This is a genomic window from Stutzerimonas azotifigens DSM 17556 (assembly GCF_000425625.1).
GTDB lineage: Bacteria > Pseudomonadota > Gammaproteobacteria > Pseudomonadales > Pseudomonadaceae > Stutzerimonas > Stutzerimonas azotifigens.
The window spans coordinates 1-90,258 of record NZ_KE384409.1 but is presented as its reverse complement, the minus strand read 5'-3'; the positions used below and the strand labels follow the sequence as shown (position 1 = coordinate 90,258).

76 protein-coding genes and 1 pseudogene are annotated in these 90,258 nt (G+C 68.1%); 42 read left to right on the top strand and 35 right to left on the bottom strand.

The window, feature by feature from the left end; genetic code table 11:
* Positions 1 to 816 precede the first annotated feature (816 nt).
* Positions 817 to 2,187 carry a multicopper oxidase family protein gene (locus tag H610_RS0112345; protein WP_028239956.1) on the top strand — a complete coding sequence of 457 codons (1,371 nt, stop codon included), beginning with the start codon at positions 817 to 819 and terminating at the stop codon, positions 2,185 to 2,187.
* Positions 2,188 to 2,263: 76 nt separating this feature from the next.
* Complete coding sequence (gene tadA, locus H610_RS0112340; protein WP_028239955.1) at positions 2,264 to 2,749, top strand: tRNA adenosine(34) deaminase TadA; 486 nt, start codon at positions 2,264 to 2,266, stop codon at positions 2,747 to 2,749.
* On the opposite strand, the gene H610_RS0112335 is transcribed toward tadA, so the two are convergent.
* Together H610_RS0112335 and argF are read right to left on the bottom strand one after the other, a co-directional pair.
* Complete coding sequence (locus tag H610_RS0112335; RefSeq protein WP_028239954.1) at positions 2,746 to 3,840, bottom strand: ABC transporter ATP-binding protein; 1,095 nt, start codon at positions 3,838 to 3,840, stop codon at positions 2,746 to 2,748. The genes tadA and H610_RS0112335 overlap by 4 nt on opposite strands.
* Positions 3,837 to 4,757: an ornithine carbamoyltransferase gene (gene argF / locus H610_RS0112330; RefSeq protein ID WP_028239953.1), complete on the bottom strand. Its 921-nt coding sequence runs from the start codon at positions 4,755 to 4,757 to the stop codon at positions 3,837 to 3,839. The genes H610_RS0112335 and argF overlap by 4 nt, the downstream gene beginning before the upstream one ends.
* Positions 4,758 to 5,038: 281 nt before the next feature.
* On the opposite strand from argF, the gene grxD reads away from it, so the two are divergent.
* Positions 5,039 to 5,365, top strand: coding sequence for a Grx4 family monothiol glutaredoxin (grxD, locus tag H610_RS0112325; RefSeq protein WP_028239952.1), 327 nt, complete (start codon positions 5,039 to 5,041; stop codon positions 5,363 to 5,365).
* 272 nt (positions 5,366 to 5,637) lie between these two features.
* On the opposite strand, the gene bfr is transcribed toward grxD, so the two are convergent.
* Complete coding sequence (gene bfr / locus H610_RS0112320) at positions 5,638 to 6,108, bottom strand: bacterioferritin (protein ID WP_028239951.1); 471 nt, start codon at positions 6,106 to 6,108, stop codon at positions 5,638 to 5,640.
* A 260-nt stretch (positions 6,109 to 6,368) separates the two neighbouring features.
* Complete coding sequence (locus tag H610_RS0112315) at positions 6,369 to 6,584, bottom strand: bacterioferritin-associated ferredoxin (RefSeq protein ID WP_028239950.1); 216 nt, start codon at positions 6,582 to 6,584, stop codon at positions 6,369 to 6,371.
* 222 nt (positions 6,585 to 6,806) lie between these two features.
* Here H610_RS0112315 and H610_RS0112310 point away from each other — a divergent pair, with 222 nt between their 5' ends.
* The 12 genes from H610_RS0112310 (at position 6,807) to H610_RS0112250 (ending at position 20,447) form a co-directional block, all read left to right on the top strand.
* Positions 6,807 to 7,940 carry a GGDEF domain-containing protein gene (locus H610_RS0112310; protein WP_028239949.1) on the top strand — a complete coding sequence of 378 codons (1,134 nt, stop codon included), beginning with the start codon at positions 6,807 to 6,809 and terminating at the stop codon, positions 7,938 to 7,940.
* 85 nt (positions 7,941 to 8,025) lie between these two features.
* Positions 8,026 to 8,565, top strand: a complete 540-nt coding sequence (locus H610_RS0112305) for a YaeQ family protein (RefSeq protein ID WP_028239948.1) — start codon at positions 8,026 to 8,028, stop codon at positions 8,563 to 8,565.
* Positions 8,566 to 8,581: 16 nt separating this feature from the next.
* Positions 8,582 to 10,297: a single-stranded-DNA-specific exonuclease RecJ gene (recJ, locus tag H610_RS0112300; RefSeq protein ID WP_028239947.1), complete on the top strand. Its 1,716-nt coding sequence runs from the start codon at positions 8,582 to 8,584 to the stop codon at positions 10,295 to 10,297.
* Positions 10,298 to 10,410: 113 nt separating this feature from the next.
* Positions 10,411 to 12,507, top strand: coding sequence for a molybdopterin oxidoreductase family protein (locus H610_RS0112295; RefSeq protein WP_028239946.1), 2,097 nt, complete (start codon positions 10,411 to 10,413; stop codon positions 12,505 to 12,507).
* A 67-nt stretch (positions 12,508 to 12,574) separates the two neighbouring features.
* A complete protein-coding gene (locus H610_RS0112290) occupies positions 12,575 to 13,684 on the top strand; it encodes an NADH:flavin oxidoreductase/NADH oxidase (protein WP_028239945.1) in 1,110 nt (369 codons plus the stop codon).
* A gap of 22 nt (positions 13,685 to 13,706) precedes the next feature.
* Positions 13,707 to 14,420: a tellurite resistance TerB family protein gene (locus H610_RS0112285; protein ID WP_028239944.1), complete on the top strand. Its 714-nt coding sequence runs from the start codon at positions 13,707 to 13,709 to the stop codon at positions 14,418 to 14,420.
* 100 nt (positions 14,421 to 14,520) lie between these two features.
* Positions 14,521 to 15,616, top strand: a protein-coding gene (prfB, locus tag H610_RS0112275; RefSeq protein WP_152529096.1) for a peptide chain release factor 2 whose coding sequence is annotated in 2 segments (ribosomal slippage) — positions 14,521 to 14,592 and positions 14,594 to 15,616 — 1,095 coding nt in all. Because the reading frame shifts where the segments join, the coding sequence is not laid out codon by codon here.
* A 156-nt stretch (positions 15,617 to 15,772) separates the two neighbouring features.
* Entirely contained in the window at positions 15,773 to 17,275 is a 1,503-nt protein-coding gene (lysS, locus tag H610_RS0112270) for a lysine--tRNA ligase (protein WP_028239942.1), read from the top strand.
* A 174-nt stretch (positions 17,276 to 17,449) separates the two neighbouring features.
* Positions 17,450 to 18,745 (top strand): flavohemoglobin expression-modulating QEGLA motif protein, encoded by a 1,296-nt coding sequence (locus tag H610_RS0112265; protein WP_028239941.1) that lies wholly within the window; start codon positions 17,450 to 17,452, stop codon positions 18,743 to 18,745.
* An 83-nt stretch (positions 18,746 to 18,828) separates the two neighbouring features.
* Entirely contained in the window at positions 18,829 to 19,575 is a 747-nt protein-coding gene (locus tag H610_RS0112260; RefSeq protein WP_028239940.1) for a TIGR00266 family protein, read from the top strand.
* A 42-nt stretch (positions 19,576 to 19,617) separates the two neighbouring features.
* The gene (locus H610_RS0112255) at positions 19,618 to 19,944 is read left to right on the top strand and encodes a hypothetical protein (protein ID WP_028239939.1); all 327 of its coding nucleotides are present in this window, start codon (positions 19,618 to 19,620) and stop codon (positions 19,942 to 19,944) included.
* On the top strand, positions 19,941 to 20,447 hold the full coding sequence (locus H610_RS0112250; protein ID WP_028239938.1) for an O-acetyl-ADP-ribose deacetylase: 507 nt from the start codon (positions 19,941 to 19,943) through the stop codon (positions 20,445 to 20,447). Before H610_RS0112255 ends, H610_RS0112250 begins: the two co-directional genes overlap by 4 nt.
* A 503-nt stretch (positions 20,448 to 20,950) precedes the next feature.
* Here the strand turns inward: H610_RS0112250 and H610_RS0112245 are convergent.
* Both H610_RS0112245 and H610_RS0112240 read right to left on the bottom strand, forming a co-directional pair.
* Complete coding sequence (locus H610_RS0112245; RefSeq protein WP_028239937.1) at positions 20,951 to 21,766, bottom strand: OmpA family protein; 816 nt, start codon at positions 21,764 to 21,766, stop codon at positions 20,951 to 20,953.
* A 36-nt stretch (positions 21,767 to 21,802) separates the two neighbouring features.
* A complete protein-coding gene (locus H610_RS0112240; RefSeq protein WP_028239936.1) occupies positions 21,803 to 22,198 on the bottom strand; it encodes a DUF4398 domain-containing protein in 396 nt (131 codons plus the stop codon).
* 256 nt (positions 22,199 to 22,454) lie between these two features.
* Between H610_RS0112240 and ppc the strand changes: the two genes are divergently transcribed.
* The 7 genes from ppc to H610_RS0112205 all read left to right on the top strand — a co-directional run bounded on the left by ppc (position 22,455) and on the right by H610_RS0112205 (position 30,094).
* A complete protein-coding gene (gene ppc, locus H610_RS0112235) occupies positions 22,455 to 25,091 on the top strand; it encodes a phosphoenolpyruvate carboxylase (RefSeq protein ID WP_028239935.1) in 2,637 nt (878 codons plus the stop codon).
* Between the two features lie 248 nt (positions 25,092 to 25,339).
* Positions 25,340 to 25,987 (top strand): adenylate kinase, encoded by a 648-nt coding sequence (adk, locus tag H610_RS0112230; RefSeq protein ID WP_028239934.1) that lies wholly within the window; start codon positions 25,340 to 25,342, stop codon positions 25,985 to 25,987.
* 101 nt (positions 25,988 to 26,088) lie between these two features.
* Complete coding sequence (gene tsaB / locus H610_RS0112225; protein ID WP_028239933.1) at positions 26,089 to 26,766, top strand: tRNA (adenosine(37)-N6)-threonylcarbamoyltransferase complex dimerization subunit type 1 TsaB; 678 nt, start codon at positions 26,089 to 26,091, stop codon at positions 26,764 to 26,766.
* A gap of 539 nt (positions 26,767 to 27,305) precedes the next feature.
* The gene (locus H610_RS0112220) at positions 27,306 to 27,668 is read left to right on the top strand and encodes a hypothetical protein (RefSeq protein ID WP_028239932.1); all 363 of its coding nucleotides are present in this window, start codon (positions 27,306 to 27,308) and stop codon (positions 27,666 to 27,668) included.
* A 3-nt stretch (positions 27,669 to 27,671) separates the two neighbouring features.
* The gene (locus H610_RS0112215) at positions 27,672 to 28,535 is read left to right on the top strand and encodes a DUF72 domain-containing protein (protein WP_028239931.1); all 864 of its coding nucleotides are present in this window, start codon (positions 27,672 to 27,674) and stop codon (positions 28,533 to 28,535) included.
* Positions 28,536 to 28,569: 34 nt separating this feature from the next.
* Positions 28,570 to 29,262 (top strand): extensin-like domain-containing protein, encoded by a 693-nt coding sequence (locus H610_RS0112210; protein WP_028239930.1) that lies wholly within the window; start codon positions 28,570 to 28,572, stop codon positions 29,260 to 29,262.
* Between the two features lie 55 nt (positions 29,263 to 29,317).
* Positions 29,318 to 30,094, top strand: coding sequence for a class I SAM-dependent methyltransferase (locus H610_RS0112205; protein ID WP_028239929.1), 777 nt, complete (start codon positions 29,318 to 29,320; stop codon positions 30,092 to 30,094).
* Positions 30,095 to 30,103: 9 nt separating this feature from the next.
* On the opposite strand, the gene H610_RS0112200 is transcribed toward H610_RS0112205, so the two are convergent.
* Positions 30,104 to 30,748, bottom strand: a complete 645-nt coding sequence (locus tag H610_RS0112200) for a TetR/AcrR family transcriptional regulator (protein WP_028239928.1) — start codon at positions 30,746 to 30,748, stop codon at positions 30,104 to 30,106.
* Between the two features lie 88 nt (positions 30,749 to 30,836).
* Between H610_RS0112200 and H610_RS0112195 the strand changes: the two genes are divergently transcribed.
* Together H610_RS0112195 and H610_RS0112190 are read left to right on the top strand one after the other, a co-directional pair.
* A complete protein-coding gene (locus tag H610_RS0112195) occupies positions 30,837 to 31,943 on the top strand; it encodes an efflux RND transporter periplasmic adaptor subunit (protein ID WP_028239927.1) in 1,107 nt (368 codons plus the stop codon).
* Positions 31,940 to 35,032: an efflux RND transporter permease subunit gene (locus H610_RS0112190; protein ID WP_028239926.1), complete on the top strand. Its 3,093-nt coding sequence runs from the start codon at positions 31,940 to 31,942 to the stop codon at positions 35,030 to 35,032. The genes H610_RS0112195 and H610_RS0112190 overlap by 4 nt, the downstream gene beginning before the upstream one ends.
* A gap of 48 nt (positions 35,033 to 35,080) precedes the next feature.
* On the opposite strand, the gene H610_RS0112185 is transcribed toward H610_RS0112190, so the two are convergent.
* The 12 genes from H610_RS0112185 to H610_RS0112130 all read right to left on the bottom strand — a co-directional run bounded on the left by H610_RS0112185 (position 35,081) and on the right by H610_RS0112130 (position 49,645).
* Positions 35,081 to 35,569, bottom strand: coding sequence for a VanZ family protein (locus H610_RS0112185; RefSeq protein ID WP_028239925.1), 489 nt, complete (start codon positions 35,567 to 35,569; stop codon positions 35,081 to 35,083).
* Positions 35,570 to 35,837: 268 nt separating this feature from the next.
* Positions 35,838 to 36,938 carry a polysaccharide biosynthesis/export family protein gene (locus H610_RS0112180; protein ID WP_028239924.1) on the bottom strand — a complete coding sequence of 367 codons (1,101 nt, stop codon included), beginning with the start codon at positions 36,936 to 36,938 and terminating at the stop codon, positions 35,838 to 35,840.
* Positions 36,939 to 37,364: 426 nt separating this feature from the next.
* Entirely contained in the window at positions 37,365 to 38,132 is a 768-nt protein-coding gene (locus H610_RS0112175) for a WecB/TagA/CpsF family glycosyltransferase (RefSeq protein ID WP_028239923.1), read from the bottom strand.
* Positions 38,122 to 39,003 (bottom strand): glycosyltransferase family 2 protein, encoded by an 882-nt coding sequence (locus H610_RS0112170; RefSeq protein WP_028239922.1) that lies wholly within the window; start codon positions 39,001 to 39,003, stop codon positions 38,122 to 38,124. The genes H610_RS0112175 and H610_RS0112170 overlap by 11 nt, the downstream gene beginning before the upstream one ends.
* Positions 38,963 to 40,219, bottom strand: coding sequence for a hypothetical protein (locus H610_RS0112165; protein ID WP_028239921.1), 1,257 nt, complete (start codon positions 40,217 to 40,219; stop codon positions 38,963 to 38,965). Before H610_RS0112165 ends, H610_RS0112170 begins: the two co-directional genes overlap by 41 nt.
* 49 nt (positions 40,220 to 40,268) lie before the next feature.
* Complete coding sequence (locus H610_RS0112160) at positions 40,269 to 41,519, bottom strand: Coenzyme F420 hydrogenase/dehydrogenase, beta subunit C-terminal domain (protein ID WP_028239920.1); 1,251 nt, start codon at positions 41,517 to 41,519, stop codon at positions 40,269 to 40,271.
* 13 nt (positions 41,520 to 41,532) lie between these two features.
* Positions 41,533 to 42,810, bottom strand: a complete 1,278-nt coding sequence (locus tag H610_RS23830; RefSeq protein WP_051231720.1) for an oligosaccharide flippase family protein — start codon at positions 42,808 to 42,810, stop codon at positions 41,533 to 41,535.
* A gap of 2 nt (positions 42,811 to 42,812) precedes the next feature.
* Positions 42,813 to 44,000: a polysaccharide pyruvyl transferase family protein gene (locus H610_RS0112150; protein WP_028239919.1), complete on the bottom strand. Its 1,188-nt coding sequence runs from the start codon at positions 43,998 to 44,000 to the stop codon at positions 42,813 to 42,815.
* 5 nt (positions 44,001 to 44,005) lie between these two features.
* Positions 44,006 to 45,124, bottom strand: a complete 1,119-nt coding sequence (locus tag H610_RS23825) for a glycoside hydrolase family 5 protein (protein WP_051231718.1) — start codon at positions 45,122 to 45,124, stop codon at positions 44,006 to 44,008.
* 238 nt (positions 45,125 to 45,362) lie between these two features.
* Positions 45,363 to 47,576: a polysaccharide biosynthesis tyrosine autokinase gene (locus H610_RS0112140; RefSeq protein ID WP_028239918.1), complete on the bottom strand. Its 2,214-nt coding sequence runs from the start codon at positions 47,574 to 47,576 to the stop codon at positions 45,363 to 45,365.
* A gap of 14 nt (positions 47,577 to 47,590) precedes the next feature.
* Positions 47,591 to 48,028 carry a low molecular weight protein-tyrosine-phosphatase gene (locus H610_RS0112135; protein WP_028239917.1) on the bottom strand — a complete coding sequence of 146 codons (438 nt, stop codon included), beginning with the start codon at positions 48,026 to 48,028 and terminating at the stop codon, positions 47,591 to 47,593.
* Between the two features lie 180 nt (positions 48,029 to 48,208).
* Complete coding sequence (locus H610_RS0112130; RefSeq protein ID WP_028239916.1) at positions 48,209 to 49,645, bottom strand: undecaprenyl-phosphate glucose phosphotransferase; 1,437 nt, start codon at positions 49,643 to 49,645, stop codon at positions 48,209 to 48,211.
* 352 nt (positions 49,646 to 49,997) lie between these two features.
* Here H610_RS0112130 and yegS point away from each other — a divergent pair, with 352 nt between their 5' ends.
* The 3 genes from yegS (at position 49,998) to H610_RS0112115 (ending at position 52,826) form a co-directional block, all read left to right on the top strand.
* Positions 49,998 to 50,897: a lipid kinase YegS gene (gene yegS, locus H610_RS0112125; RefSeq protein ID WP_028239915.1), complete on the top strand. Its 900-nt coding sequence runs from the start codon at positions 49,998 to 50,000 to the stop codon at positions 50,895 to 50,897.
* Positions 50,898 to 51,050: 153 nt separating this feature from the next.
* Positions 51,051 to 51,983, top strand: coding sequence for a chemotaxis protein CheV (locus H610_RS0112120; protein ID WP_028239914.1), 933 nt, complete (start codon positions 51,051 to 51,053; stop codon positions 51,981 to 51,983).
* A 42-nt stretch (positions 51,984 to 52,025) separates the two neighbouring features.
* Entirely contained in the window at positions 52,026 to 52,826 is an 801-nt protein-coding gene (locus tag H610_RS0112115; RefSeq protein ID WP_028239913.1) for an MOSC domain-containing protein, read from the top strand.
* Between the two features lie 507 nt (positions 52,827 to 53,333).
* On the opposite strand, the gene H610_RS0112110 is transcribed toward H610_RS0112115, so the two are convergent.
* Entirely contained in the window at positions 53,334 to 55,265 is a 1,932-nt protein-coding gene (locus H610_RS0112110; RefSeq protein WP_028239912.1) for a transglycosylase SLT domain-containing protein, read from the bottom strand.
* A gap of 225 nt (positions 55,266 to 55,490) precedes the next feature.
* Here H610_RS0112110 and H610_RS0112105 point away from each other — a divergent pair, with 225 nt between their 5' ends.
* Together H610_RS0112105 and H610_RS0112100 are read left to right on the top strand one after the other, a co-directional pair.
* Positions 55,491 to 57,413 carry an ATP-binding cassette domain-containing protein gene (locus H610_RS0112105; RefSeq protein ID WP_028239911.1) on the top strand — a complete coding sequence of 641 codons (1,923 nt, stop codon included), beginning with the start codon at positions 55,491 to 55,493 and terminating at the stop codon, positions 57,411 to 57,413.
* An 18-nt stretch (positions 57,414 to 57,431) separates the two neighbouring features.
* A complete protein-coding gene (locus tag H610_RS0112100) occupies positions 57,432 to 58,124 on the top strand; it encodes a DUF6901 family protein (protein ID WP_028239910.1) in 693 nt (230 codons plus the stop codon).
* 38 nt (positions 58,125 to 58,162) lie between these two features.
* On the opposite strand, the gene H610_RS0112095 is transcribed toward H610_RS0112100, so the two are convergent.
* Positions 58,163 to 58,603, bottom strand: coding sequence for a universal stress protein (locus H610_RS0112095; protein ID WP_028239909.1), 441 nt, complete (start codon positions 58,601 to 58,603; stop codon positions 58,163 to 58,165).
* Between the two features lie 218 nt (positions 58,604 to 58,821).
* On the opposite strand from H610_RS0112095, the gene H610_RS0112090 reads away from it, so the two are divergent.
* The 3 genes from H610_RS0112090 (at position 58,822) to H610_RS0112080 (ending at position 60,676) form a co-directional block, all read left to right on the top strand.
* Entirely contained in the window at positions 58,822 to 59,307 is a 486-nt protein-coding gene (locus tag H610_RS0112090; protein WP_028239908.1) for a hypothetical protein, read from the top strand.
* Positions 59,308 to 59,369: 62 nt separating this feature from the next.
* Positions 59,370 to 60,158 (top strand): class II glutamine amidotransferase, encoded by a 789-nt coding sequence (locus tag H610_RS0112085; protein ID WP_028239907.1) that lies wholly within the window; start codon positions 59,370 to 59,372, stop codon positions 60,156 to 60,158.
* Complete coding sequence (locus tag H610_RS0112080) at positions 60,152 to 60,676, top strand: DUF2937 family protein (RefSeq protein WP_028239906.1); 525 nt, start codon at positions 60,152 to 60,154, stop codon at positions 60,674 to 60,676. Before H610_RS0112085 ends, H610_RS0112080 begins: the two co-directional genes overlap by 7 nt.
* Positions 60,677 to 60,688: 12 nt before the next feature.
* On the opposite strand, the gene H610_RS0112075 is transcribed toward H610_RS0112080, so the two are convergent.
* The 4 genes from H610_RS0112075 to H610_RS0112060 form a co-directional block, all read right to left on the bottom strand.
* A complete protein-coding gene (locus H610_RS0112075) occupies positions 60,689 to 61,870 on the bottom strand; it encodes a vWA domain-containing protein (RefSeq protein WP_028239905.1) in 1,182 nt (393 codons plus the stop codon).
* 54 nt (positions 61,871 to 61,924) lie between these two features.
* Entirely contained in the window at positions 61,925 to 62,317 is a 393-nt protein-coding gene (locus tag H610_RS0112070; RefSeq protein ID WP_028239904.1) for a GFA family protein, read from the bottom strand.
* A 52-nt stretch (positions 62,318 to 62,369) separates the two neighbouring features.
* Positions 62,370 to 63,215 (bottom strand): AAA family ATPase, encoded by an 846-nt coding sequence (locus H610_RS0112065; protein WP_028239903.1) that lies wholly within the window; start codon positions 63,213 to 63,215, stop codon positions 62,370 to 62,372.
* A 127-nt stretch (positions 63,216 to 63,342) separates the two neighbouring features.
* A complete protein-coding gene (locus tag H610_RS0112060) occupies positions 63,343 to 64,416 on the bottom strand; it encodes a DUF748 domain-containing protein (RefSeq protein WP_028239902.1) in 1,074 nt (357 codons plus the stop codon).
* A 105-nt stretch (positions 64,417 to 64,521) separates the two neighbouring features.
* Here H610_RS0112060 and cysK point away from each other — a divergent pair, with 105 nt between their 5' ends.
* From cysK to H610_RS26125, 4 genes are all read left to right on the top strand, one after another.
* The gene (gene cysK, locus H610_RS0112055) at positions 64,522 to 65,496 is read left to right on the top strand and encodes a cysteine synthase A (RefSeq protein ID WP_028239901.1); all 975 of its coding nucleotides are present in this window, start codon (positions 64,522 to 64,524) and stop codon (positions 65,494 to 65,496) included.
* Between the two features lie 545 nt (positions 65,497 to 66,041).
* Complete coding sequence (aceK, locus tag H610_RS0112050) at positions 66,042 to 67,781, top strand: bifunctional isocitrate dehydrogenase kinase/phosphatase (RefSeq protein ID WP_028239900.1); 1,740 nt, start codon at positions 66,042 to 66,044, stop codon at positions 67,779 to 67,781.
* Between the two features lie 93 nt (positions 67,782 to 67,874).
* The gene (locus tag H610_RS0112045; protein ID WP_043238490.1) at positions 67,875 to 69,914 is read left to right on the top strand and encodes a TonB-dependent receptor family protein; all 2,040 of its coding nucleotides are present in this window, start codon (positions 67,875 to 67,877) and stop codon (positions 69,912 to 69,914) included.
* Positions 69,915 to 70,169: 255 nt separating this feature from the next.
* Positions 70,170 to 70,292, top strand: a complete 123-nt coding sequence (locus H610_RS26125; RefSeq protein ID WP_330216834.1) for a PA1414 family protein — start codon at positions 70,170 to 70,172, stop codon at positions 70,290 to 70,292.
* 51 nt (positions 70,293 to 70,343) lie between these two features.
* Here the strand turns inward: H610_RS26125 and mdoH are convergent.
* From mdoH to H610_RS0112030, 3 genes and pseudogenes are all read right to left on the bottom strand, one after another.
* Positions 70,344 to 72,764: pseudogene (gene mdoH, locus H610_RS23820) on the bottom strand (glucans biosynthesis glucosyltransferase MdoH); the annotation flags it as partial.
* A gap of 23 nt (positions 72,765 to 72,787) precedes the next feature.
* A complete protein-coding gene (locus H610_RS0112035) occupies positions 72,788 to 74,374 on the bottom strand; it encodes a glucan biosynthesis protein G (protein ID WP_408054995.1) in 1,587 nt (528 codons plus the stop codon).
* 156 nt (positions 74,375 to 74,530) lie between these two features.
* Positions 74,531 to 75,769: a dicarboxylate/amino acid:cation symporter gene (locus H610_RS0112030; protein ID WP_028239897.1), complete on the bottom strand. Its 1,239-nt coding sequence runs from the start codon at positions 75,767 to 75,769 to the stop codon at positions 74,531 to 74,533.
* A gap of 244 nt (positions 75,770 to 76,013) precedes the next feature.
* Here H610_RS0112030 and H610_RS25805 point away from each other — a divergent pair, with 244 nt between their 5' ends.
* On the top strand, positions 76,014 to 76,205 hold the full coding sequence (locus tag H610_RS25805) for a hypothetical protein (RefSeq protein WP_152529095.1): 192 nt from the start codon (positions 76,014 to 76,016) through the stop codon (positions 76,203 to 76,205).
* Here the strand turns inward: H610_RS25805 and H610_RS0112020 are convergent, their stop codons facing one another.
* The gene (locus H610_RS0112020) at positions 76,206 to 76,874 is read right to left on the bottom strand and encodes a phosphoribosyltransferase (protein ID WP_028239896.1); all 669 of its coding nucleotides are present in this window, start codon (positions 76,872 to 76,874) and stop codon (positions 76,206 to 76,208) included. It abuts the gene before it with no gap.
* Positions 76,875 to 76,876: 2 nt separating this feature from the next.
* A complete protein-coding gene (locus tag H610_RS0112015) occupies positions 76,877 to 78,220 on the bottom strand; it encodes an erythromycin esterase family protein (RefSeq protein WP_028239895.1) in 1,344 nt (447 codons plus the stop codon).
* A gap of 166 nt (positions 78,221 to 78,386) precedes the next feature.
* Between H610_RS0112015 and H610_RS0112010 the strand changes: the two genes are divergently transcribed.
* On the top strand, positions 78,387 to 78,614 hold the full coding sequence (locus tag H610_RS0112010) for a hypothetical protein (protein WP_028239894.1): 228 nt from the start codon (positions 78,387 to 78,389) through the stop codon (positions 78,612 to 78,614).
* Here H610_RS0112010 and pdeM read toward each other — a convergent pair.
* The 5 genes from pdeM to H610_RS0111980 all read right to left on the bottom strand — a co-directional run bounded on the left by pdeM (position 78,601) and on the right by H610_RS0111980 (position 85,997).
* A complete protein-coding gene (pdeM, locus tag H610_RS0112005; protein WP_028239893.1) occupies positions 78,601 to 79,284 on the bottom strand; it encodes a ligase-associated DNA damage response endonuclease PdeM in 684 nt (227 codons plus the stop codon). The two genes, H610_RS0112010 and pdeM, sit on opposite strands and share 14 nt — an antisense overlap.
* Positions 79,285 to 79,750: 466 nt before the next feature.
* On the bottom strand, positions 79,751 to 82,333 hold the full coding sequence (locus tag H610_RS0111995) for a ligase-associated DNA damage response DEXH box helicase (RefSeq protein ID WP_028239892.1): 2,583 nt from the start codon (positions 82,331 to 82,333) through the stop codon (positions 79,751 to 79,753).
* Between the two features lie 317 nt (positions 82,334 to 82,650).
* On the bottom strand, positions 82,651 to 84,351 hold the full coding sequence (locus H610_RS0111990) for an ATP-dependent DNA ligase (protein ID WP_028239891.1): 1,701 nt from the start codon (positions 84,349 to 84,351) through the stop codon (positions 82,651 to 82,653).
* A 37-nt stretch (positions 84,352 to 84,388) separates the two neighbouring features.
* Positions 84,389 to 85,402 carry a ligase-associated DNA damage response exonuclease gene (locus H610_RS0111985; protein ID WP_028239890.1) on the bottom strand — a complete coding sequence of 338 codons (1,014 nt, stop codon included), beginning with the start codon at positions 85,400 to 85,402 and terminating at the stop codon, positions 84,389 to 84,391.
* A 64-nt stretch (positions 85,403 to 85,466) separates the two neighbouring features.
* Positions 85,467 to 85,997 carry a hypothetical protein gene (locus H610_RS0111980; protein WP_028239889.1) on the bottom strand — a complete coding sequence of 177 codons (531 nt, stop codon included), beginning with the start codon at positions 85,995 to 85,997 and terminating at the stop codon, positions 85,467 to 85,469.
* A gap of 152 nt (positions 85,998 to 86,149) precedes the next feature.
* Here H610_RS0111980 and H610_RS0111975 point away from each other — a divergent pair, with 152 nt between their 5' ends.
* From H610_RS0111975 to H610_RS0111960, 4 genes are read left to right on the top strand one after another with little or no spacing between them, the layout of a single operon-like run.
* A complete protein-coding gene (locus tag H610_RS0111975; protein ID WP_043238481.1) occupies positions 86,150 to 86,647 on the top strand; it encodes an LEA type 2 family protein in 498 nt (165 codons plus the stop codon).
* Between the two features lie 8 nt (positions 86,648 to 86,655).
* Positions 86,656 to 86,847: an SEC-C metal-binding domain-containing protein gene (locus H610_RS24935; protein ID WP_084166445.1), complete on the top strand. Its 192-nt coding sequence runs from the start codon at positions 86,656 to 86,658 to the stop codon at positions 86,845 to 86,847.
* Positions 86,848 to 86,854: 7 nt separating this feature from the next.
* Positions 86,855 to 87,316, top strand: a complete 462-nt coding sequence (locus H610_RS0111965) for a DUF2489 domain-containing protein (RefSeq protein ID WP_028239887.1) — start codon at positions 86,855 to 86,857, stop codon at positions 87,314 to 87,316.
* A 56-nt stretch (positions 87,317 to 87,372) separates the two neighbouring features.
* Positions 87,373 to 89,901 (top strand): penicillin acylase family protein, encoded by a 2,529-nt coding sequence (locus H610_RS0111960; RefSeq protein ID WP_028239886.1) that lies wholly within the window; start codon positions 87,373 to 87,375, stop codon positions 89,899 to 89,901.
* The last annotated feature ends 357 nt before the right edge of the window (positions 89,902 to 90,258 follow it).

Sequence of the window (90,258 nt, the reverse complement as noted above, 5' to 3'; positions counted from 1 at the left end):
GCTGCGTCACGCCCCGCGCGGGCGTGTGGATTGAAACACGTTCCGTGTGCGGCTCACCGTCGGCGGGCAGGGTCACGCCCCACGCGTGCGTGTGGATTGAAACCACTGGCGGGCGGGACGATCACCGTCACGCTCGCGTCACGCCCCACGCGGGCGTGTGGATTGAAACAACCGTCTCGGTGTCGATATGTCGCCAGGCGGCCGTCACGCCCCACGCGGGCATGTGGATTGAAACACGGCGGCGCCGTCGCTCATACGCGCGATGGACTGTCACGCCCCAAGCGGGCGTGTGGATTGAAACGCCGTGCCGCTTGCTGGCGTCTGCGTCATCCACGGTCACGCCCACGCGGGCGTGTGGATTGAAACATCACCGGCACCTCCTTGAGCTGCCAGGGCGGCGGTCACGCCCCACGCGGTGAAACTACGAGCGCGTCGACCTCGACTCCGCCCGCGCACGTCACGCCCCACGCGGGCGTGTGGATTGAAACGAGCTAGGGACGCTGGACGCGATGGAGGTTGCGGCTTACCCAGCGCCCGTGCGGGTGCATGATTGACACAACGAGTTCATGGGCGAAGAGTTCATTCCGGCGTCACGCCCGGATGGGGCGTGTGGATTGAAGCGGCGCGGTACCGACCAGGCCGATGCTGTTATCGCCCTTACGTTCCATGCCGGCGGTGCCCAGCGACAGGCCCGTTGCGGCCCCCAAGAATGAGCCAAAGCTGACGCCAGTCAGTAATCCGCCCTTCGAGAACGGTGCCGAGGCAGGGGCAGGCGCGGTAAGATAACGACAATTGTTCTCGTTTGTTGGATGCCCAATGAGTTTCACCCGCAGGCAAGTGCTCGCCGGTCTGGCCGGTCTCGGTGTGGTCGGCGTGGGGGCCGCCGCCGGTGCCCGCTACTGGCTGGGCAAGCCGCTGTTCGCCGACACGCATGACTACGAGCTGATCGCGGCGCCGCTGGATGTCGAGCTGGTGCCGGGGCATCTCACCCCGGCCTGGGGCTACGGTGGCCAGGCGCCGGGGCTGGAGCTGCGCTCGCGGCAGGGCGACTGGTTGCGGGTGCGCTTCATCAATCATCTTCCCGAACCGAGCACCATCCACTGGCATGGCATCCGTGTGCCGCTGGAGATGGACGGCGTGCCCTATGTGTCGCAGCTGCCGGTGCTGCCCGGCGAGTACTTCGATTACCGCTTCCGCACCGAGGACGCCGGCACCTTCTGGTACCACCCGCACACCACCAGCGCCGAACAGCTCGGCCGCGGGCTGGTCGGCCCGCTGATCGTCGAGGAGGCGGGCGGCAGTGCCTTCCTCCACGAGCGCACCCTGAGCCTGAAAAGCTGGCATGTGGACGAGCAGGGCGCCTTCACCGATTTCAGCGTGCCGCGCGAAGCGGCCCGCGAAGGAACGCGCGGGCGGCTGACCACCCTCAACGGCGCGCGCCTGCCGGTGCTCGAGCTGCCGGCCGGGCAGGTGGTGCGGCTGCGGGTGCTCAACCTCGACAACACCGTGACCTACCGGCTCAACCTGCCGGAGGCGGACGTGCGCATCTATGCGCTGGACGCCAACCCGATCGCGCCGCGCCCGCTCGGCAAGGAGTACTGGCTCGGCCCCGGCATGCGCATCGACCTGGCGCTGCGGGTGCCGGAGGCCGGTCGCGAGCTGTCGCTGCGCAACGGGCCGCTGCGCCTGGCCACCGTGCGCAGCGTGCCCAGCGGCCTGGCGGCCGGAGACTGGCCGGCGCCGCTGCCGCGCAATCCGATCGCCGAACCGGACCTGGAGTCGGCCGAGACCCTGTCGTTCAACTTCGAGTGGGCCGGTGCGCTGTCCAGCACGGCCGAGGGCAGTGCCTTCAAGTTCTGGCAGATCAACGGGCAGGCCTGGGACATCAACGACAAGACCTGCGCCGATCGGCCGATCGCCAGCCTGCGGAAGGGCCGCAGCTACATCTTCGAGCTGCGCAACATGGCGCAGTACCAGCACCCCATCCACCTGCACGGGATGAGCTTCAAGGTACTGGGCTCCAACCGCCGCAAGATCGTGCCGTATTTCACCGATACCTTCCTGCTGGGCAAGAACGAGACGGCGAGGGTGGCCCTGGTCGCCGATAACCCGGGCGTCTGGATGTTCCATTGCCACGTCATCGACCACATGGAGACCGGGCTGATGGCCGCCATCGAGGTGGTCTGACGCGACGCCGTTGGCAGGGCGTGCGTGCGGCTGCACAATGCGGCCCCCTGTGACCTGCAGCCCACCGGACTCGCTGATGAAAAAGCCCAGGATCATCGACCGCTCGCGCGACGAGCATTTCATGCAGCTGGCGCTCGAGCAGGCGCGCCTCGGCGCCGAGCAGGGCGAGGTGCCGGTGGGCGCGGTGGTGGTGGTCGATGGCGAGGTGGTCGGCCAGGGCTACAACTGCCCGATCGGACGGCATGACCCGAGCGCGCATGCCGAGATGGTCGCCATCCGCAACGCCGCCGCGGCGCTACGGAACTACCGCCTTCCCGGCAGCACCCTCTACGTCACGCTGGAGCCGTGCAGCATGTGCGCTGGCCTGATCGTGCACTCGCGCATCGAGCGGGTGGTATTCGGCGCGTCGGAGCCACGCGCGGGCGTGGTGGCCAGCCGCGGGCGGTTCTTCGAGGAGGCGTTTCTCAACCACCGGGTGCTGGCCGAGGGTGGGGTGCTGGGCGAGGCCTGCAGCGCGCTGCTGGTCGAGTTCTTCCGGCAGCGCCGCGGCGCGGCGCTTTAGCCGGCGCTTTGGCGCCGCACGCCGGCTGCCTGCGCGGCGACGCTGCCCTGGCCGGGGAAGCAGACCAGGTGCTCGGCGGCGACGGCGATGCCGACCGTCTCGCCCGGCTGGCAGTCGGTATGGCTGGGGAAGATGCCTTCCAGCTCCGTCCCGGTGGGCAGGCGCAGGCGATAGAGCGTCGAGGCGCCGAGGAAGCGCTTGCCGACGATGGAGGCCCGCAGCGGGCTCTGCGGCGAATGGACGATGTCGTCGGGACGCAGCAGCACGTCCACCGAGCTGCCGGCCGGCCAGGTATAGGCCCGGTTGCCACGCAGCTGGCCGAGTTCAGTCTGGACCGTTTCCGGCTCCAGCAGCTGGCCGCGAATGAAGTAACCCTGGCCGATGAAGCTGGCGACGAAGGGCGTCCGCGGCTCGTGGTAGAGGTTGTAGGGCGTGTCCCACTGCTCCAGGCGGCCATCGTTGAAGACGCCGACGTGATCGCTCGTGGCGAAGGCTTCTTCCTGGTCGTGGGTCACCAGGATCGCGCTGGTGCCGCGGGCCTTGAGGATGTCGCGCACCTCGTGGCTCAGGCGCCGGCGCAGCTCGACGTCCAGGTTGGAGAAGGGCTCGTCGAGCAGCAGCAGTTCCGGCTCGGGCGCCAGTGCGCGGGCCAGGGCCACGCGCTGCTGCTGGCCGCCGGAGAGTTCGTGCGGGTAGCGCCGGGCGAGCGGCGACAGGTTCACCAGCTCGAGCATTTCCGCGACGACCCGGTCGGGCTGCGGATGCCTGCGCAGCCCGAAGGCGACGTTCTGCGCCACCGTTAGGTGCGGGAACAGGGCGTAGTCCTGGAACACCATGCCGATCCGCCGCCGCTCCGGCGCCAGGGCGAAGCCGGGGCGGGAGATCAGTTGATCAGCGAGCTGTATCTCGCCCTCGTGCACCGGCTCGAAGCCGGCGATCGCTCTCAGCGTGGTGGTCTTGCCGCAGCCCGAGGGGCCGAGCAGGCAGCCGATGTCGCCTCGGTTGAGGTGCAGGTTCAACTGCCGCACCACCTGCTGGTCGCCATAACCGCAGGCCAGGTTGCGAAGCTGCAGAACCGCTTCGTGGCTCATGCGTGGTGGTAGGCCGGCTCGACCAGGAACTCGAGGAGCGCCTTCTGCACGTGCAGGCGGTTCTCGGCCTGGTCCCAGGCGATCGAACGAGGGTCGTCGAGCAGATCACAGCTGACTTCCTCGCCGCGGTGCGCCGGCAGGCAGTGCATGAACACCACCTCGGGCGCCGCGCGATCGAGCAGCGAGCAGTCGACCTGGTAGGGGCGGAAGCGGGTCAGCCGTGCCTCGGCCTCCTCTTCCTGGCCCATGGAGGCCCAGACGTCGGTGCTGACCAGGTGCGCGCCGGCCACCGCTTCCTGCGGGTCGCGAACGAGGGTGACGCGATCGCCCGCGCGTGCGAGCAGTTCCGCGTCGGGCTCATAACCTTCCGGACAGGCGATGCGCAGCTGGAAGTCGAACTGCATGGCCGCTTCTATATAGCTGTTGCACATGTTGTTGCCGTCGCCGACCCAGGCCACGGTCTTGCCGGCGATGCTGCCGCGGCGTTCGTGGTAGGTCTGCATGTCGGCCAGCAGCTGGCACGGGTGGAGGTCGTCTGACAGGCCGTTGATCACCGGCACGCGCGAATGGGCGGCGAACTCGATCAGCGTGCTGTGGGCGAAGGTCCGGATCATCACGGCGTCGAGCATGCTCGACATGACGATGGCCGAGTCGCCGATGGGTTCGCCGCGGCCGAGCTGGGTGTCGCGCGGTGAGAGGAAGATGGCCTGGCCGCCGAGCTGGATCATGCCGGCTTCGAACGACAGCCGCGTGCGGGTCGAGGCCTTCTCGAAGATCATCCCCAGCACGCGGTTCTTCAGCGGTTCGAACAGGACGCCGCGCTGGCGCAGTTCCTTCAACTCGATGCCGCGACGGATCAGAGCGTTGAGCTCCTCGGGTGTGCAGTCCATCAGAGAGAGAAAATGCCTTGCGCTCATATCAACTACCTTTGTTGCCGCCAGTCGCTTGCCCGGGCGTTCCGAAAACGGGCTGAGGCCGGCGGCGGGGGCCGTACCGGCGGCGACGAAACGGGGAAAGGCGCGATCTTATCGACAAAACGACGAGGCGCGCAAACGACGCCACCGGGCGCCCTGAACGGGCATCGGCGCCTCGCACGAACGGATGCCGGGGGCGGCGCGCGGCCTATCCCGACGCCGGTGCTCGGCTTTGCAGCGCAGTTTGCGTACAATGCGCTCAGTCGTGACTAGCCGAGGTACCCATGGACATCATCGAAACCATCAAAGAGCAGATCAGCAAGAACCCTGTCCTGCTGTACATGAAGGGCTCGCCGAATGCCCCGCAGTGTGGCTTCTCCGCGCGTGCCGCTCAGGTCGTCATGGGCTGCGGCGAGAAGTTCGCCTACGTCGACATCCTGCAGAACCCGGAAATCCGCGCCAACCTGCCGAAGTACGCCAACTGGCCGACTTTCCCGCAGCTGTGGGTCGACGGCGAGCTGGTCGGCGGCAGTGACATCATGCTCGAGCTCTACGAGAAGGGCGAGCTGCAGCAGCTGATCAGGAACGCGGTCGCCAAGGCCAACGCCTGAGTTCACCGGAAACGAAAAAGCCCCGCGATGCGGCAATGCTGTTCACTTAAGCGATGGACCCTTGGCCTCGGGCAGGCCTACGGCCTGCATCGCCGCGAGGGCGCGCCTCCCACAGGGATGTGGTGGATGCCGCAAGCCCGTCGGGAATGGGCGGCCTCCCACAGGGCTCGGCGGGCAACTCCGCTTTTGTGGGAGGCCCGACCTCGGGGCGAGCTTGCCTAAATGAACGGCATTAGCGTGATGTGGGGCTTTTTCTTTGGTGCGTCGGACGCTCAGTCGTCCATCTGCGATTGCAGGTAGTTCTCCAGGCCGACCTTGTCGATCAGGCCGAGCTGGGTTTCCAGCCAGTCGATGTGATCCTCTTCCGACTCGAGAATGTCCTCGAGCAGCTCGCGGCTGCCGTAGTCGCCGACGCTCTCGCAGTAGGCGATGGCGGCCTTGAGGTCGGGGATGCCTTTCTGCTCCAGGGTCAGGTCGCACTCGAGCATCTCGCGGGTATTTTCGCCGATCAGCAGCTTGCCGAGTTCCTGCAGGTTGGGCAGGCCCTCGAGGAACAGGATGCGCTTGATCAGCTTGTCGGCATGCTTCATCTCGTCGATGGATTCGTCGTACTCGTGCTTGCCGAGCTTGTTCAGCCCCCAATCCTCGTACATGCGGGCGTGCAGGAAGTACTGGTTGATCGCAACCAGCTCGTTGCCGAGGATCTTGTTCAGGTGCTGAATGACCAGCTTGTCGCCTTTCATGTCTGCCTGCCTAGTTGACTGAACCGGATATTTGCACCGGAGTCTGGCCATCAAGGGGCCGTCTGTCAAACCTAAGTCATTGATCGCAAAGCAGTAAATCCGAATACGAATGGTTCGGGAATGCGCTTTGTCGCTAACCGATTGATTTCTCGGCAATCGCAGCAGCAGGAGGATGGGCGCCAGGCGAGGTGGCGCGCCGGCCGAACGCGCTGGCCGAAAGGGCGGGCGGGCGGACGGCAGGCGAGGAGGGGAGGCTGCCGTCAGGCGGGTTTGAAGCTGGCGGTGAAGGGGATGGACTGGGCGGCGTGCATGTCGCTCAGGGTCTCGCGAACGACCTTCTTGGCCACGCAGGCGCACTTGCCGCACTGGGTGGCGACCCCCGTCTGCGCACGGACCTCGCGGTAGCTGCAGCAACCTTCATAGATGGCTTCACGAATCTGACCGTCGGTGACACCGTGGCAAAGACAGACATACATTGCGTGACTACTCGGCTAGAACCTCAGATAGCCGGGATACTAATTAGAATGAGAATGATTGTCAAAGAACGCCTGTCGGCTTCTTCCATCGATCCCAGGTCAGGATGGATCGGCGGATCCTTCCTGGTGGCTGATTGCCATGATCGGTAACATTGCGTCTTTTTCCTGACCCATCCTGACCGGGCCGACCGCGCGCCGGGGCAGGGCGCACACGGTGTCTTCATGCAGTTGAGCGTTCCCACCCTCATCCTGGCCGACGTCTACGTGTTGCTGCTGGTGGCGCTGCTCATGCTGTTCGCCTGGCGCAGCGGGCGGCGCGAAGCGACGCTCGGCTATCTCAGCCTCTGCCTGTTTCTCGGCGTCGCCTCGACCCTGCTGGGGGCGCTGCGCAACCTGGGCATCGACTACGTGCCCATCGTCCTCGGCAACGCCCTGCTCCTGCTGGCCGTGGCGTTCAACTGGACGGCCATGCGCGTGTTCGCCGGGCGGCAGCCCCACTGGCCCGGGATCTTCGCGGGCCCGGCGCTGTGGGCGGGGCTGTGCCTGCTGCCGGCCTTCTACGGGTCGCTGAACGCGCGGATCGATGTGCTCTCGGTGCTCACCATCGCCTATGTCGGCGTGGCGATGGGCGAGCTGTGGCGCAGCCGCCAGGCGATCAGGGTGTCCTTGCGCCCGGCCCTGGTGCTGATGGCGATACACGTGGTGGTGTACGCCTTTCGCATCCCGCTCGACCAGGGCCAGCCCTTCGAGGCGACCGGCCGGTTCAACTACTTCGCCCTGGTGATCTTCGAGACGATGCTGTACGCGGTCGGTATCGCCTTCGTCACCCTGGCGATGGTGCGCGAGCGGGCGGAGCTGGAGTATCGCCAGGCTTCGCTCAGCGATCCCCTGACCGGCATCGGCAACCGGCGTGCCTTCATCGAGCACGGCGAGCGGCTGCTGCGACGCTGCCGCGAGGCGGGGCAGGCGGTGACCCTGCTGCTCTGCGACCTGGATCATTTCAAGCGCCTCAACGACACCCTCGGGCACAAGGCCGGCGACCATGCGCTGATCGGCTTCTGCGAGGTGATGAAGTACCGCATGCGGCGCAAGGACGTGTTCGGCCGCATCGGTGGGGAAGAGTTCGCCTGCCTGCTCGCCGACGCCGAGGCGAAGGTCGCCCACGACATCGCCGAGCGCATCCGCGGCGGGTTCGCCGATCTGCCCTTCAGCCAGTCCGGCATGCTCAGCGTCAGCATCGGCGTGAGCGACACCTTGCGCGCCGGCTACGACCTCGATCGACTGCTGTCCGAGGCCGACCGCGCGCTTTACCAGGCCAAGGCGGCCGGCCGCAACTGCATCCGCATCGCCGATTAGGCGCGGCGGCCGCCGATCCGCCAGCGAGCCGGCGCCGCCCCGGTTTGCTAGACTGCGCCCCCTCCTTCCAGGCGACGGCCCGCTCATGGCACTGCAAGCCACTCCCTATAAAGTCGAACTCAACCTCACCGACCTGGATCGCGGGGTCTACGAAAACCTGCGCTTCACGGTCGCGCGCCACCCCTCCGAGACCGAGGAGCGCCTCGGTGCGCGGCTGATCGCCTATGCGCTCTGGTACGACGAGCAGCTGGCCTTCGGGCGGGGGTTGTCCGACGTGGACGAGCCGGCGCTGTGGCAGAAGAGCCTGGACGACCGCGTGCTGCACTGGATCGAGGTCGGCCAGCCGGACGCCGAGCGCCTGACCTGGTGCTCGCGTCGCGCCGAGCGGATGAGCCTGCTGGCCTATGGCAACACGCGGGTCTGGCAGACCAAGGTGCTGGACGGGGTGCGCGGGCTGAAGAACCTGTCGGTCGCCGCGCTCGGCGTCGAGCCCCTGCTGGCGCTGACCGAAGACCTGCCGCGCAGCATCCAGTGGAGCGTCATGATCAGCGAGGGCACGCTCTTCGTCACCGACGAGCGTGGCCAGCACGAGATTCCGCTCGAATGGCTGATCGGCGAACGCTGAGCACGAGCGACGACCCATGCGCATCGAACCCCGCCCGCTGCCCGAACGACTGCCCGACCTCGGCGACCTGCCGCCCCTGCTGACGCGCCTGTATGCCGCCCGCGGCGTGCGCTCTGCGCTGGAACTGGACAAGGGGCTGGCGCGCCTCATTCCCTATTCGCAGCTGCGCGGCATCGATGAGGCGGTGACGATCCTGGTCGAGGCCCTGGAAGCCCGCCAGCGCATCCTGTTCATCGGCGATTTCGATGCCGACGGCGCCACCGCCAGCGCGGTGGGCGTGCTCGGTCTGCGTCAACTGGGCGCCGCCCAGGTCGACTACCTGGTGCCGAACCGTTTCGAGTTCGGCTACGGGCTCACCCCGGAAATCGTCGCGGTGGCGCTGCAGCGCAGCCCCGACCTGCTGGTCACCGTCGACAACGGCATCTCCAGCGTGGAAGGCGTCGCCGCCGCCAAGGGCGCCGGCCTGAAGGTGGTGGTCACCGATCATCACCTGCCGGGGCCGGAGCTGCCGGCGGCCGACGCCATCGTCAATCCGAACCAGCCGGAATGCGCCTTTCCGAGCAAGTGCATCGCCGGCGTCGGGGTGATCTTCTACGTGCTGCTCGCCCTGCGGGCGCGGCTGCGCGAGAACGGCTGGTTCGCCCGCCGCCAGTTGCCCGAGCCGAACCTCGGCGACCTGCTCGACCTGGTCGCGCTGGGCAGCGTGGCCGACGTGGTGCCGCTGGATGCCAACAACCGCATCCTCGTCCACCAGGGGCTGGCGCGGATTCGCGCCGGGCGGGCGCGGCCGGGGCTCAAGGCGATCCTGGAAGTCGCCGGGCGCGATCACAGCCGCATCACCTCCACCGATCTCGGCTTCATCCTCGGCCCCCGGCTCAACGCCGCGGGGCGCCTGGACGACATGTCGCTGGGCATCGAATGCCTGCTCTGCGAGGACGAGGCGCTGGCGCGCGACATGGCGGCGCAGCTCGACCAGCTGAACCAGGACCGCAAGGCCATCGAGCAGGGCATGCAGCGCGAGGCGCTGGCACAGCTGAAGGACTTGCCGGAAGAGGGGCTGCCATTCGGCCTGTGCGTGTTCGAGCCGGACTGGCACCAGGGCGTGATCGGCATTCTCGCCTCGCGCCTGAAGGAGCGTTACCACCGCCCGACCATCGCCTTCGCCGATGCCGGGGAGGGCATGCTCAAGGGTTCGGCGCGCTCGGTGCCGGGCTTCCACATCCGCGATGCGCTGGATGCCGTCGCCGCGCGTCATCCGGGGCTGATCAGCAAGTTCGGCGGGCACGCGATGGCCGCCGGGCTGTCGCTGCCGCAGGAGAACCTCGGCGCCTTCTGCGCGGCCTTCGATGCCGAGGCACGGCGCCAGCTGTGCGAGGACGACCTGGCCGGGCGCCTGCTCAGCGACGGCCAGCTCGGCCCCGAGGAGTTCCACCTCGAACTGGCCCGCGCGCTGCGCCACGCCGGCCCCTGGGGGCAGCATTTCCCCGAGCCGGTGTTCCACGGCGTGTTCCAGCTGGTGGACCAGCGCCTGCTCAAGGAGCGCCACCTGAAGCTGGTGCTGAAGACCGAATGCGGCTCGGTCACCCTGGACGGCATCGCCTTCAACATCGACCGCGAGCTCTGGCCCAACCGTGAAATCCGCTGGGCGGAGCTGGCGTTCAAGCTCGACGTGAACGAGTACCGTGGCCGGGAAAGCGTGCAGTTGCTGGTGGCGCACATCGCGCCGCGCTGAAGGCCCATCCATGGGCTGAATCCGCGCCCATTTGCTCCGATCGGCTGTGTTTGCGGTTCCCGGAAGCTGCGCCTAGAGTCCTTGCACACAACAACGACAGGGCGGGCACCGCCATGACCGCAACCACCCGGCACTTCCGTGCCTGCCACCTGTGCGAGGCCATCTGCGGCCTGGCGATCGAGACCGACGGCACGCGCATCCTTTCGATCAAGGGCGACCCCGACGACCCGTTCAGCCGCGGCCACATCTGCCCGAAAGCCGTTGCCCTGCAAGACATCCAGGATGATCCCGATCGCCTGCGCCAACCCATGCGCCGGGTCGGCGACCAGTGGCAGGCGCTGGGCTGGGAAGAGGCCTTCGAATTCGTCGCCGGGCGCCTGGCCGAGGTACGCGAGCGGCACGGCAACAATGCGGTGGCGGTCTACCAGGGCAACCCAAGCGTGCACAACTACGGGCTGATGACCCACAGCAACTACTTCCTCGGTCTGCTCAAGACTCGCAACCGCTATTCGGCAACCTCGGTCGACCAACTGCCGCACCATTTGGTCAGCCACCTGATGTACGGGCACGGGCTGCTGTTGCCGATTCCCGACATCGACCACACCGACTTCATGCTGATCCTCGGCGGCAATCCCCTGGCCTCCAACGGCAGCATCATGACCGTGCCGAACGTCGAGAAGCGGCTGCGGGCCATCCAGGCGCGCGGCGGTCGCTTCGTGGTGGTCGATCCCCGGCTCAGCGAGACGGCGAGGATCGCCGACCAGCACCTGTTCATCCGTCCGGGAGAGGACGCGGCGCTGCTGCTGGGCCTGCTGAACACTCTGTTCGAGGAAGGCCTGGCCCGAGCCTCCCACCTGCCGGTGCAAGGGCTGGAGAAGGTGCGCGAGGCGCTGTCGGCCTTCCCGGTGGAGGCCATGAGCCTGCGCTGCGGCGTTCCCGCCGGGCAGATCCGCGCGCTGGCGCGGGCCTTCGCCGGCGCCGAGCGGGCGGTGTGCTACGGGCGCATGGGCGTGTCGACCCAGGCCTTCGGCACCCTCTGCCAGTGGCTGATCCAGCTGCTCAACCTGCTGACCGGCAACCTCGACCGCGTCGGTGGGGCGCTGTGCACCGAGCCGGCGGTGGACCTGGTGGCGACGGCGTCAGGCGGTCACTTCGATCTCTGGCAGAGCCGCGTCTCCGGGCTGCCTGAATACGGCGGCGAACTGCCGGTCGCGGCGCTCGCCGAGGAAATGCTCACGCCCGGCGAGGGGCAGGTGAGGGCGCTGATCACCGTCGCTGGCAATCCGGTGCTGTCGACGCCCAACGGCCGGCGCCTCGAGCAGGCGCTGGACGACCTCGAGTTCATGGTCAGCGTCGACTTCTACCTCAACGAAACCACCCGCTACGCCGACGTCGTCCTGCCGCCCACCGCGCCGCTCGAGCACGACCACTACGATTCGACCTTCAACCTGCTGGCGGTGCGCAACGTCAGCCGCTTCAACGAGGCGCTGCTACCGCGGCCGGCCGGCGCCCTGCACGACTGGGAGATCTTCGTCGGGCTGGCGCGTGCCTATGCCGAGCGCATGGGCCTGCCGCTGAAGCCGACGCTGCCGCCGGAACAGATGATCGACCTGGCGCTGCGGCACGGCCCCTACGGCGGAGACTCTGCGCATCCGCTGAGCGTGGCGGCGCTGCGCGACTCTCCCCATGGGGTCGATCTCGGACCGCTGAAGCCCAATCTCGCCGGGCGCCTGAAGACCGACAGCGGGCAGGTCGAGGCGGCGCCCGCGCGGCTGCTGGCCGACCTTGCGCGCTTCGCCGCCGAGCCGTTGCCGGCGTCGGGCCAACTGCTGCTGATCGGTCGCCGCCACGTGCGCAGCAACAATTCCTGGATGCACAACTACCATCGCCTGGTGAAGGGCAAGCCGCGCCACCAGCTACTCATGCATCCAGCGGACCTGGCGTCGCGCGCACTGCTGGACGGCCAGCGGGTGCGGGTGCATTCGCGGGTCGGCAGCATCGAGGTGGAAGTGGCCGCCAGCGAGGAGGTGATGCCCGGCGTGGTCAGCCTGCCGCACGGCTGGGGGCATGCGCGGCCCGGGGTGCAGCTGGAGGTGGCGGTGCGACAGCCCGGGGCGAGCGCCAACGACCTCACCGATGAACGGCGGCTCGACGCGCTGTCCGGCAACGCGGCGCTGAACGGGGTGCCGGTGCGGGTCGAGGCCGCCTGAATCCGCTACGGTCGAAACGGACGGGGCCAGGGATGGTCGATAAGGGATCGAACAGTGCGAGGCTTCCATGACCAGACTCTTCGAACCGCTCACCCTGCGTGAGCTGAGGCTGCCCAACCGAATCGCCGTCTCGCCCATGTGCCAGTACTCGGCACAGGGCGGCATGGCCAACGACTGGCACCTGGTGCACCTCGGCAGCCGCGCGGTCGGCGGTGCCGGCCTGGTTATCGTCGAGGCCACCGCGGTGGTGCCCGAAGGGCGGATCTCGCCGCAGGACCTGGGCATCTGGAGCGACGCCCATGTCGAGCCGCTGCGGCGCATCACCCGCTTCATCGAGGCGCAGGGCGCCTTCGCCGGCATCCAGCTGGCCCACGCCGGGCGCAAGGCGAGCACCTGGCAACCCTGGCTCGGCAAGCACGGCAGCGTGCCGCTGGCCGAGGGCGGCTGGCGGCCGGTCGGCCCTTCGCCGATCGCCTTCGACCCGCAGCACGCGGTGCCGATGGAACTGGACCAGACGGACATCGCCGAGGTCATCCAGGCCTTCGTGACCGCCGCCGAACGTTCGCTGGCGGCAGGCTTCAAGGTCGCCGAGGTGCATGCCGCGCACGGCTACCTGCTGCATCAGTTCCTGTCGCCGCTGTCCAACCGCCGCGAGGACGCCTACGGCGGCTCGTTCGACAACCGCATCCGCCTGTTGCTGGAGGTCGCCCAGGCGGTGCGCCAGGTCTGGCCGGAGGAGCTGCCGCTGTTCGTCCGCCTGTCCGCCACCGACTGGGTGCAGGACGGCTGGAACCCGGACGAGACGGTCGAGCTGGCCAGGCGGCTGAAGGGCCTCGGCGTCGACCTGATCGACGTGTCCTCCGGCGGCACCGCGGCCAACGCCGAGATTCCGGTGGGCCCCGGCTACCAGACGCAGTTCGCCGAGCGGGTGCGGCGCGAGGCGAATGTCGCCACCGGCACGGTCGGCATGATCACCGAGGCGGTACAGGCCGAACACATCCTGCGCACCGGCCAGGCGGACCTGATCCTGCTCGCGCGGGAACTGCTGCGCGACCCCTACTGGCCACTGCACGCCGCGGACTACCTGGGCGACGCCTCGGTGCCCTGGCCGGCGCAGTACGTCCGCGCGGCGCATCGCAACACGCCCATCCGCGACGTACCCTGGCTGCCCGAATGACCGATTCGAAAGGAGACCTGCCATGAAAACCAGTGGCCTGCTCGATCAACTGCTCAAATCCGGACAGGCCGTGCTGCAGCAGCAGAAGACCGCCAATCCATCGGGCCGCTCTTCCGGCGGGCTCGGCGACCTGCTCGGCGGCGGCGCGGGTGGCGGCGGGCTGTCCGGCATGCTCTCCGGTGGCGGCGGCAACGCGCTGGCCGCCGCCGCGATGGGCATGCTGCTCGGCAGCAAGCGCAGCCGCCTGGGCGGCAAGGCCGCCAAGTACGGCGGGCTGGCGGCGCTGGGCATGCTCGCCTACAAGGCCTACAGCAGCTGGCAGGCGCAGCAGGCGGCCGCGCCCCAGGCTGCGCCGCAGACCGTGGACCGGGTACCGCCGGCGGAGGTCGAGGGGCACAGCCAGGCGGTGCTCAAGGCGCTGGTGGCCGCGGCCAAGGCCGACGGCCACGTGGACGAGCAGGAGCGCCAGCAGATCGAGGCCGAGATGACCAGGCTCACCGACGACGGCGAACTGCAGCGCTGGCTACAGGCGGAGCTGAACCGGCCGCTGGACCCGGCGGACGTCGCCGCCGCCGCGCAGACGCCGGAAATGGCGGCGGAAATGTACCTGGCCAGCCTGCTCGCCACCGACGAGGAGCAGTACATGGAGCGCGCCTACCTCGACGAACTGGCGCGCCAGCTCAAGCTCGACCCCGCGCTCAAGCAGGAGCTGGAGGCGCAGGCCCGCGCCGCCTGATCGGGCGGGCCGGATCGGAGGGGACAAAGGCTGTCAGCCCGCGGTGGCTGCGTTATAATCGCCGGCTTTTCGAACCGCCAGACCGAGAGTGCTGACCGCCATGGAAATCAACCCGATCCTTAACAGCATCAAGGACCTGTCCGATCGCACCCAGTCCATTCGGGGGTATCTTTGACTACGATCACAAGCGTGATCGCCTGACCGAAGTCGAGCGCGAGCTCGAAGACCCGAACGTCTGGAACAAGCCCGAATACGCCCAGAACCTCGGCCGCGAGCGTGCCACGCTGGCGCAGATCGTCGAGACCATCGACGACCTCACGGGCAGCCTGGCCGACTCCCGCGACCTGCTGGACATGGCGGTCGAGGAGAACGACGAGGGCGCGGTGAGCGACGTCGCCGCCGAAATCGACCGCCTGCGCGAGATTCTCGAGCAACTGGAATTCCGCCGCATGTTCAGCGGCGAGATGGACCCCAACAACGCCTACCTCGACATCCAGGCCGGTTCCGGCGGCACCGAGGCCCAGGACTGGGCCAACATGCTGCTGCGCATGTACCTGCGCTGGGCCGACAAGCACGGCTTCGCCGCCGAGATCGTCGAACTGTCCGAGGGCGAGGTCGCCGGCATCAAGAGCGCCACCGTGCACGTGCGCGGCGAATACGCCTTCGGCTGGCTGCGCACCGAGATCGGCGTGCACCGCCTGGTGCGCAAGAGCCCCTTCGACTCCGGCAACCGCCGCCACACCTCGTTCTGCGCGGTGTTCGCCTCGCCGGAAATCGACGACAACATCGAGATCGAGATCAACCCCGCGGACCTGCGCATCGACACCTACCGCTCCTCCGGCGCCGGCGGCCAGCACGTGAACACCACCGATTCGGCAGTGCGCATCACCCACCTGCCGACCAACACGGTGGTGAGTTGCCAGAACGAGCGCTCCCAGCACGCCAACAAGGACACCGCCATGAAGATGTTGCGGGCCAAGCTGTACGAGCTGGAAATGATGAAGCGCAACGCCGCCGCGCAGGCGCTGGAGGACACCAAGTCCGACATCGGCTGGGGCCACCAGATCCGCTCCTACGTGCTGGACCAGTCGCGCATCAAGGACCTGCGTACCGGCGTCGAGCGCAGCGACTGCGACCGCGTGCTCGATGGCGACCTGGACGAGTACCTCGTCGCCAGCCTGAAGCAGGGGCTGTAAGCGTAGGGTGGGTGTAGTCGTCATGTAGGGTGGGCTTCAGCCCACCAATACCGGAGCCATGTTGGTGGGCTGAAGCCCACCCTACGCCGACCCTACGGCCCCTACGCGGTAGTCACTTTTTTCGATTCACTCTTTACGCGCCAGGCATTTGAAACCATGAGCGAACAACCGCTGAACCAGCACGCCCTTCAAGAAGAAGAGAACCAACTGATTGCCCTGCGCAAGGAAAAGCTGGCCGCCGAGCGCGCCAGGGGCAACGCGTTCCCCAACGACTTCCGCCGCGACAGCTATGCGGGCGACCTGCAGAAACGCTACGCGGACAAGGGCAAGGAAGAGCTGGAAGCGGCGGCGATTCCGGTCAAGGTGGCCGGGCGCATCATGCTCAACCGTGGCGCCTTCATGGTGCTGCAGGACATGACCGGGCGCATCCAGGTCTACGTCGACCGCAAGGGCCTGCCGGCCGAGACGCTGGAGGCGATCAAGCACTGGGACCTGGGCGACATCATCGCCGCCGAGGGCACCCTGGCGCGCTCCGGCAAGGGCGACCTCTACGTGCACATGACCGGCGTGCGCCTGCTGACCAAGTCGCTGCGCCCGCTGCCGGACAAGCACCATGGCCTGACCGACACCGAGCAGCGCTACCGCCAGCGCTACGTCGACCTGATCGTCAACGAGGAAACCCGTCACACCTTCCGCGTACGCTCGCAGGTGATCGCGCACATCCGCCGCTTCCTCTCCGAGCGCGACTTCCTCGAAGTCGAGACGCCGATGCTGCAGACCATCCCCGGCGGCGCCGCGGCCAAGCCGTTCGAGACCCACCACAACGCGCTGGACCTGCCGATGTTCCTGCGTATCGCACCGGAGCTGTACCTCAAGCGCCTGGTGGTCGGCGGCTTCGAGCGGGTCTTCGAAATCAACCGCAACTTCCGCAACGAAGGCGTCTCGACCCGGCACAACCCCGAGTTCACCATGCTCGAGTTCTACCAGGCCTACGCCGACTACGAAGACAACATGGACCTGACCGAGGAGTTGTTCCGCGAGCTGGCCCTGGCGGTGCTCGGCACCACCGACGTGCCCTACCAGGGCAAGGTGTTCCACTTCGGCGAACCCTTCGCGCGGCTCTCGGTGTTCGATTCCATCCTCAAGTTCAACCCCGAGATCAGCGCCGACGACCTCAGGGACATCGACCGCGCGCGGGCCATCGCCAAGAAGGCCGGAGCCGACGTCAAGGGCTTCGAGGGCCTGGGCAAGCTGCAGACGATGATTTTCGAGGAGCTGGTCGAGCACAGGCTGGAGCAGCCGACCTTCATCACCCGCTATCCCTTCGAGGTGTCTCCGCTGGCCCGTCGCAGCGACGACGACCCGAGCGTGACCGACCGCTTCGAGCTGTTCATCGGCGGCCGCGAGATCGCCAACGCCTATTCCGAGCTCAACGACGCCGAGGACCAGGCCGAGCGCTTCCACCAGCAGGTCAAGGACAAGGACGCCGGCGACGACGAGGCCATGCACTTCGACGCCGACTTCGTCCGCGCGCTGGAATACGGCATGCCGCCGACCGCGGGCGAGGGCATCGGCATCGATCGCCTGGTGATGCTGTTGACCGACTCGCCGTCGATCCGCGACGTGATCCTGTTCCCGCACATGCGTCCGCAGGCCTGATCGACGGCCGGGTAACGATTTGGCAATCGTTGGGTTTCGCGTTGCTCAACCCAACCTACGTCGAGTGCCGGTAGGTTGGGTTGAGGCGTAGGGCGGGTGAAACCCGCCAGGGAAACGCCATCCGAATGCAGGCGCGTGCGGGCTTCGCCCGCCCTACGATCCGAAGAGGTAAGCATGAACACCCGCAACAACCTGGACGAATACCAGAGCACGGTGCGCGCGCTGTCCGACCGCATCGTCGAGGCGCAGGTGCCGGTGCGGGTGCTCGATGCGGTCAAGTGGGATGACGGCGTGCGTCGCGGCTTCTTCGAGGCCGGCTGCAAGGCGCTGCCGGCGGTGGATCGCCGGTATTACGAGGCGCGGCCGCTGGGCTTCGATTCGGCGGCGAAGAAGCAGGAATTCCAGAACATCGAGCGCGACATCACCCGCCAGCTCGGGCAGTTCAACCCGGTCGGCCAGATCATGCGGCGCATGTGCAAGGAATACCGCATGGTCATCCGCATGCTCGAGGCGCGCGGCACCGCGGATTTCGGGCTGATCTCCCAGGACCTCTACGGCGCCGCCTCGGACGCCTTCCATGCCGGCGATCCGACGCTGTCGGACCTCGGCCTGATGCTCTCGGACTACCTGAACAACATCGCCGACCGCGGCGACCTCAAGGACGAGCCCAAGACGCTGAATGCCAGGCAGGCGGTGGAAATGCTGCAGGCGCGGCTGGACCGGGTGTTCGGCGAAGGCGAGGGCGCGGTGCGGGTGTTCGAGTCCGACGGCATTCTCGCCGATGCCGCGGCCGGGGCGGACTACATCAAGATTCGTAGCGATGCCGTGTTCAACGAGCGCGACGTCCGCGCGCTGGAAGTGCACGAGGGGCTGGTACACGTGGGCACCACGCTCAACGGGCTCAACCAGCCGATCTGCACCTTCCTGGCCAAGGGCCCGCCATCGTCGACGGTGACCCAGGAAGGCCTGGCGATCCTCATGGAGGTCATCGCCTTCGCCTCCTACCCGACGCGCCTGCGCAAGCTCACCAATCGCACGCGGGCCATCCACATGGCCGAGGAGGGCGCCGACTTCCTCGAGGTGTTCGCCTTCTTCCGCGAGCAGGGCTACGGCGACGACGAGTGCTACAGCAACGCCAGCCGGGTGTTCCGCGGTTCGACGCCGGACGGCCTGCCCTTCACCAAGGACCTGTCCTACCTGAAGGGCTTCATCATGATCTACAACTACATCCAGCTCGCGGTGCGCAAGGGCAGGCTGGAGCAGATCCCGCTGCTGTTCTGCGGCAAGACCACGCTGGAGGACATGCGTACCCTGCGCCAGCTGGTGGACGAGGGCCTGGTGGTGCCGCCGCGCTTCCTGCCGCAGCAGTTCCAGGACCTCAACGCGCTTTCGGCCTGGATGTGCTTCTCCAACTTCCTCAACCACCTGAGCCTGGACCGCATCGAGGCGGACTACGCCAACATCCTCTAGGCGGCAGGCGGCAGGCGGCAGGCGGCAGGCGGCAGGCGGCAGGCAAGAGCAGAGCGCCCGATACGGGCGACAGGAGCATTCGCATGGCGAGCCATGAGCTGGAATACGAAATCCTCGGCAGCTCGGCGCAGAGCGTCGAGATCATCCTCGATGCCGGCGAGACGGTGATCGCCGAAGCCGGCGCGATGAACTACATGACCGAGGGCGTGCGCTTCGAGGCGCGCATGGGCGACGGCTCCGCCACCGGCGTGCTGGGCAAGCTGTGGGGCATGGGCAAGCGCATGCTCACCGGCGAGTCGCTGTTCCTCACCCATTTCAGCAACGCCGGGAAACGGCAGGCGCGGGTCGCCTTCGCCGCGCCCTATCCGGGTACCGTGGTGCCGGTGGACCTGTCGCAGGTCGGCGGCCGACTGACCTGCCAGAAGGACAGCTTCCTCTGCGCGGCCTACGGCACCCGGGTCGGCATCGCCTTCAGCAAGCGCATCGGGGCCGGGTTCTTCGGTGGCGAAGGCTTCATCCTGCAGCGCCTGGAGGGCGAAGGGCTGGCCTTCCTGCATGCCGGCGGCGCGGTCATCCGCAAGGAGCTGAACGACGAAACGCTGCGCCTGGACACCGGCTGCCTGGTGGCCTTCACCAGCGGCATCGACTACGACATCCAGCTCGCCGGCGGCTTGCGAAGCATGCTGTTCGGCGGCGAGGGCATCCTGCTGGCGACCCTCAAGGGCACCGGCACGGTCTGGATCCAGAGCCTGCCGTTCTCGCGCCTGGCCGAGCGGGTCTACGAGGCGACCGCCGGGGCCAGGGGCGAAACCCGCGCCGGCGGGCGCTGAACATCCGCCCCATTTCCGTTTCCATCAAGCCGAGACCGTTTCATGTCCGAACGCAATCCCCTGCCGCTGATCCTCACCGCCATCGCCACCGTGGTCGTCACGGTCGGCAGCCTCTGGTACTACGGCTACCTGCACATCGCCAAGCCCGAGGATGCGCTGCTGCTCAACGACTACACCATGCTCAAGACCGTCCCGGGCGAGGACTACAAGGTGTCGCTGTCGCCCGCGCCACAGGTCGCGCAGTGCATCGACGGCGTGCTGGTGCTGTTCGACACCGAGCAGAAGGGCCTGACCGGCGTGCTGGTGGACAAGCGCAAGCGCGCCGTGCGCTGCGCCGGGCAGGAGACGCCGGAGGTGGGGCGGCCGTGATCATCGAGGTGATCGAGGCGGACATCACCCGGCTGGCCGTCGACGCCATCGTCAATGCCGCCAACCCGTCCTTGCTCGGCGGCGGCGGAGTGGACGGCGCCATCCACCGCGCGGCGGGCCCCGAGCTGCTGGAGTACTGCCGCGGCCTCGGCGGCTGCCCGACCGGCGAGGCGCGCATCACCCCCGGCTTCCGCCTGCCGGCGCGGCACGTCATCCACACGGTCGGCCCGGTGTGGCGAGGCGGCGACCAGGGCGAGCCCGAATTGCTCGCCGCCTGCTACCGCAACAGCCTGGCCCTGGCGGAGCAGCACGGCCTGCGTACCCTGGCGTTCCCGGCGATCAGCTGCGGCGTCTACGGCTACCCGCCGGACCAGGCCGCGCAGGTGGCGGTCGGCGAGCTGCTGCGGCAGGACGCGGCCGGCGGGACGTTCGAGCGGGTGGCGCTGGTGGCGTTTTCGAGCGAAATCGCCGGTCACCTGCGGGCGGCGTTGGAGGCCTCCTGAGTCCGCTGGTCTCGACCGCGACGACATCTGTAAAGCGACGCGACCCGCGCTCAAAAACCTCCGGAAGAGGGCGGGCTACTCGGCGTCCTGGCCCTCATCCGGCCCTGCGGGCCACCTTCTCCCGAGGGAGAAGGGAAAGGCACGGCGCTGCCGGCCACCTCTTATGTGTTTCTCATCCGCTCCCAGGTGTATCGCCCCGAGGTCGGGCCTCCCACAGAAACAAGCGGTACCCGCCGAATCCCGTGGGAGGCCGCGCCCGTTCCCGACGGGCTTGCGGCATTCAACACATCCTTGTGGATTGCGCGCCCTGGCGGCGACTGTGGCCAAACGACCTTGGCCGCGAATGGCGGTCGGGACTCGTTCTGCGTCGAGACAGTTGTTACCACGGGGCGCGCACCTGTCTCGGGCCGACATGGCGGGCCGTGCGCACCGTTGTTGCGCCCTGTCGCCAGGTATGAAAAAGGGCCCTCACAGGGCCCTTTCTCTTCGCTCCGCGTCGCCGCTCAGCGCGTGCCGCCCGCCATCGACGAGCGTGGCTGCACCGGGTTGGCGTCGTTGGAGATGGTCACCTCCACCCGGCGGTTCAGCGCCCGGTTGGTCGGGGTGTCGTTCGAGGCGACCGGGTACTGCTTGCCGTAGCCCCGGGTGACGATGCGGCTGGGCTCGACGCCCATGCGCACCAGCGCCATGCGCACCGCGTCGGCGCGCCGCTCGGAGAGGCCCTGGTTGTAGCTGTCGGAGCCGGTGCTGTCGGTATAACCCTCGACGATCACCTGCCGCTCGGGGTTTTCCCGGAGGAAGTCGGCGAGCGCCTGCACGCCCTGCATGCCGCTGGGCTTGAGCTCGGCGCGGTCGAGGTCGAACAGCACGTCGCCGAAGGTCACCAGCGTGCCGCGCTCGGTCTGTCGGGCCTGCAGGTCTTCCTGCAGCTTGCGGATCTCTTCCTGCTGGCGGCGCAGCATCTCCTCGCGCGATTCCAGGCGCGCCTCGGCACGCTTGGCGGCGGAGGATTTCAGCTCTTCCTCGGCGTTGCGCAGGGCGATGGTCTGCTCGGCCAGGTCGATGCGCCGCTGCGCCAGGTAGGCCAGGTGATCGACCTTTTCCTCGCTGGCGTCGTTACGGAAGGCCGCGTCGGCCGCGTCCAGCGCGCGCTCGGCGTCCTGCACCTCGAGAGCGGCGAAGCGCTGCGAATGCGGGTCGCCCTGCAGCGCGGTGAATTCGCTGCGGGCCTGTTCCAGGTTCTGGTTGGGTTGCGACGAGCAGGCGGCCAGGCCGATGCCGAGGGCGAGCAGGGTAGGGAGTGTGACGAGTTTTCGCATGTCGAAGGTCCTCGTGAACGAAGGCTGTAGGGATGCTTACTGGATGCTGCGCTGGCTCTCTTCGCGCAGTTCCTTGATGGCCGCCTCGGAGTCCTGCACGGCACTCTGGGCCTTCACCGCCCGTGCCTTGCGCTCGGCCACGCGGGCATCCCACTCGGCCTGTTCGGCCAGTCGACGCGCTTCGTCGTAGTTTTCCTTCTGCATCGCCAGCTCGGCCTGGCGCCATTTGTCCTGCGCCGAGCGCATTTCCACCGGTGCGTACTGCGTGGCTTCGGCGCTCATCGCGCCGCGCACGGCCGATTCGGTGACGGCGAACTGCTCCTTCGGCGGGTTGCCGGCGCAGCCGGCCAGCAGCATGCCGCCGAGCGCCAGCCCGGCGAGTTTGGTAACGCTTGAACGCAATCGATTTTCGGCAACTGTATTGATCTTCATCTCGATCTCCGGTGTCGTACGGATGCCTCTGCCCCGAGATGGCCCAAAGGGCACCAACGCCGGCCCCAGGGCCCCCGGCCCGTGATAGAGGCGTATGGTTGTGAGGCTTGTGCACGACAAATGTTCACTGCCTCCGCTCAAAAGATGGCGCCACGGAACGCGCGTGCCAGACGCCCGAACCCGTGGAAACGACCGGGCCGACGCCTGTGCGGAGGCTCAGGAAAAACCCGCCGAACCGTCGGCGTGAGGAGATTCGATGGCTACGATCGATGCGCGTCTGCGCGAGAACGTGCACCTGTTGGGCGAACTGCTCGGACGCACCATCCGCGAGCAGCACGGTGAGGCCTTTCTCGACAAGATCGAGCGCATTCGCAAGAGTGCCCGGGACGCGCGGCGCGGTTCCGATGCCTCGGCGCAGACGCTGAGCAGCACCCTCGACGCGCTTGCCGAGGACGAGCTGCTGCCCATGGCGCGCGCCTTCAACCAGTTCCTCAACCTGGCCAACATCGCCGAGCAGTACCACCGCGTCCGCCGGCGCCGGGCGGACGAGCCCGAACCCTTCGAATCGGTCGCCCTGCCGCAGCTGCTCGAACGCCTGAAGCAGGCCGGGCACTCCGGCGAATTCCTCGCCCGCCAGGTCGGCCGGCTGGACATCGAGCTGGTGCTGACCGCGCATCCCACCGAGGTCGCCCGGCGCACGCTGATCCAGAAGTACGACGCCATCGCCGAACACCTGGCCCAGCGCGATCACGGCGACCTGTCGGAGAAGGAGCGCGAAGCCACCGAGCGGCACCTGCACCAACTGATCGCCGAGGCCTGGCACACCGAGGAGATCCGCCGCAACCGGCCGAGCCCGGTGGACGAGGCGAAATGGGGCTTCGCCGTCATCGAGAACTCGTTGTGGTACGCGCTGCCCAGCGTGATGCGCCAGGTCGACGCGGCGCTGCACCGCAGCACGGGCTACCACCTGCCGCTGGAAGCCGCGCCGATCCGCTTCGCCTCCTGGATGGGCGGCGACCGCGACGGCAACCCGAACGTCACCGCGCAGGTCACCCGCGAGGTGCTGCTGCTGGCCCGCTGGATGGCTGCCGATCTCTATCTGCGTGAAGTGGAAGAGCTGATCGCCGCGCTGTCCATGCACCAGGCCACTCCTGAGCTGCTCGAGCGCGCCGGCGGCGCGTCCGAGCCGTATCGCGCGGTGCTCAAGCAACTGCGCGATCGCCTGCTCGCCACACGCAGCTGGGCGCGGGCGTCGCTGGATGGCGAGCAGCCGGCCAGCGCCGAGGTGCTCTGCGACAACCAGGCGCTGCGCGAGCCGCTGGAGCTCTGCTACCGCTCGCTGCACGCCTGCGGCATGGGCGTGATCGCCGAGGGCGACCTGCTCGACTGCCTGCGCCGCGCCGCGGCGTTCGGGCTGTTCCTGGTGCGCCTGGACGTGCGCCAGGACGGCGCGCGGCATGCCGCGGCCATGAGCGAAATCACCGACTACCTCGGGCTCGGGCGCTACGCCGACTGGGACGAGGCGCAGCGCCTGGATTTCCTCCAGCGCGAGCTGGAAAACCGCCGGCCGCTGCTGCCGCGCGATTACCGGCCTTCGGCCGAGACCGCCGAGGTGCTGGCCACCTGCGCGGTGATCGCCGCGGCGCCGGCCGATTCGCTCGGCTCCTACGTGATTTCGATGGCGCGCGACAGCTCCGACGTGCTGGCCGTGCAGCTGCTGCTCAAGGAGGCCGGGCTGCGCCGGCCGATGCGCGTGGTGCCGCTGTTCGAGACGCTCAACGACCTGGACCACGCCGGGCCGGTGATCGAGCGCCTGCTCAGCCTGCCGGGTTATCGGCAGCGCCTGCACGGACCGCAGGAAGTGATGATCGGCTACTCGGATTCGGCCAAGGACGCCGGCACCACGGCGGCGGCCTGGGCGCAGTACCGCGCGCAGGAACAACTGGTGGCGATCTGCCGGGAGCAGGGCGTCGAGCTGCTGCTGTTCCACGGCCGCGGCGGCACCGTCGGCCGCGGCGGCGGCCCGGCGCACGCGGCCATCCTCTCTCAGCCGCCGGGGTCGGTGGCGGGGCGCTTCCGTACCACCGAGCAGGGCGAGATGATCCGCTTCAAGTTCGGCCTGCCGGACATCGCCGAGCAGAACCTCAACCTCTACCTGGCCGCGGTGCTGGAAGCCACGCTGCTGCCGCCGCCGATGCCCGAGCCGGCCTGGCGCAGCCTGATGGACCAGCTCGCTGCCGACGGGGTGGCCGCCTACCGCGGTATCGTCCGCGAGCACCCGCAGTTCGTCGACTACTTCCGCCAGGCCACTCCGGAACAGGAGCTGGCGCGGCTGCCGCTCGGCAGCCGCCCGGCGAAACGCCGCGAGGGCGGCATCGAGAGCCTGCGCGCCATTCCCTGGATCTTCGCCTGGACGCAGACGCGCCTGATGCTGCCGGCCTGGCTCGGCTGGGGCCAGGCGCTGCAGCGCGCGCTGGAGCAGGGCGCGGGTGAGCAGCTCGAACAGATGCGGGCGCGCTGGCCGTTCTTCGCCACGCGCATCGACATGCTGGAGATGGTGCTGATCAAGGCCGATGCAGCGATCGCCGAGCGTTACGACCGGCGCCTGGTCGAGCCGGGGCTGCAGCCGCTGGGTGCGCATCTGCGCGACCTATTGTCGCAGACGGTGGAAGTGGTACTGCGCCTGACCGGCCAGCCGGAGCTGCTCGCGCACAGCCCCGAGACCCTGGAGTCGTTCAGCCTGCGTGACGCCTACGTCGATCCCCTGCACCTGCTCCAGGTCGAGCTGCTGGCCCGTGCGCGGCAGGCCGAGAGCCAGGCTGGCAGCCCTCTGGAGCAGGCCCTGCTGGTCAGCGTGGCAGGCATCGCGGCGGGCCTGCGCAACACCGGCTGAGCCCTTGCGCGCCGGCCTGCGCACCGGCACCGGGCACGCGGGCGCCCGTCCTCGGCGGGCAATGCAGGCGGGCGCCGGCGGCGTTTCCGGCGTGACGGGCGTGCGACTTTGGATGGCTTGTCTGGCCTCTGGCCGCTGTGTATGGTGATCAGCCTTTTGCCGTTGTGACGGCGAACACACAAGAAGATTTTCGATGCGCCGCAGCGCCGGCCCATCCGTCAGGATTCATCTACTCGAGGAGCACAACCATGCGCGTGATTCTGCTGGGAGCGCCCGGTGCCGGCAAAGGTACCCAGGCCCGCTTCATCACCGAGAAATTCGGCATTCCGCAGATCTCCACCGGCGACATGCTTCGTGCAGCGGTAAAGGCCGGCACCCCGCTCGGGCTGCAGGTCAAGGGCGTCATGGACAGCGGCGGTCTGGTGTCGGACGAGATCATCATCGCGCTGATCAAGGAGCGCCTGCAGCAGGCCGACTGCCAGAACGGCTTCCTGTTCGACGGTTTCCCGCGCACCATCCCGCAGGCCGAGGCGCTGCAGCAGGCCGGGGTGAAGCTCGACCACGTGCTGGAGATCGCCGTCGACGACGAAGAGATCGTCAGCCGTCTTTCCGGCCGGCGTGTGCACCCGGCGTCCGGGCGCGTCTACCACACCCTGCACAACCCGCCGAAGGTCGAGGGCAAGGACGATCTGACCGGCGAGGAACTGGTGCAGCGCGAGGATGACAAGGAAGAGACCGTGCGTCACCGCCTGTCCGTGTACCACTCGCAGACCCAGCCGCTGGTCGCGTTCTACCGCGAGCTGGAGGCCAAGGAAGGTACGCCCCGCTGCAGCCGCGTCGAAGGCGTCGGTTCGGTCGAGGACATCACCGCCAAGGTGCTCGCCGCCCTCAGCTGATCCTGGACAGCCTGACAGACGGCCCGCTCGCGGGCCGTTTTCGTTTGTGCCGGCGACGCTGAGGTACAATCGCCGCCCTTTTTCACCGACCGGAACCGCCGATGACCACCCTGCTGGCCCTCGATACCGCCACCGAAGCCTGCTCCGTCGCGCTGCTGCACGAGGGGCGGGTGTCCAGCCATTACGAGGTCATCCCGCGGCTGCATGCCCAGCGCCTGCTGCCGATGGTTCAGACGTTGCTGGCCGAGGCCGGCGTGCCGCTCTCGGCGCTCGACGCCATCGCCTTCGGACGCGGCCCTGGCGCCTTCACCGGCGTGCGGATCGCCATCGGCGTGGTGCAGGGGCTGGCCTTCGCGCTGGAGCGCCCGGTGCTGCCGATCTCCAACCTGGCGACCATCGCCCAGCGCGCGCGGCGCGAACACGGCGCGACCGCCGTGGCCGCGGCGATCGATGCGCGGATGGACGAGGTGTACTGGGGCTGCTACCGCGACGAGGGTGGCGAAATGCGCCTGGCCGGCATCGAGGCGGTGCTGCCGCCGGAGCAGGTGAGCCTGCCGCGCGACGCTGCCGGCGAGTGGTTCGGCGCCGGCACCGGCTGGTGCCATGCCGCACGCATGCCGGTGCGCGTGGGCGCGCAGGACGCGGCCCTGTTGCCGGCAGCCGAGGACCTGCTGCTGCTGGCCGAACGCGCCTGGGCACGCGGCGAGGCGGTGGCCGCCGAGCAGGCGCAGCCGGTTTACCTGCGCGACAACGTGGCGACGCCGAAGAAGACCGGCTGACCGGGCAGGCCTGCGGCCTGCATCGCCGCGAGGGCGCGCAATCCACAAGGATGTGGTGAATGCCGCAAGCCCGTCGGGAACGGGCGCGGCCTCCCACAGGTCCGACGCGGCACCGCTGTTTTTGTGGGAGGCCCGCCCTCGGGGCGATGCGCTTTGCGCGGGAGCGGTCTCGACCGCGAACGAGTTCCAACCCCATTTGCGGCCAAGGCCGCTCCTACGAAGAACCATGGCCAGCGATGTCGCCGCGAGGGCGCGCCTCCCATAGGTGGTGGGAGTGCTACCTGCTTTGTGGGAGGCCCGCCCTCGGGGCGATGTTTGGGGCGCAGGCAGAGTCTGCTCCTACAGGGATTGTCGGTGCCGCAGGCTTTTCCCTTCTCCCCCGGGAGAAGGTGGCCCGCAGGGCCGGATGAGGGGCATTTGGGTCCGATCCGGTGGCGAGCTTTCAGGTGAGCGACATGGCGTCTGACCAGGCGCCGGGCGAACGTTGCCAAGTCTCTGGCGTCACACTAGAGTGTCGCGGTTATCGAATGGTTTGACTGATGCGCATCGACGGCCTATCCACTTCCGCCTATCCCCTCGAACGTCCTGCCCGCCCCGGCAGCGCGGTCACGCCCTATCGGGAAAGCCAGCGCGCCGTCGAGGAGCAGCGCCAGCAACCGGCCGCCGATTCGACCGCGGCCAGCCAGGGGTTCGAGCGCGAGCCCTACATCCGCCAGCCTGACCCGAGCCAGCCCGGGGCCGAGCTGCAGAACGAATATTTTCCCGCACGCTTCGTCCAGGAGCCCGTCGAGCGCCCGCTGACCAGCCGCGCCGCCCAGGCGCTGGCGAGCTACAGCACCACCGCCAGCCTGGCGCGGGACATCGACGCCAACGAGGTCCTGGGCCTCGACCTCTACGCCTGAGCCGTGAGCCTGCCGTACTACCTCGGCTGTCCCGGATGGGGTGACGCGGGTTGGCGCGGCTCGCTTTTTCCCGACGATCTTCCCAGCACGCGCTTTCTCGCCGGCTATGCCCAGGTGTTCAACACCGTCGAGGGCAACACCACCTTCTACGCCTGGCCGCAGGCCGACACGGTGCGCCGTTGGGCCGACGAGATGCCGGCCGGATTCCGCTTCTGCGCCAAGGTGCCGCGCGATATCAGCCACGCTCCCGACCTGCGCCCGCTGCTCGACGGGCTGGACGTCTTCGAGGCGCTGCTCGCGCCGCTGGGCGAGCGGGTGACGCCGCTCTGGCTGCAGCTGCCGGCGAACTTCGGCCCGCCGCGGATGGCCGAGCTGGTGGCGGTGTTCCAGCGGGTGTCACGTCCGCTGGCGCTGGAAGTGCGCCATCCCGCGTTCTTCGCGCGTGGCGAGGAGGAGCGGGGGCTCAACCGCCTGCTGCGTGATCACGGGGTCGAGCGGATCTGCCTCGACACCCGCGCACTGTTCAGCAGCCGCTCGGCCGATCCCGCGGTGATCGAGGCGCAGACCCGCAAGCCGCGTCTGCCGGTGCGGCCCACCGCCTTCAGCGAGCAGCCGCAGCTGCGCTTCGTCGGCCATCCGGAACTGGAGGCCAACGACCACTTCCTCCAGCCCTGGCTGGCCAAGGTCGCCGAATGGCTGGAAGCCGGGCTGACGCCGCACGTCTACCTGCACATGGCCGACAACCGCTTCGCGCCCTTGCTGGCTCGGCGCTTCCACCAACTGCTCGCCGAGCGCCTTCCCGGGCTGCCGGCGCTGACCGGCTGGCCGGAAGCCCGCGCCACCCAGCTCGATTTTCTCGCTGACTGAAGCAACCCCGGCGCCTCCGGGTTGCCTCATGGATATGACCTTCGGCCGCTTCCTTCTCGTCCTGATCCTGCTTGCCGCCGGCTTCGCCTTCGCCGTGTGGCGGGGCTTCGTGCAGGTCCCCGATCGCTGGAACCCCTGGGCGCCGCTGGACCTGCGCGAGCCGCCGAACCTGCTGACCGGCTTCAAGCTGCGCCTGCTGGAGGGCGACCGGGCGCTGTGCGAGCAGGCGCTGGCCACTTCGGACCTCGACTACCAGGCAGTCCCGGACAGCCAGCCGGAGCCGACCTGCCCGCTGGAGAACACCGTGCGCATCCGTGGCTCGGAGGTGCGCTTCAACAGCGCCTTCCTCGCCACCTGCCCGCTGGCGGCCGCCTACGTGCTGTTCGAGCGCCATGGCCTGCAGCCGGCGGCGCAGGCGGTGTTCGGCCAGCCGGTCGCGCGCGTCGAGCACTTCGGCAGCTTCGCCTGCCGCAACATCGCGCGCAGCAACAGGCGCAGCCAGCACGCCACCGCCAATGCCCTGGACCTGGCCGGCTTTCGCCTCGCCGACGGCACGCGCATCACGGTGGCGCGCGACTGGCGCGGCGAGGGCGACAAGGCGCGCTTCCTGCGTGAAGTACACAAGGCGGCCTGCCGCGCCTTCAACATCACCCTCGGGCCCGAGTACAACGCGGCGCACCACGACCATTTCCACGTCGACATGGGCGGCTTCCGCACCTGTCGTTGAACTGGCGGGCGGCGCGCTCTGGCAGAATGCGCGGGTCCTTGCTCCGAGCCGTCCCATGATCGCGTCCAGCCCCGTGCTTACCCTGCAGTCGCTTCATCCCGCCTACGACGAACGGGCCCGTGCCTGGGCCGCCCGGCTGGGCGTGCCGCTGGACCGGCCGGACGCGGAGTTTGCCCTGCAGGTCGGCGAGGGCGGCCTGCAGTTGCAGGCCCTGGAGCCCGACGCGCCCGGACCGGTGCGGGTGGACTTCGTCGAGGGTGCGGTCGCGCACCGGCGCCAGTTCGGCGGCGGCAGCGGGCAGATGATCGCCAAGGCGGTGGGCGTGCAGCCGGGAGTCCGACCGCAGGTGCTGGATGCGACTGCCGGCCTCGGGCGCGACGGCTTCGTGCTCGCCACCCTGGGCTGCCGGGTCGAGCTGATCGAGCGCAACCCGGTGGTCGCGGCGCTGCTTCAGGACGGCCTGGAACGGGCGGCCGCGGCTGCCGAAGTCGCCCCCATCGTTGCGCGAATGACGCTGCGCCAGGGCAATGCCATCGAGTTGATGCGCGAATGGAGCGGCGAGGCCCCGCAGGTGATCTACCTCGACCCGATGTTCCCGCACCGCGACAAGTCGGCCCTGGTGAAGAAGGAGATGCGCCTGTTCCGCCCCTTCGTCGGCGATGACGACGACGCGCCCGCGCTGCTGGAGGCGGCGCTGGCGCTGGCCAGCCACCGGGTGGTGGTCAAGCGCCCGCGCAAGGCGCCGGCGATCGACGGGGCGAAGCCGGGCTACGGCCTGGAGGGCAAGTCCAGCCGCTACGACATCTATCCCAAGCGCAGGCTGGCGGGCTGAGGGGGCGGCTCAGCCCGGCGCGTAGGCGCGTACGAAAAGCGCCACCACGTCGGCGACGTGCGCCTGCATCGCCGCGTCGTCCAGCGGCGGCGCATAGCCGATCAACTGGTGGAAGTGATTGATGCCCTTGATCAGCGAGCAGAAATGCTCGGCGGCGCGGGTGCGGTCGTCGATCGCCAGCTGGCCGGCGGCGCAGGCCCGGTCGAGCAGGGCGCGGGTCTCGTCGAGCACCTGCTGCGGGCCGGCTTCGTAGAACAGTCGCGACAGCTGCGGCGTGGTCGCGCCCGTGGCCACCATGATGCGGTGCAGGCCGACCGATTCCGGGCTGCTGAGCAGCCGCCAGAAGGCTTCGCCGAGCTCGCGCAGCGCCTGGTCGATGGGCATGCCCGGGGCGGGCGAGAACAGCTCGCGCGGCAGGCGGTTCTCGCAGGTCGCCTGCACCGCCGCGCAGAACAGCGCCTCCTTGTCCTTGAAATGACTGTAGAGCGTCAGCTTCGAGACCCCGGCCTCCGCGGCGATGGCCTCCATGCTGCTGGCTTCGTAGCCGTTTCCGAGAAACAGCGTCTTGGCGGCGTTGAGGATGGCTTCGCGTTTGGCCGGGTCTTTCGGTCGGCCCGGGCTGGCGGCGGTCGGGGAACTGTCTCTGTCGGTCATCTTTTAATACTGGACTGGCTGGTACGCGATTTTTACTATACCCGGCGGTTCAGTTAATCAAAACCGCTCTGACGAGAGGGACTTTCTCATGTTTCGCCCCTTGTTGCCGCTTGCCGGGCTGTTCGCCTGCGCCCTGACGCTGGCCGCCTGCACGGCCGAAGAACCCGCGGCGCCGCAGCCGCGACCGGTGATGGTGGTGCATCCGCAGCCGGCCAGCGAGGCGATGGTGAGCTATGCGGGCGAGGTGCGGGCGCGCTACGAGCCGGAGCTGGCATTCCGTATCGGCGGCAAGATCGTCGAGCGGCTGGTGGAGGTCGGCGAGCACGTTCGCGAGAACCAGCCGCTGGCCCGGCTCGATCCGCAGGACGTGCGCCTGCAGCTGGACGGCGTGCAGGCGCAGGTGGCGGCGGCGGAAGCCAACCTGCGGGTCGCCCGCGCCGAGCGCGAGCGCTACAGGACGCTGCTCGACCGGCAGCTGGCCAGCCGCTCGCAGTACGACAGTGCGGACAATCAGTACCGCGCCGCCGAGGCGCGGCTGAAGCAGGCCCGCGCCGAGCTGGACGTCGCCCGCAACCAGGTGGACTACGCGGTGCTGCGCGCGAACCGCGACGGCGTGATCGTCCAGCGCCTGGCCGAGGTAGGGCAGGTGGTCGCCGCCGGACAGAGCGTGTTCGTGCTCGCCGCCGACGGCGAGCGGGAGGTGGTGATCGCGCTGCCCGAGCACTCGGTGGATCTCTACCGGCTCGGCCAGGCGGTGTCGGTGGAGCTCTGGTCGCGGCCCGGCCAGCGCTATGCCGGCAGCATCCGCGAGCTGTCGCCGGCGGCCGATGCGCGCACCCGCACCTATCAGGCGCGGGTGGCGTTCACCGAGCAGGCGCCGGCCGACCTCGGGCAGAGCGCCCGGGTGTTCGCCGCGCACGACGGCGAGGTGGCGCTGTCGGTGCCGCTGTCGGCGCTGAGCGCCGATGGCGACCGCACCTTCGTCTGGCGGGTGAAGGACGACGGCACGCTGGAGCAGGCGACGGTGCGCACAGGCCCCTACGGCGAACAGCGCGTGCCGGTGCTCGAGGGGCTGGCGCCGCAGGACTGGGTGGTGCTCGCCGGCGTGCACATGCTGCACGAAGGCCAGGCGGTGCGCCCGGTCGACCGTGACAACCGCCCGGTCGCGGTCGGGGCGGTGGAGGCGCGGCCATGAAGTTCAACCTGTCCGCGTGGGCGCTGCACAACCGGCAGATCGTGCTCTACGCCATGCTGCTGCTGGCGGTGGTCGGGGCGCTGTCGTACGGCGAGCTCGGCCAGAGCGAGGACCCGCCGTTCACCTTCAAGGCCATGGTGATCCGCACCAACTGGCCCGGGGCCTCCGCCGAGGAGGTGTCGCGCCAGGTGACCGAGCGGATCGAGCAGAAGCTGATGGAGACCGGCGAATACGAGCGCATCGTTTCCTTCTCCCGGCCGGGCGAGTCGAACGTCACCTTCATGGCCAACGACGCGCTGCATTCGCGCGACATTCCCGAGCTCTGGTACCAGATTCGCAAGAAGATCGGCGACATCCGCCACACGCTGCCACCCGAGGTACAGGGGCCGTTCTTCAACGACGAGTTCGGCACCACCTTCGGCAACATCTACGCGCTGACCGGCGAGGGCTTCGACTACGCGGTGCTCAAGGACTACGCCGACCGCCTGCAGATCCAGCTGCAGCGCGTGCCCAACGTGGGCAAGGTCGAGCTGGTGGGGCTGCAGGAGGAGAAGATCTGGATCGAGCTGTCCAACACCAAGCTGGCCACCCTCGGCGTGTCGCTGGAAGCGGTGCGCCAGGCGCTGGAGGCGCAGAACGCCGTGCTCGCCACCGGCTTCGTCGAAACCCCCAGCGATCGCGTGCAACTGCGCGTCAGCGGCCGCTTCGACACCGTCGAGCAGATCCGCGACTTCCCCATCCGCGTCGATGACCGCACCTTCCGCATCGGCGATGTCGCCGAGGTCAGCCGCGGCTTCAACGATCCGCCGGCGCCGCGCATGCGCTTCATGGGCGAGCCGGCGATCGGCCTGGCGGTGTCGATGAAGAGCGGCGGCGACATCCTCGACCTCGGCGAAGCGCTGCAGGCCGAGTTCGCCCGCCTGCAGGAGGAGCTGCCGGCCGGCATGCAGCTGCGCAAGGTGTCCGACCAGCCGGCGGCGGTGAAGACGGGCGTCGGCGAGTTCGTCCGGGTGCTGGTCGAGGCGCTGGTCATCGTGCTGCTGGTGAGCTTCTTCTCGCTCGGCCTGCGCACCGGCCTGGTGGTGGCGCTGACCATCCCGCTGGTGCTGGCGATGACCTTCACCGCCATGCATTACCTGGACATCGGCCTGCACAAGATTTCCCTCGGCGCGCTGGTTCTGGCGCTCGGGCTGCTGGTGGACGACGCCATCATCGCGGTGGAGATGATGGCGATAAAGATGGAGCAGGGCTTCGACCGGCTGCGCGCGGCCAGCTTCGCCTGGACCAGCACCGCCTTCCCGATGCTCACCGGCACCCTGATCACCGCGGCCGGCTTCCTGCCCATCGCCACCGCACAGTCCAGCACCGGCGAATACACCCGGTCGATCTTCCAGGTGGTCACCCTCGCGCTGGTGGCCTCCTGGATCGCCGCGGTGCTGTTCGTGCCGCTGCTTGGCGACAAGCTGCTGCCGGATCTCGCCAAGCGTCACGCCGCCAGGCACGGCGGCGACCCGGAGAAGGGGCACGATCCCTATTCGACGCCGTTCTACCGGAGCGTGCGGCAGGTCGTGAGCCTGTGCGTGCGCCGGCGCAAGACGGTGATCCTGCTCACCATCGTGGCCTTCGCCGGGGCCATCGTGCTGTTCCGTGCAGTGCCGCAGCAGTTCTTCCCGCCGTCCGGGCGGCTGGAGCTGATGGTGGACCTAAAGCTGGCCGAAGGGGCCTCGCTGAGGGCCACCGAGGAAGCTGCCCTGCGGCTGGAGCGGATGCTTCAGGCGCGCACCGGCATCGACAACTACGTGGCCTACGTCGGCACCGGCTCGCCGCGCTTCTACCTGCCGCTGGACCAGCAGCTGCCGGCCACCAGCTTCGCCCAGTTCGTGGTGCTCGCCGACAGCATCGAGCAGCGCGAGGCGCTGCGCAGCTGGCTGATCGAGCGCCTGAACGAGGACTTCCCGGATGTTCGCGGCCGCGTGACGCGGCTGGAGAACGGCCCGCCGGTGGGCTATCCGGTGCAGTTCCGGGTGACCGGCGAACACATCGACGTGGTCCGCGGGCTCGCCCGCGAGGTCGCCGAGAAGGTCCGCGACAACCCGCACGTGGCCAACGTGCACCTGGACTGGCAGGAGCCGAGCAAGGTGGTCTGGCTGGACGTCGACCAGGAGCGGGCGAGGGCGCTGGGCGTCGATACGGCGCAGCTGTCGCAGTTCCTGCAGCGCACCTTCACCGGTACGCGGGTCAGCCAGTTCCGCGAGGACGACGAGCTGATCGAGATCCTGCTGCGCGGCACGGTGGACGAACGCCAGGACCTGAACATGCTGCCGAGCCTGGCGATCCCCACCGCATCCGGCCGCAGTGTGCCGCTGTCGCAGGTGGCGACCCTGGAATACGGCTTCGAGGAAGGGGTGATCTGGCACCGCAACCGCCTGCCCACCGTGACGGTGCGCGCCGACATCTATGGCGACGAGCTGCCGGCCAGCGTGGTGGCGCAGATCCAGCCGACGCTGGCGCCGATCCGCCAGGCGCTGCCCAGCGGCTACCTGCTGGAGGTCGGCGGCACGGTGGAGGATTCGGCGCGCGGGCAGGCGTCGGTCAATGCCGGCCTGCCGCTGTTCATCGTGGTGGTGCTGACGCTGCTGATGGTGCAGCTCAAGAGCTTCTCGCGCTCGGCCATGGTGTTTCTCACCGCCCCGCTGGGGCTGATCGGCGTGACCCTGTTCCTGCTGCTGTTCGGCAAGCCGTTCGGTTTCGTCGCCATGCTCGGCACCATCGCGCTGTCGGGCATGATCATGCGCAACTCGGTGATCCTGGTCGATCAGATCGAGCAGGACATCGGCGCCGGGCACGACCGCTTCACGGCCATCGTCGATGCCACGGTGCGACGCTTCCGGCCCATCGTGCTGACCGCGCTGGCCTCGGTGCTGGCGATGATCCCGCTGTCGCGCAGCATCTTCTTCGGGCCGATGGCGGTGGCGATCATGGGTGGGCTGGTGGTGGCCACCGTGCTGACGCTGCTGTTCCTGCCGGCGCTCTACGCGGCCTGGTTCCGGGTCAGGGCGGCGGAAGCCGAGGGCGTGCAGCGCGGCTGATGCCCTCCGCGCGCGGCGAGACGATCGCATCTCGCCGGGCGGGCGGGTTCAGTTGGGGCCCTTGTCCAGGACGTAGCCGGCTTCGACCTGGTCGGCGGCGTATTCCTCCTGGGCCTGGTATTCCTCCCTCGGCCGGCGATGCCGGTGATGGCGCCGCTTGTGCCGCTTGCCGTGGGGCTGCGCCTGCGCGACCCGCTGCTCCTCGCCGTGCACGAACTGGATCGCCGCGAGGCCGGTCAGCACGCCGACGATGTTCACCGTGAGGTCGGCCAGGGAAGTCGTGCGGTCCGGCGAGAGAATCTGCAACAGCTCGATGCAGGCCGATACCGTGATCACCGCGGCGGCCAGCGTGGCCAGGGGGAGGCGGCGAAAGGCCATGTGGCCGGTCAGGGTGAGGGCGGAAAAGGCAAGCCAGTGGTAGAACTTGTCGGCTTCCGGAAAGAGTTGCGTGTTCGGTGTGCTCTTGACTCCCAGGTAAAGGATCGCCACTGCGGTCACCCAGAACAGCACTCTCCACTTCTTGATCTGGTACTTCATGTAAGGCTCGCTCCGCCGGTTGTAACCCTGTAACCGTTTCCGTGGGGCTGACGACGGCGCCGCTTGGCGCCGAATCCGTCAGTGCTCACGCCCTGGCGCGAACGCCCTGTCGAGCATGCCCTACGAATCGGCCAGCGACAGCGCTGGCCTTCGAATTCCGTTCGATCACGACAGCCAGGCCAACGCCGGCTGCCGACACGCAGCGTCCCCCGGCATGCCGACTCTTGCGAGTGCGGCATGCCGGTTGTCGGGACGAAGCCGTTGTTGCTTAGCGCGAGAGGTTGTAGTCCGCTGCCGCACCGGTGCCGACGATGCTGGCCGACGGCAGCAGCTGGCTGATGAAGCGGTTCCAACGGGTGATGTTGGCCGGACCGACGAACACCACGTCCTGCGGATGGAGCGGGAAGTGCTTGGCCAGCGCGAACGCGGTCGGCGACTTGGCGTTGAGCTGGAACACGGTCGCCGGCTCGTTGGCGATGTTCTGCGCACCGCGGATGACGTACACCGCTTCGCCGTCGGCGGTTTCCTGGCGCAGGCCGCCGGAGGTGCCGATGGCGTCCATCAGGTTCATGGCGGTGGTCTTGAAGGACAGTGCCTGCGGCATCATCACCTCACCCAGGACGTAGACCTTGCGCTGGTCGTTGTAGGGCAGGTGCAGCTGGTCGCCGTCCTTCAGGTAGACCTGGTGCAGCCAGGAATCCGGGCGGTTCAGCGAGTCGATGTCGAGCAGGTATTCCTTGCCGTCGCGCTTGAGCGTCAGGCCGGTCAGGTCGGCATCGGCGGTGGACACACCGGCCTGGCCGAGGGCCTGGGTGATGGTCATCGGCGCGGTGGTGACCGGGACTTCCCCGGCGGTGTTGAACGCACCGCTGAGCACCACGCGCTGGCTGCCGAAACGCAGGATGGAGACGTCGACCTGCGGGCTGTCGATGTAGCTGCGCAGGCGGCTGGCGATGGTCGAGCGAAGCTCCTCGATGGTCATGCCGGCGGCCCGGACGTTGCCGATGTAGGGATAGAACAGGGTGCCGTCGGGGCGGACCAGGCGACCGTTGGCGTCCAGCTGCTGCTGCGGGCCAGAGGGCGCGGTCAGTTCCGGGTGATCCCAGACGGTGATGTACAGCAGGTCGTTGGCACCGATGCGGTAGTCGGTGGGCTTGTAGGACAGGAGCTCCTGCCTGGCGGTGGCGCCCATGCGGTCCACGGTCTGGTCCTTGAGCATCTCGGGAGTGATGCTGACCAGCTGGACGGTGCCGTCTTCGGCGGTCGCGCCGTCCTTGAACTCGTCCGGGTCGAGGTACTGGCCGGGGGCGAAGGCGCAACCCTGCAGGGTAATGGCAGAGGCAACGGTCAGAGCGAAGAGTGCTTTCATGTGTTTCATCCTTGAGTAAGGTTGTTCTGTTGGAAGCTCGAGCGCGGGAGGGCCCTGCTCGAGAGGCGAATGGGCCGGGCCAGGAACCGGGTTGCGGTCGTTACCGGCCGGAACGGCTGCCCAAAGTCATCGGAAGCCAATATGTGTTCTCCTTCTGATTTGTTATATCCAGCTGGCCAGGCCTCGCCGCAGAGGAACCGAGATTCCGGCTGCGTTGCATCCCTGCTGCCTTCGGGCCGCTGAGTGTTCCCCATCCGTCCCTCGCGGGTCGTTCAGCACCGAGGGGGCAGGGCCCGAGCCTCAGGTCGCTGCATCAAGGCAATATCCAATTGCCATTGAATTGACCGCTGACAGAATGCATAGACCGCCCGTGCAGCGCAGGGTTCACGGGGCCTGCCGCCTGTCGCGCTGTTTCGCTTCGCCGGCTCAGCTGTCCTGCTTCACCGGCTTGCCCTTGTGCTGCTTGCCGCTCCGCTCGCGCAGGTAGGCCGGCACGATGAACAGCGCGTCCTGCAGGTAGCGCTTCACCAGCCGTCGCGGCTCGGAGAGCATCCGGTGCAGCCATTCCAGGCGCGCCTTCTGCATCCACAGCGGGGCCCGGCGGATGCTGCCGGTGGCGAACGAGATCGAGGCGCCGATGCAGAAGCCCATGCCGGTACGCTCGTGCGGCGCGATGCGGCTGGCGAGGATTTCCTGGCGAGGCGCGCCGACGGCGTAAAACACCAGCTCGGAGGGGTGTTCGCGCACGAACGCCAGGCAGCGCTCGACCTCCTCGGGCTTGTCGATGAAGCCCATCGGCGGGTCGTAGTGGTGAATGCGGATGCCCGGGTACAGCGCCTGCAGCTTGCGGTATTCGGACTCGCGCGAGCCGATCAGCACGAGCTGCCAGTTCTCGCGGTCGGCCCAGCGCAGCAGGTCGACGGTCAGGTCGCTGCCGGGAATGACCTCCTCGACCTCCACGCCGAGCGAGTGGAGCAGGGGCATGAGGATCCGGCTGTCGCAGATCCGCACGCGTGCCCGGGCGTAGGCTTCCTGGAAGCCCGGATCGCGCTGCAGCAGCACCAGGTGGTCCACGTTGGGTGTCACCACGAAGGAGTAGGGCTGTCGAACGCCGTCGCGGATGCTGGCGAGCAGCGCCTGTTTCGTGCCGGTATAGAACCGGACGCCGAATGCCTGGTTGGTCTCACTTGACACTCATCGTTACTCCCTTGAAAGCACCCTTGATGCCTGACCAGGCAAGGGCGGGGTGACGGATTTCCTTGGCGACCGTGATCGCCGACAGGAAGCAGGCCGAAGCGAGCGCGAACGCAGGGCCGTAGAAGCGCTTGTTGAAGCGGGTGGCCGCGCGGTTGCGGTAGTAGTGGTAGAAGGCCGAACGGCCGCCGTTGGAGGCGAGCGAACCGTAGTGGTACACGCGGCTCTGCGGAACCACGCGAATGCCCACGCCGTGCCGGCGCGCGCGGAACTGCCAGTCCACTTCCTCGGAGTACATGAAGTAGGTCTCGTCCATCATGCCGACCCGTTCGATCAGCGCGGCGGAGAACGCCAGGCTGCAACCCATCACGTAATCGGGCTGCTCGCCGGTGGCCAGCACCTCCTCGACCGTCTGCCCCTTGCCCAGCAGCCGGGCCTTGCCGAGCAGCGGATAGAGCTTGCCGCCGCCGAAGCATTCGAGCTTGCCGCTGTCGGAGCTGAGCACCGCGGAGCCGACGAACTGGCGATCATTCTCGCGCAGCGCCTCGAGCAGTGGCTGGAAGGCGTCGGAGTCGACGTAGGTGTCGTTGTTGACCACCCAGAAGTATTCGACGTCCAGGTGCTCCAGCGCCCAGCGCAGGCCGAAGTTGTTGCCGCCGGCATAGCCGTTGTTCTCCGGGTTGGCGAGCACGGTGGCGCGCGTGGGCTCCTTGGCCTCACGCCAAGCCTTCAGGGCCTCGACCGAGCCGTCCTGCGAGTCGTTGTCGACGATCACCACATGGTCCAGCGCCGGGCAGTGAGCGAGCAGGCTCTCGGCGCAACTGACGGTCTCAGTAGCTGCCTTGTAGTTGAGAATAAGCGCGACGTTCATGGATATATTCCTGCCTGCGAAGGTGACGAGCCTTGAGTGAGTGAATGACGAACAACATGGCGAACATCGATTGCGCGTATTCCATCAGGCCGTTGAGCGGCCAGATGACGAACATGGCGAGTACCGCCGGGTAGATGAAGCTCATGTCGCTGGCAATGGTCTTGGCGATCCGGTGATAGACGAACAGGGTCACCGGGAGAATCAGGAAGGTGAGGAAGCCGAAGCGGAACAGGGTGCCGAAGATGCCCACGTCGGACAGGAAGAAGTGCTCGCCGAAGTAGGGGACGAAGCCGTCCTGCCAAAGCAGCGACAGCGATCCGCTGGGCAGCCAGTTCACCACGTGCAGATGGCTGAAGATGGTGTTGATGGTTATCGGCCGCACGCCTTCGTCGATGTCGCCTTCCAGCGTGCTGTCGTAGAAGTCGGCGTTGAAGCCGAGCACTTCCAGCAGGCTCGGATAGAAGTAGAACGGCGACAGCAGGATCGACAGGCTGGCGGCCCACAGGATCGCCTTGGCGCGCAGGCAGAACAGGGTGAAGGCCAGGCACAGCACGATCAGCTGGCGGGTCTGGGTGGCGAACACCAGGGTCAGCAGCAGGATCGCCGCGACCAGCAGGAAGAAGTTCTTGCTGCGCTTGCCGCCATCGATGGGCGAGGCGCCCTTCGACCACACCTGGATGCAGTAGAAGTAGGCGATGCACAGCAGCAGCGGGCCGATGGTGGAGCGGTCCGGACGGTCGTCGGAACGCACCTCGGTGCGCATGTCCGGGATCACCCCGAACTTGAAGCACCACGACAGGAAGGCGGCGATCAGCGCGGCATACAGCAGACCGCGCTCGAACTGCAGCGGGGTGACCCGCTTGCCAAGGAACAGCAGCGGCGCGAAGCCGAGCGAGAACATCACCCGCCGTTCCTCGATGAGCCCGTAGGCGATCGGCTGCCCGTAGGTGTACTTGGCGAACACAGCGGGCAGGAAGGTGAATACGAAGATGCTGTAGACGCAGTAGTAGATGAGGATGCGGAACTCGCGCGGAGCCTCCTCGGTGGACGACAGCACCAGCAGCAGGGTGAAGGCGAGGCAGATCGCCAGATACGCCTCGTTGATCCCTTTCAGGCCATAGGGGTTGTGCGGGCTTTCGCCGAAGACGGAAAAGTGCAGGACGATCGCCAGCACCAGAAGCGGAAGGAAGAAGAATCTGGAAGAAAAACTGCTCATCGCATCCAACCTGAATCCCTAGTCGTGGTTCCCTGAGCGTTGCGCACGGTCACGCCGTTTCCAGCGTGCGCTGCTTGATCTTCTTGCGCCGCACCAGCAGGCCGGTGAACGCCTTGAAGCTCTGGTACAGCCCGATGCGACGCATCCCCTTGCCGAGCTCGAAGCCCTTGTAGCTCGGCGTCTTCAGCAGCAGCACCTTCATCGCCAGCAACCGCGGGAGGATGGTGGTCCGGCGGTAGTACTGGAACGGCTGGATGGCAAAGATGCCTTCGGTATCGAAACTCTCGCTTTTGACCACGCCATCGGCCTCTGCGTTGCGAAACAGCTCGCGACCCACTTCAGAGCGAATCAGGATCAGAGAGTTTCCTTCGCGCTCTTCGAATGATGGATATCCCTTGTCATCGCCCTCCCAGCCGTCTGCGCAGACGATGTCGGCGAACTCGCCGATGCCGTCGGGGCAGATCTTGCAGCGTGTCTGCAGGTGCCGGTTGAGCACCTTTCCCCAGGAGTCGTTGTAGGTCATGGTCTTCTCTTCGCCGTTCTTCAGCGTGGCCTTGGTCAGCCCCGGCCAGCCATCGCCGCGGTAGCGGAAGGCGGTCACCTCGTCGCGCGCCACGCCGAGCTTTTCCAGCACCTGGTGGGTGCCGGCGAGGCTCGGCGTGCCGGCGCACATGAACGAGACGATGTAGGGGATGTTGGCCTTCAGCCGCGGGTTGTGCGCCTGCAGCTGGCGGACCGCGCCGACGTCGCAGGGCTTGCCGATGAACAGGTATTTCTCGGTGGACATCGCCACCCATTTCAGCGCCTCGGCGGGCGAGGCGGGGGCGTAGCGCGAACCCGAGGACGCGATGATGTTGTTGCGCGAACGGCTGATGACCGCGACGTTTTCCAGCGGGTCCCTGTCGGACGCCTGGATCTGGATCACCCCGTCGACCAGGCCCCTGTCCAGGCAGTATTGCGCCAGCGCCGAGATCACCCCGCCGGAGGACCCCACGCGGCGGATTTCCGCGTCGGTCGAGTAGCCCTTGCGCGCTTCCAGCACCTCGCCCCAGATGGGGTGGTAGTGCTCGGTCTTGTACGGGCGGATGTCCAGGTTCAGCGCCGGGCAGGACTTGCCGAAGGTCTCGGTGGTGGCCTTGTCCGCCACCGGCTTGTCGCGGTACTCGGCGTTGAGGAACGGACGCCGGTAGCCGTCGGCGCCGATGCGCATCCGGATCGCGTCGTCGTCCGCGAGCGAGCTGCACATCCCGCAGCCGCTGCACAGGTCGTTCTTCAGCACGCGATTGAGTAACTCTTTCATTCGAGCCTTTCCTTTAGCCGCCGACATCGGAGGTGTCGGCCGTCGATTGAATGGGGTGCGGGGCGGCCTGCCGGCGGCCGCGGTAGATCCGCGCCACCGCCAGCCCGTAGATCAGGGTCAGCACGACCATGCCCAGCGTCGACACCCAGGGCGCCGCCTGGATGCCGTAGCGGGGGATGAACAGCCAGTAGCAGAGCACCGTGATCACGCCCGAGGCGATGATCCCGAAGGTGCGCAGGAAGCCGGTGCCGAGGGCCATCAGCTGCACGCCGAGGCCGGCGGCGACGAAGCGCGCGGCGGTGAAGCAGGCGAAGGCCAGCCACAGGGTGTTTAGCTCGGCATACCCGGCGCCGAGGAAGTGGTCGGTGAACAGCGGGCCGATGAAGTAAAAGGCGAGGGCGAAGACCAGCCCCATCAGCACGTATTCGCCGAGGATGCGCACGCCGTAGCGCAGCAGCCCGGGCAGGTTGTGGTGCAGCTTGTGGGCGAAGCGCGGGATGTGCACGCTGGCCAGCAGCACGCTGAACGGCACCGCGCCCTGCAGCAGCCGCGAACCGGCGAAGTAGATGCCCGCCGCCTCGCGGCCCGCCAGGTGGTTGACGAGGATGACGTCCAGCTGGGCGAAGATGTTGGTCGCGCCGCTGTCCACCGCGAAGCTGGTGGAGGTGCGGAAGCGGTCGGTGATCGCCGCGCGCGACGTGCGCAGGATGCCGCCCAGCTGCACCAGGCGTGACAGCGCGCCCAGGGCCATGACCGCATAGATCAGCCGCGAGACGAGGAATGCCAGGCCGACGGCGAAGATGTCGTTGTGCAGCAGGATGGCCAGCCCGATCAGCGCGAAATGGATCAGCGCGGTGACCACCACGATGCGGGTTTCGCGGTGGAACTGGCCGATGCTGCGGAACACTGTCAGCGTCAGGTCGCCGTAGGAGAAGGCCAGCTGTCCGAGCAGGAACAGGATCGCCGCGACCCGCTCGGTGGCGGTCAGGTCGAAAACGAACAGGATCAGCGGCAGCAGCACCAGGCAGGCCGGCACCACCAGCGCGGTCTTGGCCGCCAGGCTGGCGGACATGATTTCCCCGGCCCGTTCGCGCTCCGCGCCGATGTCGCGCAACGCGCGCATGCCGAAGCCGTAGTCGGTCACCAGCGCGACGATGGTCGACCAGGTGATGACGATGGAAAGGAAGCCGAAGTCGCTCGGTCCCAGCGTGCGCGCCAGGATGAGCAGGGTGCCGAGCGCCACCGCGGTCCTGGCCGCGGTGGTGATTCCCATCAGGGCGTGGTCGCGCATGCCTATTCCTGGTACGCAGGCTGGCCTTGCCGCAACGAGGTCATCAGGCCCTCGAGGGCGTAGCTGTAGGCGGCGAGCTTGCGCCGGATGATCTCGGAGCTGGCCTCCACCTCGGCCTTGAGCCGGTCGCGTTGCTCGAGATGCGCCAGCACCTTCTGCAGCGCGCTTTCGGTGGTCTCGGTCTTCAGGTCGACCACCCGGTGGTAGTCCAGCGACTCGTAGAGTCCGGCGAACTTGCGGCTGTAGGCCAGCGGCACCACCGGCACGCCGGCGGAGAAGGCGCCGATGGTGGCGTGCATGCGCGCGCCGATGAAGAAGTCCAGCCCGCTGATGTAGGACTTGGCCTCGACCGGGCCCTTGAAGCGCGGCGCCAGCTTCAGCGCCGGGTGGCGCTGCTGCAGTGTCTGCGAGATGGCGAAGTCGTCCTCGGCGGGGAAGCCGAGCGGGATCACGTGCGGCACCAGGTGCACCTCGTGACCCTGGCCGAGCAGGGCTTCGATCAGCTGGTCGGTCAGCGCCTTGTAGTCGGCGCGCAGGCCGAACTGGTTGGCGGTGCCTTCGTAGCCGCCATGGTGCAGCAGCGCCGAGACGCTGATGCCCACCGCCAGCCGCCCGGGCGCGCGCATCTCGCTGGCGCGCTCGAAGGGCAGGGCGAAGGCGACGTCGATGACTTCGTCGCGGTTCGGCACGCCGAGCTGCTCGAGCACCGCGAAGGACTGGTGGTCGCGGGCGAACACCATGGTGCTCTTCTTCATCACCCAGGCGGCCGCCCTGGCGTTGGTGTCGGACTTGAACGGGCCGATGGTCTGCGGCGAGAGAATCAGCGGCACGCGGCCCATCAGCGCCATGCCCTTGCTCAGCAGCAGCTTGATCAGCCGCTTGCTGCCGTAGATGTCGGAGAAGCTGTCGCCTTCGCCGATGTCGAAGATGGCGTCGCAGGAGCCGATCGCCTTGATCAGCTTGTGCGGGCTCTTCAGCAGGCTCTTCTCGTTGAACTCGATGAACTCGTAGTTGAAGCGCTCCATCGACGGCGGGTAATCGCACGGGCCGGAGGAGCCGATGATGAGGAATTCGGGGGTGATGCCCTTGCGCCGGGCGGCCTCGTCGATGAGCAGCATGTTGGAGATGCTCAGTGCGCCGACACCCAGGTTCCCGGATGAAAAGGAATGCCAAAGCAGGCCGAATTTCATGTCACTCACTCCTGAGGTTGGGTAGCCGGCGCGGAGGCCGCGCCGTCGCCGGACGCGTCCGGGGTGGGCCCGTACTCGGTGCAATCGTTGTCGAGGTGCTTCTGCAGGATCGCCAGCTGCGGGCGGTCGGCGCCATCGGCCCGCGGCTCGACGCTCAGCGCATAGTTGTTCCAGCCCGGGCCGCCGGCCCAGTAGGCGCTGGGGATGCAGTTCTCGTTGAGGTACTGCAGCATGTTGTCCATCGCCTGCAGCATCGCCGGCGAGTCGCCGGGCACGCCGTATTCGCCGAGGAAGCCCTTTTGGCCGTGGCGCTTGAGCCATTCGACGAAGGGCCGCGCGCGCTCGACGCCGAGCATCGGGTCGACCTCGTCGGGATTGCCCTTCTGGTAGCGGCCGGAGAAGTCCGGATCGAAGTAGAGGTGACCTTCGTAGACGATGCGGTTGGACGGGTCCTTGATCAGCAGGTTGGCGTTGACCTGCGGCCAGTGGTAGGCACTGGACCAGCGTTCGCCCTCGACGAAGATCAGCGTCTCGCGATCTACTTCGCGGATGGCGTCGACCGCCGCCTGGGCGGCCCCGGGCCAGAGGCCGACGGTGCCGTGCGGCTCGTTCATGATGTCGTAGCCGTGCAGCGCGGGATGGTCCTTGAAGGTCTCGGCGAGTTCGCGCCAGACCTCGGCGTAGGCGGAGTAGGGCACCGCCGAGGAGCCGATCAGCTGGTCCTTGTAGCGGCCGTAGTTGTGCATGTCGAGGATGACCTGCTGGCCGTTCTGGTGCGCGTAGTCGAGGGTGCGCTTGAGCAGGCGGATCTGCTCGAAGTCGAGGCGGGCGCCGAGGTCGTGCTGCACCCGCTCCCAGATGAAGGGGAAGCGGATCAGCGTGATGCCCTTCTGCCGGTAATAGGTGAAGTGGCGCTTCTCCGGATAGAAATAGTTGGTGCCGTTCTTGCCCGGCAGCACTTCCGGCGCGAAGCCGGCGCCGGACATGTTGATGCCGACCAGGGGGATGCCGCGCGAGCCGTCCGGCTGGTCGGCCGCGAAAGCGGACGCGCCGGCCAGTGCGGCGGCCAGCCCGAGGGCGATGGTCGCGGCCCGTGCGGTCCGCTTTTGGATGTTCATCGTCATAGCACTACACCTGCGCGGGGGCAGCCAACTGCCGCGCGATCGGTTCGAATGGGGTCGCCATGGGAGCGACGAGCAGCGCCCGTGGACGCGTGACCGGCCGGAGCCGGCCCGGCAGGCTCGTCATTGACACATGCGCGTCGCTGGAATTCCCTTTCAGCATCCGCCGCATTGTTCTTGGAGGGGGCGGTGATGCCGAGTCAGCGCGAGGCGGGCCGACAGGCCGGCCCGCCGTTCGCACTTACTTGGTCGGTTGGTACTCGTACTGGTAGTAGCCGTACTCGCCGTAGGCGGACGCCTTGCGCTCGACGGCGTTGAAGATCACGCCCTTGACCAGCAGGCCGTTCTGCTCGAGGCGGCGCTTGGCAGCCTCGATCTCCTTGATGCCGTTCAGTCCGTAGCGGGTGACCATCAGGGTGGTGCCGGCCTGGCTGCCGACCAGGGCGGCGTCGGTCACCGCGAGGATCGGCGGGGTGTCGAAGATCACCAGGTCGTACATGGTGCTGACTTCCTTGACGAACCGGGCGAAGTTCTCGTGCATGAGCAGTTCGGACGGGTTCGGCGGCAGCTGGCCGTGGGTGACCACGTGCAGGTTGTTCAGCTGGGTCTTCTGGATGGCATCGAAGAGGGTGACGCGGCCGGACAGGATGTCCGACAGGCCCTTCTCGCCCTGGACGCGCATGACCTTGTGCAGGTAGCCCTTGCGCATGTCGGCGTCGATCAGCAGGACCTTCTTGCCGGACTGGGCGATGACCACCGCCAGGTTGCTGGTGACGAAGGACTTGCCGACCGCCGGGCTCGGGCCGGTGATCATCAGCACGTTGTTCTTCGCCTCGATCATCGCGAAGTGCAGGCTGGTGCGCAGGCTGCGCATGGCCTCGGTGGCCAGGTCGGCCGGGTCGTTGACCGACAGCAGGTAGGAGGCCGCGCTCTTGTCGCGCTTGAAGTTGGCCAGGCGCTTCTCCAGCGTGCCCTGCTTCTCGCTGAACGGGATGGCCGCATAGACCGGGATGCCATGGCGCTCGATGTCCTCGGGGTTCTCGACGCCGCGCTTGAGCGCTTCGCGAACGTAGACGAAGAGCACCGCGATCAGGCCGCCGAGCAGGGTGGCGACGATGACCACCAGCGGCTTGTTGGGCTTGACCGGGTTTTCCACGTCGGCGGCGGCGTGGTCGATGATGCGCACGTTGCCCACGGTGCCGGCACGGATGATGTCCAGCTCCTGGGTCTTGTTCAGCAGCATGGAGTAGGTTTCCGAGGCCACTTCCACGTCGCGGGTCAGACGCAGCAATTCTTTCTGCGTGGCCGGCAATTTGTCGATGCGCGCTTCCAGTTCCGCCTTCTGGGTCTGCAGCTGGTTGATCTGGTTCAGCAGCGCCTGGAAGTTCGGGTGCTGGCGGGTGAAGCGGTGTTCCATCTCGGTACGCTTGAGATTCTGCTCCGAGATTTCCTTGTCCAGATCGACGATCTGGTCCAGCACCCCTTGCGTTTCGGCGCTGATGTCCACCGAGCGGGCGTTGGTCTGGTAGGAATTCAGTGCGGTCTGGGCGGTCTCGAGCTGGCGACGCACCTGCGGCACCTGCTGGCTGAGGAACTCCAGGCTCTTGGTCGCCTCGGCGGCGTTGCGCGCGACGTTCTGCTCGACGTACAGCCGCGCCACTTCCTCGAGCACGCGCTCGGCCTTGGCCGGGTCGGTGTCCTCCAGCGTCACGCTGACGATGCCGGACTGCTTGCCGCGCTCGGCGGCGGCCAGGCGTTCCTGCAGCGCCTCGGTGGTGCTGTAGGTGCGGTTCTTGATGACCGTGAAGGTGGTGCCGGGGCGGGCGACCAGTTCGCTCACCTCGATCGCGTAGTCGGCGTTCTCCGCCGGGGTGCCGACGGTGCCCTGCAGGACCACTTCGTCGTCGGCGTCACGCAGGATGAAACCGTTGTTCTCCGCGGCCTCGAGGGTCAGCTCCTTGCCGTGCACCTTGTCCGGAACGATCAGGCGGGTGACGGCCAGCTTCTCGCCGCCCCACGCGTAGGATTCGAGACCGGCCGGGTACCAGCCCAGCTCGCCTTCTTCGGTGGGCTCGAAGCGGCGCGCCATGAACTCCCCGAAGATCGGGAAGTAGTGCGGCTTGATGATGATGTCGAGGCTGAGGTTGTCGACCGCGGCGCCGACCACGGCGCGCGACTTGAGCAGGGCGATCTCGGTCTGCGCCGGAGTCACCGGCGGGTTGCTCGAGACCACGTCGGTCAGGCTCGGCAGACCCGCCTTCGGCTCGATCTGGATCATGGCGCTGGCCATGTACACCGGGGTCGCCAGCAGGGCATAGGCGATGCCGATCGCTGCGAAGAAACCGGTGATGCCCAGGATGAGGCCGCGGTTGTTGATGAAGGTGGCAAAGAGGTGGGCAAGGTCGATGTCCTTTTCCTCTTTGGTCTCGTAAATGGGGCGTGGCATGGTGGTCATCGAAGTTCCTTCTTCTATCGGAGGTAAGGAAGCCAGCTCTCGACGGATTGCGTCAGGAGACTATGAACGTGTTCGAATGCGGGTCTCGATTGGCGATAAGGGTCGGGTATCTCGAGATCACCTCGCCACTTGCCTATCAGAAAGGTCTTGCCGTGCACCTCGGGGGCAATCTGGCGCAAATGCTGGATATGGCTGTTCTCCATCGCCAGGATCAGATCAGCCTGGTAGAGCATGTCGCTCTCCACCTGCCTGGCCCGGTGATTCGGCAACTCCAGCCCGTTTTCCTGCAAAACGTCGTGGGCGGTCTTGTCCATGGGGTGTCCTACTAGCGCTCCAATACCTGCGGAACTCACCGTCAGGTCCTTTCCCTGCAACCTGTGCGCGAGGATGGCTTCCGCCGTAGGGCTACGGCAGATGTTCCCGACACAGATGATCAAGATGTTCCGGAACATGGCTTCAGGCTCCGGTGGCGTTCAGGCAGACAGCTGAACGACCGGCATCGGCCAACGGAAATGAGAGACTGCTGTTGATCATTTAGTTCCTTCCCGGACCAGCGCCGGGCGAGTGTGGTTCACGGCTTGCGACGAATGGCCGGACGGCCCGGGTGGAGCCGGTCCGGCGCGCCTGCGGCGTCAGTACACATCCTTGTTGAACAGCAGCGCAGGCACCGTTCTGAAGAGGATGTAAAGGTCGAACCAGACGGACCAGCGCTCGATGTACTCGAGGTCGAACTCGACGCGCTTCTCGATCTTCTCCAGCGTGTCGGTTTCGCCGCGGTAGCCGTTGATCTGCGCCCAGCCGGTGATGCCCGGCTTGACCCGGTGGCGGGCGGAGTATTCGGCCACCGCTTCCTCGAACAGCACCCCGGCGGCCTTGGTAGCGGTGGCGTGCGGGCGCGGGCCGACCATCGACATGCTGCCGAGGAACACGTTCAGCAGCTGCGGCAGCTCGTCCAGGCTGGTCTTGCGGATGAAGCGGCCGACGCGGGTGATGCGGTCGTCGTTGCGGGTGGTCTGGCGATCGGCGTTGGCGTCCGACTTCTCGTGGTACATCGAGCGGAACTTGAACACCTCGATCAGCCGGTTGTTGTAGCCATAGCGCTTCTGGCGGAACAGCACCGGGCCGGGCGAGTCGAGCTTGATCGCCAGGGCGAGCAGCAGCATCACCGGGGCGGCCATGAGCAGCGCCAGGCTCGACAGGATGATGTCCTCCAGGCGCTTGAACAGCGGCGACCAGCCACGCAGCGGCAGGTCCGAGGCGATCAGCGTCGGCAGGCCGGCGACCTCAGTGATGCGCCTGTTGGCATGGCGGAAGGCGACCATGTCCGGCACCAGCAGCACGTTGACCGGCAGGCGGCGCAGCTCGTTGATCAGCTGGCCGATGCGGCTGTCGGCGAACCAGGGCAGGGCGACCAGCACCTGGGTGACCTTCTCCTCGCGAATCATGCGCTCGAGATCGCGCATGTTGCCCAGTAGCGGCAGGTTGGCGATGTTGCTCGGCAGGCGCTCGAGGCGGTCGTCGATGAAGCCGAGCACGCCGGTGCGGATGTCCTGGTTGTGCTGCAGGTACTCGGCCACGCGCACGCCGTTGTCGGTGCCGCCGAGAATGACCGCGTTCTGCAGGAACATGCCGCGGTCCATCAGCCGGCGGAACAGGGCGAGCATCATCAGGCGCTCGGCGCCGAACAGCACCATGCTGGTCATGAACCAGAACACCAGGTGGATGGGCTCGAGGTAGCCGAGCAGGCCCATGCCCTGGTGCATGAAGATCAGCAGGCTGAAGGCGGCGGCCCAGGCGATCAGCATCGTGCGGAAGCGCAGCAGGGTGCTGAACACTTCCTCGCTGTAGATGCCCAGGGTCTGGAACACCACGACGCTGAGGATGCCGAAGAAGAACAGGAAGGTGGTGAACGGCCCGCCGGAGTTCGGCATGTCCAGGGGCAGGAAGGCCATCAGCAACAGCCCCGGCAGCACCGCGGTCACGCCGTGGATCAACCTGACGCTGGCCAGGAAATAGTCGACGAAACTGGGGTGAGCGTACTCAAGGGTTCCTACGGACTGTAAACGCATACAAGGCTCCTTCCTTAGCTAGAAGCTAGCTCGATCACTCGTTAGAACGCCGCATGTGGGCGCTGCTGGCAGGCCGCCATCGATGGCAGGCCGCCATCGCAACCCTGATCCGGACTCCTGCTCCGACCGTGACGCGTGATCCGAGTTCACAGGCTGGCGTGCTGCCGTCAAAAAAATTCCCAAGGCCGTTCTGCTTTCGCAATTAGCTGTTTTTGCGGGAATTTTTCCTTTATCCGATTGTCGTCCGCGGGTACTGGCGAACACCCGGACCTGACAGGTGGCATGGGTGGCGACGGACAACTTCGGTTACGGGCGCCTGTCCTATGGCAGAGCCTGGCCAGGAGCGCTGCAGATGAACCAAGCCAATGCCTTTCTCATCCTTCACGGCAAGCAGGCGTGCAACGACGAGGTGCGCGAAGCGGTCAGGCTGCGCCGTGAGCTCGGCTGGGACCTGACCGTGCGGGTCACCTGGGAGCCGGGCGACGCCCAGCGGGCCGTGCGCGAAGGGCTGGACGCCGGCTACGGCACGCTGATCGCCGGCGGCGGCGACGGCACCGTGCGCGACGTCACCGAGGCGATGATGCAGGCCGGGGCACAGGCGCGCCTGGCGCTGATGCCGTTGGGCACGGCCAACGATTTCGCCCGCGCCGCGGGCATCCCGCTGGACCCGACCGAGGCGCTGGCGTTGCTCGACGAGCCGGCCGTGCCGGTGGACGTCGGGCAGATGAACGACCGCTTCTTCCTCAATATGGCCACCGGCGGCTTCGGCTCGAAGGTGACAGCCGACACTCCGGAGGAGTGGAAGCGCATGCTCGGCGGTGGCGCCTACCTGCTGGTCGGGCTGACCCACTTCGCCGATGTCGGCTCCGTCTACGGCGAGTTCAGCGGTCCGGAGTTCTCCTGGTCGGGCGAATTCCTCGCCATGGGCATCGGCAACGGCCGCCAGGCCGGCGGCGGCCAGGTGCTCTGCCCGGATGCCACCATCGACGACGGCTGGCTGGACGTGTGCATCGTGCCGGCGGCGGAGGGCGCCGTCGGCACCCTGAGCACCCTGCTCAACGGCAGCCTGTACGGCGTCGAGGCGGTTTCGGTGAGCGGCCACATCACGCGGATGGCGATCACCGCGCCCCAGGCGGTGGACATCAACCTGGACGGCGAGCCGCTGAGCTGTCGACGCATGGATTTCTCCGTCCGCCCCGCGGCGCTCCGGCTGCACCTGCCCCCGGACAGCCCGCTGCTTTCCGCCGATTGAGCCAGATCACCTTTCCGGCCCCACGCGCGCTGGATGCCAGGCCGCGAAGCAGGCATGATGGCATTGTGATATTCGAGCGTGCCGACGAACGCCTTCAAGGGAGGCCGTAGGCAGCCGATACCCCTGGTGTCCAGATTTTGAAAGGAGCCTGCAATGGCCGGCATTCTCGATACGGTCGATCAACGCACGCAGCTGGTGGGTGAGAACCGCCTGGAGATCCTGATGTTTCGCCTGTCGGGTCGCCAACTGTTCGCCATCAACGTGTTCAAGGTGCAGGAAGTGGTGCAGTTGCCGAAGCTGACGCTGATGCCGCACCGCCATCCGCACGTGCGTGGGGTGATCAGCCTGCGCGGCCAGACCCTGCCGGTCATCGACCTGTCGCAGGCGATCGGCCTGCGTCCGCAGACGATCGACGAGCGCAGCACCATCATCGTGACCGAGTACAACCGCACGGTTCAGGCCTTCCTGGTGGGCGGGGTGGACCGCATCCTCAACCTCAACTGGGAATCCATCATGCCGCCGCCGGGCAGCGCCGGGCGCCACCACTACCTGACTGCCATCACCAAGGTCGACGAGCAGCTGGTCGAGATCGTCGACGTCGAGAAGGTGCTGGCCGAGATCGTCCCCTACGACACCCGGATTCCGGCCGAGCGGCTGGCCGACCCGCTGCTCGAGCGCGCCCGCGGCCGCGAAGTGCTGCTGGTGGACGACTCCAGCGTGGCCCTGGCGCAGCTGCGCGAGACGCTGTCCCAGCTGGGGCTGAAGATCCACACCGCCAGCGACGGGCTGAAGGGCCTGAACCTGCTGCGCAGCTGGGCCGATGCCGGGCACAGGCTGACCGACAAGCTGCTGATGGTGTTCACCGACGCCGAGATGCCGGAGATGGACGGCTACCGCCTGACCACCGAGATCCGCCACGATCCGCGCCTGCGCGACCTCTACGTGGTGCTGCACACCTCGCTGTCGGGCAGCTTCAACCAGGCGATGGTGCAGAAGGTCGGTTGCGACAACTTCCTCTCCAAGTTCCAACCGGAAAAACTGGTCGACGTCATCCGCGACCGGCTGCTGCGCGACGAGCCAGCCTGAGCCCGCTGCGCTATCCTGCGCATCCCGTTGTCGGAGGTGCGCATGGAGCTGTCCTCGATCTACCGATTCCCCCTCAAGTCCGCTGCCGGGGCGTCCATCGCGGAAACGTCGACGGACGCGCTCGGCGTCGTCGGCGATCGCCGCTGGATGCTCGTCGACCCCGCCTCCGGGCGCTTCCTCACGCAGCGGGTCATTCCCACCATGGCGCTGCTCGAGGCCGAAGGCCTGGACCGCGGCGGATTGCGGCTGCGCTGGCGCGAGCGCGGTGAGCTGAGCGTAGAGGCACCGGATTCCGGCGCGCCGCGCCAAGTGCTGATCTGGGGCCGGCAACTGCTGGCGACGGACGCCGGCGACGAAGCCGCGGTCTGGCTGAGCGGCGCGCTCGGGCGCGATTGCCGGCTGGTGCGGCTGCCGGACGGGCAGGGCGTCCAGATCGACGAGGACTACGCCAGGCCTGGCGAGCAGACCGCCTTCACCGACGGCTTTCCCTTCATGCTGATCGGCGACGCCTCGCTCGCCGATCTCGAGGCGCGGGTCGGCCGGCCGCTCGGCATGCGCCGCTTCCGGCCAAACCTGACGGTGAGCGGGGCGCAGCCCTACGCCGAGGACGGCAGGTCGCTGATCCGCATCGGCGACCTGCGCTTCCGGGCGGTCAAGCCCTGCTCGCGCTGCGTGATCCCCACCCTCGACCCGGACAGCGGCGTACGCGCCGCCGACGGCGAGCCGCTGAAAACGCTGATGAGCTACCGCAAGCGCGACGGCAAGGTATACCTCGGACAGAACCTCATCGCCGAAGGCACCGGCCGGCTCGAGGTCGGCATGCCAGTCGAGGTGCTGGCCTGAGAGGTCGTATTGGCCTCGCCGGTGCGCGAACTCAGCCGTAGGTTGGGTTGAGCCGCGCAGCGGCGAACCCAACGGGGGCCGAGGGCGGGGAGACGTAGGGTGGATAACGGCGCAGCCTCATCGACGCGCCGGGTTCGGCGCATGCCAGCTCCTGGTGGGAGCGGCCTTGACCGCGAATAGGGCGGTGGGAACTCGTTCGCGGTCGAGGCCGCTCCACGAGAAGCATCGCCCCGGGGGCGGGCCTCCCACGAAAGCAGTAGTGCCGCACCGGCCCCTGTGGGAGGCGCGCCCTCGCGGCGACATCGCTGCCACGGCTCCCGGTGGGAGCGGCCTTGGCCGCGAATAGGGCGGTGGGAACTCGTTTCGCGGTCGAGGCCGCTCCACGAGAAGCATCGCCCCGGGGGCGGGCCTCCCACGAAAGCAGTAGTGCCGCACCGGCCCCTGTGGGAGGCGCGCCCTCGCGGCGATCTTCGGCCAAGGGCCGGCTCCGCTGGGCCCAGGCAGGGCTCACTGTTCGTCGAAGTAGCGCTCGTGCCACTCCACCAGCGGCTGCGGCATGTTCAGCTTGTCGCCGTAGATGACCGCGTAGGTCAGTACGTTCTGCACGTACTGGCGCGTCTCGTCGAAGGGGATGTTCTCCACCCAGACGTCGAACGGCAGGTGCCTGGCGTCCTTCAGCCACTGGCGCACGCGGCCGGGGCCCGCGTTGTAGGCGGCCGAGGCGAGCACGCGGTTGCCGTTGAACTGGCCGTACACCTGACTGAGATAGGCCGCGCCCAGCTGCACGTTGGTCTTCGGGTCGAGCACCTGGTTGGTCGAGGACAGCGGGATGTCGAAGCGCCGCGAGGTCTCCTTGGCGGTCCCCGGCATCAGCTGCATCAGGCCCATGGCACCGGCGCCGGAGCGGGCGTCGGCCATGAAGGCGCTTTCCTGACGGGTGATGGCGAAGGCCCAGCTGGGGTGGATGTCGCGGGCGCGGGCCGCGCTGATCAGGCTGTCGCGGTGCGCCATGGGGAAGCGCACGTCCAGGTCGTCCCAGTACTTGGCCTCGCTCATGGTGCGGATGGCCGGGAAGTACCACTGCAGGTCGTAGGCCAGGCGGGCCTGGGCGATCAGTTCGTCGCGCTCGAAGAAGCGGCTGGCGTGGTACCACTCGCGGCGGCCGTCGACGATCTGCCCGCGCGCATGGAATTCCATCGCGCGGCGGATGCCGGGGGTGTTACGCACCTTTTCCACCACCGCGGCGCTCGGCTTGAGCGGCCGGTTGTTCAGCCGGTAGGGCGCCTGGATGCGGTCGGCGGCGAGGAATCCGTAGAAGTCGCGCTCCTTCGAGGTAGGGGCATAGAGCCTGGCGACCTGCTGTTCGTCGTCCGGCCTGGCGAGCTCCAGGCTGCGCGCCTGCCAATAGCGCCAGCGGCTGGTCTCGGCGAGCTGCGGCGGGAAGCGGGAGATCAGCTGGTGCGCCTCCGACCAGCGCCCGAGGCGCAGCAGCAGGCGCGCGCGCCATTCGCTGACGGTGTCGTCGCGCAGCTCCGGGTCGTAGTCGGCCATGACCTGCAGTGCGCGCGGATCGAAGCGGCGGGCCAGGGTCAGGCCGATCTGGCGGGCGATCGCCACCTTTTCCTCGGCGCTGAAGGACAGCCGCCTGGCGTAGCCGTCGAGCAGGCCCAGGGCCTGCTCGGGATCCTGCCGGGCGAGCCGGCGCAGGCCGATCGCCACCACGTCGCCCATCGCCTCGCTGGGCGGCGCGAAACGGCCGGTCTGCTGCAGCAGACGCGGCTTCTGCGCGGTCTCGACGAGCAGCGCGGCTTCGTCGCGCAGGCTGGTCAGGCTCTTGGCCAGGTAGGTGGCCAGGCCGTAGTTGCCGGCCTCGACCGCCAGCTTCACGCGCTTCCAGCGCTTTTGCTCGGTGAGCTGGCCTTCGGCGGCCCAGCGGTCGAACAGGCGGTCGCAGGCCTCGTGCTGCGACTTGCCCACCAGCCACAGCCGCTCGGCCGTCTCGTAGCCCTCGGCGGTCTGCCCGTGGAGCAACTGGTACTGGCCGTACAGGCAGTCCAGTTCGGTGAAGTTCATGCGCCGGTCGTAGTGACGGGCGAAGGTGTCCCAGTCGCCGCGCTGAGCCAGGCGGCGCAGCCAGCGCAGCTTCATCCAGCTCGCCTGCGGCAGGTCGCCATGGGCGGCGAGGAAGCGCTCGATCTCCGCGGTGCCGGCCGCATCGAGGCGGTTGGTCAGGTCGTCGTAGGTGAGGTAGGGCGTCAGCGGGTAGTCACGCAGCGCCTCGGCGTGGCGCAGGTAGGGGCCACGGTCGCCCTTGGCCAGCGCGCGCTTGGCTTCGTCGTACAGCTGGCGTTGCCGGGAAAGGTCGGCCGCCTGGGCGAGATCGATGACGGCGGTGCAGAACAGCAGGCAAACGAGGAAACGGGGCAGTCGACCGCGCATGATACTTCCGGGGGACGGAGACAACGGGGATGAGCGGCTAGCTTAGCCTGCCGCATGCCCCAGTGAAATGCGGCCAGGGGCTCGCCAGGGTATTAATCCCGACGATCCGACGAGCGACCTTCCGCATGGCGAAACGGCTGCCGTGAACGGCCCGGCGGACGCGCCGCCACGGCTGCGCCGGCGGCCTTCTGTTACTATCGCCGGCCAGTTTTCCCGGAGGTATCCATGACCCTGCTCAAGTTCACCGACGTCTCGCTCGCCTACGGCACCACGCCGCTGCTCGACCATGTGTCCTGGCAGATCGCGCGCGGCGAACGGGTGTGCGTCATCGGCCGCAACGGGACCGGAAAATCGAGCCTGCTGCGCCTGGTCAAGGGTGATCGCGCCGCCGACGACGGCGAGATCTGGCGCGCCCCCGGGCTGAAGATCGGCGAACTGCCGCAGGAGCTGCCGCGTGCCGACGACCGTCGCGTGTTCGACGTGGTCGCCGAGGGCCTGGCCGGCGTCGGCGAGCTGCTGGCGCAGTTCCACCACCTGAGCCAGCACATCGAGAGCGACGAGGACCTGCACAGGCTGACGCAGGTCCAGCAGGAACTCGAGGCGCGCGACGGCTGGCGCCTGCAGCAGCTGGTGGACAGTACCCTGAGCCGCCTGCAGCTGCCGCCGGACAAGACCCTGGCCGAACTCTCCGGCGGCTGGCGCCGCCGCGTGCTGCTGGCCCAGGCGCTGGTCTCGGAACCCGACCTGCTGCTGCTCGACGAGCCGACCAACCACCTGGACATCGGCGCCATCGCCTGGCTCGAGGAAGCCCTGGCGGGGTTCAACGGCGCGGTGCTGTTCATCACCCACGATCGCGCTTTCCTGCAGAACCTGGCCACGCGCATCCTCGAGCTCGACCGCGGCCACCTGATCGACTGGCAGGGCGACTACGCCAGCTTCCTGGTGCACAAGGAGCAGCAGCTGGCCGCCGAGGAGACCGCCAACGCGCTCTTCGACAAGAAGCTGGCGCAGGAAGAGGTCTGGATCCGCCAGGGCATCAAGGCCCGGCGCACCCGCAACGAGGGCCGCGTCCGCGCGCTGAAGGCGATGCGCGCCGAGCGCAGCGAGCGGCGCGAACGCCAGGGCAAGGCGACCTTCCAGGTCGAGGCGGCGGAAAAGTCCGGCAAGCAGGTGATCGTCGCCGAGCACCTGTCCTTCGCCTACCCGGGGCAGCCGCCCTTGGTGAAGGACTTCTCTCTGGTGCTGCAGCGCGGCGACCGCATAGGCCTGCTCGGCGCCAACGGCACCGGCAAGACCACGCTGCTCAAGCTGCTGCTCGGCGACCTGCAGCCCACCGAAGGACGCATCGAGATCGGCACCAAGCTGGAAGTGGCCTATTTCGACCAGCTGCGCCACCAGCTCGAGCCGGAGAAGACGGTGATCGACAACCTCGCCGAGGGCCGCGAATTCATCACTATCGACGGGCAGAACCGCCACGTCCTGAGCTACCTCGGCGACTTCCTGTTCAGCCCGCAGCGCGCCCGCACGCCGGTCAAGGCGCTGTCCGGCGGCGAGCGGGCGCGGCTGCTGCTGGCCAAGCTGTTCAGCAAGCCGGCCAACCTGCTGGTGCTCGACGAGCCGACCAACGACCTCGACGTCGAGACCCTGGAACTGCTCGAGGAGGTGCTGCTCGGTTTCCAGGGCACCGTGCTGATGGTCAGCCACGACCGGGCCTTCCTCGACAACGTGGTGACCAGCACCCTGGTGTTCGAGGGCGAGGGACGCGTGCGCGAGTACGTCGGCGGCTACCAGGACTGGCTGCGCCAGGGCGGCTCGCCGAAGCTGCTCGGCGTCGCCGAAGGCAGGGCCGACAAGGCCGAGAAGACGGACAAGGCGGCGAACGAGGCGCCTGCGCCGGCGGCTGCCGCCCGTGCCGCGGAGCCGGCGGCGCGCAAGAAGCTGAGCTACAAGTTGCAGCGGGAATTGGATGCGCTTCCCGGACTGATCGACCAGACCGAGGCGAAAGTAGCCACTCTGCAGCAGGAAATGGCCGATCCGGCGTTCTATCAGCAGCCGTCGGACCGAACCAGCGAGGCGCTTGCACGTCTCGAGGCGCTGCAGAAGGAACTCGACGCGCTGCTGGAGCGTTGGGCCGAGCTGGAAGAATGAATGCCCTAAGGAATCTCGATGGCGATCCAGTACCGCATCACGCTCGACGACGAGCATGAGTTCAATTACCGCATCGAGCTGGAGCGCAGCTACGAGCCGCTGGCCGCGGCCCAGGCGCCGGCCTGGACGCGACTCGAGCATCAGCAGTGCAGCAACTGCCCGCTGAGCCGCGAGCGCTACAGCCATTGCCCGGCGGCGGTGGACCTGCACCGGGTGATCGAGGACTTCCATGGCCTGCCGGCCGTGCAGCGGGCGCAGGTGCAGGTGCGCACGCCGGAGCGTGACTATTCCAAGGTGGTCGGGCTGGAGGAGGGGCTGCGCGCCCTGCTCGGGGTGATCATGGCCACCAGCGCCTGCCCGGTGCTGGCGCGGCTGAAGCCCATGGCGCACCAGCATCTGCCGTTCGCCAGCAACCAGGAATTCGTGCTGCGCGCGGTTTCGCTGTACCTGGCGCGGCAGTACTTCAACCTCCGCGAAGGCCGCCACGCGGACTGGGAACTGCGCGGCCTGGTGCGTGCCTTCCAGCAGCTGCAGCTGGTCAACCAGGCGTTCTGGCAGCGCATCCACGATACCTGCGTGGGCGACTCGAACCTCAAGGCCTTCCTGACCTTCTTCTCCATGTCGTCGAGCCTGACCGTTTCGCTGGAAACGCAGCTGCGCAAGATCCGCCCGCTGGTGATGAGCGCGGGCGAAGGGGCGGAGACCACCTGAAACGAACCGGCGGTCGCTGCCTGACGGGCCGGGCTCGCTTACTCGGGACGTGTGAGGCGCACCGCCAGCACGTCGCAGGGGGCACCGTGGAGCACGTCGTTGGCGGTCGAGCCGAGCAGCAGTGCCAGGCCGTGGCGTCCGTGGCTGCCGACCAGGATCAGGTCGCAGCCCTGTTCGCGGGCCAGGCGGTGGATTTCCTGGCGCGGCTGGCCGTAGGCGAGGTGGCGCTGCTCCGGGGTCAGGCTCGGGTAGCGGCTGGCGAAGGCGTCGAGCCGCTCGCGGGCCTGGTCGAACTGCTGCTGCTGGAGCATCGAAAGGTCCATCGGCACGTCGCCGCCGAAGGCCATGGCCATCGGTTCGATGACATGGACCAGCGACAGTTTGGCTCCGCTGGCGCGGGCGAGGTCCTGCGCACGCTCCACCAGCGGGTGGCATTCGTCGTTCATGTCGGTGGCGACCAGAATGTTCTGGTAGGGCATGATGTCTCCTCCTGAGTGGTCGTTGTGGACAGTATGGCCGTCCATCAGCTGTTTTTATCGTTATTGGGCGACGCCCGGCGTACGTTATACGGCGTTGTCGGCACTCCGGCCAGTGGGTGCGGCGAGCGGACGCTCGGCCAGGCGCCAGACGGCCTCGCTGGTATGATGCGCGGCTGCATCGGCGGCCCGTTTCCGGTCGCGTCATTTGAGAGTTCGACATGCTGATTTTCGAAAACGACTACCTGCTCGCCTGGATCGCCTACGGCATCGCCTCGCTCGGCTGCCTGCTGGTGTGGTTCCGCATGACCCGCCCGCTGTGGCGCTGGCTGCGCGAGCCCCTGCGCCTGCTGGTGGCGGTGCTGCTGCTCACGCCGACCATCGTCGACCCGGCCCGCGAGCTGTTCGCGCCGGCGATCGCCATCACCGCGCTGGACTTGCTGTTCAAGGTCGGCAACAACGCCTGGCGCGCGGTGGCCGACCTGGCGCTGTACGGCATCATCGCGTTCTCCCTGTACCTGGCGCTGGTGGCCCTGCGCTGGCCGCTGGAGCGGCGTCTCGCCCGACGGCGCGCCGAACGCGGGGAAGCCGCCGCCGAGGATGACCCGCGCACGCTGCGCGAGCGGATGGCCGAACAGGACGAGAACGAGCCGGAACCGCTGCGCTACCCGAACAACGGCCGGTTGCGCACCGAACCGCGGCTTTGACCCGAGCGACGGTGGGCATGCGGGCTCGCCGAGGTTGACCAGACGAGCGATGGAGTAACGGCATGTGCGAACTGCTCGGCATGAGCGCCAACGTCCCGACCGATATCGTGTTCAGCTTCACCGGCCTGATGCAGCGCGGCGGCAAGACCGGCCCGCACAAGGACGGCTGGGGCCTGGCGTTCTACGAGGGCAGGGGGCTGCGGCTGTTCCAGGACCCGGTCGCCAGCTGCGAGTCCGAAGTCGCGAGGATGGTCCAGCACTACCTGATCAAGAGCGAGGTGGTGATCGGCCACATCCGCCAGGCCAACGTCGGCAAGGTCTCGCTGGTCAACACCCACCCCTTCGTCCGCGAGCTCTGGGGGCGCAACTGGTGCTTCGCGCACAACGGCCAGCTGGCGGACTTCAGCCCGGCGCCGGGCTTCTACCGGCCGGTCGGCGAGACCGACAGCGAGGCGGCCTTCTGTGACCTGCTCAACCGCATCCGCGCAGACTTTCCCGAACCCGTCGAGGTCAACGACCTGCTGCCGATCATCGTCGAGGCCTGCCAGGGCTATCGCCGATGCGGCGTGTTCAACTGCCTGCTGAGCAACGGCGAGTGGCTGTTCAGCTTCTGCAGCACCAAGCTGGTGGAAATCACCCGGCGCGCGCCCTTCGGCCATGCGCAGCTGCGCGACGCCGAGCTCACCGTTGACTTCCAGACCGAAACCACGCCCAAGGACATCGTCACCGTGCTGGCCACCGAGCCCTTGACCCAGAACGAGACCTGGACCACCCACGGCGCAGGTGAATGGACGCTCTGGCGCCTGGGCGAATGCGTGGCGCGCGGGCGCGGGGACGAACCGGCATGCTGAGAAGCTACCTGCGGCTGATGCTGTTCGCGCTGGGCCTGCTGATCGGCGTCCAGGTGCCCGGGTTCGTGGAGAACTACACCAGTCACGTCGAAGCCCGGCGGCTGGAGGCCCGGCAGGGGCTGGCCGGGTTCGAGGAAAGCGCGCGGCGCTTCTTCGACGGCGACCTGGCGGCGCTGGTCGAGCACTACCGCAACAGCCAGGACCCGGTGTTCCAGAGCGATGCGCAAAGCGTGCAGGCGCTGGTCGACCGCGAGCGGCTGCTGGAGCGGGAATGGCGGGCGATGCAGGGCCCCTGGTTCGCGCGGGTCTGGCACCTGCTGTTCGGCGCCGACCGGCGCCTGCTGGACGAGGCCTGGGCCGGCTATCGCTTCCAGGTGCTGCTGGCGCCGGACGCCATCGCCTGGGGGCTGGGCTGTGCGCTGCTGTTCGCCTGGATTCCGGAAGTCATCCTGGTCGGCCTGGCGCGGCTGGCGGGCCTCGGCGGACGGCGCTCCCGCCGCCGCCGGCGGGTCGCCTGAGCCGCCGGTGGCTCAGCCGCGCGAGAGAAAGCGCATGCCTTCCTCGAGCCCGCTCAGGGTCAGCGGGTACATGCGGTCTTCCACCAGTTCGCGGATGATGCCGGTGGAGGAGGTGTAGCCCCAGGTGTCCTTCGGGTAGGGGTTGATCCAGATGAGCTTCCTGTACTTTTCCATGAAGCGCTGCATCCAGACGTAGCCGGCTTCCTCGTTCCAGTGCTCGACGCTGCCGCCGGGCTGGGTGATTTCGTAGGGCGCCATGGCCGCATCGCCGACGAACACCACCTTGTAGTCCGGACCGTACTTGTGCAGCAGGTCCAGCGTCGAGGTGCGTTCGGACATGCGGCGGAAGTTGTTCTTCCACACCGATTCGTAGATGAAGTTGTGGAAGTAGAAGTACTCCAGGTGCTTGAACTCGGTCTTGCAAGCCGAGAACAGCTCCTCGCAGACCTTCACGTGGGCGTCCATCGAGCCGCCGATGTCGAACAGCAGCAACAGCTTGACCGCGTTGCGCCGCTCCGGCCGCATCTGGATGTTCAGCAGGCCGGCATCCTTGGCGGTGTGGTCGATGGTGCCGTCGATGTCCAGCTCCTCGGCGGCGCCTTCGCGGGCGAACCTGCGCAGCCGGCGCAGGGCGATCTTGATGTTGCGGGTGCCCAGTTCGACGTTGTCGTCGAGGTTCTTGTACTCGCGCTGGTCCCAGACCTTGACCGCCTTGCCCTGGCGCTTGCCGGCGTCGCCGACGCGGATGCCCTCGGGGTTGAAGCCGCCGGAGCCGAACGGGCTGGTGCCGCCGGTACCGATCCACTTGTTGCCGCCGGCATGCCGCTCCTTCTGCTCCTCGAGGCGCTTCTTGAATTCCTCGATGAGCTTGTCCAGCCCCCCGAGCGACTGGATCTGCGCCTTTTCCTCGTCGGTCAGCAGGCGCTCGAATTCCTTGCGCAGCCAGTCTTCGGGGATCAGCGCCTGCAGGTACTGGTCGAGGTTCTCCAGGCCCTTGAAGTAGGCGCCGAAGGCCCGGTCGAACTTGTCGAAGTGGCGCTCGTCCTTGACCATGATGGTGCGCGCCAGGAAGTAGAACTCCTCCATGTCGGCGAACACCACCTTGTGCTCCAGGGCGTCGATCAGGTCCAGCAGTTCACGCACCGACACCGGGACCTTGGCGGCGCGCATCTCGTTGAAAAGGCCAAGCAGCATGGCTACCTCGGGGCCGCGCTCGGGCCGGCGCGGCGGATGGTGGTGGGCAGGCGGTCAGGCATCGCCCTGGTGTTCCGGCAGGCCGTCGCGGATCTCGTACCAGTCCGCCTTGGAGCCGACGAAGATGTGCGACTGCGGCGGCGGGGGCAGCGGCGAATCCAGCGTGCCGACCGCGATCCCGACTTCGTGCTCGCGGTTGTCGACGAACTGCAGGTTCGCCCCGCAGTGCTTGCAGAAGGTGCGGGTCACGTGCTCGGAAGAGTGGTAGACGCCGAGCTCTTCCTTGCCTGCGGTCAGGTGGAAGCGGTCCAGCGGCACGTTCGCATAGGTGGCGAAGGCGGCCCCGTGTGCCTTGCGGCACATGCTGCAGTGGCAGTGGGTCAGCGAATCGATGTCGGTGTCGATGCGGTACTTGACCGCGCCGCACAGGCAGCTACCGGTATGCATGGCGAGTCTCCAGCAGTTGGGTCGAACGGGCCGCAGGCGCCGGCCGGATGGCTCAGCGGCTGGCGCGACGGCTCATGAAGGCCAGGCGTTCGAGCAGCTGGACGTCCTGCTCGTTCTTCACCAGCGCGCCGGCCAGCGGCGGGATGGCCTTGGTCGGATCGCGTTCGCGCAGCACCGCCTCGCCGATCTCGTCGGCCATCAGCAGCTTCAACCAGTCGACCAGTTCCGAGGTGGAGGGTTTCTTCTTCAGGCCCGGCACCTTGCGCACGTCGAAGAAGATGTCCAGCGCCTCGGATACCAGCGACTGCTTGATGCCCGGGTAGTGCACGTCGACGATCTTCTGCAGCGTCTCGCGGTCGGGGAAGGCGATGTAGTGGAAGAAGCAGCGGCGCAGGAAGGCGTCCGGCAGCTCCTTCTCGTTGTTCGAGGTGATGATGATGATCGGTCGCTGTTTCGCCTTGATGGTCTCGTTCGTCTCATAGACGTAGAACTCCATCTTGTCGAGTTCCTGCAGCAGATCGTTGGGGAACTCGATGTCGGCCTTGTCGATCTCGTCGATCAGCAGGATGACGCGCTCTTGGGATTCGAAGGCCTCCCAGAGCTTGCCCTTCTTGATGTAGTTGCGCACGTCGTGGACCTTGTCCACGCCCAGCTGCGAGTCGCGCAGGCGGCTCACCGCATCGTATTCGTAGAGGCCCTGGTGCGCCTTGGTGGTCGACTTGATATGCCAGGTGATCAGCTTGGCGCCGAAGGATTCGGCCAGCTGCTCGGCGAGCATGGTCTTGCCGGTGCCGGGCTCGCCCTTGACCAGCAGCGGCCGCTGCAGGGTGATGGCGGCGTTCACCGCGAGCTTGAGGTCGTCGGTGGCGACGTAGGACTGGGTGCCTTCGAACTTCATCGGGTGATCCTTGAGCCTGGGCCCGCGCGGGGCATTGACTGATAAACGCTCCGACTATACCCGCGGCCGAGGACGACTGTGAACGAACGGGCGGTATTCAGTCACTGAATGCACCGTGGCGCGGACTTCATTCGTTCTCTTCCAGCGCGCGCTCGAAGCGCGGCGTGAAGGCCTCGACGAAGGCGTTGCGCAGGATCGCGATGAACGCCTGCATGGGGCTGATCTGTGCATCGTCGAGCCGGCCGGACAGTTCGATGCGGGTGGCGAACTGGTCCTTCTGCTGGTTCTGCAGGACGTTCTGGCCACCGCCGACCACCGCTTCCCAGAGGCCGCGCAGCACGCCCTTGTCCTCGTTCTCCACGTCCTGCTGGAAGTTGAACACGTCGACGTTGCGCAGCAGCGGCTTGACGTAGCCGCTGAGCTGGCTGTCGGTGGCCTCGGCCTCGACCACCAGGTCGCCTTCGCCGCCGCGGAAATCGAAGCGGCCATAGGCGCTGGCGAAGTCGTTCAGCCGGGTGAGGTCGACGCCGGTGACGCGGAACTGCACGGCGAAGTCCTCCATGCGCACCAGCGGGTCGAAACTGGCGTCGAGCTCCATCGGTGCGTGGCCGAGGAATTGCCCGGTACCACGCATGCTGGCGTCCCGCGAGCCTTCGGTCTGGCGCGCGTTGGTCAGGTTGAGGATGGTCAGGTCGACCTGCTGGGCGTACAGGTTGACCTGCGGGTCCGAGGTGAAATTGCGAAAGTGCAGGGTGCCGTCGTGGATGTTCACCTCATCCAGGCGGATCAGCAGCATCTCCTGCAGCGTGTCCCGCCAGTCGATGCCTTCGCCGGCCTGCTGCTGCTCTTCGCTTTCGGCGTCGACGAAGTTCAGCGTCGGCTGGTTGACGTCCACCACCGCGACGATGGCGTGCTCGTGCCAGAGGGCGGACCAGCTGACGCCCAGGTCGACCGACGGCACGTCGAGGAAGGGCACCTGCACCTCGCCGCTGGCCTTGGTGATGGTCAGGCCGTCGATCTGGTACATGCCTCGCCACCAGGCCAGATCCACGTCCTCGACGTGGCCGCGGTAGTCGCCCATGTCCGCGAGCTTGTCGTTGAGCATGTTGCGCACGATCATGGGCAGGGCCAGGTGCAGCACCAGCAGCAGTGCGGCAATGACCAGAATGGTGATGAGCGGGATCGTGGCGGCTTTTCTCATGCCTAGACTGACTGCCGCCCGGCAGCGGGGTTCAGCGGCTTTGACGGGTTGCATGGGCGGGCATAGGCTTTTAGGCCCTACCGGCCTGCCAGAAGGACTTTCGCCATGAGCCGCATCTACGCCGACAACGCCCAATCCATCGGCAACACGCCCCTGGTCCGGATCAACCGCCTGGGACCGCGGGGCGTCACCCTGCTGGCCAAGATCGAGGGGCGCAACCCGGCCTATTCGGTCAAGTGCCGGATCGGCGCCAGCATGGTCTGGGCGGCCGAGGAGGAGGGCCGGCTCAAGCCCGGCATGACCCTCGTCGAGCCGACCTCGGGCAATACCGGCATCGGCCTGGCCTTCGTCGCCGCTGCCCGCGGCTACAAGCTGATCCTCACCATGCCCGCCTCGATGAGCCTCGAGCGGCGCAAGGTGCTCAAGGCGCTGGGGGCCGAGCTGGTGCTCACCGAGCCGGCCAAGGGCATGAAGGGCGCGATCGAGAAGGCCGCCGAGATCGCCCAGTCGGACCCGGAGCGCTACTTCATGCCGCAGCAGTTCGACAACCCGGCCAACCCGGCCATCCACGAGAAGACCACCGGGCCGGAGATCTGGAACGATACCGACGGCGCGGTCGACGTGCTGGTCGCCGGCGTCGGCACCGGCGGCACCCTCACCGGCGTGTCGCGCTACATCAAGCAGACCCGTGGCAAGCCGATCCTCTCGGTGGCGGTCGAGCCGACCGGCTCCCCGGTGATCAGCCAGACGCTCGCCGGGGAGGAGGTCAAGCCCAGCCCGCACAAGATCCAGGGCATCGGCGCCGGCTTCGTGCCGAAGAACCTGGACCTGTCGCTGGTCGACCGCGTCGAGCAGGTCTCCGACGACGAAGCCAAGACCATGGCCCTGCGGCTGATGCGCGAGGAGGGCATTCTCTGCGGCATTTCAGGCGGCGCGGCGGTCGCCGCCGCGGTGCGCCTGGCTGAGCAGCCGGACATGCAGGGCAAGACCATCGTCTTCGTGCTGCCGGATTCCGGCGAGCGCTACCTGTCCAGCATGCTGTTCGCCGACATGTTCACCGAGCAGGAGCTGGTGCAGTAGCAGCCGCGGCCCTTTTTCTTTCGTAGCGAGAGCGGGGCGCAGGTGCGTGCGCCGGCTCCGTGCAGGCCCGGTTCGCGACCGAGGTCGCTCCTACAAGAGCGCGTGCCCGCATATGCCCGTGGGGGCTTGGCCGCGACGAGGCTTCCGGGTCGCAGGCAGAGCCTGCTCCTACAGGTGTTCGCCGAGGCTGTCCCTTCTCCCGCCGGGAGAAGGTGGCCCGGAGGGCCGGATGAGGGGGCGTGCGCAGACCATCACCCAGCCCTCCCCCGGAGGAAGAGGCGCTGTTTCGGTGTCGATACGCGGCTCCGTGCAGGCTCGGTTCGCGACCGAGGTCGCTCCTACAAGAGCGCGTGCCCGCATATGCCCGTGGGGTTTTGACCGCGAACGAGGCTTCCGGGTCGCAGGCAGAGCCTGCTCCTACAGGTGTTCGCCGAGGCTGTCCCTTCTCCCGCCGGGAGAAGGTGGCCCGCAGGGCCGGATGAGGGCGTGCCTTTCCTTGCGACCGGGCACTGGCTAAGCTCGGAATCCCGTCCCAGGTATTCGACATGGCGCAGCACAGGCTGGCCGCGGACATCGCCCGGCAGGTTCTTCTCGGCTTCGACGATTACCGCGAGTGGTTTCGCCGCATCACCGAAGGCGCGCGGGTGCGCTTCGAGCAGGCGCGCTGGCAGGAGGCGCAGCAGGCCTCCGCCGCGCGCATCAAGCTGTACGAGGAGAAGGTGGCCGAGACCGGCGCGCGGCTGCGCCAGGCCTTCGACGAGGCCGCGCTGCTGAACGTCGAGGCCTGGCCGGAGGTCAAGGCCGCCTACATCGAGCTGATCGACCGGCGTCTTGACGATGAGCTGGCCGAGACCTGGTACAACTCGATCTTCTGCCGCCTGTTCAGTCACGACTGCATCAACGACGGCACCATGTTCATCCACAGCACGCGCCCGGCCATGCGCGCCCCGCAGAGGGCGACGCAGATCCGCCGCTACACGCCTGACGGCGACCTGCGCGGGATGCTCGAACGCATCCTGCGCGACTACGCCTTCTCGGTGCCCCATGCCGACCTGGCAGGCGACTGCGCGCGGCTCGAGGCCCAACTGCGCCAGTATCTGCCGGACTGGGTGTGCAAGGATCCGGTGCTGGCCGTGGAGCTGTTCGCCTCGGTGCTCTACCGCAACAAGGGCGCCTACCTGGTCGGGCGCCTCTTCACCCGCGACGAGCAGTGGCCGCTGGTGATCCCGCTGCTCAATCGCGAAGGCCTAGGCGTGGTGGCCGACACCCTGATCACCGACGAGTCGGAGGTGTCGATCATTTTCTCCTTCACCCGCTCGTACTTCATGGTCGAGGTGGCGATCCCCGCCGAGTTCGTCGCGTTCCTCAAGCGCATCCTGCCGGCCAAGCACGTCGCCGAGCTGTACACCTCGATCGGCTTCTACAAGCACGGCAAGTCGGAGTTCTACCGGGCGCTGATCGAACACCTGGCCACCAGCGACGACCGCTTCGTGATGGCGCCCGGCGTGCGCGGCATGGTCATGAGCGTGTTCACGCTGCCGGGCTTCAACACCGTGTTCAAGGTCATCAAGGACCGCTTCTCGCCGATCAAGAGCGTCGACCGCGCGACCGTCATCGAGAAGTACCGGCTGGTCAAGCACGTCGACCGGGTCGGGCGCATGGCCGACACCCAGGAATTCGCCGACTTCCGCTTTCCCAGGGCGCGCTTCGAGCCCGAGTGCCTCGCCGAGCTGCTGGAGGTCGCGCCTTCCACGGTGGTGGTCGAGGGCGATACGGTGCTCATCCGCCACTGCTGGACCGAGCGCCGGATGACGCCGCTGAACCTCTACCTGGAGAACGCCGGCGAGCAGCAGACGCTCGAGGTGCTGGAAGACTACGGCCTGGCCATCAAGCAGCTGGCCGCGGCCAACATCTTTCCCGGCGACATGCTGCTGAAGAACTTCGGCGTCACCCGCCACGGACGCGTGGTGTTCTACGATTACGACGAGATCAGCTACCTCACCGAGATCAACTTCCGGCACATCCCCGAGCCGCGCTACCCGGAGGACGAACTGGCCTCCGAGCCCTGGTACTCGGTGGGGCCGAACGACGTCTTCCCCGAGGAATTCCCGCGCTTCCTGTTCGCCGACGCGGCGCAGCGCCGGCTCTTCGCGCGGTTGCACGGCGAGCTGTACGACGCCGATTACTGGAAGGGCCTGCAGGCGGCGATTCGCGAGGGGAGGGTGATCGACGTGTTTCCGTACCGGCGCCGGGCGATCGCGCAGCGGATGGCGGCGAGTCAGTAAACCCTCCCGGCTCGCCGTGGTCCATTGCAGGCCCGCCCCGGTCCGCTCGGCCCGGAGGCGATGACCAGAACACTGCACAAGGACAGTCGCCCCGTGTCTGCCTTCCGATCTTCACCGCCGCGCACCTGGCTCCTGCTGCTGCCGTTCTCCCTGCCCGCGATGGCCTTCGCCCAGGAGCCGGTGGTGGTCGAACCGCTGATCATCACCGCACCGCGCACCAGCTCCGGCTGGCTGCAGACCCCCGCCGCAGTCGGCGCGGTGGAGGCCGCCGACGTGCAGGGCGAGCAGCGCCTGACGCTCGACCGCCTGCTGGCGCCCGTGCCCGGCGTGCTGACGCAGGACCGCTACAACTTCGCCCAGGGCATGCGCCTGTCGATCCGCGGCTTCGGCGCCCGCGCCAGCTTCGGTACGCGCGGGGTGCGCGTGCTGGTGGACGGCGTGCCGCTGACCATGCCCGACGGCCAGACCGAACTCGACGGCCTCGACCTCGGCCTGGTGGAACGGCTGGAAGTGCTGCGCGGCCCGGCCTCGACGCTCTACGGCAACGCCGCCGGCGGTGTGCTGCTGATCGAGACCCGCGAACCACCGGCAGTGCCCTACGCGCTGGTCGATCTCAGCGGCGGCGAGCTCGGCTATCGCCGTGCACAGGTCGAGGCCGGCGCCAGCCAGGGCGACCTCGGCGCGCTGTTCGCGGTGAGCCGGACGGAGCTGGACGGCTACCGCGCGCACAACCGCGCGGAAACGCTGGCCGTCACCGGCAAGCTCAACTGGTATGCCAGCGCCGGGCAACTGGGACTGACGCTCAACGCCATCGACAACCGCACCGAGGACCCGGGCGGGTTGCGCATCGACGAAGTCCGTGCCGACCGCGACCGGGCCGCACCGAACAACCTGCTGTTCGACGGCGACGAAAGCGTTCGCCAGCAGCGCATGGCGCTGAGCTGGAAGGGGCGTGCGCCCGGCGAGGACGACTACCTGGTGCGGGCCTGGTACGGCCGGCGCGATTTCGCCAACCGCCTGCCGTTCGAGGACGGCGGCCAGGCCGGATTCGACCGCGACTTCGCCGGCCTCGGTACGCAATACACCCACCGCGCCCAGTGGTTCGGCATGGCCCACCAGCTGACCGCCGGGGTCGACCTGGAGGCCCAGCGCGACGACCGCACCCGCCACGACAACCTGCAGGGCACGCGCGGGGTGCGGACCGGCGATCAGGAGGAAAAGGTCGACAGCTGGGCACTGTTCGTCGAGGACGAGATCGCCCTGAGCGAGCGCTGGCTGGCCACGCTGGGGCTGCGCTACGACGAGGTGCGCATCGAGGTGGACGACCGCTTCGTCACCGCGACCGACCCGGACGAGTCGGGCAGCCGCCGCCTGGACGACTGGAACTACAGCGCCGGCCTGAGCTACCGGCTCGATGCACATCATCGCCTGTACGCGCGGGTCGCCACTTCGTTCGAGACGCCGACCAACAACGAGCTGGCCAATCCGGCCGGCGGCGGCTTCAACCCGTCCCTGGGCCCGGCGCAGGCGCTAAACCGTGAGGTCGGGCTGAAGGGCGAGTGGGACGACCTGCGCTACGAGGCCGTGCTCTACAGCGTGCGGGTCGAGGACGAACTGGTGCCCTTCACCCTGCCCGACGAGCCGGGGCGCACCTATTACCGCAACGCCGGCGAATCGCGTCGCGACGGCGTCGAGCTGAGCCTGGACTGGCGCTTCGCCCCGCGCTGGGCGCTGGCCGCCGCCTACAGCTACAACGACTATCGCTATGTCGACTACCGCCTCGACGACGAGGTGTTCGATGACAACGCGCTGCCCGGAATCGCCCGTCACGCGCTCTTCACCGAGCTGCAGTACGAGTACGACGGCTGGTACACCCGGGTGAACGCCAACGCCTACGGCCGGCAATACGCCGACGACGCCAACCAGACCCGCATCGGCGGCTACGCGCTGTACAACCTGCGGGTGGGCAAGCGCCTGGCCTGGGCCGGCCAGGAGATCGAGCCCTACCTCGGCATCGACAACCTCACCGGCCGCGACTACTACGACAACATCCGCATCAATGCCGCGGCGGGTCGCTATTTCGAGCCGGCGCCGGGGCGCACGCTCTATGCCGGGGTGAAGTTGACGTTCTGAGCGAACTTGCGCAGAGCCGACCGGTCGCACCTTATGAGGCCCTTTCCTGCGACCTTGACAGGGTGAAGACCAGGCGCCATCGCGTGGGGGTGTGGCCGATCATGGGTACCGCGAGGTGTCCGTGATAGGAGCCGGCAATGACCGTCACGGAATGAATCAATCGCCCGTTGGGCTGGCATGGGTTAGGCTGTCGAACGAGGCCTGGCCTCTGCCGCCAACCGGCACCCAACCATCGTGTTGTAGGAGGGTCGATTCATGAAAGCATGGCTAGATCGCGTGAGCTGGAATCTGGCGGTGTGGCTGGGGCTCGTGGAGCCTCCCAAGCCTCAGCCGATTCCCGTGCGAGCGCAGCCGGCGCGTCCCCAGCGGCGTCGTTGAGCAGAAGGCCGGCCTTGCGCCGGCCTTTGTTATTTGGGAAGTCGACACCCGCTAGGCAGGCCCCGTGGTTTCGCCTAGCGGCACGCCTTGGGCCGGCTCGGGTGTCGGGCTTGCGGTCACCGAGCGCGGCAGCAGGTTCCAGGCGTCCACCCAGCGTTGATGATCGGGGTCGCCGGTGGTCGCCTCGTGCAGCAGTGCCAGGCCCCGCGGGTCGTCCAGCAGCTTCCAGCGCGCCTCGCTGGCGCCCTGCATCGGGCCGGCGGCGAGGATGGCGTCCAGCCGCGCCTGGCGCAGGCTCTGGGCCGAGGCGACGTCCTTCGCATGCCGCGCCCGCGCCATGGCGCAGGCCAGGGCGTTGATCAGCGGATCCACCGCGGCCTGCAGGAAGCCCTGGGGCAGCGCGACGCGCTGGTTCTGCTGCAGGTAGTCATCGGTGGCCTGCAGTTCGGCCGGTGGTGCGTATTCCTCGGGAATCAGGAACAGCTTCAGGCGTTTCGCGCCCAGGCCTAAGCTGGTCCGGCTGGACAGCACCGATACCGGCGCCGACAGCATCAGCGACACCACGATGGGCGCCAGCCACCAGAGGAACAGCGGGTCGAGCCAGGCCACCAGGGCGGTCCAGAGCACCCCGATGAGCATCTGCGAGCCGTGCCGCAACAGCCCCTCGCTCCAGGGCGTGGCGTTGTCCGCGCGCTGCGGCGAGTTCCACTGCACCGACCAGCCGAGGAACGCCGAGACCACGAACAGCGTGTGGAACAGCATGCGCACCGGCGCCAGCAGCACCGAGACGAACATTTCCAGCAGCATCGAGACGAACAGCCGCAGCGAGCCGCCGAAGGCCCTGGCACCCTTGACGCAGATCAGCAGCACGCTCAGCAGCTTGGGCAGGAAAAGGAGCACCAGGGTGGTGGAGAAGAGCGCGATGGCCAGCTCCGGGTTCCATCGCGGCCAGACCGGGAACAGCTGCATCGGCTGGATGAAGTACTGCGGCTCCATCAGCTTGTGGATCGCCAGCAGCGCGGTGGACAGCACCAGGAACAGGAACCACAGCGGCGCCGACAGGTAGGACATGACGCCGGTGAGGAATACCGCGCGGTGCACCGGGTGCATGCCCTTGACCAGGAACAGGCGGAAGTTCATCAGGTTGCCCTGGCACCAGCGGCGGTCGCGCTTGAGCTCGTCCAGCAGGTTCGGCGGCAGTTCCTCGTAGCTGCCCTCCAGGTCATAGGCGATCCACACGCCCCAGCCGGCGCGACGCATCAGCGCGGCTTCGACGAAGTCGTGCGAGAGGATGGCGCCGGCGAAGCTGCCCTTGCCCGGCAGCGGCGCCAGGGCGCAATGCTCGATGAACGGCTTGACCCGGATGATCGCGTTGTGGCCCCAGTAGTGGGATTCGCCGAGCTGCCAGAAGTGCAGGCCGGCGGTGAACAGCGGGCCGTAGACGCGGGTCGCGAACTGCTGCAGGCGCGCATAGAGGGTGTCCATGCCGGAGGCCTTGGGCGCGGTCTGGATGATCCCGGCGTGCGGATGCGCCTCCATCATGCGCACCAGCGTGGTCAGGCAGTGGCCGCTCATCACGCTGTCGGCGTCGAGCACCACCATGTAGCAGTACTGCCGGCCCCAGCGCCGGCAGAAGTCGTCGATGTTGCCGCTCTTGCGCTTCACCCGCCGGCGGCGGCGCCGGTAGAAGATACGGCCGAAGGCGCCGAGCTCCCGGCACAGCTCCAGCCAGGCCTTCTGTTCGGCCACGCAGGTGTCCGGGTCGTTGCTGTCGCTGAGCACGAAGAGGTCGAAGTGCTCGTGCTGGCCGGTGCGCAGCAGCGATTCGTAGGTCGCGCGCAGGCCGGCGAACACCCGTGGCACGTCCTCGTTGGCGATCGGCATCACCAGGGCGGTGCGCGCCTCGGGCGCGATCGGGCCTTCGGCCGCATCGCGGGCGGAAATGCTGTAGCGGTCGCCGCCCATCAGCAGTTCGAGAAAGCCCATCAGCGCCGTCCAGAAGCCCACCGACACCCAGCAGAACAGCAGCGCGAACAGCAGCAGGATGCTGGTCTGCACCACGTAGGGCAGCACCTGCCGGGCCGACTCCAGCCAGCCCTGCTGGATGACCTCCTGCAGGTCCACCAGGGCCCAGCCCTGGTAGGGCAGCACGGCCTTCATGTACCAGGTGGCGATGGTCGTCTGGACGACCATCAGCACGACCAGGACCAGCCGCCTGAGCATTCCCACCTGGCGCCAGCGGGCCTCTTCGTCGAAGCGCCCGGCTTCGCGCTGGCGGAGCTTGCCCTGGCGGCCGAACAGCCGTCGCCAGCCGCGCGCGATCGGGTTGGTCTGCCAGGGCTCCGGGGTCATGCTGGCCCGGGTGAGGGGCGGCGTGCTGCGGATGTAGACGTGCCCCTGGGCGTCGGTGTCCAGCAGGTCGCCGTCGTCCAGGGCATCGCCCCAGCCTTCGCGCAGGCGCTGCTCGACAGTGAGCAGCGTGTCGCCGGCCTGGCTCATTGCGCGGGCACCTGGTAGCTCCAGGTCTCGGACAGCGCGCGCTCGCCGTCCATCAGCGCGGCGCGCATCTCCAGCGGCCGTGCCGGGTCCTTCACACGTACGCGCAGGGTCAGCCGGCGGCCCTGGGTGACCGGGTGGTAATGCACTTCCTGGCCGACCAGCTCGCCGTTGTCGCCGACGCTGATCGCGGTCTGCACCGGCGTCTCCGGCGGCAGTTCCGACAGCGCCGGCCCCTGGAAGTCGATCACGTAGGCAACGCTGCCGTCCGGCTCGCGGATCAGGTTCGCCTGCTTGACCTCGCCGGTGGAACGGCGCGTCTGTTGTACCCAGGCGAGTTCACCGTGGTGCAGCGCGGCCTCGTCGATGGTGAAGTGCACGCGGTAGCGCAGCTCCAGCGCTTCGCCGCGCTCGGGAAGCTGTTCGGGGGTCCAGAAGGCTACGATGTTGTCGTTGGTCTCGTCCCGGGTCGGGATTTCCACCAGCTCCACCTTGCCCTTGCCCCAGTCGTCCAGGATCTCGACCCAGCCGCTGGGGCGCAGGTCGTAGCGGTCTTCCAGGTCTTCGTACTGGCTGAAGTCGTGACCGCGCTGCATCAGGCCGAAGCCCTTGGGATTCTCGATGGTGAAGGTGCTCACCGACAGGTGGCGGGGGTTGTTCAGCGGGCGCCAGATCCATTCGCCGTTGCCGGCGTGGATCGCCAGGCCGTTGGAGTCGTGGATCGCCGGGCGGTAGTTGACCTCGGCGGCGGGGTCGTTCGGGCCGTAGAGGAACATGCTGGTCAGCGGCGCGATGCCGAGCTTGCCGACCGGCGCGCGCAGGTACACCTTGGCGTGCACCTCCACGCTGGTGTCCTTGCCCGGGGTCACGACCATCCGGTAGGCGCCGGTGGCGCGCGGCGAGTCGAGCAGGGCGTAGATGACCAGGTTGCGACGGTCGGGCGCGGGGTGCTCCACCCAGAACTCGCTGAAGCGCGGGAATTCCTCGCCGGCGGGCATCGCCGTGTCGATGGCCAGGCCGCGCAGCGACAGGCCGTACCACTGGTCCTTGCCGAGCGCGCGCAGGTAGCTGGCGCCGAGGAAGGTGATGAGTTCGTCGTTCTTGTCCGGCTTGTTCAGCGGGTAGAGCACCTTGAAACCGGCGAAGCCGAGGTCCTTGGTGGCCGCCTTGTCGAACTGCAGGTTGCTGAAGTCGAACATCTCCGGGTTGTATTCGATCGGCCGGACGCCGTTGGCGGTGATCTCGTTGATCTTCACCGGCACGTCGAAATGCATGCCCTGGTGGTAGAAGAACAGTTTGAACGGCGTGGGCTCATCGACCCAGTGCGCATGATCCTCGCGGAAGCGGATGCGTTGGTAATCCGCGTATTTCATTTCTCGGAACACGGGGGGCAGGTTCGACTGCGGCATGGCGAATTCCTGGCCGGCCAGTTTCTCTGCCCTGGCCGCGACATCGTCCAGGCTGAACGCCCAACCCTGGGACGCGCCGGCCATCAACACGGACGCAAGCAGGGTACTTGCGGCGGTCGTGTGCACGCGCGCCTTCCTGGTACGGAACAAGCTATTCATTGCTGACGTGATCTCGATCATTGAGTCGATGAGGGTTTCCCGGAGGCGAAAGGAACCCTTCAGACCGGGAAAACAGCACTTTGTGCAATGCTGCCGGTTAAATTTGCACCTTCTCGTAACGAATTGCCACTGGGGGCGCGCAAATCGCGCCGCCGCAGGCGGGGCCGCGCCGGTTCAGTCGCGCGGATCGCCGTCGGCGAATTTCTGCACCACCAGGCTGCCGGTGATGTCGCCCTGCACGTTCACCGCCGTGCGCACCGTGTCCAGCAGACGGTCGATCGGTAGCAGGATGGCCACCGCCTCGGCCGGCAGGCCCACGGCCTGCAGCACCATCACCATGGTCACCATACCGGCGCTGGGAATGCCCGGCGCGCCGGTAGAGGCGATCATCGCGGTGAAGAACACCACCATCTGCTGGGCGAAGCTCAGCTCGATGCCGACCAGGTTGGCGACGAACAGGGCGGCGGCCGCCTCGTAGAGCGCGGTGCCGTCCATGTTCATGGTCGCCCCCAGCGGCAGCACGAAGCCGGCGATGCCGCGGCGCACCTGCAGGTTCTCCTCGGCGCAGCGCATCGAGACCGCCAGGGTCGCCGAACTGGAGCTGGTGGCGAAGGCTGTGATCAGCGCCTCGCGCGCGCCGCGCCAGAACCACAGCGGCGAGCGGCCGGTGGCCAGGAACAGGATGCCCGGCAGCACCACGATGCCGTGGAACAGGGTGGTGGCGAATATCAGCACGATGAAGCCGCCCACCGCGCCGAGCAGCGCCACGTCCTGCTCGGCCACCAGCCGGACGAGCAGCGCCAGGATGCCCAGCGGCGCGAGCCGCATGATCCAGCCGATGATGCGCAGCAGTAGCTCCAGCAGTTCCTGCAGCAGCACCAGGATGTTGCGGTAGCGCTCGCCGCCGGCCACCAGCGCGATACCGATGAACAGGGCGAACACCACGATGGCGAGGATGCTGCCGTCGGCGAAGGCGGCGAAGGGGTTCTGGAACAGGTTGGCGAAGAAGTGCTGGAAGAACTCGGGCATGGTCAGCTGCCTGGCCTCGAACGAGGCCATGGCGTCGGCGAACAGGTCGAGTGACAGCCCGGCGCCCGGCTCGAAGATGTTCGCCGCGACCAGCGCCACCACCATCGCCAGGCAGGTGGTCGCGGTGAAGTAGACCAGGGTGGTCAGCCAGACCCGGTGGACCTGGTGGTGCGCCTGCAGGTTGGCCACGCCGACTGCGATGGAAGTGAACACCAGCGGCACCAGCACCATCTTCAGCAGCCCGACGAAGATGCCGCCGAGCAGGTTGCTGGCGTAGAGCACGCCTTCGCGCAGGCCCGACTCGGCCGGCAGGGTACCGGTCAGCCAGCCGATCAGCACGCCCAGGCAGGCCGCGACGAGTATCTGCAGGTTGAGGCTGGGCATTGCGGGGGATTCCTTGTGCCGGTTGTGAGCGTTCGGGCCCGGGTCGGGCGAGGCATTCGACAGCATGGCCCGTGCCATGTCGCCGAGGCCGTCGCGCATGAAAGCACCTGGACGCGCAGGCGCCAAGTACGCAGCGCTCGCCGCAGAGGCTTCGGCGCGGCCGGCGGCGTCCCGACGAGCAGCGGGAATTCTCGCCGGCTGCCGGTCTCTACCGTCAGGACACTCATTGATCGTGGAGGCGAGCATGATCACCAGCGACAGTCATTCGGCAGCCGTACGAGGGCCCGGCGCGGGCGAAGAGGCGTGGGTCCTGCGCGATCTGCTGCAGGCCGGCGGCGTGCCGGGAGATCCGGAAGAGCCGGGCGTGCCGACCCAGCCGAGCGAGCCCGGCGAACCCACGGTGCCCGACCAGCCGCCGCCGGCGCCGGTCGCCTGATCAGGCGGCCGAGGCCGCGCGGCCCAGCAGCTCGATGACTTCCTCGTCGCTGGTCTGAGAGAAGTCCTGGTAGTGCAGCCCGACGCCCACGAAGGGCTCGGGCATGGCCAGGCAGACCAGTTCGTCGACCTCGGGCTGCAGGCTTTCCACCACCAGGCGCGGGGCGACCGGCACCGCCAGCACCAGACGCGCGACGCCAGCCTTGCGCAGCCCCTTGAGCGCTGCGCGCACGGTCGCCCCGGTGGCGATACCATCGTCCACCAGGATCACCTCGCGCGAGGCCAGCAACGGGGCCGGCCGGTCGCCGCAGTAACGCTGGCGGCGCCGCTCCAGTTCCTTCAGCTGGCGCGTCATCTCGCTCTCGAACCAGCCGGCCGGCGGCGCCAGCCGGCGTATCAGCGCCTCGTTGACCACCCACTGCGGATCGGCGCCGTCGATCACCGCGCCGAGGCCGAGTTCCTCGTTGCCGGGCGCACCGATCTTGCGCACCAGGATCAGGTCCAACACGGCATCCAGGCGCCGGGCGATCGGGTAGCCCACCGGCACGCCGCCGCGCGGCAGCGCCAGTACCAGTGGCCGTGCAGGGGCGAGGTGCTGCAGGGCGTCGGCCAGGACCTCGCCGGCTTGCCGGCGATCAAGGAACAGGGGCGAGTGCTCGAACGGGCGCATGGCTACTCTCCGAACGGGTAGGTGTCGGGAACGGCCGATTCTTCCGGTACGCGCGGGCCGATCGGGGTCACGGCGGTGGTCTGCTCGAACCACAGCATGGCGTCGAACTGCTCGGCGAGAATGGCGCGGAAGTAATGGCTCTGGCGCTCGGTTTCCGGGCGGTAGATGACGCCGATGGCGCGTTCCAGCCGGGGCCGCGACAGCAGGGTGCGCAGCTCGCCGCGGGCCTCGCCGCGCCAGTCGGTCAGCGATGCCGGGTGGCCGGCCCTGAGGAACAGCTGTTCCCAGCTGTCCGGCCGCGAGGGTCGCACCTGCTTGATCTGCATCGGCTCGTCCCAGTTGTCGGCGGCGGCCACCTCGCCGCGGTCGGTGGCCATGCCGATCAGCACCGCCTCGCCACCGAAGGCCGTGCGGCACAGCTCGCCGATGTTGAACTCGCCGGACCAGCCCATCGAGGTCGCCGCGGCGTTGCCGATGTGCGAGTTGTGCGCCCAGACCACGGCCTTGGCCTGCGGCCCGCGGTGTTCGAGCAGCGCGCGCAGGGTGTCGAACATGTGCCGGTCGCGCAGGTTCCAGGATTCGGTGGAGCCGCGGTACATCGTCCGGTAGTAGCTTTCCGCGGCGAGCACCACGCGGGCGTTCCGCTCGGCGTTGAAGAACTGCTCGCCGTCCTGCGCCATGTAGTCCAGGCGCTGGTCGAGCAGGGCGCGCAACTGCTCGACCACAGCCTGCTCGCAGGAGGGCTCGCCGAACAGCATCACGTTGTGCCCATAGGTCGCCGGCTCGTCTTGCCAGGGCGTCAGGCAGCCGTAGCGCTTGCGGGCCTCCACGGCGGCGTCCGGGTCCACCTTGTCGAGATAGCTGAGCACCTCGGTCAGCGAGGAGCCGAGGCTGTAGACGTCCAGGCCGCGGAACTCGACGCGCTGCCCGGCCGGCAGCTGCTCGTTGTGCCCGCGCAACCAGCGGGTGAATTCGGCCACCTCGCGGTTGCGCCACATCCAGGTCGGGAAGCGCTCGAAGGCGTCGTGCTGCCAGGTGGCGGGTGCGCGCTGGCGCACATGGCGGTCGATATGCGCGGCATCCGGCCAGTCGGCCTCGGCCGCGACGATCTCGAAACCGTGGCGTTCGATCAGCCGACGGGTGACCGCGGCGCGGGCGCGGTAGAACTCGGAGGTACCGTGGCTGGCCTCGCCGATGAGCACGACCCGGGCGTCGGCGAAGCGGTCGAAGGCTTCGGCGAACGCGGGGTCGTCCAGGCCGGGGAGCGGCTCGCCATGATGGCGCAGCTGCTCCACCAACTGCTCTTCGCGGATTTCGGGAATGGCGCGCAGGCGGGTCTGGGTCATGGCCTCGGCTCCTCTGGTCATTCTCTAGCGACCGGAGGCCGGCGGGCCTTGTTCCGGACGCTCGACGAAGGGTTGGACGACGGCCGGATGAACTGGCGCGAAGCGCCGGGTCTAAACAGTTCGTGCGGTACGGACCGCCTTGATGATGACTTTGCGAGGGCGCTTCATGACCACCTGGATCATTGCGTACAACAAAGACGGCAACACATCGACGCTGAAGACGGAGGCCGAAGAGAAGCCGGACATGGAAAAGGCCGTCGAACTCGTATCCCGCCATGCCGAGGAGCGCTTCGCAGACGAGGGCGTCGAGCGCGAGCTGTCCGACGACAGCAGCCCGGCCAACCGCCTGGCCGAGCGCTTCGGCATCACCATCACCGGCATCACCCAGGCGTGACGCCCGATTCGGCGACGGCCAACGGCCAGACGCCGCCTTCTCCCACCAGATAGATCCGCTGTCCGCCTGCCGGCTCGATGTTCATCGAGCCGGTGAAGGCGCCGAACGCCGGCAACAGGCTCAGCCGCTCGCCGATGCAGAAGCAGGGCAGGCGCACGGACTGGCGCCCGCGCCCGCGCAGGCTGAAGGCGGGGTGCAGGTGCCCGGCCAGCACGCTGTGAGTCGGGTGCGGGCGGGGCTCGTGCTGCAGCGCCAGCGGCCCGAGCAGCAGCGGCTCGGGCACCACCTCGATGCCGAGCGATGACGGCGGGTCGCCGGCGCGACGGTCATGGTTGCCGCGGATCAGGGTGATCGCCAGTTGCGGCTGGCTCGCCCGCCAGTTCGCGAGCCGCTGCAGCGTCGCCGGCGCGCGCGATTCGGGGGCGTGCAGGAAGTCGCCGAGCACGATCAGCCGGCGCGCGGGGTAGGCCGCCAGCAGCGCATCGAGCCGGGCGAGGTTGTCATCGGTGGTGCCGTGCGGCACCGGCTGGCCGAGCCGCCGGTAGGCGGCCGCCTTGCCGAGGTGCAGGTCGGCGATCAGCAGCGCCTGCTGGCCAGGCCAGAAGATCGCCTTGCCGGCAAGCAGCCAGAGTTCGGTGCCGGCCAGGGTGATGGGGAGGTGGGAATGCATGCGGGCAAGCTTACCGGAGGCCGTGTCCCGACGGCTCGCGAGCCGACCGGACGCTCTCCCTCACCCCCGGCCCCTCTCCCGCAGGGAGAGGGGAGATGTCTGGTGGCGGCCATGGTGCCGTGCAGCGTCGTTCGCGGTCGAAACCGCTCACACAAGAGCATCGCCCCGAGGTCGGGCCTCCCACGAAAGCAGCGGTGCCGCACCGGACCTGTGGGAGGCCGCGCCCGTTCCCGACGGGCTTGCGGCATTCACCACATCCCTGTGGATTGCGCGCCCTCGCGGCGACGCTGTCAGCCAAGGTCCTCGGGCACGGCTCGTCGCAGGAGCGGCCTTGGCCGCGAATGGGCGGTGGAGACTCGTTCGCGGTCGAGACCGCCCCACAGGGCATGCCGGGCTTTCAGGCCGGCGCCGGCTTTTTCCTTCTCCGTGCGGGAGAAGGTGGCCCGCAGGGCCGGATGAGGGAAGGCTAGCCCCCGGCCTTCTTCTTCACCCGCGGGCGGCCGTCCTTGCGTTGGCGCGGCGCGCGCGGACGCTTGCCGGTGTCGTCGCGCTCGACCGCTATCGTCTCGCGCGGCGATGCGCTGCCGCCCGGACCGGCGGCCTTTTCCAGGTCCTTGAGCATGCGGGCGATGCGGTCGGCCAGCTTTTCCGAACTCATGCTCTCGCGGAAACGCTCGACCAGCAGCGGGAAAGCCAGTGGCGTCGGCCGCTTCGGCGTTCTCAGGTCCAGGGTCCGCCGCTGCAGGCGCTCCAGTGTGCGCTCGAGCCGGTCGACCTCCAGTTCCTGGCGCAACGCTTCTTCCTGTGCCTGGGTGAGCAGCAGGTTGTCCGGGTCGTACTGGCGGAACACGTCGAAGAACAGCCCGCTGGAGGCCTGCAGCTGGCGGGCGCTCTTCTGCGCGCCGGGGTAGCCGGAGAACACCAGGCCAGCGATCCGTGCGATCTCGCGAAAGCGCCGGCGCGCCAGTTCGCCGGCGTTCAGGCTGCCGAGCACGTCGTGCAGCAGGTGCTCCTGGCCGAAAAGCTCGCCACCGAGCGACTGCGCCCAGTCCACCTCGGTGGCCGACAGCAGTTCGAAGCCGTAGTCGTTGACCGCGATGGAGAAGGTCACCGGCGCGCGCCGGCCCATGCGATAGGCGAGCAGGCTGGCCAGGCCGAGGTGCACCTGGCGTCCGGCGAAGGGGTAGAGGAACAGGTGCCAGCCCTCGCGCGACTTCAGCACCTCGGCCAGCAGCGTGTGTTCGGTAGGCAGGGCGGACCAAGCCATCTGCACGTCGAGCAGCGGGCCCGCCAGCCGCATCTCGGCGCTGTCGAAGGCCCCGCGCGAGGCGGCGCCGAGCTGCTCGACCACGGCGTCGGCGAGCTCGCTGGAAAGCGGCATGCGCCCGCCGTTCCAGCGCGGCACCGCGGGCTTGCGTCCGGCGGCGCGGCGCACGTAGGCGGTCATGTTCTCGACCCGCACCAGTTCCAGCAGGCGGCCGGCGAACAGGAAGCAGTCGCCCGGACGCAGGCGCGCGATGAAGCCTTCCTCCACCGAGCCGAGCGAGCCGCCGGCGCCGCCCTTGCTCCAGTAGCGCACGTGGAGGCTGGCGTCGCTGACGATGGTGCCGATGCTCATCCGGTGGCGCTGGGCGACGCGCCGGCTGGGCACCCGCCAGAGGCCGGTCTCGTCGGGCTCGACGCGCTGGTAGTCGGGATAGGCGGTGAGCGAGTGGCCGCCGTGGCGGACGAAGGCCAGCGCCCAGGCCCATTCCGCGTCGCCGAGCCCACGGTAGGACCAGGCGCCGCGGACCTCGGCGAGCAGCTCCTCGGGGCGGAAGCCGCCGCCCAGGGCCATGCTCACCAGGTGCTGCACCAGCACGTCGAGCGGCTTGGGCGGGGCGCTGCGCGCCTCGATCCGGCGCTCGGCCACGGCGCGCTGCGCGGCGGCGGCTTCCACCAGTTCCAGGCTGTGGGTGGGCACCAGGGTGACGCGCGAGGGGCGCCCCGGCGCATGCCCGGAACGGCCGGCGCGCTGCATCAGCCGCGCCACGCCCTTGGGCGAACCGATCTGCAGCACGCGCTCGACCGGCAGGAAGTCGACCCCGAGGTCGAGGCTGGAGGTGCAGACCACCGCCTTGAGTTCGCCCTTCTTCAGCCCCAGCTCGACCCAGTCGCGCACCTCGCGGGCCAGCGAGCCGTGGTGCAGGGCGATCAGCCCAGCCCAGTCCGGTCGGGCTTCGAGCAGTGCCTGATACCAGAGTTCGGCCTGCGAGCGGGTGTTGGTGAATACCAGGGTGGTGGCCGCCGAATCGATCTGCTCGACCACCTGCGGCAGCATCTTCAGCCCCAGGTGGCCGGCCCAGGGAAAGCGCTCGATGGCCTCCGGCAGCAGGGTGTCGACCCGCAGGTCCTTCGGCACCTGGCCCTGCACCAGGCGGCCCTGGCCGGGATGCGCCAGCACCTCCAGCGCGTGCGGCTGGTTGCCCAGGGTCGCCGACAGGCCCCAGACGATCAGCTGCGGGTGCCAGCGGCGCAGGCGCGCCAGGGCCAGCTGCAACTGCACGCCGCGCTTGTTGCCGAGCAGCTCGTGCCATTCGTCCACCACCAGCATGCGCAGCCCGGCAAAGGCCTCGCGGGCGTCGGCGCGGGTCAGCAGCAGGGTCAGGCTCTCCGGCGTGGTCACCAGCGCGCTGGGCAGCCGGCGGCCCTGGCGGGCGCGCTCGGCGGAGTCGGTGTCGCCGGTGCGCAGGCCGAGCGTCCAGGGAATGCCGAGGTCGTCCAGCGGCGCCTGCAGCGCGCGGGCGGTGTCGGCGGCCAGCGCGCGCATCGGGGTGATCCAGAGCACGCTGAGCGGGGCGGCCCTGCCTGCGGCGGAGGTCTTCGTGGAGGCGAAGCGATTGAGCGCGCCGAACCACACCGCGTAGGTCTTGCCCGCGCCGGTGGTGGCGTGCAGCAGGCCGGATTCCCCGGCCTCGATGGCCTGCCAGACCTGCTGCTGGAAGGGAAAGGGCCGCCAACCTCGCTGGGCGAACCAGGCAGCGGCGGGGGCGCCAGCGAGCACCCTCACCCCCGGCCCCTCTCCCGCGGGGAGAGGGGGGATGTGCGCGGACGTTGGTGGCGTTGGTGGCTTTCTCCCTCTCCCTCTGGGTGAGGGCTGGTCGGGAACGATGTCGGTGCCGGGCTCCCTCACCCCCGGCCTCTCTCCCGTGGGGAGAGGGGAGATATGTGCGGAGGCTGGTGGCGTTGGTGGCTTTCTCCCTCTCCCTTTGGGAGAGGGCTGGGGTGAGGGCTGGTCGGGAACGATGCCGCTGCCGGGTTCCCTCGCCCCCGGCCCCTCTCCCTTGGGAAGAGGGGGAGTATTCGCCGCGGGCTTGCGGGTATCGTTCATCCCAGCAGGTCCCGCAGCGTCGCGAGCGTGTCGGCTTCCTCGATCGGCTTGTCATGCCGCCAGCGCAGCATTCGCGGGAAGCGCACGGCAATGCCGCTCTTGTGTCGGCTGCTGGCGGCGATGCCTTCGAAGCCGAGCTCGAATACCAGCGTCGGCGTCACGCTGCGCACCGGGCCGAATTTCTCCACTGTGGTGCGCCGCACGATGGCGTCGACCTGGCGCATTTCCTCGTCGGTCAGGCCCGAATAGGCCTTGGCGAAAGGCACCAGGCTGCGGTTCGGATCGCCCGGCTCGCCGTCCCAGACGGCGAAGGTGAAGTCGGTGTACAGGCTGGCGCGGCGGCCATGCCCGCGCTGGGCGTAGATGAGCACGGCGTCGACCGAATAGGGATCGATCTTCCATTTCCACCAGACGCCGACGTCCTTGGTGCGGCCGACGCCGTAATGGGCGGCGCGCGCCTTGATCATCATGCCCTCGACGCCGCGTTCGCGGGAGGCCTCGCGCTGGGTGGCAAGGTCCGCCCAGTCCCGGCCTTCGATCAGCGGCGAGGCCATCAGCCGCGGGTTCGGGCAGTCGGCCACGACGCGCTCCATCTGTGCCCGCCGTTCGTGCAGTGGGCGCAGGCGCCAGTCCTCGCCACGCCACTCCAGCAGGTCGTAGGCGAGCAGCACCACCGGCGCCTGTTCCAGGACCTTGGCCGTGAGGTTCTTGCGGCCGATGCGCTGTTGCAGCAGGGCGAACGGCTGGACCCCACCGCGCGCGGGCGCCTGTGCGCCGGCGTGCTCGAAGGCCTCGCCCTGCAGCGGTTCGTCCTCGTGCTTCCAGACTACGATCTCGCCGTCCAGCACGGTGCCGTCGGGCAGGCAGCCGGCCAGTTCGCAGAGCTCGGGAAAGCGCTCGCTGACCAGTTCCTCGCCGCGCGACCAGACCCAGATCTGCCCGTCGCGCTTGACCAGCTGCGCGCGAATGCCGTCCCACTTCCATTCGACGAACCAGTGCTCCGGCGCGCCGAGCAGGGTGTCGAACTGCTCGACCGGCGCCTGCAGCGAGTGCGCGAGGAAGAAGGGATAGGGCTGGCCGCCGCGCTGGGCATGCTCGTCGTCCGATTCCGGGGCGATCAGTGCGCGGTAGCCTTCCGCGCTGGGCCGGTGCGACAGGTCGGTGTAGCCCACTAGGCGCTGGGCCACCCGTTTCGGATCGAGGTCGGCCAGCGCGGCGAGCGCGCGGGTGACCAGCAGCTTGGACACGCCGACGCGGAAGGCGCCGGTGATCAGCTTGATGCAGACCATCTGGCTGCGCCGGTCCAGCTGCGCCCACAGCGGCGGCAGGCGCTCGGCCAGCTCCTCCGGCGGCAGGCCGCGCAGCGGCAGCAGCTTGTCCTGCATCCACACGGCCAGGCCGTCGTCGTCCTGGTGTTCGGCCTCGGGCAGCAGCAGCGAGATGGTCTCGGCGAGGTCGCCGACGGCCTGGTAGCTCTCCTCGAACAGCCAGTCGGGCAGGCCCGAGGCGCGTAGCGCGGTCTCGCGCAGCAGGCGCGTGGGCACCAGTTGGCGCGGCCGGCCGCCGGCGAGGAAATACACCGCCCAGGCCGCGTCCTCGGCGGGCGCCTCGCGGAAGTAGTCGCGCATGGCGGCGAGCTTGGCATTGCTGCCGGTGGTGGCGTCGAGCCGTGCGTAGAGGGCGGCGAAGGCCTTCATCGACGGCGCTCCGCAGTTGTCCGGTCGAATGCCGGCATCATTCGGCCTCCTGCACCAGCGCATCGTCCTCTTCGCCGTACTCGGTATCGAACGCCTGGGCGTCGAGACCTTGCTCGCACAGGTAGCGCACCAGCACGGCGACCGAGCCGTGAGTCACCATCACCCGTTCGGCGCCGGTCTGTTCGATGGCCCAGAGCAGCCCCGGCCAGTCCGCGTGGTCGGAGAGCACGAAGCCGCGGTCGACCCCGCGCCGCCGGCGAGTGCCGCGCAGCATCATCCAGCCGCTGGCGAAGCCGTCGGAGAAATCACCGAAGCGGCGCACCCAGGTGCTGCCGCCGGCCGAGGGCGGGGCGAGGACGATGGCCTGCTTCAGGCGCGGGTCGCCCTTGGCCAGGTCGCCCGTGTAGAGCGTTTCGGGCAGCGCGATGCCGGCCTCGCGATAGACCCGGTTCAGGGGCTCGACGGCGCCATGTACCAGGATCGGGCCGATCGAGGCGTCGAGCCCGTGGAGGATGCGCTGCGCCTTGCCGAAGGCGTAGCAGAACAGCACGCTGGCGCGGCCGACCGCGGCGTTGGCGCGCCACCAGTCGTTGATTTCGGCGAACACCTGGCGTTGCGACGGCCAGCGGTAGATCGGCAGGCCGAAGGTGGATTCGGTGATGAAGGTATGGCAGCGCACCGGTTCGAAGGCGGCGCAGGTGGCGTCCGGCTCGACCTTGTAGTCGCCGGAGGCGACCCAGACCTCGCCGCAGTGCTCGATGCGCAGCTGCGCCGAGCCCAGCACGTGGCCGGCGGGGTGGAAGCTCAGGCGCACGCCGTTGTGCTCGAGCGTTTCGCCGTAGGCCAGCGTCTGTAGCGGCATGTCCTGGCCGATGCGGGTGCGCAGGACGCCTTCGCTGTCGCGCGTGGCCAGGTAGTGGCCCATGCCCCAGCGCGCGTGGTCGCCATGGGCGTGGGTGATGACGGCCCGGTCCACGGGCCGCCAGGGGTCGATGTAGAAGTCGCCGGGCGGGCAGTACAGGCCCTCCGGGCGGGCGATGACGAGGTCCATGGGGCTAGGGCTGATGGGCTTGTGGATTTTGAGCCCGCCCTGCACCGGGAGTTCGTCCGGTCGCTCAGTCCTTCAGCGTCAGGTGCGCGACGTTCGGCACGGGGCCGCCGGTCGGCCGCGGTGTCTCGCCCATGTCGCTGCCGACCGGGGCGAGGCTGAGGTGGCCGAGGTCCAGTGCCGGGGCCGGGGTGTCCGGGCGCCGATCCTGCAGGTCCGCGCCGACCGGCGCGATGCCGAAGTCCGGTGCCTGGATGTCGGCGAAGGCGGCCATGTATTCGTCGCGTGGCGCCACCTGCAGGCGGCCTGCGGCGGGGGAGGTGGGTGCGGGGGCGGCGGCCGGAGCCGCGGCGGCAAGCGGCGCGGGCGGGTCCATGGGGCTGACTTCGGCGCGGGCCCCGGCGCGTTCCAGCGTGCTGCGGTACTTTTCCACCGCGGCGGCATCGAGGTTCTGCTTGAGGACGATGCGGCGCCCGCTGAACAGCTGGTCGATGCGCTGCGCGTCCGCCTGGAACAGGCGGGCGAGGTTGGCCTTGACCTGGTCCGCTTCGGCGCCAGGCACCAGTTGGCCGGAAAAGGCGATTTCGTAACGACTCATGCGCATGCACTCCTGTAGTCGGCATTGGAGGCACCCTGGCCTCATAGGATCGTCATCTGCGTCGGCGAGTATGAACGAGGGCTATTTGCCACGACACCCCATTGCGGCACGCTGGCCGCTTGCTACACTGAGCCGTCCTTTGGAGTACCGGAATGCTTTCCCAGGTGCGCAACATAAATATTCTGAAAACCGCGATCTTCCTGGGCCTGCTGGCGACGTTGGGAGGCTGTTCCACCTGGTTTACCGGGGACTTCGAGGAGCCGCAGGTCCAGCTCACCAAGGTCGAGGTGGTCAAGGCCCGTTTGCTCGAGCAGGAGTTCCTGCTGCGCTTTCGCATCCGCAACCCGAACGACCGCAGCCTTCCGGTGAGGGGGCTGGCCTATACCGTTCATCTGAACGACATCAAGCTCGCCAGCGGCGAGTCTAGCCTGTGGGCGACCATCCCCGCGCACGCCTCGGAAGTCTACGAAGTCCCGGTGCACACCAATCTCTGGCGCCACATGAAGTACATCGTGCGCCTGCTGGAAAAACCGGACCAGCCGATTCGCTACCGCCTGGAAGGCGAGGTGAAGACCGGGCTGATGTTCGGAAGACGCGTGCATATCGCCAACAACGGCGAGATAATTCCCGGCGATTTCATCCCGGAGTAGCGTCACCCATGAACACCCCCGCGCCCCACGTCCACGGCCCCGATTGCGACCACGACCATGACCACGATCATGGCCATGTGCACGGCCCGCACTGCAACCATCATCACGAGCCGGTGCGCAATCCGCTGAAGGACGTCGGCCGTAACGATCCCTGCCCGTGCGGCAGCCAGAAGAAATTCAAGAAGTGCCACGGCGCCTGATCCGCTCATGAGCATTCTCGCCATCCTCCTTCTCGTACTCGCCGTCGCGATCATCGCGGCGCTCGGCGCGTATGCGCTGTACCTGTGGCGACGGGTCTGGCACAACGAGCGCGAGCTCGCCAGGGCCCGGGCCGAGCGCCAGGCCGCGCTGGCCGAGGATCTGCGCATCCTCGCCAGCAGCCTGCTGGACGAACAGTTGCCGCTTATCGAGGGCGCCATCCGGATCAAGGTGCTGATCGACAACTACGACGCCACGCTCGGCCAAGACCCACGCTGCGAAGTGTTCCAGCAGCTCTACCAGGCCACCGAGCACGTGCCGACGCACGCCGCCTGGACGGCGCTGGAGCGTACCGAGCGGCGCCGTCACGAGGCGAACTTCAGTGCGCTGGAGTTGCAGCACAAGGCCCAGGCCCGCCGCTCCGCCCGCTGGCTGCTGGACGAGGCGCTGCCGCGTTCACGGGCCGCCTGAATCACATCCGACCAGACTGACTGCATTCCCTTCGCGCCCCATCCGAGGAGCCGTCGATGCCATTGCGTGTGCCTTTCCCCCTGCTGTCGCTGGCGCTGGGCGCCATGCTCGGCCTGACCGGCTGCCAGGCCTACCTGGACAGCCGCTATCGCGACAGCCTGCCGCCGGAACACGGCATCCAGCCGATCACCGGCCTGGCCGGCAGCGTCAGCATCCGCCGCAACGCGCTGGGCATGCCGCTGATCGAAACCACCAGCCTGCACGACGCCATCTTCGCCCTCGGCTATGTACACGCCACCGACCGCCTGAGCCAGATGGTCGGCATGCGCCTGATGGCCGAGGGGCGGCTGGCGGAAATGGTCGGCCCCGGCGTGCTGGAGATCGACCGCTTCATGCGAGCGGTCGACCTGCGGCGCAGCGCCGAGGCGGCCTACCGCAATGCCTCGCCGCGGATGAAGGAAATCTTCGAGGTCTATGCCCGCGGGGTGAATGCCTACCTGTTCCGCCACCGCGACGCCTTGCCGATGGACCTGGCCGAAGCCGGCTACCGGCCGCCGTACTGGAAGCCCGAGGACTCGGTGCTGGTCTACACGCTGCTGAACTTCGGCCTGGCGGTGAACCTGCAGGAGGAGATCGCCGCCCTGGCGCTGGCGCAGAAGGTCGGCGCCGACAAGCTCGCCTGGCTGCTGCCGATCTATCCCGACGAGCCCCTGCCGTTCGAGGAGGCGGCCAAGCTCGAAGGCCTCGACCTGACCGGCAGGCTGCCCGGCCTGGCCGCGCTGCATGACGCCTCCAGGCAGGTCGCCGGGCACGGCCTGCTGGGTGTCGCGGCGTCCAACAACTGGGCGATCGCCGGCAGCCGCACGCGCAGCGGCAAACCGCTGCTGGCCAACGACACCCACCTGCCGCTGTCGATGCCGTCCTACTGGAACTACGTGCACATCCGCGCGCCGCGCTTCCAGGCCGCCGGCGTGTCCATCGCCGGAGTGCCGGCCGTGGTCGCCGGCTTCAATGGCAAGCTCGGCTGGGGCATGACCATGGTCATGGGCGACAACCAGGACCTGTTCCTCGAGCAGGTGCGCCGCGAGGGCGAGCGCCTGCTGTACCTGGCCGACGGCCAGTGGGTGCCGGCGCGCGAACGCCATGAGACCTTCTTCATCAAGGGCCAGCGGCCGGTCCGCGAGACCCTCTACGAAACCCGCAACGGCCCTCTGCTCGACAACGTGCTGGGCGAGCGCAAGCATCCCCTGCAGCCGTTGCAGATCGGCAGCGGCTACGGGCTGGCGCTCAAGAGCGTGCAACTGGAGACGGACCAGTCGCTCGACGCCTTCTTCCGGCTGGCCGAGGCGCAGTCGGTGGACGAAGCCTTCGAGGCCACGCGCGACATTCGCAGCGTGGCCCTGAACGTGCTGTTCGCCGACGCCAGCGGCATCGGCTGGCAGGTGACCGGGCGCTTCCCCAATCGCCGCGAAGGGCTGGGGCTGGTGCCTTCCCCGGGCTGGGACGGGCGCTACGACTGGGACGGCTACGCCGATCCCATGCTGCACCCCTACGACCAGGACCCGGCGCAGGGCTGGCTGGGCACCGCCAACCACCGCAGCGTGCCGCGCGGCTACGGCATGCAGCTGTCGAGTTCCTGGTACTACCCGGAGCGCTACGAGCGCCTGGCCGAGCTGCTCGGGCAGGGGAGGCACGACCTGCGCAGCACCATGGCCATGCAGTACGACCAGACCACGCCGTTCGCCGCCAAGCTCCAGGCGATGTTCGAGGGTCCGGGCATGGCCCAGCCGCTGCGCCAGGCGATCGCCGCGCTGCCGGCGGCCGAGCGTGCCCGCGCCGCGGAAGCCCTTGACCGCCTGATGAAGTTCGACGGTCGGCTGGCGGCGACCTCGGCGGATGCGGCGCTCTATGAAAGCTTCCTGCAACAGAGCGCGCGCGAGATCTTCCTCGACGAATTGGGCCCGGTGGAGTCGCCGGCCTGGCGCGCGCTGGTGCAGGCGGCGGACCTGTCCTATTCGGCGCAGGCCGACCACCTGCTCGGCCGCGAGGACAGCCCGTTCTGGGACGATGTGCGCACGCCGGCGCAGGAAGACAAGCCGGCGATCCTCGCCCGTGCCCTGGCGGCGAGCGTCGCCGCGCTGGAGCAGCAGCTCGGCGCCGATCGTACCGGCTGGCAGTGGGGCCGGCTGCACAGCTACCACTGGCGCAGCAACAGCACCCAGCTGGCGCCCTACATGAACGCCAGCCAGCGCACCGCGGTACAGGCCATCGGCGGCTACCTCGATCGCGGACCCTACGCGGCCGGCGGCGACCACAGCACGCTGAACGTGTCCGGCTACCACTGGGGCGAGAGCTTCGATACCTGGCTGGTCCCGGCGATGCGGCTGATCGTGGACTTCGGCGAAGAGGAGCCGATGAGGGCGCTGAACAGCTCCGGCCAGTCCGGCAACCCGGCCAGCCCCCACTACGCCGACGGCATCGACGCCTGGCTGAAGGGCGGCTACCAGGTCTTCCCGTTCAAGCCGGAAAACCTCGACGGCGTTTACGGCACACGCCGCCTGCTGTTGACCCCGGCCTCGAAATAGCGAGGCCGGTTCTTGGCCGGCGTAGGGTGGGCCGGGCGGCGTTCCGCTTCAGCCCGCCAGGTTGCTGGTCTGCCTTGGTGGGCTGAAGCCCACCCTTGTATCTCGACTACCACGCCATCCGGGGTGATAGTTCCCGACTGATCATCGGGGGAAGGTCAGGAAGCCGTGCCCACCCTGAGGCCCTGAGCCTGTGAAGTAGATACTGCTCCGGCCTTCCACACTCACTCTTGAAGCTCGAACGGTATCCAGAGCCCGCCGCTGGCGAGAGCTCGCATCCACAAGGTTGAGCCGAGTGCAGTGATGATCGTTGGATCAATAGAAGGAGTTTCCATGCCCCGCGTCATCGGCATCGATATC

What these genes read in the sequence shown, in the direction of transcription:
- H610_RS0112345 (WP_028239956.1), top strand. Translation starts at nt 817, where the DNA reads ATGAGTTTCACCCGCAGGCAAGTGCTCGCCGGTCTGGCCGGTCTCGGT.
- tadA (WP_028239955.1), top strand. Translation starts at nt 2,264, where the DNA reads ATGAAAAAGCCCAGGATCATCGACCGCTCGCGCGACGAGCATTTCATG.
- H610_RS0112335 (WP_028239954.1), bottom strand. Translation starts at nt 3,840, where the DNA reads ATGAGCCACGAAGCGGTTCTGCAGCTTCGCAACCTGGCCTGCGGTTAT.
- argF (WP_028239953.1), bottom strand. Translation starts at nt 4,757, where the DNA reads ATGAGCGCAAGGCATTTTCTCTCTCTGATGGACTGCACACCCGAGGAG.
- grxD (WP_028239952.1), top strand. Translation starts at nt 5,039, where the DNA reads ATGGACATCATCGAAACCATCAAAGAGCAGATCAGCAAGAACCCTGTC.
- bfr (WP_028239951.1), bottom strand. Translation starts at nt 6,108, where the DNA reads ATGAAAGGCGACAAGCTGGTCATTCAGCACCTGAACAAGATCCTCGGC.
- H610_RS0112315 (WP_028239950.1), bottom strand. Translation starts at nt 6,584, where the DNA reads ATGTATGTCTGTCTTTGCCACGGTGTCACCGACGGTCAGATTCGTGAA.
- H610_RS0112310 (WP_028239949.1), top strand. Translation starts at nt 6,807, where the DNA reads ATGCAGTTGAGCGTTCCCACCCTCATCCTGGCCGACGTCTACGTGTTG.
- H610_RS0112305 (WP_028239948.1), top strand. Translation starts at nt 8,026, where the DNA reads ATGGCACTGCAAGCCACTCCCTATAAAGTCGAACTCAACCTCACCGAC.
- recJ (WP_028239947.1), top strand. Translation starts at nt 8,582, where the DNA reads ATGCGCATCGAACCCCGCCCGCTGCCCGAACGACTGCCCGACCTCGGC.
- H610_RS0112295 (WP_028239946.1), top strand. Translation starts at nt 10,411, where the DNA reads ATGACCGCAACCACCCGGCACTTCCGTGCCTGCCACCTGTGCGAGGCC.
- H610_RS0112290 (WP_028239945.1), top strand. Translation starts at nt 12,575, where the DNA reads ATGACCAGACTCTTCGAACCGCTCACCCTGCGTGAGCTGAGGCTGCCC.
- H610_RS0112285 (WP_028239944.1), top strand. Translation starts at nt 13,707, where the DNA reads ATGAAAACCAGTGGCCTGCTCGATCAACTGCTCAAATCCGGACAGGCC.
- lysS (WP_028239942.1), top strand. Translation starts at nt 15,773, where the DNA reads ATGAGCGAACAACCGCTGAACCAGCACGCCCTTCAAGAAGAAGAGAAC.
- H610_RS0112265 (WP_028239941.1), top strand. Translation starts at nt 17,450, where the DNA reads ATGAACACCCGCAACAACCTGGACGAATACCAGAGCACGGTGCGCGCG.
- H610_RS0112260 (WP_028239940.1), top strand. Translation starts at nt 18,829, where the DNA reads ATGGCGAGCCATGAGCTGGAATACGAAATCCTCGGCAGCTCGGCGCAG.
- H610_RS0112255 (WP_028239939.1), top strand. Translation starts at nt 19,618, where the DNA reads ATGTCCGAACGCAATCCCCTGCCGCTGATCCTCACCGCCATCGCCACC.
- H610_RS0112245 (WP_028239937.1), bottom strand. Translation starts at nt 21,766, where the DNA reads ATGCGAAAACTCGTCACACTCCCTACCCTGCTCGCCCTCGGCATCGGC.
- H610_RS0112240 (WP_028239936.1), bottom strand. Translation starts at nt 22,198, where the DNA reads ATGAAGATCAATACAGTTGCCGAAAATCGATTGCGTTCAAGCGTTACC.
- ppc (WP_028239935.1), top strand. Translation starts at nt 22,455, where the DNA reads ATGGCTACGATCGATGCGCGTCTGCGCGAGAACGTGCACCTGTTGGGC.
- adk (WP_028239934.1), top strand. Translation starts at nt 25,340, where the DNA reads ATGCGCGTGATTCTGCTGGGAGCGCCCGGTGCCGGCAAAGGTACCCAG.
- tsaB (WP_028239933.1), top strand. Translation starts at nt 26,089, where the DNA reads ATGACCACCCTGCTGGCCCTCGATACCGCCACCGAAGCCTGCTCCGTC.
- H610_RS0112220 (WP_028239932.1), top strand. Translation starts at nt 27,306, where the DNA reads ATGCGCATCGACGGCCTATCCACTTCCGCCTATCCCCTCGAACGTCCT.
- H610_RS0112210 (WP_028239930.1), top strand. Translation starts at nt 28,570, where the DNA reads ATGACCTTCGGCCGCTTCCTTCTCGTCCTGATCCTGCTTGCCGCCGGC.
- H610_RS0112205 (WP_028239929.1), top strand. Translation starts at nt 29,318, where the DNA reads ATGATCGCGTCCAGCCCCGTGCTTACCCTGCAGTCGCTTCATCCCGCC.
- H610_RS0112200 (WP_028239928.1), bottom strand. Translation starts at nt 30,748, where the DNA reads ATGACCGACAGAGACAGTTCCCCGACCGCCGCCAGCCCGGGCCGACCG.
- H610_RS0112195 (WP_028239927.1), top strand. Translation starts at nt 30,837, where the DNA reads ATGTTTCGCCCCTTGTTGCCGCTTGCCGGGCTGTTCGCCTGCGCCCTG.
- H610_RS0112190 (WP_028239926.1), top strand. Translation starts at nt 31,940, where the DNA reads ATGAAGTTCAACCTGTCCGCGTGGGCGCTGCACAACCGGCAGATCGTG.
- H610_RS0112185 (WP_028239925.1), bottom strand. Translation starts at nt 35,569, where the DNA reads ATGAAGTACCAGATCAAGAAGTGGAGAGTGCTGTTCTGGGTGACCGCA.
- H610_RS0112180 (WP_028239924.1), bottom strand. Translation starts at nt 36,938, where the DNA reads ATGAAAGCACTCTTCGCTCTGACCGTTGCCTCTGCCATTACCCTGCAG.
- H610_RS0112170 (WP_028239922.1), bottom strand. Translation starts at nt 39,003, where the DNA reads ATGAACGTCGCGCTTATTCTCAACTACAAGGCAGCTACTGAGACCGTC.
- H610_RS0112165 (WP_028239921.1), bottom strand. Translation starts at nt 40,219, where the DNA reads ATGAGCAGTTTTTCTTCCAGATTCTTCTTCCTTCCGCTTCTGGTGCTG.
- H610_RS0112160 (WP_028239920.1), bottom strand. Translation starts at nt 41,519, where the DNA reads ATGAAAGAGTTACTCAATCGCGTGCTGAAGAACGACCTGTGCAGCGGC.
- H610_RS23830 (WP_051231720.1), bottom strand. Translation starts at nt 42,810, where the DNA reads ATGCGCGACCACGCCCTGATGGGAATCACCACCGCGGCCAGGACCGCG.
- H610_RS0112150 (WP_028239919.1), bottom strand. Translation starts at nt 44,000, where the DNA reads ATGAAATTCGGCCTGCTTTGGCATTCCTTTTCATCCGGGAACCTGGGT.
- H610_RS23825 (WP_051231718.1), bottom strand. Translation starts at nt 45,124, where the DNA reads ATGACGATGAACATCCAAAAGCGGACCGCACGGGCCGCGACCATCGCC.
- H610_RS0112140 (WP_028239918.1), bottom strand. Translation starts at nt 47,576, where the DNA reads ATGACCACCATGCCACGCCCCATTTACGAGACCAAAGAGGAAAAGGAC.
- H610_RS0112135 (WP_028239917.1), bottom strand. Translation starts at nt 48,028, where the DNA reads ATGTTCCGGAACATCTTGATCATCTGTGTCGGGAACATCTGCCGTAGC.
- H610_RS0112130 (WP_028239916.1), bottom strand. Translation starts at nt 49,645, where the DNA reads ATGCGTTTACAGTCCGTAGGAACCCTTGAGTACGCTCACCCCAGTTTC.
- yegS (WP_028239915.1), top strand. Translation starts at nt 49,998, where the DNA reads ATGAACCAAGCCAATGCCTTTCTCATCCTTCACGGCAAGCAGGCGTGC.
- H610_RS0112120 (WP_028239914.1), top strand. Translation starts at nt 51,051, where the DNA reads ATGGCCGGCATTCTCGATACGGTCGATCAACGCACGCAGCTGGTGGGT.
- H610_RS0112115 (WP_028239913.1), top strand. Translation starts at nt 52,026, where the DNA reads ATGGAGCTGTCCTCGATCTACCGATTCCCCCTCAAGTCCGCTGCCGGG.
- H610_RS0112110 (WP_028239912.1), bottom strand. Translation starts at nt 55,265, where the DNA reads ATGCGCGGTCGACTGCCCCGTTTCCTCGTTTGCCTGCTGTTCTGCACC.
- H610_RS0112105 (WP_028239911.1), top strand. Translation starts at nt 55,491, where the DNA reads ATGACCCTGCTCAAGTTCACCGACGTCTCGCTCGCCTACGGCACCACG.
- H610_RS0112100 (WP_028239910.1), top strand. Translation starts at nt 57,432, where the DNA reads ATGGCGATCCAGTACCGCATCACGCTCGACGACGAGCATGAGTTCAAT.
- H610_RS0112095 (WP_028239909.1), bottom strand. Translation starts at nt 58,603, where the DNA reads ATGCCCTACCAGAACATTCTGGTCGCCACCGACATGAACGACGAATGC.
- H610_RS0112090 (WP_028239908.1), top strand. Translation starts at nt 58,822, where the DNA reads ATGCTGATTTTCGAAAACGACTACCTGCTCGCCTGGATCGCCTACGGC.
- H610_RS0112085 (WP_028239907.1), top strand. Translation starts at nt 59,370, where the DNA reads ATGTGCGAACTGCTCGGCATGAGCGCCAACGTCCCGACCGATATCGTG.
- H610_RS0112080 (WP_028239906.1), top strand. Translation starts at nt 60,152, where the DNA reads ATGCTGAGAAGCTACCTGCGGCTGATGCTGTTCGCGCTGGGCCTGCTG.
- H610_RS0112075 (WP_028239905.1), bottom strand. Translation starts at nt 61,870, where the DNA reads ATGCTGCTTGGCCTTTTCAACGAGATGCGCGCCGCCAAGGTCCCGGTG.
- H610_RS0112070 (WP_028239904.1), bottom strand. Translation starts at nt 62,317, where the DNA reads ATGCATACCGGTAGCTGCCTGTGCGGCGCGGTCAAGTACCGCATCGAC.
- H610_RS0112065 (WP_028239903.1), bottom strand. Translation starts at nt 63,215, where the DNA reads ATGAAGTTCGAAGGCACCCAGTCCTACGTCGCCACCGACGACCTCAAG.
- H610_RS0112060 (WP_028239902.1), bottom strand. Translation starts at nt 64,416, where the DNA reads ATGAGAAAAGCCGCCACGATCCCGCTCATCACCATTCTGGTCATTGCC.
- cysK (WP_028239901.1), top strand. Translation starts at nt 64,522, where the DNA reads ATGAGCCGCATCTACGCCGACAACGCCCAATCCATCGGCAACACGCCC.
- aceK (WP_028239900.1), top strand. Translation starts at nt 66,042, where the DNA reads ATGGCGCAGCACAGGCTGGCCGCGGACATCGCCCGGCAGGTTCTTCTC.
- H610_RS26125 (WP_330216834.1), top strand. Translation starts at nt 70,170, where the DNA reads ATGAAAGCATGGCTAGATCGCGTGAGCTGGAATCTGGCGGTGTGGCTG.
- H610_RS0112030 (WP_028239897.1), bottom strand. Translation starts at nt 75,769, where the DNA reads ATGCCCAGCCTCAACCTGCAGATACTCGTCGCGGCCTGCCTGGGCGTG.
- H610_RS25805 (WP_152529095.1), top strand. Translation starts at nt 76,014, where the DNA reads ATGATCACCAGCGACAGTCATTCGGCAGCCGTACGAGGGCCCGGCGCG.
- H610_RS0112020 (WP_028239896.1), bottom strand. Translation starts at nt 76,874, where the DNA reads ATGCGCCCGTTCGAGCACTCGCCCCTGTTCCTTGATCGCCGGCAAGCC.
- H610_RS0112015 (WP_028239895.1), bottom strand. Translation starts at nt 78,220, where the DNA reads ATGACCCAGACCCGCCTGCGCGCCATTCCCGAAATCCGCGAAGAGCAG.
- H610_RS0112010 (WP_028239894.1), top strand. Translation starts at nt 78,387, where the DNA reads ATGACCACCTGGATCATTGCGTACAACAAAGACGGCAACACATCGACG.
- pdeM (WP_028239893.1), bottom strand. Translation starts at nt 79,284, where the DNA reads ATGCATTCCCACCTCCCCATCACCCTGGCCGGCACCGAACTCTGGCTG.
- H610_RS0111990 (WP_028239891.1), bottom strand. Translation starts at nt 84,351, where the DNA reads ATGAAGGCCTTCGCCGCCCTCTACGCACGGCTCGACGCCACCACCGGC.
- H610_RS0111985 (WP_028239890.1), bottom strand. Translation starts at nt 85,402, where the DNA reads ATGGACCTCGTCATCGCCCGCCCGGAGGGCCTGTACTGCCCGCCCGGC.
- H610_RS0111980 (WP_028239889.1), bottom strand. Translation starts at nt 85,997, where the DNA reads ATGAGTCGTTACGAAATCGCCTTTTCCGGCCAACTGGTGCCTGGCGCC.
- H610_RS0111975 (WP_043238481.1), top strand. Translation starts at nt 86,150, where the DNA reads ATGCTTTCCCAGGTGCGCAACATAAATATTCTGAAAACCGCGATCTTC.
- H610_RS24935 (WP_084166445.1), top strand. Translation starts at nt 86,656, where the DNA reads ATGAACACCCCCGCGCCCCACGTCCACGGCCCCGATTGCGACCACGAC.
- H610_RS0111965 (WP_028239887.1), top strand. Translation starts at nt 86,855, where the DNA reads ATGAGCATTCTCGCCATCCTCCTTCTCGTACTCGCCGTCGCGATCATC.
- H610_RS0111960 (WP_028239886.1), top strand. Translation starts at nt 87,373, where the DNA reads ATGCCATTGCGTGTGCCTTTCCCCCTGCTGTCGCTGGCGCTGGGCGCC.